This is a genomic window from Bacillus sp. FSL W7-1034, from assembly GCF_038593365.1.
GTDB lineage: Bacteria > Bacillota > Bacilli > Bacillales > Bacillaceae > Bacillus > Bacillus altitudinis.
The window spans coordinates 576715-691640 of the sequence record NZ_CP151989.1; the positions used below are offsets into that span (position 1 = coordinate 576715).

Here is a 114926-nt window from a genome sequence, read left to right on the forward strand (position 1 = left end):
TGGGGTAACACCGTTGTAGGAGCCGAGCCATTCATCGACACCTGCACCATTCCATAAGTTCATCATAATCTTTCCAGGTGTTTGAGGGATTTGAGTAGTAGCCGTATGTTTTAATTGACCGTCCACATACCATTTAATTGAGTTAGGCTGCCAGTCGAACGCATATGTGTGATAAGAGTTTGCTGCATCAAAACCAAGGTTGACGATTTTTTCATGATTTCCGACACCATTGGTATAATAGTTAAACTGAACCTTTGTCGTATCTTTTCCTAGAAATTCGATGTCGATTTCATCCCAAGGCGTACCATCAGTCGGTCCCGTATAAGTAAAGAACGAAGACACGATCCCAACATTTTTGGCTGGTTTCATGTTTACTTCATATAGCCCATAGCCGTACGTTTGAACGGAGCGGTTTTCTCCGCAGTCAAACTTATTATAGGAGGGACTTGTGAGCGATAATCGCATTTCCCCTAACGACGTCATGGAGACATTGTTTGCGCGCCACGTACAGTTAAACATATTTCCGTTCGAGTACCCATCGGCTTTTTGCCATAACCCGGTATTATAGTTGTTGAACGGTTCATAAAACGACCCACCCGTTTGTGCCGAGGCACTTGCAGCAAATGTGGACAAACTTAAGAATAATCCAGTGACAAGCAGCATCAACATTCGTTTTACACGGTAAGACATGTAGGCATTCCCCTCTCTTTTTGAAAGCGTTTTCTTTTTGATCATACATGATTCTCTCAAAATGGAAAATCGGTCTAAATAATGATAAACAGTGTGTTTTTTTAATAGAATGAAAAGAAAATTGATAGGTAAAAAATAATGATTGACAAAGCGGACAGTTGTCCGTAAGATAATACCGGTACAATTGTCCTAATGAAAATGAAAGAAATTTGATTTACACATAGAGATATATGCAAGGTGGATGAAGGTAAAGAAGGTGAAGCATCATGGAAAAGGATATTGGAAAGGAAATTGAAGAGGTCGCTTTTTCTTTGTTTCAAGAGTTTGGTGTAGAGAATGTCAGTATGCATAAAATTGCTAAAACAGCTGGTGTTGGACAGGGTACTCTTTACCGCCGATATGCCAATAAAAGTGATTTATGCCTTTCGATCCTTGGAGAAAAATTTGAACAACTGATCCCTGCGTTGCATCTTTACTTAAGTAAAATCAGTGATCAGCCGGTTCGTGAGCGTTTACGATATGTTCTTGAAGAAATTCATCTCATCGTCGGTCATCATTTAGATTGGATTCGCATGCTCACAATCTCTGGGAACTTAGAGCAGACAAGTAAAGTATATGATTGTCATTACAGTCAATCACTTAAACAAATCATTCGTGATTTGCTCGAGGAAGCGAAAGTAAAAGGAGAAGCGAACATACAAGACATTGAGTTGACGACATTATGTATCTCCTCTCCAATGACGCCTGAACTCATGTTTTATATTCATGAATCCGGCTACTCAATCGAAAAAATTGCACAATTCGCTGCGGAAAAACAAATTTTATCTGTTTTTCAACGACAATGAAGTGGCTCATTTCTGACTAGCCTGACTTCCTAAGATTGCTCAATATTGAAAAAGAAAAGGAGCCAACTTAATATGAACAAACAGCAAACAGCAGCTTCCGACATTCGAACGCTGCCCATTATTATTTCATTTATCACAGCTGGATTTATTGGACTGTTTAGTGAAACGGCACTCAACATGGCGCTGAGAAGTTTAACATTAGACTTTGGTATTGAAGCAACGACTGCTCAGTGGCTTACAACCGGCTATTTATTAACACTAGGGATTCTTGTTCCAATTTCTGGCCTCATTCTTCAATGGTTTACAACAAGACAGCTTTTCATAACCTCACTGGTCTTTTCGATCATCGGTACATTTATTGCGGCCGTTGCACCAGTCTTCAGTATTTTAATGGTGGCACGTGTGGTGCAGGCAGTAGGAACAGCCTTGCTCCTTCCATTGATGTTTAACACGATTTTGGTCATCATTCCGCCTCATAAAAGAGGTAGATCAATGGGGATTATCGGTCTTGTCATTATGTTTGCCCCAGCAGTTGGTCCAACGGTCTCTGGTCTTATTCTTAAATCGTTAACATGGCATTGGATTTTTTGGATTTCGCTTCCGTTATTAGTTGCTGCACTCGTATTTGGGTATATTTTTATGCAAAATATTACGGAACCCACAAGACCGAAAATCGACATTTTATCGATTGTGTTATCAACCATCGGTTTCGGTGGAATTGTGTATGGTTTTAGCAGTGCCGGTGAAGGCGGTGGCTGGAGCAGTATGCATGTGATTGTGGCGATTGTTGTAGGTGTCATTGGCATTCTTGTGTTCTCCCTAAGACAGTTAAACATGAAAGAACCGATGTTGAATTTAAGCCCATTTAAATATCCAATGTTTGTGATCGGGTTACTTCTGATCTTAGTGTGTATGATGGTGATGCTGTCTGCTATGATGATTTTGCCATTATATCTGCAAACGTCATTGGCACTTTCTACATTTACAGCAGGTTTAATGCTATTACCAGGTGGAATTATCAATGGACTGCTATCGCCAATCATGGGTGGGCTTTTTGATAAATTTGGGCCGAAGTGGCTTGTCATCCCAGGCCTTGTCATCGTTGCAGCGACCATGTTTGGCTTCACGAACTTAAGTGTGAATACGTCCATCGGTTATATCGTGACGCTTCATATTACGTTAATGATAGGAATTGCGATGATCATGATGCCTGCCCAAACAAATGGATTAAATCAGCTGCCGCCAGAGCTATATCCTCACGGTACAGCGATTATGAATACATTGCAGCAAGTGTCAGGAGCGATTGGGACTGCGGTTGGTATCTCGATCCTTTCATCAGGAGCGCGCAGTTTTATGGAAAATGTGGCTGATCCCGCAAATCCAGTCAATCAGCTGCTCGCCTTTACAAATGGCGTCCAGCATGCCTTTATCTTTGCTGTCATCATGACAGTGATTGGCTTGGTGATTGCTTTCTTTATTAAACGAGTGAAAGTAGAACAACAAGTATCATAATATATGAAAAGCACTGAGGACTTAGCGCCGCAGTGCTTTTTTTATTTACTCATAGGGGTGAATGTTTGTTTCAAAGGAGCTGAAAATGGGGAGATAGATAAAAAGCAACGACTCTCTGACGACATTGAAGGAAAAGGCGAAATTCGTAACGAATGGATAGAGATAAAAGAATAAGATAGGAGCTGAGATCATGAACTTAGACGAACAAATTAAAATGGCTGAGTCATTGCGTCAACCAGCTGAAGATTCATTAGCTGGTCAATCAGAACTAAAGCCAGTCCACCCTCCTGAAGTGAACAAAATGGAATATGATATCCCAACGGGTGCTGGTGAAACAAAGGTGTGGGTATTTAAACCTGTGAAAACATTGAAACAACCCCTTCCTGTTTTCGTGAATTTGCATGGGGGCGGTTTTATACTTGGAAGTGCTGAAATGGATAATCATTGGTGTCCGGTCATAGCAGATCGTGCGGAGTGTATCGTTGTCAATGTGGAATATCAGCTGGCACCGGAACACCCTTTTCCGGCTGCTCTTCATGAATGCTACGATGTGATGAAATGGTTATATGAACATCCTGATGAACTACAAATAGACCCAAATCGATTAGCCATTGGCGGTCATAGTGCAGGTGGGAACTTGGCAACAGCGGTTTGTTTGCTTGATATCCAAAAAGGGAACAAACTTCCGATTGTCTATCAAGTGCTTGATTATCCGCCGCTTGATTTGGCTACTGATCCAGCACAAAAGCCAGCGTTTGAAGAAGCAATTCCAGTTGAAATGGCGAGACTGTTTAATGCCTTCTACCTGCAAGGTCAAGATCCGCACAATCCGCTCGTTTCTCCAGTCTTTGCAGAGAGAGAAGTCTTAGCACAAATGCCCCCAGCTCTTGTTATCACAGCTGAGAAGGATTCACTAGCTGAAGAAGCTGAGCATTATGCGGACAAGTTAAAAGAAGCAGGGGTAGATGTCACATACAAACAATTTAAAGGAGTCCCTCATGCGTTCACTCATGCCGGAGATTTAGAGATAGCTGAAGAGGCTTGGCATCTGATGAGCGATCAGCTTAAGAAGGCGTTTGAATAAGAAATATTCGGATATAAGTAAAAAGCACAGACCTTTTTGTCTGTGCTTTTTTTTGTTCTCGCTGACGTCCTGAAAAGAAGTGTAGATACAAAAATCACAACTGTCGATATAATAGAAAGATAGAAGACAGCTAAAAAAGGAGCTAATAGAATGAAAAAAGAGACACTACAGGCATTTTGTCTTTCTTTACAAGGAGCAACCCACGACTATCAACCTGAGTGGCAGGCAGATCGTTATCATATAGGTGGAAAGATGTTCGCCATGATGGGGGGAGACGTCGATCGCAAGCCAGTCATCACTTTAAAATGTGATCCGCAACGCGCTGAAGAATTAAGAGAAATGCATGAAGGAATTATTCCCGGGTATTACATGAATAAGACGCATTGGAATTCTATTTATCTCGATGCAGATATTCCATCTTCATTTGTCGAAGAGCTAATTGAACATTCCTATCAACTGGTTTTTCACAAATTAACAAAAAAAGCTCAGCAGGCTATCCTCCAACATGATTCAAAAGAAACCGATTAAAAGCTGAACGTTCAGTTGTTCATGACTCTTTGAATTTCTTCAAAATTGACTAGAGTCACATGCTCTCGCTATACTTTAAACAGCTAGAAGATACGAATAGGGGGATATACAATGGGCTATACAGTCATTACAGGGGCAAGTTCAGGTATTGGGTATGAAACGGCTTTGGCCTTTGCAGCAAGAGGAAAAAATCTGATCTTAGCTGCACGTAGGCTTGATAAACTCCAAGAACTGAAAGAAAAGATTCTAGAAACATATCCCGATATTCAAGTGAAAGTCCAGTCTGTTGATTTAACAGACAGAGAGCAAGTGTATTCTTTCTATGAGTCATTAGCTGGTGATGAGCTGGATACGTTCATTAATAATGCTGGGTTTGGCCATTTTGGTTCAATAGGAGAGCAGGATGTGAAAAAAATTGGGGACATGCTTCATCTCAATATTGAAGCGTTAACAATTTTATCCACTCTGTTTGTCCGTGATTATGAGCAAAAAGAGGGGACGCAGCTAATCAATATCTCTTCAAGAGCGGGTTATACCGTCGTCGGCAACGCTGTCACTTATTCAGCCACGAAATTTTATGTGAGCGCCTTTACAGAAGGGCTGGCCCTAGAATTGAAAGAAAAAGGAGCCAAATTACAGGCAAAAGTTTTAGCGCCTGCTGCGACAGAATCGGAATTTGCAAAGCGTTCATTAGATGTCGATCAATTCGAATATGAAGGCACTATCAAGAAATATCACACATCAAAAGAAATGGCAGCGTGCTTGCTTGAGCTTTACGACAGTTCAAAAACAGTTGGTATCGTTGATGGGAAGACATTTGATTTTGAATTGAAGGACCCCATTTTTTCACACGCTGGCACAAGCATGAAATAAAAAGTTCCAATCACTGAGGATAGATTCTCTTAGCGATCAGCAGGTCACCGAGCTGAAAGATGTCTTGGATACTGTGGAGCACTGTCAACACATACTAGAATAGATAAAAACACCTACACATTAGGTGTTTTTTTTATGCTTCTTTGATGAATGAAAGAATCGCAGGTCCAGTAGATGAGACTGCTGACAATTATGATCGGAAGGGATGTGGAGCTCTCAATTCCATCCATAACAAAAAGCATGACAATCATTGCTATCAGTAAGTAAGCCGCTAAATAAAGAGGATGAAAAGCCTTGGGCTGTAAAGAGAACAACAACTGTAAAGGTACCGCAAAGATGAAATAATAAACAAAAAAGATGGGAGTGTAAAACATCATAAACGCAGGCTCGCCCTGAATCGGTGGATATAAACATACGAACAAGCTGAGTAAAATGGAACTGAAGAATAGTGTGAGTAGGATTTTGTAAAATGGTTGAACGAAACGCACTGTATGTATTCCTTTTTTGTAAGATTTCCTATATTTTATCATAAATGGGTTGAGAACAATTTCTGAAGTCAATTTAGGTATTATGGTATAAATAAATTTTGATAATAGTGTCCTTTTTACTTTATTTGGTTCTGTGACTTTCACCTCATGCTGATGAATGAAGGAATGGTATAAAGTAAACCCTATAGATAGATAATTATTCATCACATTTAAGAAAAGAGATGATCTTATGAACGTAACAAAATGGTTTGGTGCTACCCTTCTTTCTGTTTCACTATTGGTGACCGCAGCTTGTGCGAATGATAGCACTCAAGAGAATAATCAAAGTAATCAAGAAAGCACTACCAGTGAAACAAAAGAAAAAAACACGGCTGTTGAGACAGGGAACAAATCTTTATCCAATATTAAGGTGCTGGCAACAGGCGGAACGATTGCCGGTAGTTCAGATAGTAATACAGATACGACTGGATATAAGTCTGGTGCACTTGGAATCGATAAAGTCATTGCTTCCGTACCACAGCTGAAGGATATTGCAAATGTCACGGGTGAGCAAGTAGCGAACGTCGGCAGTGAAAATGTGGATAACGCTCTTCTTTTAAAATTAGCGAAACGAGTCAATCAGCTTTTAAATGATGATCAAGTGGATGGCATTGTGGTGACACATGGTACAGATACTTTAGAAGAAACGGCCTATTTTTTACATTTGGTTGTAAAAAGTGATAAGCCAGTGGTGGTCGTGGGTTCCATGAGGCCAGCATCTGCCATTAGTGCGGATGGCCCGCTTAACCTGTATCATGCAGTGAAAATTGCTTCGACAAAAGAAGCCAAAGGCAAAGGTGTAATGGTGACATTAAATGACCGAATTGCCTCTGCTCGTTTTATTACGAAGACAAATACCACCACAACCGATTCGTTCAAGTCTCTTGAGCAAGGGTACATTGGAGAAGTGGCGGGTGAAGTTGTCTCTTTTTATAACGAACCGACAAGAAAACATACAGCTGACAGTGAATTCGATATTTCAAAGCTAAAAGAGCTGCCGCAAGTGGATATCTTATACGGCTATCAAAATGATCAAAAGTATGTGTATGATGCTGCCGTTAAAGCAGGAGCGAAGGGCATTGTCGTTGCCGCCGCAGGAAATGGAACGATGTCAACAGAAGCGATCAATGGGGCAACAGATGCAGTGAAGAAAGACGTGGTGATCGTGAGGTCAAGCCGTGCAGGAAATGGCATTGTCACACATGAAAAAATGGATGATGAACATCATTTTGTCTCATCGGATTCATTAAATCCACAAAAAGCCCGCATTCTACTCATGCTGGCTCTGACGAAAACAAAAGATCCAGATAAAATTCAATCCTATTACGAGCAGTATTAAAAAGAAAAAGACCCGACGTATCATTGGGTCTTTTTTTATATGTGTACCTGATGTTCAGCCCGTTTTTTTAAAGAGAGTAAAATGTCTCTCCAAACATCATCTATATCAGTAAGAAAATGTCCTGCTTGCTCGATATAGTGCGTTTTGGCGTTTGGAATGTTCGGAGCCATTCTTTCTATCTCTGCAAAAGGGGCCATCTGATCCTCTTTTCCATGCCAGACATCCACAGGGATTTGTATATCTTTCATATCGAATGCCCATGACCGTGAGAGTAAATCTGGTTCATGAATACATTCATCAACCGATTGACGAGTAGCTTCGTATAAATGCATCATCATCAGCTCCAGTTGCTCATCGGTTTGAAGAAATTGCCGATCCGATGGATGTAAATGTTTGTTCCCTTTTTTCGTTAGTTTCTTGAATTTCTCTGGTTTCTTTTCAATTAGTTTTTTCTGAGCGCGATAACTTGCCTTTAAGAGCCAAGGCATTCTTTTACTGAGGAAAAAGGCAATCTTGTTCTCTTTTAGCATACTTTTAGGCGGTTTACCATCCTGAAATGGGGTGGTACTTGAGACGAGAGCAGCCGAAAGAATGCGATCTGGCAATTGATAGGCACAACCAGCAGCGAATGCCCCGCCTCCAGAGACACCAATCACTGAAAACTGGGAGATGTCAAGATGATCGGCCACTTCCTGTACGTCTTTTGCCCAGTCTAAAATGGTACGGTTAGGTTGCGGATCAGATAAACCAAAACCAGGTCTGTCTAAAGAAATGAGACGAATGCCAAGCTCTTTTGAGATTGGATCATCATCTAAAAACATCACTCTCGATCCAGGTGTCCCATGAAAAAAGAATACTGGGAATCCTTCAAGATCACCGTATTGAGACAAACCAATATGACGTCCATCTTGCAAATGAATCCTGTCCATATGATCATCCCCTTCATCGTTTATCTAGCTTACATATTCATGCATGAAAGGCCGGGTTAAGGCGTTTCTTTCGCAATTTGATAGATTTTTTCGTAAAGCGATAATAATGTTTTTAGATCTTCTTTTGAAAGCTTGGCATAGTATTTTTGAATAAGATGTAGCTGAATTTTTTCAATATCTTTATGATAGTCATGGCCCTTTTGAGCAAAATCAACAATGATTTCTCTACGGTTATGTGGATTAATCTCTCTTTTCACATATCCAAGCTGTTCAAGCTTTGATATGAGCTGGCTAGCGGCACTAGATGAAATGGAGAAATAATCAGCCAGTTCATTGATTGTTCTCGTCTTCGACCGCAGCAATTCAAGTGTCAGTTCTTGTTTGCTTGTTAAATCTGCATACTCATTTTTTAAGAATCGTTGATACTCTTCTACATAGATAGAGCCTAGCGCGTTTGAGTACTCAATGATTTTTTTGCTGTAATGAATGATATCCTCATCCAATGACATCACCTCTTTTCTCCTATATTATATGCGATCTTAATATTTAAGTGAAGTTAAATGTTAAGAAAAATTAAATAAAAGAGGGATAGATGTGATGAGAAAATGACCTCTACCTCCACTTTCTCATCAACAATGGACAAAGAATACTTCCTGTTATCCCTAAGCATTCATAAAACATAGTTGGTTTGATTTTGAACATGTAGTAGGCTAAGGTGGCAATGAATAGATCATAGAAGAAAAACAAGTATACGTCCTTTTTGGTGATGGCATAAATGATCGTTTTGTTTGTTTTCACTGAGATTCACTCCTTAGGAAGTCGATGACTTTTTCATTGTATTATGGGCGATCTCCATTTATAATAAAAAAATAAACCAACTGGTCGGTTTTGTTTGTCCGTGTGAAGAAAAGCAAGGTAGAAGGGATTGTTCATAGATGACAAGTACACAAAGCGGGGCTGGAAAAAGTGAAAAGACGAAGCAGAAGATTGTCACCGCTTCACGTGATTTATTTGCGAAAAAAGGATATTCCGAAACATCCGTGCGAGATATTCTAGAGGCGGCTGAGGTTAGTAAAGGCAACCTCTATCATCATTTTAAAGGAAAAGAGTTTTTGTTCCTTCATATTATGGAAGAGGATCATCGATTCATGATGGAGACGTGGCATGAAGAGAAACAAACGCTGCACCGGGCCATTGATAAGCTTGCAGGGTTTGCAGAGCTGCTTAGTCAAATGGGGATTAACTATCCTTTAATGAGAGCGAGTGAAGAATTTTGTGCCAGTGCATTTACATCAGATGAAGTCATGGAGCGGCTGAACAAGATTGATGTAGACTTTGATGATGTAATGCGAGACATCCTGCTTGAAGGAAACGAAGATGGCAGCTGGTCGATTCAGCATGTTGAATCAAAAGTGAAAATATTACTTTCCGTATTCTATGGATTAGACGTGTTATATAAAAATGACACGATGCAGCAGAAAAAGGAATTACAAAAAGAGGCGATCTCATTGTTTATTCACGGAATCAACCATCATGAGTAACAAGTGAGTCAGTAAAGGGGAAACAAACATCATGCAAAAACCGATTCGTGAGCAAAAAGCGGTACTTGTTATTTTATTAAGTAATATATTTATTGCGTTTTTAGGTATCGGTCTGATTATACCTGTCATGCCGCTCTTTATGAATGTCATGCATTTAACGGGCAGTACGATGGGATATCTTGTGGCGGCGTTTGCTGTTGCACAGCTTATCGCATCACCTATTGCGGGAAGATGGGTAGACCGATACGGAAGAAAGATCATGATTGTGTCTGGGCTGTTTCTATTCGCGTTATCAGAACTCGTTTTTGGCCTTGGGACACATGTGTATGTTCTGTATTTTGCAAGGCTTCTAGGCGGTATTAGTGCGGCATTTATCATGCCGGCTGTCACTGCCTATGTCGCTGATATCACAACCGTTCAAGAAAGATCAAAGGCAATGGGGTATGTATCCGCTGCTATTAGTACCGGATTTATCATCGGCCCGGGAATTGGCGGATTTATTGCAGAATATGGTGTTCGCCTGCCGTTTTTCTTTGCAGCAGGGATTGCATTTATTGCTGTGATTTCGTCTATGTTTATGCTGAAGGAACCATTAACAAAAGAAGAGCGAGAGAAACAAATGGATCAAGTGAAAGAATCGACCTTCTTTAAAGACTTGAAAAAATCGATTCATCCAAGTTATCTCATCGCCTTCATCATTGTCTTTGTGCTGGCGTTTGGACTATCTGCATATGAAACGGTCTTTAGCTTGTTTACAAATCACAAGTTTGGATTTGGTCCGAAGGATATTGCGATTATCATTACCGTCAGTTCAATTGTAGCCGTCATCATCCAAGTCCTCGTGTTTGGTAAAATGGTGAATGCGCTTGGGGAGAAACGAGTTATTCAACTATGCTTGATTGTTGGAGCAGTTCTCGCTTTTGTTTCCACAGTCGTGTCAGGCTTTATGGTTGTGCTGATCGTGACGTGTGTGATTTTCCTTGCGTTCGATTTATTGCGCCCTGCACTCACGACCTTCTTATCAAAAATCGCTGGCAATCAGCAAGGGTTTGTCGCAGGGATGAACTCTACCTACACAAGTCTTGGTACGATCTTTGGCCCGGCACTTGGCGGCATTTTATTCGATCAAAATATTCATTTCCCTTTCCTGTTTGCAGGTGTTGTCTTATTTCTTGGATTAGGCTTAACCCTTATTTGGAAGGGGAAGGCGACAGAAGAGGCATCAGGAGAATAATGAAAAGCAGATACTACCAATGCTTGTGTCTAGTGAGGAAATAATCCTTTTCCTAAAAAATCCTGTTGATAATTTACTAGTAGATTAAAAAATAAAGTAATAAAATGGAACACCAAAGATTTATTCAAAAATCTTTATTGAAAAAAGTGAGACCTTTTTTAGGTCTCTTTTTTTATGATTGAATAAAGAGTTAGAAATTTCATTTGAAATTAAGAAATGCTCAAAGTTAATTTGAATATTTTAATCTTCTTTTTTTGATTAAAAATACCTAATTAAAATGATTTTTATCATATGAATATATTGACAAAATAACCATATTGAACTATTGTGTATGATATTATTGTAAAAATGGAGGATGAAATGAAGATAATTACAGTATTATTAGGATGTATATTAGTGTTTAACTTTTTTTTCACCAATGATATTGAAGCTGCATCAACAAATGTTACACAGGTGAAATCAAATAATGATTATACATTAGGTGAAATTCAAACTATTTTAGAGACCTATTTAAAAAATAACGGTAAAAATCTTAGTTTAAATACTCAAGAATTTGATCAATTTGCTACAGATCAATTATTAGATGACAAAGATAAAGCTCTTGTCAATCATGAAAAATATGGGATGATATGTGACTTTCTAGTTTATTATTTACAAGAAAGACAAAATAATAATGATATTAGTAAGATGAAAAATAAAACAATTGGGCAAATCAGTAAAGAAGGTTTAGAAGAAGAAAATAATGTAGAACAAATAGTTAAAGAAAATGAGAATAAAATAAAAGCCTTTGGAAGTTCTTATAGTGTAACTAAAGCACAAGCATATGCAAGAAAATGGTACAATGGGAGAAATAGAAATTATAATGATTACTCAGGAGCAGGTGGAGATTGCACTAACTATGTATCTCAAATTCTTTATTCTGGTGGAAAGAAAGAGGAACAAGATAGGAAGAGGGCTGAACCACTAAAGGTTAATAATACTACCTATTATTGGTACAGTTTTATAAATAGTCTAGAAACAGGAAAGATATTTAGGTATGGACGCGCAGTCTCTTCTTCATGGATAAGAGTATCTGATTTTGGTGCTTATTGGGCTAGATCACAAAAAGTAAAAACTTACAATAATACTAAAGACGTTATCAAGAATGCTAAACCTGGAGATGTCATTCAGTTTATGAAAAATGGACGAAGTACTTATTTCCATACTATGTTTGTATATGGTAAATCCAATGGCACTTTACAGTTGTCGGGTCATTCAACTGACTATTTAAAAAGGAATATTAAGAATATATCAGGTATCAAGAAATATAGGTTAATTAAGTTTACATAAACAATATCAAAGTAATATAAAATAGAGTTTAGGAGTCGAACATGAAGACGAAATCATTAGTGGTTATAGTCACAACAATAATCCTCGTTATTCTTTTGGGATGGTTTCTTTTTGAAGCCACACATCAGCCGCCTATTTTAACGGGAACCTCTAAAGATGGTAAATGGCATGTAACATACGAGCCAGAAGAAGATATTGATCTTGCCAGTCAGAATTTATGGGCTGTCCATCTCACTTGGAATGAGCGTCCTAAGATGTATGTAAAGGAGTTTTCCTTTAAAGAAAATGGGGTAACAGTTTCATCTGGAAATGGAAAGGATGAACAAGTAAAAGCGCAAAAAATGGCAGTTGCAATCATGGCTGATCAGCCTGATCCAGCTAAACAATATGAAGTAAATCTCCTTTGGGAGGATAATGGTGTATTAAAAGAAGATGTTATTAAAGTGGATCACCAAATAAAGAGAGCGTTTGTTTTACCGAATCTTATAAAACGAATTTTCCATTTGTACTAATTGCATGAGTTATTCAAAAAGAGACCTTTCAAATAAGGTCTCTTTTTTTAAGGCTGCGGCTTCAGGTGATTCAGTGCCTGCGCCAGTTTTTGATTTTGTTGCTTTTTGTAAAACAGAAAGGCGATGATATGGCCTACTAATGTGAGAAAGGCTATACCGATAAAATAAGGCATGATCCATTCGAGCAGTGTAGTCGAATATAAAGCGACGGCTCCTACTTGAAACCCTAAATTGACGACAGTGGAGATGAGAATGTTGATGGGTGCTGGAAAGGTAAAGTAGTTCCATAGTAAAGGATACATGACCCCAAAGACGATGCCTGCCAGAATACCGATGGCAATGATGTGCCACACGTAATGAAAAGGGATAGAGGATGACCATTGAGTGATTGACAGGATGAGTGTCAGCCATACGATAGAGACAAAAGCTGTTTGCATAAATTGATGTGTTAGTTCCTTGATCATTTGAATCGCTCCTTTATATATTTGGCGTAATGACGACTGACGGTGTAACTGTTTTTCGAGATGGTTTCGACCTCTAAGCGAGCGTACGTACCAGCGACAAAACTGTCGACTTGCGCCAAATTGAGAATGACTGCATTGTTGATACGATAGAAATGTTCACGCTCTAGCGACTTCAGATCCTTCAGCCGTTTACTGAGAAAATATGTCGTACCCTGAGTCGTGATCACCTTTGACAGATGTCCAAACGCAGAGATCGCTTCAATTTGTTCTAATGGTAAAAGAGACTGCCGATCATTTTTTGGATCTTTGACCGTTAGAGATGTACTAGTCTCCAGCATTGATGCCATCTTTTGTAAACGTTCTTGATTATGTGGATGGCTGATGACGTCTACTTCCGTCACATCCTTTTCTTGATTCCAGATCAAACGAAATTTCATCCATAAACCTCCTCTCACAATGAGCATAGCAATAGATAAAAGCGAATGCGATTGAATGTTGCTTTGATGCAGAAGAATTCTTTTTGTTGCAAAGATTCACCGTGTGTCTGCGGCTTTCCTTTATAATGAAAAGATACTCGTTCGTGAATGGAGGAATGATGTTGTATCTTGTAGATCAACAAAGGACAGGAGCGGTAAAAGAGGAAATTCGGCGGATTGATCCTGCCTATCCAGTGTTCGTAGATGCGATACTCGATGGGGTGATACAAGGAGATTTATATGTGGATCACCGAGATCACCCGTGTGTCTATTTTGCAGGGACGACAACCGGCATTTATTATGTCGCAGGCAAAACAGAAGCAGCACTCTCATTATGTTCAACGTTCATTGTGGATGTTTATAAAAAGCAGAAAAGAGAGAACAGACGGTTCACTTTGTTTTCAGCAAATCCAGCATCAGATGAGATGATGAAAAAATGCTTCGGTTCCCAACTGAATGAAATGCAAAGACATGCATATTCTTATGACTTGACCTCTCCTGATCTGATTGTGCCTGATCAAGACGAAATGATCAAACGCACGAATGAACAAGTCATTGCCGCAAGCAAAGTATTCCCATCCAGCTATTATGAAGCATATTGGGGAGGAGTAGATCACTTTTTATCTAATGGCGTCGGAGTTGCCATCTTAAATGGTGAAGATGTGGTCAGTGAATGTGTCTCTATTTTTTTAAGTGAAAAACGTGTGGAAATCGATATTTGGACAGATGAAGCCTGCCGTGGAAAAGGGTTGGCTTTGTTAGCAGCTCAGCAAATGATCAGCATCTGTGTTGAAAAAGGGAAGACACCGCATTGGGATTGCGATGTCCATCATGCAGCCTCGGCCAAATTGGCAGAGAAGCTAGGTTTTCATTGGACAAAGACGTATCGTTTATTTTATGCCTCACGCTGAAAAGGTTTTGAGATACCAAGCATCCATGGCAGAATGCTCTGAGCCTTCAATCGGTGCAGGAAGAAGAGAGAAGTCATACCGTTGATAAAGACCAGTAGCAGCTGTTAATTCACTGCGGGTTTCTAAATAACAAGCATCGTAGTATGTAGCAGCATATTGCAGGGCCGTATCCATCAGTTTCTTGCCCGCACCTTTGCCTTGTGCTTTGGGGCTTAAATAAAGCTTTTGCAGCTCACAAATGCCATCTGTGAAAGGGGCAATGCCAACGCCACCAACAATTTCACCATGTTCTTCGGCAATCCAATAGGCTGCATGAGTCAATGATTGATAGTAATCGAAAAGCTGATCAAGGTGTGGGTCTGTGTAGGCTGTACCTTCAATCGCAAGATTCGCTGATTCTAATGACTGGCGGATAATGGCCGCGATAAAAGGATTGTCCTGCTTTTGAATCGGTCTAATATTCATTGGAAAAACCTCCGTTGTCATAGGATAAAAAAGAAAAGGAGTTGATGCGATATGTTCTGGCTGCAAACCGCTATTTTTACTGTCATTGTACTCTGTCTCTCGTGGTGGGCAGGAAAAAGACGCAGGCATCGCCATGCCGGGCTGATTGTTCCGATATGTATCACCTTGTTTGGATTGTTCTTATTGATCGGCAGTTTCTTCATTGGCAGATGGGAAGGGATGGCGCTCAGCATATCAAGCGTCTCTATCGTTCTCTCTTCTATCATTTGTTTGCTCATCGTTACAGGGGTTCATTTGTTTAAAAAAGATGACCCATCGTAGGCTGGGACATCTTTATGATTTGATTCTATCGTATTCCTCACGAAGGATGCCCATCATGATGACATCCGAATAAGCACCGTTGAAATAGAGCGCTTGACGTCTTTTTCCTTCATATTGAAATCCGGCTTTCTCATAGCTTCGAAAGGCTCGTGGGTTATGGGAAAAAACTTCAAGCTCAAGCCGATTGAGTTCTAACGTCTCAAAGGCAAATGTTTGAACCATCCGAACAGCCTCAGTACCATATCCTTTGTGAAAATGCTCTGGACCATGTAGCGCAATGCGGAAACTTGCCGTATGGTTTATCGGATCAATATCCACAATCGCCGCATCCCCGATCATTTCTTTCGTGTCTAGCAGACAAATAGCAAAGTCTCGTCTACTGTCATCCAGCAGAAAACGGGTATAGGCTGAACGAATTTCTTCTAGTGTGAACGTTTTGCGTGTGCCAGTCATATAAAGTGTTTCTGCATGCTGGCATCCTCTATGAATACCAGGATAATCTTTTTCTTCAATCGGTCTCAAGAATAATCGAGTCATGATGGATCAGCCTCCTCTAAATATCGGGAGATTTCAATTAAGTTCATATCAGGATCACGGATATAAATGGATTCAATCGGACCTAATGCACCAGAACGTCTGACCGGGCCTTCTTCAATTGGAACAACCTGCTTTCGAAGATGAAGCAATAAACTGTCTATATCTAAATCGGTGATAAAACACAAGTCAGCAGATCCAGGCTTGGGATGAGCAGCTTTTGGTTCAAATTCATGACCCACTTCATGAAGGTTGATCTTTTGTAAGCCAAAACGAAGGGCTTTACGGCCTTCTCCAAAATTTTCTTCCTTCATTCCTAATACGTTTGTATAAAAGCGAATGGTTTCCTCCATATGTTGTACAGTCAACACGATATGATCAAGTCGTCGTATCATCAGTCTCTCCTCCAAGTATGATCATTGTCTGAACTGCTTCTATTATATCATCCCTTGAAGAAGATACCTTATTTGATCACGGTTTTATAACTCCAGCTTTCTAGGGACATCTCTTCTCCGTGCAGTACTCTCTCATCAAACTCCGTCCACCCATTTTTTCGATAGAAATGACGATTGGCCTCGTTATGTGTAATCAGTGTGAACAGTCCGCCGCCTTGCCGGGCGATAAAGGGGAAAAGACATTGCTTTAACATACGGCTTCCAAGTTTTTTTCCTTGTTGGTCTTTTGCAACGACAAGAGCTTCTAAATACCAGTAAGGTTTCTTTAAGGAAGAACACGCTTTTTTTGCCTCCTTTAACATACGGAACACATGCTGAATCGCCGATATGCCGCCAGTAAAGAGCAGCTTTAACCCACCAGATAACACATAATCCATGAGTCCTGGCTCAGGAAGACGGGGATGTTTTAACAGGGCGGCAGACACAATTTTCTCGTTCTCAACCCCGACCAAACAGATTTGATGCTGAAAATATACCCTTGTATTGATCAAATGCAGCTGACGGGCGAAAGCAGCACGCTTGGTAACCTTTTCGCATAATAAATCAAAAAATGAATAGTTCTGAAATGAATCATCTAACAACGCTGCCACTTGAGGCAGTTCATCCTCTCTAGCAAGTCTGAATTGAAACATATGATGGTCCTCCTTTTTTTTGAACAGATATAGATTATTGAACATGTGTCTATTATAATAAGAGGAAAATAAACCGAACATCGGCAATGAATGATCTCTTGTTCATAAATAGACAGGTATAGCCAGATTGTTCAAAAATGGAGGGTGTTTGATGAAGGACAGACGAACAATCAAAACCAAAAAGGCGATACGGGAAAGCTTTCTTGAGCTTTTAAAGGAAAAAGATGTTCAACAAATTACAGTATCAGAGCTATCTAGAAGAGCGGATTTAGGAAGAGGGACCTTTTATTTGCACTACCAAGATGTATTTGATTTGCATGAACAGCTTGAGAAGGAACTATTCGATCAGCTTGGCGGACTATACGATGAATCGTTTCCAAGCCAGGACCCGCTTGATATGCTGTCCTTTTTAAACAAAACAACCGAGTATTTAAAAGAAAAACAATTCATGATGACGTTGTTTGTCAAACCGAATAGCCCAACGACGAATCAATTCAAATCGTTTTTTAAAGAAAAAATCATGAAAGAGTGGCAGCTTGATCAGCGTCAAATTACGGAGCATGAACAGATTGTGGCCTCATTTGTTGTGTCTGGTGTTGTTGGTGTACTGGAGGAATGGATTCATGAAGGGATGACAGTCGAAGCGGGGCAGCTTGCACACATCTTGTACAAGCTTCTCATGAAGGTAGAACAGGAATCGTAAGAAACGAATTAATCATATACTCTTTTTCTTTCCTGTCTGTTAAGATAAGAATGTATGTTCTTAATTGAAGTGGGGAGTGGTGAGATTGAAAAGGAAATTACTATTTTATGGGGCAATGAGCATTGATGGATATTTAGCAAGGGATGATCACCGTTTAGATTGGCTCATAGGAACAGAAGGCGAAGAGGATACGAGATATGAGGAATTTTATGCTTCAGTTGATACGCTGATCATGGGACGGAACACATATGAACAGGTTCTAAAGCTCTCACCTGATGGGTTTCCTTATGAAGACAAGACATGTTATATCGTTTCTCGCACTTTACAAGACAGTCATACAGGGACCCGTATCATTCGTGAAGATGTTCTCTCATTTATCCACAACTTAAAAAATGAAAAAGGGCAACATATCTGGATAGTAGGAGGCGGGGAACTGCTTCAAGCATTATTAAAAGAAAAATTAGTCGATGAGCTGTATCTCCAAATCGCACCTGTCATGATTGGAAAAGGAATCCCTCTTTTCCCTCCAACTGAACAGGAATCTAGATTTTCATTACAACAAGTGAATCAATACAAACAAATTGCTGAAATGCATTTTGTGTTAAAAGAAGACCACTAAATCAAAGGGGTCTTTTTTTAATCAAACAAACACGTTGACAAGAAAATATCCTAGTGTTAGGATAAATTTATCCTAGTTTTAGGATTTATTGAAAAAGGAGTAGTTGCCATGGTGAAGCAAGATCAGGAATTAGACTTAAGGCTTTTCCGAGTATGGATGAAAGCCTACCATGCCCTTTTTGCAAACATCCAAAAAGACATTGAACGTTATGATATCGGATTTGAAAACTTTCAAATTCTTGAATTACTGTATAGTAAGGGACCGCATCCCGTTCAAAAAATTAGTGAGATTCTATCCATTCCAAGTGGGAGCATCACCTATGTGGTCAACAAATTAGAAAAGCAAGAATTAGTCAAAAGACAATGTGCACCTTCTGATAAACGTGTATTCCATGTATTACTGACAGATAAAGGGAAGCAGCTATTTGACGATATTTTTCCAAAACATACAGATGTCATTTCACAAAATCTGTCCTTTATCGAAACAGAGGAAAAAGAACAGCTCATTGAATGGTTGAAAAAAATCGGTTTAGGTGCAAAACAACTTCACGAAAAGGGGAAACAAGATGACACACAGCTTTGATACATTGGTACGTGAAAGACGATCAGCATCAAATTTTTTGCCAAATATCTCGATTTCGAGAGAAGAGCTTAATAGTATCTTTGAAGAAGTGAAGTTGGCACCTTCAGCCTTTAATTTACAGCATACGCAATATGTCGTCGTCCAATCAGAAGCGCTTAAAGAGCAAGTAAGAGATGCTGCATTTGGACAATATAAGGTGCATTCCGCTTCAGCAGCGATCATTGTACTCGGCGATCCGAAAGCTTATGAGCAAGCAGGAAACATTTATGAAGGCCTAAAAATGCTCGGCATCTTAAATGCGCAACAATATGAGGAAATGGTCAGAGAGACGATGAGTTTTTATGTGCAGAGAGGATCAGACTTTCAGAAAGAAGAGGCGATTCGCAATGCTTCATTATCTGCCATGCTATTTATGCTTGCCGCCAAAAACAAGGGATGGGATACTTGCCCAATGATCGGCTTTGACCCCGAAGCAATGAAAAAGGTGTTAAACATCGAATCAGATTTGGTTCCTGTATTAATGATCACGCTCGGAAAAGAAAAAGTAGAGAGCAGACAAGCGAGAGGCTATCGCAAGCCGGTCTCTGAATTTGTGACATATTTATAAGATAGGGGGTTCCATTCATGGAACTAGGAATTAGTACATTTGTAGAAACAACACCTGATTTTCAAACAGGAAAAACAGTCAGCCACGCACAGCGTATTCGTGAAGTAGTAGAAGAAATTATTTTAGCAGATCAAGTGGGTCTCGACGTTTTTGGTGTAGGAGAGCATCATCGTGAAGATTTTGCCGCATCAAATCCAGCAGTCGTATTAGCAGCTGCGGCAACGCAAACAAATAATATTCGTCTGACAAGTGCCGTAACTGTTCTTTCATCGGCAGATCCTGTTCGTGTGTTTCAAGATTTTGCGACATTAGATGGCCTTTCTAACGGTCGTGCAGAGATCATGGCTGGCCGTGGATCATTTATTGAATCGTTCCCGCTTTTTGGCTATGACTTAGATGATTATGAAGAATTATTTGAAGAAAAACTAGATTTACTGTTGAAATTACAGCAGTCAGAGCGTGTGACGTGGAGCGGTAAGCACCGTCCTTCCATTCAGGATGTCGGCGTATATCCAAGACCTGTTCAAGATCCGCTTCCCATCTGGATTGGCAGTGGAGGAAACAGAGAATCTGTCGTACGTGCTGGATTATTAGGATTACCACTTGTCCTTGCCATTATTGGCGGCAGCCCTAGACAGTTCGCACCGCTAGTGCAGCTCTACAAGCAAGCTGCGATTCACGCTGGACATGATCCTGAGAAATTAACGGTGGCATCCCATTCACATGGATTTGTTGCGGAGGAAACAGAATTAGCAGCAGATCAATTCTTCCCTTCTACACAGCATGTCATGAATACATTAGCAAGAGAACGAGGCTGGGGACCTTATACCCGTTCTACATTCGATGCAGCAAGAACATTAGAAGGTGCATTGTATGTAGGAGATCCAGATGCCGTAGCAGAGAAAGTGATTCATCTGCGAAAAAATGTAGGCATTACGCGCTTCATGCTGCACGTACCGGTCGGTTCGATGCCGCATGATCAAGTGCTGAAAGCTATTGAGTTATTTGGGAAAGAAGTGGCTCCTAAAGTAAGAGAAGAGGTTGCTCGCTGGGAAGCCGAACAAGCATAACAAAAAAGTCGATCAAGTGAATAGGCTTGATCGACTTTTTCTTATGCTTAAGGATCAATAACACATGGTTTCACTGTAGGGCATGAAGCAGCAGAAGCAAATGGTGTGGCCGTCAAGGTGAAGAGGAAAACAAGTTGAAAACAGATAAGCCATTTTTTCATGAAATCACCTCCGTTATCAATTGTTTCACTAGAACGAGGTGAGGATAAAAGCATAGAAGTATGTAACACCCTCTATCCAGCATAAGACAATCATATCATAATTTTCAAAAAAATGAAAAAATAACTTACTAAAGTTCTAAATTATGGTATGGTTAATATGTTCAACAAAAAAAGGGAGGGATTTTTGTATGAAAAAGGTCATAACTTCTGTTTTGGTTGGAGCAATTGTTTTAACGGGTGCGGGTGTCACCGCTGTCCCAGTAGAAGCGAAGGGGAAAGTAAGCAGTGAAGTAACGGTACAAGCAAGTCGAACCGTCTCGGAAACGAGAACATATACGACGTCAAACATCCCATCAAGTATTACATATGCAAAGGATGGATGGGTCGGTATTCTCTATCAATCGTCAATTGAAGAGTTAGGTTTAGGAAAATATAGAGTTACCTTTACTGGAACGGTTGTACGCGATCCAGGATTTAATTAAATATAAAATGTAAAGCTGACAGGTGGACAAGCCTGTCAGCTTTTTTTAATGGGGATAATAAAGAATCATTTGCATCCTTACCATCTGTTGTCCTGATTGTTTATACTCATGGGCACGGTCAGCTTTAAACCGAATCGAGTCGCCAGCTTGTAATGTGTATTGCTCATCACCGATCGATAAATCAAGTGCTCCCTCAAATACGGTAATCAATTCCTCTGTACCGCCGATATGTTCTTCCGCACTTAACGACCCATGAGGATCAATTTCTACCTGATAGACTTCAAATTTTCTCAGGTCATCAAATGGGAACGTCGTATATACCCGATACTTTCCCTCGTCCTCGGTTAAAACTTGTCCTTCTTCTTTTCGCACGATCTTAATTTCAGGTTGCGGTGCGTATATGAGTTCACTAAAAGACACCTTCAACCCATTGGCGATTTTCCACAGAGTGGTGATGGTCGGTGTGGATTCTCCTCTTTCGATTTGCCCAATCATCGTTTTACTCACACTTGTTACCTCAGCCATCTTTTCTAGGCTTAATTTCTTTTGCTCTCTTAGCAGTTTGACATTTCTAGCAATAATTGATTGTACATCCTCCATCAAAAAACTCCTTTCTTTTATTTACTTTATAACGACCGAATAGTACAATGAAACGTAATATACGCAATAAAGACTTTTGAGTCTAAATAACGTATGAAAAGGAGGTAACGATTTGATTGTTTCCATGTTGATTTATGCTTTTGTTACCAGTTTCACCCCTGGGCCGAATAATATCATGGCGATGGTCTTTACGAATAAATATGGGGTCAAGCAAACATTTCGATTTTGTTTAGGGGTTGGGATCGGATTTTTGGTCATTTTGTGTTTGAGTGGTTTCTTTAATCTCATTCTTTATCAAGTCATGCCGAAAATCGGCTGGGTCATGGCTTTCATAGGAGCCGGTTACATGATCTATTTGGCTGTTAAAATCATGAAAAGTAAAGGCGGAGATGACGAAACATTAGACCGCTATAATCATTTTATCCCGGGAATGCTGCTGCAATTTATTAATCCGAAAGCCATTTTGTATGGGTTAACCGTCATTTCCACTTTTGTTCTGCCGTATGGACAGTCCAATATGCAATACATGTTGTTGACGCTGATTCTTGCCATCATTGGTTTTTTAGGCACATTTAGCTGGAGTTTATTTGGCTCTGTATTCAAGCGTTTTTTGACTCTTTATCAGCGGCCGTTCCAGTTCGTCATGGGGCTGCTGCTTATGTATAGTGCGATTTCGATGATCTGGAGTTATGTCATGTAAGCGGTCAGGAGACTGGCCGCTGCCTGCCCATCACAACCGTATCATAATACATGCCGTCCGCCAGCCGTTTATCTTTTTTTAACAAGCCTTCAATCTCAAAGCCATAGTGTTCATATAAACGAATGGCTTTTTGATTGGTTTCCATTACTTGAAGTGACATCTTTTGAATGCCTTGCTGATCTGCCCAGTCGATCGATGTAGCTAAAAGTTCTTTCCCGATGTGATAGCCCCAAGCGGCCTTCTGTACGGCGACGCCAAACGTTACTTTGTGAGCAGAGCGCTTAAGAGAATGTCCTTCGCATCTTGAAAAACCGACAATGTCTCCTTCAATATCTGCAACTAAAAAGAGATGACGGCATTCCTTGGAATCCTCTTGAATCAACGCCTCGAACCCTTTCTCATCAATAAAAGCTTCACCCGGTTCACGATCTAAATATTCGGTTTCACCATCGATTTTCAGTCTGAGAGTTGATAACTGTTTGGCATCTGCTAATGCAGCAGAGCGAATACGATAGGTCACACCACGTACAGTGAACATACTTTCAGAAATGATCATTGAACAGACCACCAACCTTTCATTCCATTATGTCTATCATACCTGAAACGCGCACACAGCACACTCAGATGTTTTGTCATGTGCAAAAAGGATAAATAAACAGTATCAAACGTGGAGGTGGAACAAATGAGTGAACAAAATGGACATATGGATAAAGCGAAAGGAAAAACAAATCAAGTCAAAGGTCAAGTGAAAGAAAAACTTGGCGAAGCGACAGATCGTGAAAACCTGAAAGCAGAAGGAAAGAAAGATCAAGTAAAAGGAAAGCTTCAAGATAAAAAAGGTGACGTGAAAAATAAGCTAAATCAGTAGTTTGCACATACTTGCAGGTACTCGCCCCATGTATCCATCATCACATTCCTTTCATCAATAAAATCAATAGGTGTGTGAAAAGAATTGATTATAAATTCTTGCTTCCGTCATGTAGACTTTAAATAGAAGACATGAACAAGGGAGATGGATGAAATGAAGCAAGTATGGGGGAAAGTTGACGAGTATATCAAAGACAAATTGATGGCCAAAGATGACGTATTGGAGCAAACTCTTATCAAGAATAAGCAAGCCGGGTTACCAGAAATAGATGTGTCGCCGGCCCAAGGAAAACTGCTTTATTTGTTAGCAAAAACCAGGGGTGCAAAGCGCATTTTAGAAATCGGTACACTTGGCGGTTATAGTACCATTTGGCTTGCCCGTGCACTTGAATCGGATGGAGAACTCATGACATTAGAGGCTGTCAGTCATCATGCAGAAACCGCACAACAAAACATAGACAGAGCAGGCCTAGCAGAACGTGTCACCATTTTACAAGGAAAAGCGTTAGATACTTTATCTCAGTTAAAAGAGCAGGATACGCTTCCGTTCGATTTGATTTTCATTGATGCAGACAAACCAAACAACCCGCAATATTTGAAGTGGGCGTTACATTTCTCAAAAAAGGGAACAGTCATTATTGCAGACAATGTGGTCAGAAATGGGGCAGTTCTCCATGCCTCTGATCAAGATGAGCGAGTGAAGGGAACGCGTGAATTTTTCAATTTACTCAAACAAGAGTCGAGAATAGAAGCAACCGCTATTCAAACTGTTGGCGAAAAAGGCTATGACGGCTTTATATACGGTATCGTAAAATGAAAAAAGCTTAACCGCATCCGGTTAAGCTTTTTCTATTAGAAAAACCATCTAGCTGTGCCCATCAGCATGACGCCTACTAGAACGGTGAGGGACAAGCTTTTTGTCCAAATAGCGATTAACACAGTTGGAACCAAGACAGCAAGGTACATCCAGTGAATGGTGACGCCTGCTGTAGTATGTATGAAAAGATGCTCTGCAATCAAAGCGGTAAATATACAAATAGGGATAAACGATAACCATTTGAGCACCACTTCTGGCATCTGGATACTCCTTACAAATAAAAATGGAACGACTCTTGGGATGATAGTCACAATCATACAGCCAAGAATGAGCCATAACATAAAACTACTAATCATTTATCTGTCACCACCCCAATAGTGGCAACAAGCACAGTTGCCAACAAAACAGCCACGTGTGAAGGAACAAAATGAAGCAGCACAAACATCGCAACAAACATATATAAAACAAGTGACAAGCGATGGGTTAGCTTATTTTTTGGCACCGTCTGTAAAGAAAGAATGAGCAGCGCAGCAAACATCGCGGATAGGGCAAAATCAAGACCAAGCGCCTCTGGATTTGAAATCCAGTGTCCGAATATTCCGCCAAGTGTACATGCAGCAATCCAGCATAAATAAGCTGTAATATTCAGTCCATGCATCCATCTGTTATTCAATTTTCCTTGCTGTGCTAATTTATTCATCGCTACGCCAAAGGATTCATCAGTAAGCAGAAGACCAAACCCGATGTTCTGCTTTACAGAGTAGCGTGTAAAATGGGGGGCAAGCGTAAGGCTGAGTAACAAATGCCGTAAATTGACAATGAACGTGGTGAAAATAATAGCGGAAAGGGGGCTTCCTGTCACAAGTAATGCACAGATGATAAACTGTGAAGCGCCAGCATAAATAAAGATAGAGAGCAGCGCGATTTCCCATATACTTAACTGCGAACTAATGCCAACAATTCCAAAGGCAAACCCAATGCTCATATAACCAAGCAAGGTTGGCACACAATCTTTTATTCCCTCAAGAAACGGTTCGTTTCCGGCAGTGGGAATGTGTTTCCTAGCTTCAACATCCAAAGACCTCTACTCCTTTTCTGTGTAAACATCAATTGTTTTACTTACTATAAGAAAACGAATTCATCATGTCAATCCTATTGAACTTCTATTATATGAAGAAACATGGGTGATAAAAAAGGATTGAAGTGAACCAGATTTTGTTATAAAGTAATCAGAAAATAAAAACAATTGGGGTGACTGATATGCAATGGAAGCCTTTATTTGAACATGATGTACCAAATCACCTCCGTCCATAACGGAGAGTGATCTCCGTTTGTGGATATCGCAGTGAATATATCCAGTAACGGAGGGGAAAAAATGAATGAAAAATATATAGGAGCCCTTTACTTAGCGTTAGCTGCTAGTATTTGGGGCGGTATGTATGTAGTGGTCAAAGTAACAGTTGCGGTGGTCCCGCCACTTGAGCTTGTCTGGATGAGATATGCAATAGCTGGAGTCGTTCTTGTGTTCACGATTTGGCGTTTGGGTTACTCTTTTCGATTAGACAAAAAGGATATCCCGCTGATTGTGGCGATTGGATTGATTGGCAACTTTCTTTCGATCGTGACCCAAGAAATTGGCACAATGTATACGTCTGCACAAATGGGTGCCGTCATCACATCGGCCACACCTGCTTTTATGGTGCTTTTCGCTTTCTTTCTATTAAAAGAATCTTTCACAATGAGAAAGTGTGTCTCCATTCTGCTTGCTACAGTAGGTGTACTGATGATGATTGGGCCTGTCGCTGTTCAAACGGATGAGTTTGTTGGCGGTCTTTCACTGGTTATTGCTGCATTAACATGGGCGCTCATGTCTGTTCTTTTGAAACGAGTTCCAGGAAAGTATCCTCAAGTAGTGACGACAACATATGCGATCATTGTGGCCTTTATCGTGTTAACACCACCTGTCTTGTTTCGTTTGCCTCATCTTGATGTGCAGCAAATGGCAAGACCGGAAATATGGGGCGGCATTCTGTATCTAGGTATCATCTCAACGGCCCTTGCTTTCTTTTTGTGGAATAGAGGGCTTCAACTGATGGACGCTTCAAGCGGTGGTCTTTTTTTCTTCTTTCAACCAATCGTTGGCACGGTCCTTGGATGGATGCTTCTAGGTGAAGAGATGGGCTTACGTTCGTTTGTTGGGATTTTGTGTATTTTCGCAGGTGTATATACTGTCCTGCGTCAGAGAGAGTAAGACGAGATTCCCCTTGGAGAAGGGGAATTTTCTTTACAATGAATAGATGAGAGACTCATAGAAGGTGAAGGTGAGCAGGATGATCCAGTATCCGCATTTGAAAAAGGGACAAACAATTGGTGTGACAGCACCATCCTCAGGTGTACAATCCTCTTTGCATGAGATGTTTCAACTGTCTTGCGATCGGATGAAAAAAAGAGGCTATGAAGTCATATGTGGAGAGACAGTATGGCAGCAGGAAAAAGCGAAATCAGCCCCTGCGATCAAGCGAGCAAATGAGTTACAGCGGATGATGAATTGTCATGAGATTGACCACATCATCCCGCCATGGGGTGGACAGCTGCTTATTGAAGTGTTAGAGCATCTTGATTTCTCAGTGATGCAAAAAAAGTGGATTCTTGGTTACTCAGATACAAGTCTCCTTCTATTAGCTTTGACCTTAAACACTGGCATTGCGACAGCGCATGGACCGAACCTTGTGGATCTTCAGGGGGAAGAGCTTGATCAGGTGACGGCTATGTGGGAACAAATACTTTCCACTCCAGAGAAAAAGGACGTTACTCAATTTTCTTCTGATATGTATCAAAAGGAATGGCAGTATGACCATCCAAGCATTCATGTCTTTCATTTAACCGAGCCAACCGCATGGCGTACTGTTGATCACTTAGAGACGACGATGAAGGGAAGACTGATGGGTGGCTGTATTGATGTGATCCGGCACTTAGCTGGCACGCCTTTTGGAGATGTCAAAGCTTTTCAAGAAACATACCTGAAAGGTGAACCCATTCTATGGTATTTTGAAAACTGTGAATTAAATGCTGCGAGCATGAAGAGGTCTCTTGTTCAATTAAAACTAGCAGGCTGGTTTGATCATTGCTCTGGCATCATGTTTGGCAGGAGTGCAGTGGACACTCCTGTGGAAGGATATGAATATACGGATCTATATGAAGAATTGCATAAAGAATTACACATACCGATTGTTTACGATATTGATTGTGGACACGTACCGCCGCAAATGACCCTCATTAACGGAGCATATGCGGAGGTGCAGTTGCAACAAGAAGGTAAAGCCGTGCTGAAGCAGACATTTTTGCCATAAAAAAAGGAAAGGGCGACCCCTTTCCTTCATAAAAAACATTACATTCCTTTTGTTTCTTCACCTGCTTTTGGAACTTCCCATGCAGACTCTCGGAATACTTTTTCCCATTTAGAAACGACAATACAGGCAACCGCATGTCCAGGAACATTCACGCCTGTTCGAGCCATATCCATAATCCGGTCAACCCCGGCGATAATAGCGACACCTTCTGCTGGCAGACCTACTGCATGAGCTGTTGCCAAAAGAACAACAAGTGAGCCAGACGGGACAGCTGCAATGCCTTTACTTGTTAAAACAAGGACAAGCATCATGAGGAGCTGCTGTGATAAACTCATATCGACACCAAACGCTTGTGCAAGAAACACACAGGAAACCGATAAATATAAACTTGAACCATCGCAATTAAGAGAAAGACCTGACGGGATGACGAAGGAAACGATTCTTTTTGGGCAGCCGTATTTCTCCATCCGTGACATGAGCTGTGGAAGAACAGTTTCTGTACTTGTAGTAGAAAAGGCAACCAAAAACAAATCCCAAATCATTTTCAACACTTCGAAGTAGTTAAAACGGAAGATCAGTGCGACAAGAGGGAACAAAACAAATAGAATAATAAACAATCCTAAGAAGACAGTGCCAACAAGTTTCATCATAGGAATGAGTAAAACAATGCCGTATTGTCCGACAGAAGCTGCCATTAATGCTAAAACTCCAATAGGAGCTGTCACCATGACCATTTGTGTGAGCTTAAACATAATTTGTGCTACTGATTCAAAGAAGGTAAGGACAGGAGCGGAAGCTTTCCCAATGCCGCTTGCGGCTACACCGAATAAAATAGCGAAGAAAATCACTGCTAGTAAATCATTCTGAGCCATGACATCGATGATATTGGTTGGAATGATGTCTAAAACCATCTGTTTAAAATCGACGACCTTTTGAGTATAACCATCGAGTTCCCCAATATCTTTCTTAGCTAATTGAGAGAAATCGAGTCCAACGCCTGGCTTTAACACGTTGGCCAATAAAAGCCCGATTCCAAGAACGATGGTCGTAATGACTTCAAACCAAATGATTGTCTTTAATCCGAGACTGCCCATTTTCTTCATTCCACCGCTGCCAGCTGCGCCGATGACAATCGTAGAGAAAACAATAGGGACTACAATCATTTTAATCAATCGGATAAAGCCATCCCCAATGGGCCGCAGTGCCATTCCGAAATCAGGGAAGAAGTGGCCGATAAGAGCTCCTATCACCAAAGCGATCATGATTTGAAAAGCGACAAACTTTTTCATCATCTCCTACCTCCTTTAAATGCATGGGAAATATTAAGAATTTTCCAATAAATAAAAATTCTAGGTGACCATGTTTTGTCCTCCTTTGGATTTAGAAAGATTTTATTTAAGAATCATTAGAATTATGAAGAAAGAAATGAAAATAGGGCGATTGAAACTCTATTTATCTAACAAAAGAGCACTTCTTAAAAAACATTAAACTTTTTTAGAAAAATGTATTGACCCTTTTGTATGATCCATGGTATATTTTTATTCGTCGCTGATGACGCATCTGAAACACTGATGCTCAGACAGATACGACAAACAAACTTTAAAAAGATGTTGACTTAATAAAAACGATATGTTAAGATAATTAAGTCGCCTGATTAAGCGCCCGTAGCTCAATTGGATAGAGCGTTTGACTACGGATCAAAAGGTTAGGGGTTCGACTCCTCTCGGGCGCGCCAATAACATTTAACCACGCGGGTGTAGTTTAGTGGTAAAACCTCAGCCTTCCAAGCTGATGTCGTGAGTTCGATTCTCATCACCCGCTCCATTTTAAAAAAATGATCTTTGAAAACTAAACAAGACAAAACGTACCTGTTAATTCGAATTTTTATAAAAAATCCTATGATACATCATAGGTAGTCAGTCAAACGCTGACGAAAAACAAAACTTCGGTTTTGTATTTTTTCGGAGAGTTTGATCCTGGCTCAGGACGAACGCTGGCGGCGTGCCTAATACATGCAAGTCGAGCGGACAGAAGGGAGCTTGCTCCCGGATGTTAGCGGCGGACGGGTGAGTAACACGTGGGTAACCTGCCTGTAAGACTGGGATAACTCCGGGAAACCGGAGCTAATACCGGATAGTTCCTTGAACCGCATGGTTCAAGGATGAAAGACGGTTTCGGCTGTCACTTACAGATGGACCCGCGGCGCATTAGCTAGTTGGTGAGGTAACGGCTCACCAAGGCGACGATGCGTAGCCGACCTGAGAGGGTGATCGGCCACACTGGGACTGAGACACGGCCCAGACTCCTACGGGAGGCAGCAGTAGGGAATCTTCCGCAATGGACGAAAGTCTGACGGAGCAACGCCGCGTGAGTGATGAAGGTTTTCGGATCGTAAAGCTCTGTTGTTAGGGAAGAACAAGTGCAAGAGTAACTGCTTGCACCTTGACGGTACCTAACCAGAAAGCCACGGCTAACTACGTGCCAGCAGCCGCGGTAATACGTAGGTGGCAAGCGTTGTCCGGAATTATTGGGCGTAAAGGGCTCGCAGGCGGTTTCTTAAGTCTGATGTGAAAGCCCCCGGCTCAACCGGGGAGGGTCATTGGAAACTGGGAAACTTGAGTGCAGAAGAGGAGAGTGGAATTCCACGTGTAGCGGTGAAATGCGTAGAGATGTGGAGGAACACCAGTGGCGAAGGCGACTCTCTGGTCTGTAACTGACGCTGAGGAGCGAAAGCGTGGGGAGCGAACAGGATTAGATACCCTGGTAGTCCACGCCGTAAACGATGAGTGCTAAGTGTTAGGGGGTTTCCGCCCCTTAGTGCTGCAGCTAACGCATTAAGCACTCCGCCTGGGGAGTACGGTCGCAAGACTGAAACTCAAAGGAATTGACGGGGGCCCGCACAAGCGGTGGAGCATGTGGTTTAATTCGAAGCAACGCGAAGAACCTTACCAGGTCTTGACATCCTCTGACAACCCTAGAGATAGGGCTTTCCCTTCGGGGACAGAGTGACAGGTGGTGCATGGTTGTCGTCAGCTCGTGTCGTGAGATGTTGGGTTAAGTCCCGCAACGAGCGCAACCCTTGATCTTAGTTGCCAGCATTTAGTTGGGCACTCTAAGGTGACTGCCGGTGACAAACCGGAGGAAGGTGGGGATGACGTCAAATCATCATGCCCCTTATGACCTGGGCTACACACGTGCTACAATGGACAGAACAAAGGGCTGCGAGACCGCAAGGTTTAGCCAATCCCACAAATCTGTTCTCAGTTCGGATCGCAGTCTGCAACTCGACTGCGTGAAGCTGGAATCGCTAGTAATCGCGGATCAGCATGCCGCGGTGAATACGTTCCCGGGCCTTGTACACACCGCCCGTCACACCACGAGAGTTTGCAACACCCGAAGTCGGTGAGGTAACCTTTATGGAGCCAGCCGCCGAAGGTGGGGCAGATGATTGGGGTGAAGTCGTAACAAGGTAGCCGTATCGGAAGGTGCGGCTGGATCACCTCCTTTCTAAGGATATATGGAGCAGCGTACGTTTTTCGTCTTGTTTAGTTTTGAAGGATCATTCCTTCAAACATGTCTCTAGCGAGACAGGATTGTTCTTTGAAAACTAGATAACAATAAGTAATACATTCACATTGAATGCAATGCAAAGTTCATCACACATAGTGATTCTTTCTAAAGTAAGAAATGGTTAAGTTAGAAAGGGCGCACGGTGGATGCCTTGGCACTAGGAGCCGATGAAGGACGGGACGAACACCGATATGCTTCGGGGAGCTGTAAGCAAGCTTTGATCCGGAGATTTCCGAATGGGGAAACCCACTGCTCGTAATGGAGTAGTATCCATACTTGAATACATAGAGTATGAGAAGGCATACCCGGGGAACTGAAACATCTAAGTACCCGGAGGAAGAGAAAGCAAATGCGATTCCCTGAGTAGCGGCGAGCGAAACGGGAACAGCCCAAACCAAGAGGCTTGCCTCTTGGGGTTGTAGGACACTCTATACGGAGTTACAAAGGAACGATATAAGCGAAGAGGTCTGGAAAGGCCCGCCAAAGAAGGTAACAGCCCTGTAACTGAAATGTTGTTCTCTCCAGAGTGGATCCTGAGTACGGCGGAACACGTGAAATTCCGTCGGAATCCGGGAGGACCATCTCCCAAGGCTAAATACTCCCTAGTGACCGATAGTGAACCAGTACCGTGAGGGAAAGGTGAAAAGCACCCCGGAAGGGGAGTGAAATAGATCCTGAAACCGTGTGCCTACAAGTAGTCAGAGCCCGTTAACGGGTGATGGCGTGCCTTTTGTAGAATGAACCGGCGAGTTACGATCCCGTGCAAGGTTAAGCAGAAGATGCGGAGCCGCAGCGAAAGCGAGTCTGAATAGGGCGCATGAGTACGTGGTCGTAGACCCGAAACCAGGTGATCTACCCATGTCCAGGGTGAAGTTCAGGTAACACTGAATGGAGGCCCGAACCCACGCACGTTGAAAAGTGCGGGGATGAGGTGTGGGTAGGGGTGAAATGCCAATCGAACCTGGAGATAGCTGGTTCTCTCCGAAATAGCTTTAGGGCTAGCCTCAAGGTAAGAGTCTCGGAGGTAGAGCACTGATTGGACTAGGGGCCCCTACCGGGTTACCGAATTCAGTCAAACTCCGAATGCCGATGACTTATCCTTGGGAGTCAGACTGCGAGTGATAAGATCCGTAGTCGAAAGGGAAACAGCCCAGACCGCCAGCTAAGGTCCCAAAGTATACGTTAAGTGGAAAAGGATGTGGAGTTGCTTAGACAACCAGGATGTTGGCTTAGAAGCAGCCACCATTTAAAGAGTGCGTAATAGCTCACTGGTCGAGTGACTCTGCGCCGAAAATGTACCGGGGCTAAACGTATCACCGAAGCTGCGGACTGTTCTTACGAACAGTGGTAGGAGAGCGTTCTAAGTGCAGTGAAGTCAGACCGGAAGGACTGGTGGAGCGCTTAGAAGTGAGAATGCCGGTATGAGTAGCGAAAGACGGGTGAGAATCCCGTCCACCGAATGCCTAAGGTTTCCTGAGGAAGGCTCGTCCGCTCAGGGTTAGTCGGGACCTAAGCCGAGGCCGAAAGGCGTAGGCGATGGACAACAGGTTGATATTCCTGTACCACCTCCTCACCATTTGAGCAATGGGGGGACGCAGGAGGATAGGGTAAGCGCGGTATTGGATATCCGCGTCCAAGCAGTTAGGCTGGGAAATAGGCAAATCCGTTTCCCGTGAAGGCTGAGCTGTGATGGCGAGCGAAATTTAGTAGCGAAGTTCCTGATTCCACACTGCCAAGAAAAGCCTCTAGCGAGGTGAGAGGTGCCCGTACCGCAAACCGACACAGGTAGGCGAGGAGAGAATCCTAAGGTGATCGAGAGAACTCTCGTTAAGGAACTCGGCAAAATGACCCCGTAACTTCGGGAGAAGGGGTGCTTCTTAGGGTGTTAAAGCCCCGAGAAGCCGCAGTGAATAGGCCCAGGCGACTGTTTAGCAAAAACACAGGTCTCTGCGAAGCCGTAAGGCGAAGTATAGGGGCTGACGCCTGCCCGGTGCTGGAAGGTTAAGAGGAGCGCTTAGCGTAAGCGAAGGTGCGAATTGAAGCCCCAGTAAACGGCGGCCGTAACTATAACGGTCCTAAGGTAGCGAAATTCCTTGTCGGGTAAGTTCCGACCCGCACGAAAGGCGCAACGATCTGGGCACTGTCTCAACGAGAGACTCGGTGAAATTATAGTACCTGTGAAGATGCAGGTTACCCGCGACAGGACGGAAAGACCCCGTGGAGCTTTACTGCAGCCTGATATTGAATGTTGGTACAGCTTGTACAGGATAGGTAGGAGCCTTGGAAACCGGAGCGCTAGCTTCGGTGGAGGCATCGGTGGGATACTACCCTGGCTGTATTGACCTTCTAACCCGCTGCCCTTATCGGGCAGGGAGACAGTGTCAGGTGGGCAGTTTGACTGGGGCGGTCGCCTCCTAAAATGTAACGGAGGCGCCCAAAGGTTCCCTCAGAATGGTTGGAAATCATTCGCAGAGTGTAAAGGCACAAGGGAGCTTGACTGCGAGACCTACAAGTCGAGCAGGGACGAAAGTCGGGCTTAGTGATCCGGTGGTTCCGCATGGAAGGGCCATCGCTCAACGGATAAAAGCTACCCCGGGGATAACAGGCTTATCTCCCCCAAGAGTCCACATCGACGGGGAGGTTTGGCACCTCGATGTCGGCTCATCGCATCCTGGGGCTGTAGTCGGTCCCAAGGGTTGGGCTGTTCGCCCATTAAAGCGGTACGCGAGCTGGGTTCAGAACGTCGTGAGACAGTTCGGTCCCTATCCGTCGCGGGCGCAGGAAATTTGAGAGGAGCTGTCCTTAGTACGAGAGGACCGGGATGGACGCACCGCTGGTGTACCAGTTGTTCTGCCAAGGGCATCGCTGGGTAGCTATGTGCGGACGGGATAAGTGCTGAAAGCATCTAAGCATGAAGCCCCCCTCAAGATGAGATTTCCCATTCCGCAAGGAAGTAAGATCCCTGAAAGATGATCAGGTTGATAGGTCTGAGGTGGAAGCGTGGTGACACGTGGAGCTGACAGATACTAATAGATCGAGGACTTAACCTATATTCTAATGTGAAAAATGAACATTGTTATCTAGTTTTGAGAGAACATTCTCTCCATCAGGTTTGGTGGCGATAGCGAAGAGGTCACACCCGTTCCCATACCGAACACGGAAGTTAAGCTCTTCAGCGCCGATGGTAGTTGGGGGTTTCCCCCTGTGAGAGTAGGACGCCGCCAAGCTTGTCATTTTATATCGTCGCGGGGTGGAGCAGTTCGGTAGCTCGTCGGGCTCATAACCCGAAGGTCGCAGGTTCAAATCCTGCCCCCGCAACCAAATTATTTTACCTATTAAATATGGAGTACTCATTGAGTACAGCCAAAATGGTCCGGTAGTTCAGTTGGTTAGAATGCCTGCCTGTCACGCAGGAGGTCGCGGGTTCGAGTCCCGTCCGGACCGCCATTTTTATGACTTGTAAACGAAAACGTATAGTTTCGTTTTTTTTTATGTCTTTTTCTTTCAATAAGTATCCTAGATGCAATGAAACTCCTTGTGTTTGGCTACACTAAATGTGATAAGAAAAGATCATGACTTCAACAAACATCGCCTGGTTTTTTTATACCAGGCTTTCTTTATATCGTTTTTAGTTGGAACCGAGGCTCATATTCGCTACACTAATACTAACTGTGTCTGACATCATGTTTGCTCAATCAGTTGATTGTATGAAGGGGCTGTCTTTTATGGATGAATTTGATCTTATTCGCCGAATTACACCAAAAGAAACGCATCAGCGTTCTTTGGTCATGGGCATCGGTGATGATGCTAGTGTTTATCAACCTCATTCACATTGTGAAGAGGTCGTTTGTGTTGATACAATGGTAGAGCATGTCCATTTTCGATTTGATTTTTCCACACCCTTTGAGGTTGGATTTAAAGCGCTGGCAGTGAATATCAGTGATATCGCAGCCATGGGAGGAACCCCTAAGTATTATCTTGTATCAATCGCGATCCCGCCTCATGGGGATGAAGCAATTGTCGCAGCTTTTTACGAGGGAATGAAAGCATTGGCTGACACATATCATATGGATTTAATCGGTGGAGATACTGTAGCCACCCGCAGTGACTTTGTCATCACAGTAACGGTCATTGGTGAGATTCCAAAGGGAACAGCTTGTTACCGTCATAGTGCTCAGACAGGAGACGTTGTCTTTGTCACAGGTGAACTAGGTTCATCAGCTGCTGGGCTATCCCTTTTAATGAATGAAGTAAATGCTGCACATTCGATTGACACTGCTTTTTTTCTAGAGCGACACAAAATGCCGCAGCCGCATATTGCTGCTGGCCTTATTTGTTCAAGCTTCCCCCGGGTGACCTTGAATGATGTAAGTGACGGATTAGCGAGTGAGCTGAACGAAATAGCGGAGGCCAGTCGTGTAACGCTGGAAATTGAAGCTGATCAGCTCCCAAAACATCCACATCTACCGTTGTTACATAAAGAGTGGCTTGAATGGGTCTTGTTCGGTGGAGAGGATTTTGTCTTAACTGGTACGATCCCTGAAACGGATTGGCAGCGATTTGAGACGCAATGTAAAAAAGATCACATTCAGGTCACGCGTATTGGACAAGTCAAAGATGATCGAGCGTCCAGCGTTATTTTAAAAGACCATGATCAACAAACAATTTTAATGAAAAAAGGATATAATCATTTTAAGAAATGAGGTGACTCCACCATGAAGTTAACGTGGACAACAAAAGGTGCGGATGAGACGAAACGAATTGCTGCTGCCTTGGCTACACTTGTGATGCCCGGCGATGTCTTAACATTAGAAGGAGACTTAGGCGCAGGTAAAACGACTTTTTCAAAAGGTTTTGCAGAAGGCTTAGGTATTACCCGTATCGTCAACAGCCCTACTTTTACAATTATTAAAGAATATACGGATGGCAGACTGCCACTTTATCATATGGATGTGTATCGTATGGAAGATGCGGAAGAAGATTTTGGACTGGGCGAATATTTTGAGGGGGAAGGTGTATGTTTGGTTGAATGGGCACATCTCATTGAACCTCAATTGCCTTCATCGTATTTAAAAATTGAAATGCTGAGAACAGAACGTGAAGAAGAACGTCATCTCACGTTTTATGCAAAAGGGGAGCGCTATGAGGCCCTTTGTAAGGAGATGAAAGACATTGACCATACTGGCAATTGATACGTCAAACCATACACTCGGAATAGCTCTTGTCCGTGATGACACTGTGGTTGGGGAAAGTATTACGTACTTAAAGAAGAATCATTCAGTACGAGCAATGCCGACAGTTGAAGCATTGATGAAAGAATGCGGCGTAGCACCGAACGAATTAAGCAAAATTGTTGTAGCCAAAGGACCCGGTTCTTACACTGGCGTTAGAATCGGTGTGACCATTGCAAAAACACTTGCTTGGACGCTGTCTATCCCGATAACTGCTGTTTCAAGTTTAGAAACGCTGGCGGCAAATGCTCGATATTTTGATGGAATGATTTCTCCTATATTTGATGCAAGAAGAGGACAAGTTTATACAGGGTTATATACATTTGAAGGTGGAAAGATAAAAGAAGCGAAACCAGATCAAAATATCCTGCTCACTGATTGGCTTCAAGAGCTGAAAAAGGAAGGGAACTCTGTTTTATTTCTTGGACATGATGTGCATCTTCATCAAGAGAATGTTCTCTCCATACTTGGAGAAACTGCTGTGATCGCAGACGAGGCATTTCATAACCCAAGACCTTCAGTGCTCGCATTTTTAGGGGCAGACCGCCCTGCTGAAGATGTCCATCAGCTTGTTCCTAATTATATTCGTTTGGCAGAAGCGGAAGTGAAATGGCTTGAAGGACAAAAATAATCTCAACACAGTAGAGATGCGAAGAATGACAGTAGAGGACATCCCAGAGGTATATACGATTGAAGTGCATTCGTTTACAGCGCCTTGGAAAAAAGAGTCGTTTGTCTATGAAATTCTCCATAACCAATACAGCCATTATTTCCTCATTGAAGAAGATGGTCAGCCTGTTGGGTATTGTGGCGTTTGGATTGTCATGGATGATGCACAAATTACGAATATTGCGATTCTCCCTGAGCACCGGGGAAAAGGATACGGGGAAGCGCTGCTTCGATATGTCATGGAATTTTGCAAAGAAAAAAAGACAGATCATCTTTCACTAGAAGTGCGGGTATCAAATACGCCAGCACAATCCCTTTATGAAAAGCTAGGTTTTAAACCAGCTTCTATTCGAAAGAATTATTATACGGATAACGGGGAAGATGCATTAGTCATGTGGGTGAAGATAAATGAGTGAAAAAAAAGATCGATTCATATTAGGTATAGAAACAAGCTGTGACGAAACAGCTGCGTCCATTGTGAAAAATGGGAAAGAGATCGTAGCGAATGTTGTCGCCTCACAAATAGAAAGTCATAAACGATTTGGCGGCGTGGTACCAGAAATCGCTTCAAGGCATCATGTGGAACAAATGACGATCGTATTAGAAGAAGTCATGACGCAGGCCAATATGACCTTTCAGGATTTAGACGCCATTGCTGTGACAGAAGGTCCGGGCTTAGTTGGTGCACTTTTGATAGGTGTCAATGCAGCCAAAGCATTGAGTTTTGCACATCAAATTCCGCTTGTTGGTGTTCATCATATTGCTGGACACATTTATGCGAACCAGCTCGTTGGTGAACTGGTGTTTCCTTGTTTAGCTCTAGTCGTCTCTGGTGGGCATACTGAGCTTGTTTTGATGAAAGAGCATGGGTCTTTTGAGGTCATTGGTGAAACGTTGGATGATGCGGCTGGAGAAGCGTATGACAAAGTAGCTCGGACAATGGGTCTGCCATATCCAGGGGGACCTCACATTGATCGATTGGCACATGAAGGGGAGCCAACGATTAAGCTTCCTCGAGCATGGCTTGAAGAAGGGTCTTATCATTTTAGCTTCAGCGGTTTAAAATCAGCGGTTATCAACACGTTACACAATGCGTCTCAAAAGGGCGAAACCATTGCGCCAGAGGATTTGGCTGCAAGTTTCCAAGAAAGCGTGATTGAGGTGTTAGTCGGAAAGACATTAAAAGCGGCTGAAGCGTATGGTGTGAAACAAGTCGTTCTAGCTGGCGGGGTTGCTGCCAATAAAGGTCTTAGAGAAGCCCTTACTTCAGCATTTGCGAAGTTGCCTGAAGTGAATGTCATGATTCCGCCATTGTCTCTTTGTACAGACAATGCAGCCATGATTGCTGCTGCGGGAACCATTGCATTTGAAAAGGGAATAAGAGGCGACATGGCAATGAACGGTCAACCTGGACTGCCGCTTGTCTCCTATGAATAAGAACTCCTGTGGATACAGGAGTTTCAGCGTGTAGACAAACCCTCGCATTCTTTGTCAGTCCTGCGTGCTGGTGCTCACGAATATGAAATTCGCTCCGCGCCAGTACTCGTCCTTCCTAGGGCTGCAAAGGTTTTCTATCACGCTGAAAAGAAGACAAAGGGCTAAAATCAAGTTCATTTTAGCCCTTTGTCAAAAATTTGGAACTCCTGTGAATATACAGGAGTTTTTTCTATTGAAATGAAAGCGATTTATTCACATGTAAACGTTATATATCCACAATTGTTAGAAAATTCGTTTTAAAATGAAGATAATGTGTATAAATGTGATCTTTTATGTGGATATGTGATTAAAATACTGTGGATAAAGTGGATAACTTTAAAATATTTAAGAATAATCAAGATGTTATTGTGGGTATCATTGTGGATAAATATTCTCACCTTAAAATAGAGCACCCGTTAGGGCACTCTTTATGCATCTGATAGATCTTCCCATTCCGCAAAAAGTGATTCCATCTCTTGATTGAGCGCATCATTTTCTGTTTGAATGGCTTGTACTTTCTCGTGATCTTGGAAAATAGCAGGATCACATAGAAGCTCTTCGTTTTCACCGAGCTTGTCTTCGATGACAGCGATACGCTCTTCAATTTCTTCAATTCGGCGCTGCTTTTGTCTTTCTTTCTTTTTGAGTTCTTTCTCTTCTGCATAGGAAAGTTTTGCTGTTTCTACTGGTTTTTCTGATTGTTTTTTATGCGTCTCCTGAGTTTGGAGTGCTTCAAGCTCTAATTGTTCGTTTTTCTTTTCAAGATAATAGTCGTAGTCACCAAGGTATTCTTTTGTTTCATTTGGTGACAACTCGAGAACTTTTGTTGCCAAGCGATTGATAAAGTAACGGTCATGCGAAACAAACAAGATGGTGCCTGGATAATCTATTAGTGCATTCTCTAATATTTCCTTACTGTCCAAATCAAGATGGTTCGTCGGCTCATCGAGAATGAGGAAATTGGCTTTTTGGAGCATCAGCTTTGCCAGTGCAAGTCGTGCTTTTTCTCCACCGCTTAATGCATGTACAGGCTTTAAGACGTCATCACCTGAAAAAAGGAAGTTTCCTAAACAAGTCCGAATGTCTTTTTCAGTCATATGGGGATAATCATCCCAAAGTTCATTTAACACTTTTTTGGAGGATGTCAGCTTGGCTTGTTCCTGATCATAGTAGCCAATCGTCACATGAGAACCAAAGCTGATCTCGCCTTTTACTGGTTTTAACGTATCCGTTAAGGTTTTTAAAAGAGTTGATTTCCCGATACCGTTAGGACCGATGAGTGCCACGCTATCTTCACGTTTAATATGAAAAGATAGGGAGGAGAGGAGCGGCGTTTTTTGATCGTAACTAATATCGAGATCATGCACCTTCAGCACGTCATTTCCGCTTTGCCTCATAATATCGAAATGGAAGTTTGCGGATTTTTCATCTCCTAACGGCTTATCTAAACGATCCATCCGTTCCAGCTGTTTCCGCCTGCTTTGAGCACGCTTTGTGGTGGAGGCTCTTGCTAAGTTGCGATCCACGAAATCTTGAAGCTTCGAAATTTCTTCTTGTTGTTTTTCATACAGCTTCATATCACGCTCTAGCTGCTCAGCTTTTTGGTCAAGATACTTGCTATAGTTCCCAGCGAACTTTTTCATCGCTGTTCTTGACACTTCATATACATGGTTCACGACTTTGTCTAAGAAGTATCGGTCATGGGAAACGATAAGGATGGCTCCTGTATAATTTTGCAAATACTGCTCAAGCCATGATAAGGTATCAATATCTAGATGGTTGGTTGGCTCATCCAAAATCAAGAGTTCTGGTTTCATCAATAATAGCTTTCCAAGCGCTAGACGGGTTTTCTGACCGCCGCTTAAGGATTGGACGGTTGTATGATCTTCAAAATGACTAAAGCCGAGTCCGTGTAAAATGGAGCGGACATCTGCTTCATATTGATAGCCGCCTTGATCTTTAAATGCTTGCTGCAGCCTGTCATAGGTTTTCATTAGAGAATCTAATTCTGTTCCTGTGGAAGAAGCCATTTTCTCTTCTATGGTTCTCATCTCTTGTTCCATTTCTTTTAAATGATCGAAAACGGATAGTAGTTCGTCTTTTAGCGTACGTGTAGACGTCACATCTGTATGCTGTGCTAGATATCCAATGGATAGGTCTTTCGGTTTGATGATCTCACCTTGTTCGTAAGACATTTGACCGGCAATGATTTTTAAAAGCGTGGATTTTCCTGCACCGTTACGACCGACAATGGCAATACGATCCCTCGCTTTGACTTCCAATTTTATATTCGTTAAAACGGTATCAGCGCCAAACGATTTGGACAGCTGATTCACTTGTAGAATCATCATGTAACTTCACCTCTGCTATAATATGTTAAGTGTAGCTTATCAGCAGTAAACCGGCAAATCTTACATACGGCTGCCATGGTCAAATGAAAGACAGATAGGAAAAAATAGTGTATGATTTGAGTGAGGGAGCGTTGAAAGATGAGTCAATTTAGCCACTTTAACGAACAAGGAAGAGCAAAGATGGTCGACATTAGTGACAAATCGTCTACAGTGAGAACTGCCGTTGCTGTTTCAAGCGTTCGTATGATAAAAGAAGTATTTCATCAAATACAAAAGCATGACATTGGAAAAGGGGATGTATTATCTGTCGCACAGGTAGCTGGCATCATGGCAGCAAAGCAAACGTCCAGCATCATTCCAATGTGTCATCCGCTTGCATTAAAAGGTGTCGATATCTCCTTTGATTGGGAGGAAGACGGAAATGCGTACATTCTGAACATACAAGTACAGGTGAAAACAAAAGGAAGTACGGGTGTGGAGATGGAAGCGCTCACTTCTGCCTCAGTATGTGCACTGACCGTTTATGACATGTGCAAAGCAATAGACAAAGGGATGATCATCGGCCCGACCTATCTAGTAGAAAAAACAGGCGGGAAAAACGGTGATTTTCACAGAGCATCTGATATTTAAGTTGGAGGATCTTATATGAATATAGACCAGTCAAAAATTCCACAAGCGACAGCCAAACGTTTGCCGCTTTACTACCGTTTTTTAAAAAATCTGCATGCATCAGGAAAACAAAGGGTGTCATCGGCAGAGCTTAGTGATGCAGTCAAAGTGGATTCTGCCACCATTCGCCGAGATTTTTCTTACTTTGGTGCACTTGGGAAGAAAGGGTATGGCTATAATGTCGATTACCTCTTGACCTTCTTTAGAAAGACCCTTGACCAAGATGAAATGACGAATGTCATGCTCATCGGTGTCGGGAATTTAGGGACTGCTTTTTTACACTATAATTTCATTAAAAATAATAATACAAAAATTTCAATGGCTTTTGACGTCAATGAGAGTAAAATAGGAAGTGAGATAGGCGGCGTGCCTGTCTATGATTTGGATAAGCTTGAAGAGCATGTGCAAGAGGTAGGAGATATTCCTGTTGCGATTTTGACAGTGCCTGCCGTAGCAGCTCAATCCATTACAGATCGTTTGATTGCCCTTGGCATCAAAGGAATCCTTAACTTTACGCCGGCTCGATTGAATGTGCCGGAACACATTCGAATTCATCATATAGATTTGGCGGTTGAACTTCAGTCTCTTGTGTATTTCTTAAAGCATTACTCTGTTACACAGGAGGACTGACGAAAAGGGGTAAAGGGGGTGGAGCAAATGGGTCCGATCGGTCCTGGAAGTTTGGTTCTGATTGCGGTTGTTGCGCTCATTATTTTTGGGCCGAAAAAGCTTCCTGAATTAGGAAGAGCAGCAGGAGATACATTACGTGAATTCAAAAATGCCACAAAAGGTTTAGCTGATGATCAGGAAGAAAAAAAGAAAAAAGAAGATCAGTAGAATAGGATGAGCTTCATGAATGTCAAAGATATGCCGCTTATGGAGCATATTGTGGAACTGCGAAAACGTTTAGTGATCATTGCGATGTTTTTTGTCACCTTTATGGTGGCAGGTTTTTTTCTCGCTAAGCCGGTCATTGTGTATTTACAAAATACCGATGAAGCGGCCACACTGACATTGAACGCGTTTAAGCTCACAGATCCACTGTACGTGTTTATGCAGTTCGCTTTTGTCATTGCTCTTGTTTTGACGTGTCCCGTGATCTTATATCAGCTTTGGGCGTTTGTGAGTCCTGGCTTATATGAAAAAGAAAGAAAGGTGACACTTGCTTATATTCCGATTGCACTGCTTTTATTTCTGAGCGGTGTGGCTTTCTCTTATTTTATTTTGTTTCCATTTGTCGTCGATTTTATGATACGGATGTCAAATGATTTACATGTGGAGCAAGTGATTGGGATTCATGAGTATTTTACATTTCTGATGCAGTTAACACTTCCATTTGGCTTTTTGTTTCAGATGCCTGTCGTGTTGATGTTTCTCACTAGACTTGGTATCATTACACCGATGTTTTTATCAAAAATACGGAAGTATGCCTATTTTGTCCTCCTTGTCATTGCCGCACTTATTACACCGCCAGAGCTCGTTTCTCACCTCATGGTTACCTTGCCAATGCTCGTTTTGTATGAAGTGAGTATTGTCATTTCAAGAGTGACCTATCGCAAAATGCAGCAAACAGAGACAGAGGAGAAAGAAAATGATGTTGTCTCATAAAAAAGCATCGTGATCCAAATAGGGGTCACGATGCTTTTTCTATTGTGAAAGAAATTGATTGATTGCTTGAAAGAGATGCTCATAATAGGCAGGTTCATGCGGGACAAAATCATGTACATGTACCTCTCTCTTTTCCTCACGTCGCTTGCCGTCTGCATCCACTTCAAAGCCCTCGATGTTCATTTTTTCGCATTCTCTATTTAAAAGCTGCTGTGCATCCATCAGCCTTGCTCTATAAAGTCCAGCAACTTCTTCTTTCTGTAGATGGACATCCATGTGCTTTTTTTGATCCATATAAAGATACACATGGCAAAACTCACGATCGGTAAACGAAGGCATATGGATTTCATCTTTAATGACACCAGCAAAGGTAAGATTCTCAAACGAGATGGAGAGACCAAGCTCTTCTTCGACTTCTCTGATGCCATCAGAAGGCTGTTCATCTGCGAGAAGGTGGCCTGCTGCTGTGATATCAAGTAGAGAAGGGAAATCCTTTTTGGAGGGACTCCTCAGCTGAAAATAGAGAAACACTGTGTCATCTTCCTTTTTTAAAAGCCAGAAATGAAAGGTTTCATGCCAAAGGCCCTCAGCATGGATATCAGATCGAGCGGCTGTACCAATCGTTTCATGCTGATTGTTCATGATGTTCAGTTTTTCGTGTTCCATGAAAACATGACCTCCATAAAAAAACCATTTTCCAAACGGCGGAAAATGGTTTTTGCTTTATTTTTGCTGCTGTTTTTTCATTTTGACAGAAAAAGCAAACATTTTTAACGCGATATTGATATTATAGGCCGCAAACACCATCAGCAAAATGCTGTAAAATGACCACATGTCACCTGGATTTTGAATGGCCATATAGGTGAAAGCCACACCTACGGCAAAATAAATAATGCCCCATACGACAGGGTTTCTCATGAGAAAAAGCCTCCAATAATCATTTGCATTGTTTGAGATTGTTCTTCAATCATTTTTCTTACTGGCTCAATCTGCACAAGGATAACGAGCGAATTCATCAGCATATGAGCACCGATGGGCACAATGATTCGTTTTGTTTTCGCATATAAAAAGGCAAATGTAAAACCCATTGCGGTATAGAGCAAGATATGTGGGAAATCATTGTGTACAGCAGCAAAAACCACTGAACTGACAAGTGCGCCAATGAAAAAATTCGTTTTTTCATAAACCACACCAAAAATGATTTTTCGAAAAATGATTTCTTCTAATATCGGTCCAATCAGAGCGATGACGATTACAAGCCATGGAACTGCATCCATAATGGCTAAAATGTTTTGAGTATTTTCGGATTCTCGGCTAATGCCAAATGCATATTGTTCAATCGCCCCCGCAATGGATTGTGCAAAGAGGGAAAGAAAGAAACCGCCAATGATCCAAGCGATTGCCACGCCGACTGATGCCGGTGCTTCATTTCGAAGTGAAGCTTTTGGTACAGTCCGAAGGATGAGCAGAATAATGATTAATCCGACACAGAAGCTAATGATTGTCCAGGTTCCTGACAATTCAGAGAGCTCTGCTTGTGTCATCGGTGTCTGAATGTATCCTAACCATTTCATAATGAACACATAAGGAATCGCAGAAACCTGCACCAATATATACGTTAAGATGATGTACCAATATTGTTTTTTCAAGTAACGAAAACCCCTTTACTAAAAGAACTAGATTTATTGTAACACAAGTCTTCTTTTTCGTTGAAAAGGAAAGAATCGGTGATAAAAAAAGATCATGAAAGCGTAAAAATTTTTAAAGGTTTTTACTTGAAATTACAGAAGACATTCTTTATTATAATAAATGTGTTAGCACTCGTTGATGATGAGTGCTAAAAAAGACTACATATAAAAATTGAGGAGGTTGTTTCTTATGTTAAAGCCATTAGGCGATCGCGTAATCATTGAACTCGTTGAATCTGAGGAAAAAACCGCTAGCGGTATTGTCTTACCGGATTCTGCAAAAGAAAAACCGCAAGAAGGTAAAATTGTTGCAGCAGGTTCAGGTCGTGTACTTGAAAGTGGTGAGCGCGTTGCGTTAGAAGTAAACACAGGCGACCGCATTATCTTCTCAAAATATGCAGGTACTGAAGTGAAATATGAAGGAAAAGAATATTTAATCCTTCGTGAAAGCGACATTTTAGCTGTTATTGGTTAATCACATAAACAAAGATTGAGATATATTTCTAAAAAGACTGAGGAGGTTTCGTTATTATGGCAAAAGATATTAAGTTCAGTGAAGAAGCACGTCGTGCGATGTTACGTGGTGTAGATGCACTTGCAGATGCTGTAAAAGTAACTTTAGGACCTAAAGGACGTAACGTGGTTCTTGAGAAAAAATTCGGTTCTCCACTTATCACAAATGATGGTGTAACGATTGCAAAAGAAATCGAATTAGAAGATGCATTTGAAAACATGGGTGCAAAACTTGTGGCAGAAGTTGCAAGCAAAACAAACGATGTAGCTGGTGACGGTACAACGACTGCAACAGTTCTAGCTCAAGCAATGATCCGTGAAGGTCTTAAAAACGTAACAGCTGGTGCAAACCCTGTTGGCGTTCGTAAAGGAATCGAAGAAGCAGTGAAAGTAGCACTTGAAGGCTTGCACGAGATTTCTAAACCAATCGAAGGTAAAGAATCAATTGCTCAAGTTGCGTCTATTTCTGCAGCAGATGAAGAAGTCGGCAGCCTAATTGCTGAAGCGATGGAGCGTGTAGGAAACGACGGCGTCATCACAATTGAAGAATCTAAAGGTTTCACAACTGAGCTTGAAGTGGTTGAAGGAATGCAGTTTGACCGTGGATACGCTTCACCATACATGGTCACTGATTCTGATAAGATGGAAGCAGTTCTTGAAAATCCTTACATCTTAATCACTGATAAAAAGATCACAAACATTCAAGAAATCCTTCCTGTACTTGAGCAAGTCGTACAACAAGGAAAACCATTATTGATCATTGCTGAAGATGTAGAAGGCGAAGCACTTGCAACACTTGTTGTGAACAAACTTCGTGGAACATTCAACGCAGTGGCAGTAAAAGCACCTGGATTCGGTGATCGTCGTAAAGCAATGCTTGAAGACATCTCTGTTCTAACTGGCGGGGAATTAATCACAGAAGACCTAGGACTTGACCTGAAATCAACTGAAATTGGTCAGCTTGGCCGTGCGTCTAAAGTGGTTGTTACAAAAGAGAACACAACGATCGTAGAAGGATCAGGAGATTCTGCTCAAATCGCAGCACGCGTGAACCAAATTCGTGCGCAAGTAGAAGAAACAACTTCTGAATTCGATAAAGAAAAATTACAAGAACGTCTTGCAAAACTAGCTGGCGGCGTTGCTGTCATCAAAGTTGGTGCGGCAACTGAAACAGAACTAAAAGAGCGTAAACTACGCATCGAGGATGCACTGAACTCAACTCGTGCAGCAGTTGAAGAAGGTATCGTATCCGGTGGTGGTACAGCACTTGTGAATGTATACAACAAAGTTGCTTCGATCGAAGCTGATGGTGACGTTCAAACAGGTGTGAACATCGTTCTACGTTCTCTTGAAGAGCCAATTCGTCAAATCGCTCACAACGCAGGTCTTGAAGGATCAGTCATCGTTGAGCGCTTGAAAAACGAAGAAATTGGCGTAGGCTTCAACGCAGCAACAAACGAATGGGTAAACATGATCGAAAAAGGAATCGTTGACCCAACAAAAGTCACTCGCTCTGCACTTCAAAACGCAGCTTCTGTAGCAGCTATGCTTCTTACAACTGAAGCAGTCGTAGCTGACAAACCAGAAGAAGGCGGCTCAGGCGGCGGAATGCCGGATATGGGCGGCATGGGCGGAATGGGTGGCATGATGTAACACCTCGAACCCCCCTGTATATATACAGGGGGGTTTTTATTTAAAAATTCTATGGAGATTAATATTTTAGTGATTAAGAATTTATAATATAGATTTTCTATTTTATTCTGTTAGCAACTTAATAGTATTCTTAAAATATTTAATTTTACAAATTATAAAATAATTTCATTTAAGCGATAGGTCAATATAAAGATGAAAAAATTCTCTCACTTAACACCATAAGATTAATTATTCAAGGGGTTGTGATCTACGTAATAATTATTTTAATTTAGTAATCTTGAATTTTTGTTATAAGGGGAACAAATAAATATAAACACGTTTAATCTAAAATGAGTATTGTAAAGAATTAATACAAAAATTTTAAAAATATTGTAATTTAATGGTTTTTGAGTTAATATTAGTTCATGGAAGAATATTACGCAGATGAATAATTTGTAAGAAAGTCCTAGAAGGAAGAGAGGGATAATGATTGGATAGTTTAAAAAATATAATGATTTCTCCGCATTACCTATCATTTAATGCAATGAAAGGAAAACAGTTTAATCAGCATGTGATATCAATACAATGTTCAGTTGATCAAGTTTTAAAATTTATTGAAATCGACCGGGAAGTACAAAGAGATATTATAGAGTATCATGTAACAGACATTCAGAAGTATATTCAATATGGTTTAGATGGGAATGATATATATTTTCCTCCATTAATATTCTCATCAAGAGGAAAAGGTAATTATGATAAAAATGATTATAAATTCAAATTAAATTTTGACGATAAGCTAATTGTGTTGGACGGGCAACATAGGATTAAGGCTTTTGAAATGATTATAGCAAGATTAGAGACAAGAAATGATCTTCTTAGTAAAGATAAACTAAGTAAGGCAAGGAACTTCCCTTTGACAATTCAAATATTTACTGATTTAACTATTAGTCAAGAACAACAACTTTTTACAGATATCAACACAAAATCTTCAAAGGTAAGCAACACCTTATTGGTCATGTACAAAAATAACAGTCTATGTGGAGAACTTACAAAAGATATAATCTATAATCATCCCACTATATCTATGGATAAATTTGAAGTAAGGGGCAAAACAACGAGGACAAAGTTAATGACGGCAGCTACTCTTCACAATACTATTATTACTTTAAATGACGGTATTTTATATACTGCTAAGACAAAATCAAAAATCTCAAAAGATAATTATGAACAATATAAAAATAAAACAGAAGATTTTTTAAACTTATTAGTAAAATATGCTCCCGAAAATGCACATAATCGAAATGAATGTGTAATGTTTATACCAGTTGTAATTTTTGGAATAGCTTTATTTCTATATGAGGCACAGGAGAAGAATCAAAATTTTTCAATGCGTTTTCTTTTTATTAATGTGATAAGTAAAGTTGATTGGTCACATAAAAATGTTGATTTTAAATTATTGGGAATCCCTTATAAACAAACAACTAAAAAATATAATTTTTCAAGTGGTGCACGAGGAAGCAGAATGATAACAAGCTATTTAAATAGAATCTTGGAGGAGAAAATATCAAATGTTTAATATTAAGCTAAAGGGGGGGATTCAACCTATTAATACTGAAGGAAATAAAGGTTTAATGACCACTCAAATTAAAGTGAGAGATATACTCAATATATATCGTATAGATCCTGAAATTAATAGAGATCTGAGCTATAATAGACTACCTAAAATAATAAATTATTTAGATAGTTTTGATTCAGATCTCGGAATATATTTCCCATCAATTGTATGTTCCTTCCCAGGAAGTCCCTTAGAATTTTATGATATGGAGAAAATGGAACTGGAAATATCAGAAGGAGTAAGACTTGTGGTAATTGATGGTCAACATCGATTAAAAAGCTTGGAACAGTATATGACAAAAAGTCATTTCAATGAAGACAAAAAAGAGGAAATCCTGAATAGTGATTTAACTTTGCAATTATATTTTGGGTTAACAAAGACAGATGAAAAGTCATTATTTGCAGATATGAATTCCAATTCTAAAAGAGTTTCAATGTCCCTTATCACCAATTATGATACTAGAGACATTACCAATATATTAATAAAAGAACTATATCAAATATCCAAACCTCTTCAATCTGTAAAAATTGAATTTAATAAAAGTAGACTAGTACGACCAACCAATACTGATTTTAGTACCAGCGTGAGACTAAAAAAGTTTGTTAGTATTTTATTATTTGGGAAAAAAAGTACAAATATGAAAGAAGAAAAGCTAATTAAGGAATATTATGATGATATTTTAAGTTTCTTAGAGAGATTTTTCCTTGTTTTTATTGAAGTGCTTCCTTCTGAACCTGGTAATGTATTGAAATATGTTATTGGGCATGAACCATTACAAAGTGCAATTGCATATCATTTACATAAGAGAATTATTACTGAGTGCACTAATAAAGTGAAATGGATAATAAACTGGGAAGAAGAAGTCATTCAATTAGAAAAAATAGATTGGTCTACTAAAAACCCAATATGGCAACCTCATATGTTAACATCCAGAGCAAATACACCGTTTGAATTTGATTTATTTATAGATAGTGAAGAAAATAAACTAGTTTCGATACTAGATTATAATTTATAATTATCTCCCTTCATTTCAAAGGTGATACAATCTTCAGGACGATAAGTGATTAAGAGTTCTTAACAGTAGCACTTGATAAAAATGTAATTTTTGGTTGGTGTCAGTAAGAAAACCATTTCATTAGAGAAACAATCAAAACCCACTACAACAAAGGAAGTGGGTTTTTTTATTGTAAATACAACATTAATGTAATATACTAATTTTAATAATTTGTTGTAAATACAATAAAAAGGAAGCGTGGTAAATGAAAGAAATTTTGCGGGAGATCGGCGTGATTGCTCGGGCACTTGATTCAATTAGTAATATTGAATTTAAAGAGTACGATTTAACGAAGGGGCAGTATTTGTATCTTGTGCGTATTTGTGAGGAGCCTGGCATCATTCAGGAAAAACTAGCAGAGATGATCAAGGTAGATCGAACAACGGCTGCCCGAGCTATTCAAAAATTAGAGCTGCATGGTTTTATTGAGAAAAAAGATGACTCAGTGAACAAAAAAATCAAGAAGCTGTTTCCAACTGAGAAAGGGAAAGCCGTCTATCCAATGATCAAACGAGAACATGATCATTCAAATCGGGTAGCGCTGGATGGGTTTTCTGAAGAGGAAGCGGAACAGATTTATGAGTATCTTCTAAGGGTGCGAAAGAATATCGAAAAAGATTGGGAAGATGTGAAAAAAGGGATAAAAAGAAGCTATTAATTAAATAAAGGGGGAAGGGAACATGCATATACCATCATTTTTTCAAGTGAAAGATATGGAGAAAATCAAATCATTTATTCAATCACAATCATTTGCTACAGTTGTGACGACAATGAATGAAAAGCCCATTGCGACCCATATTCCAGTGAGTTTTCATCAAATTGGCGATTCGTATGTGATCTCAGGGCATATGGCGATTGGAAATCCTCAGTGGAAAACATTTGAAGAAAATGAGAAGGTGCTCGTCATTTTTCAAGGGCCGCATGCTTACATATCCTCTTCATGGTATGAGAAAGAAGCCGTACCGACTTGGAATTATCAAGCTGTACATGTATATGGAAAGGCTGCACTACTCGAAAAATCAGAATTGGTCAAGGAATTAACAGTGATGCTGGAGACATATGAAAGTCATAGAGATCAGCCAGTGTTATGGGATACGTTATCTGAGGAACTGTTAGAGAAACAAATGAAAGGGATTGTGGGCTTCAAAATCATCATTAATGAAGTTCAAGCTGCTTTTAAGTTAAGCCAAAATCGCCATGAAAGAGATTATGCTCGCATTATTGAACAGCTGGAAGCAGAGGGTGAAGTGGAAATGGCGGCTGCGATGAAAAAGAGAGATAAGAATATATGAAAAGAGCACTCTGAAGAAAAAGAGTGCTTTTGTTGTTATCCTTTTATGTTCAAATATTCTTCAAGGGTTTTGCCGCTCTTTTTCACTTTTTTCGCATTGGTTGATCCGAGGTATCTGAGGTGCCATGGTTCATATTGATAGCCTGTCACTTTTTCTTTACCTTTCGGATAGCGGATGATAAAGCCAAATTCATGGGCGTGTTTACCCAGCCATTTCGCTTCTTTCGTATTGGCAAAAGAATCTTCAGCCCAATGTTTTGAATTGGCACCGCCGATATCAAAAGCAAGGCCGGTTTGATGTTCGGAATAGCCTGGTCTTGCGCTAAATCGATCTGCTTGTTTTTTGCCATGAGAGGCGACGTAATTGTTGTACAAGACACGCTGACGGTCGTATGAACGGAAGGTGCTAAAAGCGGTGAGTCGGATGTTTGCTTTTTTTGCTTTCGCGATCATAGCGTTTACAGCTTTTCTCGCTTGTTTGTTTTCTCCGGGATTGTATGAAGATGGGAGTCTATGTTTCTTATTCACAACCAATATCCCTTTTACATACGTACCTGGCGTTTTAGTGGAAGGAGCAGCATATGAAGCTGGCGAGCTTTTGCCTGCTTTTTTGATATATTTAGAACTGACGTAACCCGTCTTTCCTTTATACTTTGTTTGAATCCATGAACCATTCTTTTTAAGATAAGGAATCCTTTTCCCTTTTGGAATGGTCAATATCACTGAATATTTTGTTCCAGGTCCCTTGCGAAGATGAACATTCGCTGTTGTCACGTATTTCGGTGTAGCTGCTTTTGCGACTGGTGTCGCATGAGTCATGTGTAAAAAGGGCAGCTGGATAGGAAAGATTCCAAGCCCAAGTACGAGAACCACACTGACAATAATTCCTTTGATCCACGGGTGTTTCATCTTCATTTCTCTCATCCCTTTCAATCTACTAACATACATATATTGAGATAGATTGAAATAAAGTGCAATGGTTTTTTTATGCCAATTGAGATTGAATCATATCATTAGGTTCTCTTTTTTGTTTAAAATTACATAAAAAAATCCACTATTTCCATAAAAAATCAGCTGAATTCCTTATAATAAAAGTATCTGAGAACGGGGAGTGAGTCGAGATGGACCAAAACGTGCTGCAAATGGATCAAGATAGATCAGAGAATGAATTCGCGGTTCTTAATATATCTTCTAAAGAGATTGGTGCTCTATCAAAGGGAGCAGCGGAGCAGATTTTACAAACGGGAGATACGGACCGTATTCATCAGCTGATGTACGTTCCGATTGAAAAGAAAGAAGATTTGAATTGGCTGATCCAATGTGTTGGGGAGGCGCTAAAGAATGAAGTTGGTGATGACGTTGCACTAGAAGTAGCTGATTTGCTCTATTTCTTTGTCATTCCGTATTATGGGAAGTATATGTTGAAAGATCGTCATTTGTATGAGGATATCGATCATTTGCTGGTACGATTAGCATCTAGAGCTCACTCGGATATTGACACGCTGATTGATATCATAAGAGAAGATTTAAATGAAAATATACAATAAAAGAAGCTTGTAGAGCGACCCTCTACAAGCTTTTTTATATCAACTTTATTCAGCTGGAACTGTTTTGACAGGCTCTTTTCTAAACACACCCATGCATCCTGCGATGAGGATTAATACAGCTGGAAGGATAAAGAACATAGAAATAGAAATAATACCACCAACAGCAGATACTAATAATAAAATCCCGCCAAGCTTTGCTTTTTTCTTCACGATAACAGATGCCACAATAGCAAGAATAGAGAAAAGCATCGCTGCCCAGCCTAATCCTGTGATTTGACTCGTACCTGATTCACTAAATGCCGCATCGAGTCCTCCAAAGGCAATGGCAAACATTGCACCGAAAAATCCAAAAATACCTCCAATTAAGCCTAAAACAAATTCCGTTGTTCTTTTCATGATACTTTCCCCCGATATGTAAATAAGAATTATTGGTACTTAAGAACCAACACAATCTTACTCATCGGCATTCTTTTCACAATGTTAATAGTTTTGTTAAAAAAAACAAGAAAATCCATAAAGAATTTTCTTGTCCAATTACTGGGCTCTCTCCCAGGTAATCTTTGTTTCATTTGTTGTTTTCTTTCCTTTTGCGAGCACTTTGCCGTTTTCTTGTTTCACGGTGATGTTTAGGTCATAAAAGGAGTAGAGGGCGCCGAGGCTGTCATTTTCCGGTTTATGCAGGTTGTTTTCCTTTTCAGTGGATGCACCAATAGCTAGTGTTTTGGCAAAGTTCAAACCAATGACTTCAGCGTAATCACTATTGGTCTCAGATGAAGCCGTCACGTTTAAGGAAATGACTTTTTTCTTTTGATCAACGGTGATCGCTGTGTCTTTTACGAGCTTAGACTGCTCCATGACCTCTTTCGTTTCATTTTGAATGCGTTCATTAATCGTTGGAAGTGCCGTAGATTCTGTTTTTTCTTCTTTTGCCGTATTTGAGCAAGCTGCTAGGATAGAGAAGATTGCAACAAGACTCATGAAAACAAGTAGACTTTTTCTCACGTTCTTTCTCCTTTGTTCTTCAAAGTATGTATGCTTATGTTACCACGAATTGATGTTTTGATTAAAAGAGAAGTGTTGATAAGCTGTGAACAATCAAAAGCACCCAAAGTTGGGTGCTCGTGTTTTATTGTGCTGAAAGGGTTGTACTAAGTGGGATAGACGAAATGACCGTGAATTTTGGAGCCGGAGCACCAGATTCTAGATTTTTGCGTAAAAGAGATGATTTGACGGTGCCGTCCCATTTTTTATAGACACTTCCAGATGTATTTGCACGAAGCTGTACATTAGAGAAGCTTGCTTGCGAGTAGCTGTTTGTTCCATTATCTTGTACGCCGTGTACCATTTTGACGACATCGAGGTCTTTCAGACGACTAGGGTTGAAAACAGGCTGTTTATAACGCAGTTTCCCGTTGACGTATAGTGACACTGTGCCATCACCATTGTTGATGAGCTTTAAGTTGACACGTGCACCATCTTTAATACTTGAATCGTATTCGCTGTTCCAATATTGACTGCCGCCTTGGGAGCCGGTGCCCAGGAATACCTTATAACCAGAAGATGTTTTTGAAATCCCGCTCTCAACAACGGCAGAACCGAGACCAAGATACCAGTCGGCATAGCCATTTTTAATAGTGGCTGTTTTTGGCAGCACAATATCAGCCGAGATACCTGACCATTTGGCTTCATCCGTTTGTGTCACGATGGCGCCGTGACGAGGACCAGCCGCAGAGGCAGGAATACTTGAAAGCATCAATACGAAGGTCAAACTTACACTCAAAACGATGAACCACTTTTTCATGAAAATTCCTCCTTATCTTTGATTCATTTCTATTATATAAAACAAAAGGGAGGGATCTACTGACAATGTTCTGGCTGTTTTTGGTGAAATTTATGAACAAAATCGGTCATTAAGTGGTCAACTTGTATTCGAATTGTAATGTGACTGTAAAATAACTGGGTGCATCTTCATGTATAATAGGGTCAGAAACCAAATACGGAGGATTTTTTAATGAATAAAAAGCTTATCGCGACAATCGTAACAGTAGCTAGTTTATTTTTAGCGTTTAGTTTCTCACATGGAGCAAGTGCAAAAAAAGTAAGCGGCAATATTACATGGTATAATGGTGTCGGTAAAAAAGGCGCAGATGGAAAAAAACTCGGTCATTGGGATGCAGCAACGAAAATGGGATTTGACGTACCGAAAAAAGGTACAAAACTAAGAGTGACAACAAAAGCGAAACCACATAAAGTGATTACAGTATATAAATATGATGTAGGTAGAATGCCAAACGCAGTATTAGACGTAAGTCCGAAAGCATTCAAAGCACTTGGGTATAAAACAAGTAAAGGTGTCGTCAAAGGGCATTACACTTATTAATACATAGGCATGCAAAGAAGCGGGAAAAGTTCATTTTCTGGCTTCTTTTCTTGTGGAGAGGGTCTGAAAGTCAATGAAAAAATCAACATGGTGGATCATCACAGTAATTGGAGTCGTAGTGATTGCGGCCGTCATCTTCTTCATGATGAAGCCGGGGCAAGAGGCAAAACATGCAGGAAAAGTGAAAACAAATCAAGATGCAAAAGACGAATTGCTTGTTTCATTTACGGATCAAAAGTTAAACAATACTTATTACTTGCATGACAAGGCGCTTCATACAGAGAAACTGACAGCATATCCTTCAATTGCTTATGATCAGACGAAGCAGCTTTTATATTACACGTATACAGATGAAGACACACAAAAAGTAAGTATACGGGAATTGAATGTGAAAACGGATAAAGAAAAAACGCTCTTTACGAGTGACGATTCAATCGACAGTATGAGACTTTCTGGTGACGGAAAACAGTTATATTTAAGGTATAACAAGGATTCAGGTGAGCAATTTTATGTAGCGTCTTTTGATTTGAAAACACAGAAAGTGAAAGTGTTATATCCAGAAAAAAGTGATGATGATACGGTGAGTTCTTTTGCTTATGATCCAGCATCAAATCTGTTGGCCATTCAGCATTATTCGTTAAAAGAGGATTATAAAAAGACGGATGAGGCAAATGAAAAAGGAATGGATCCTGAACCAACGACCATGAAGATTACCCTTCAAACAGGTGAGAAGGGAAAGCGAATTGCACGTATTTCTCAAACCATCAATGATATTTCTTTTTCACCAGATCATAAAAAACTCATTTATACAGAAGTGAAGGTTCGAAATGAAAAAGAAGTATCATCTATTAAGGTGATGGATGTAGATACAGGAAAAACAAAGACACTCGTTAAAAACAGCCAAGATGTGCGTATTTTAAGTGCTGCCCAGCCGCAATTTTCTGCGGATGGTACATCTGTTTATTTCTTAGGTGTTGCAAAGAACGCAAAGGAATTAAAGGATGACACAGGACGAAAGGCGAAGGTCAGAACCATTTTTGAATATGATATTAAGAAGAAAACAGTAGAAACCGCTTGGGAGAAAGAAGGCGGGATTGTTAACAATTTCACTGTCAATCGGTAAAAGGTGCGCGTTCAGTTATTTTATATAACTGGACGTTTTTTTATTTTGTCATGGGATGTGTCGGTGAAAAATGCGGATTTGTGAAATGAACATCACTTTTTAAGCAAGGAAATGAGTGGTATTTTGATATTTTGCTACTGTGACAGAATCAGCGTAAGAGAGTAAAGTAAGTGGAAATAAAAAAACGAGAGGACAGAAGACTTCTCGTTTTCTCTTATTTATTTATTGTTTTCATCTAGTAAGTTTTGAAAAATAAACAAGGCATTAATGGAATGAGGGAATCCTGCAACCTTTGTACAGTGCTTAATGATCTCCATAATCTCTATAACAGAGAGCCCGATATGTAATGCTTGTACAAAATGAGCTTTTAACTCTTCATCACAATCACCTTTTGCAATGAGAGCCGATAATGTGCTGATGGCCTTCTGTTTTTCATCTAATATGAAGTGATTGAATTCTTTTTGTTCACCGAGTTCAATTGTTAGTTGTTCAATGTTTGATCGAATGCTCTCATTTTCATGAATTGAAAGCTTCTCCCTGTTACCTGCCACTGTTTCTTGCTTGACCTGGCAAGTCTCTTTTTCTTCATTCAAATTGAACTCCTCCGTTTTTTATGACGATTTTCTATTTGTTCGTGCATGGTTTCTTAAGTGCCTTTTGATAGAGGTAATGGGTATATAGTAGTATTATCGGTTTACTTCGTCAACTTTTTAAGTGTGGAATGTTCAAAAAAATGCCATTCATGCGATACATTGTTCGTTTTTTCTCATGGAGATTGAAAAGAAAATAGAGGGCTAATATATAGAAGCTGTTAGCCCTTTTCATATTACGCAATTAAGAGAGAGGAGGTTTCATATTTACTAAATGATATCCATCGGCCGCATCATGTCATAATCCTCGTGTTCTAAAATGTGACAATGCCACACATATCGTCCGCTATATGGGACAAACCGAGCGATGATGCGAATGACTTCACCAGCATGCGCCTGAATTGTATCCTTGTAGCCTTGTTCATGCAAAGGAGGCGCTTCATTTGGTCCCGTGTACACGATTTCACCTGTTGATTGATAGATGTCTGTATCGAATGGTCTTCTATCAATCACCCGAAATTGAACAAGATGTAAATGAATAGGGTGTGTGCCCCTTGTTGGGTTGACAATGTTCCATACCTCTACACTACCAAGTCGAGGATTTTCCGTGACAGGATCATTCCAAAACCGGTTATCTAGTAATAAAATCGGGCGCCCATATTTATCTTGTGTGCCAGTAAGCGTTAGCGTTCGCTCGTTATCAGCTCGGCTCGGCCGGAGCGGTGGCAGTGGTTTGAAGATCGGACGCAATGTTTTAGCTGCTCTTCCTTTGAGCGGACGAGTGACTTTAAATTGCATAATGTTCGCATCTGTTTCTGGATTGACATCCTGACCGCAACCTGCCGTATTTTTTAAAACAATCGTTTTGTTTTCGTAAGCTGAGAAGTCGATGATGACATCAAAACGTTCAGCAGGTGCAATGCTAAAAGATTGGTGATGAACAGGTCTTGGCAAAAAGCCACCATCAGATCCAATTTGTAAGATTGTGGCGTCGTTATCTAGATGAAGCTCGTAAGTTCTTGTATTGGACGCGTTTAAGATACGAAAACGATATTTTCGAGGCTCTACTTCTAAATATGGCCATACTTTTCCATTGACTAAAATCGTTTCCCCGCAAAAAAATGGCACGATGGAGGGATCTGGAAGGTCACTATCTTCTGGTGTGTTATTTGGTCTACTTGGGTAAAACAGTGCGCCATTCTCCTGGAATGTCCGGTCCATGATCATTAAAGGGATATCATATTCATCTTTCGGTAATTCGAGTGATTTTTCAAACGCATCTGAGATCAAATAAAAGCCAGCTAATCCGGCGTATACATTTAATCGTGTTAATGCCATGGCATGATCGTGATACCACAATGTGCATGCTTGCTGGTGATTAGGGTATTCGTAAACCTCTCGTTCAAAGAAGGGGCCGGTCGCTTCAAAGTCTCGCGAAAACCAAGCCTCCGGATAACCGTCACTGCTTGCAGGTGTCACGCCCCCATGCAGGTGAACGACTGTTTTGACTTCGGGTTCATCATGATGTCCAGCATGAATGGTATGATCGACAGGCAGGAAGTGTTTCAGCGGCAATTTGTTCATCCATTTCACTTTGACCTTTTCATTTCGATTCGCTTTAATGGTTGGACCCGGCAAACTGCCATTATAGGTCCATAGCTTGGTTGGGGGCAGATCTCTATGAACTTTTAGGAACACCTCCTCCATAGCGATTTCATAATACGTTTGTCTTGGGTTTTTTTTGACGGGCTCTGCGACTTCTGGAATTGGCAGCTCGTCAACAAACTTTTCTAGGTTCATGTTGACTAATCCTCACTTAAAATCAATTTGATACATTATAAGTGCGGACATCCAAATAGGTGAATAAAATAAAAAAACCCGCTTTTTAGCGGGAGAATTAAGGGTGTTTATTTTCAAGCGCTGCACTTGCAGGCACTTTTTTGTTTGGTTTAAAGATGAAGTAGGCGGCTAGTACACCGATGGTAATGATGCTTGTCAGTATGAGCTGAGGTCTCATCGATTCGATAAACAGCATAGAGGCCAAGATGGCGCAGATGACCAAAATGGTAAAGTACGTAAGGTATGGGAACAGCCACATTTTGATTTTGAGTTGTGCTGGATTTTCTTTTTCAATTTTACGACGCATTCTTAATTGTGAAACGGCAATGACCAAGTAGACAAGAAGTGCAATGGCACCAGAGGCATTGACTAGAAATAGAAAGATGGTTTCAGGGTAAAAGTAGTTCATCATGACGGCAATATAGGAAAAGAAGGTACCTGCGACTGTCGCTGCTACAGGGACACCGCGTTTGCTGATTTTCATAAAACGTTTTGGTGCTTCGCCTCTTTCTGCTAATGAATAAAGCATTCTGGACGTTGTGTATAGGCCGGAGTTTAAACAAGAAAGAACGGCTGTTAAAACAATGACGTTCATGACTTGGGCGGCTGATGGGACACCGATGTATTCTAATACTGCAACGAACGGGCTTGTTAAAATATTCGCTGAATTCCATGGGAGTAAAGTGACAACGACGGCGATCGACCCGACGTAGAACACAATAATACGCCATACAACTGAACGGGTAGCTGTTGTCACAGATTTGACAGGGTCTGCTGATTCACCTGCGGCAATTGCCACAATCTCGGTTCCCATGAAGGAAAAGATGACAACGACAATCCCGAGGAGTACAGAGCCGAATCCGTTTGGAAGGAAACCGCCATTCCCCGTTAAATTGGCAAGACCTGCAGTATGATGACCGCCAAAACCAAAGATAAATGCAAAACCAATGAGTAGGAATAGAATAATGCTGACGACTTTAATCAATGAAAACCAATATTCAAATTCGCCAAAAGATTTAACAGAAAAGATATTTGTCAAAGTTAAGAGGATTGTGAGGATAAGACTTGTGAGCCAAACAGGTGCATCTCCATACCAATATTGAATAATGGCAGCACCGGCAATGGCCTCAATGGCGATGACGATCACCCAGAAGAACCAGTAAAGCCAGCCGATTGTAAACCCGGCCCACGGGCCGATGGCGTCGCTCGCATATTGTGAGAAAGAGCCGCTTGTCGGATAGGCACATGCCATTTCTCCAAGCATTCTCATAATAAAGATGACCAGAAGTCCGGCAAATGAATAGGAAAGAATCGATCCAGGCCCTGCAGAATGAATGACAGCACCACTACCAACAAATAGTCCTGCCCCAATGACCCCGGCAATGGAGATCATTGAAATATGTCTTGTCTTAAGGTTTTTTTGAAGACCGTTTGTCATGTTGGACATTTCTTTACCTCCAAACATTTCTCTTTTATTCGAGAGTTTGTTTTTAGAATATTTTAAATTTTATCATACTGAATTGTCATTCAGCATTGGACAGGTTATCAAACTGACATTTCAAACCTCTTAACATGATGTTAAAAAGTATAAAGGATTTGAGAGATTATGTTCCCTCATTTTCCTCTGCCCATTCTTAAAAATAGCATAAGAAGGAAGAAAGAAAAGTTGTGTTTTGAAATAAAACTATTCTGACAATTAGATAGTAGAGTCATTTTGTTCTTTTTCATTTTTCAGGGTGGTTTTGAAAAACATTGATGGGAGTGGGTCTTGAGGTCAATTGACCTTATAAAAATAAGTTTGCTTAGGTCAACACATTTCTATGTATCCTATTTTGCTGATTCAAGCGAATCATGTTGCTGTAGACCCACACGGGCTTGGCTTTGTAAGATAAATATAGAAAAGTAATGTGTGAGGAGGCGCTGTTCGGTATGGAGCGCTACAACGAATTAAGACAAGGTGAAACAGGTGCTTGGGTCAGCATTATAGCCTATGTGATCTTATCTGCTGTCAAACTGATCATTGGGTATGTGTTTCATTCAGAAGCCCTTTCCGCAGATGGCTTGAATAATACGACAGATATCATTGCTTCGCTTGCCGTATTAATTGGGTTGCGTATTTCTCAGAAGCCACCTGATGAGGATCATCCATACGGTCATTTTAGAGCTGAAAATATTGCGTCACTTGTGGCTTCCTTTATTATGATGCTTGTCGGGCTTCAGGTTTTGCTGAGTGCAGGCCAGTCGCTTTTCTCATCAGAGCATCAAACGCCTGATATGATTGCAGCTTGGACGGCAGCAGGAAGTGCTGTTGTGATGTATGGCGTGTATATGTATAACCGTAAACTGTCTAAACGAATTAATAGCCAGGCGCTATATGCCGCAGCGGCTGATAATAAATCAGATGCTTATGTGAGTATCGGGACGTTTGTCGGAATTATCGCCTCTCAATTTCAGCTGGCGTGGGTTGATACGCTTGCTGCGTTTGTGATTGGCTTAATTATCTGTAAAACGGCGTGGGAGATTTTCAGAGATGCGTCTCATTCGTTAACGGACGGTTTTCATATAAAAGATATGTCTAAATATAAAGAGACGATTGAAGCGACACCAGGAGTGGGCGATTTGAAAGACATTAAAGCTCGTTATCTTGGAAGCACCGTCCATGTGGATGTGGTCATTGAAGTAGAACCGCATTTAAACATCGCAGAAAGCCATGATATTGCAGATGAAATTGAACGCAGAATGAAGCAGGAGCATGATATTTTACACTCTCATGTTCATATGGAACCAGCAAGTGAGCCTAAAGAGGAGCAGAAGTCTTTTCCATCGTGAGAAGGCTTCTTTTTTCTACGTGTTGATGTTTCATGCAAATGCGTGTTGTATGGTAAAGTTAGACTATATGAAAATTGACGGAAACGTGATAGGAGGATCAGGATGGCATTTGATGAACCGATGCATTCAGATTTACAAAAAATCGTAGATAACATCAATAAAGTGATGGTGGGGAAAAAAGATATTGCGATATTAAGCCTTGTTGCGATTTTGGCGAAGGGGCATGTGCTATTAGAGGATGTGCCTGGCGTTGGGAAGACCATGATGGTTCGTGCTCTGGCAAAATCCATTGGGTGTGAGTTTAAGCGAATCCAATTTACGCCTGACCTTTTGCCTTCAGATGTAACAGGTGTGTCGATTTATAATAAAAAGACAAACGAGTTTGAATTTAGACAAGGACCGATTATGGGGCAGATTATTTTGGCTGATGAAATCAACCGAACCTCTCCTAAAACACAATCAGCCCTTCTTGAAGCGATGGAAGAAGGCAGTGTCACAGTAGACGGAGAAACGATGCCGCTGGCAGATCCTTTCTTTGTGATGGCTACGCAAAATCCAGTGGAGTATGAGGGAACCTATCCACTTCCAGAAGCGCAAATGGACCGTTTCTTATTTAAGCTGCAGATGGGGTATCCAACCATGCTGGAGGAGCTTGAGGTGCTGAATTTGCAGGAGAAACAATCGCCAATTGACACGCTTCAGGCAGTCATGACAAAAGATCATATCCATGCTTTGCAGCAAGCGGTTCAGACCGTACATGTGGATGCATCGATTAAAGAATATATTGTCGAAATCGCCCAAGCGACGCGAAATCATCCGTCTGTCTATTTAGGCGTGAGCCCAAGGGGTTCAATTGCATTGATGAAAGCGGCTCAGGCGTATGCGCTGTTGAACAGGCGGGATTATGTGATTCCTGATGATGTACAGTATTTGGCGCCTTACACATTGCCGCATCGCATGATTTTGACATCAGAAGCAACATATGAAGGGAAGAAGGCGGAGACACTGTTGCGACAGATGATTGAGCATATTGGCGTACCAGTTCAAAAGTCGATGACTCAATGAAGTCACGTGACCGTTTCGCTTTTTCACTATGGTTACGGGTGTTTATGCTCCTTCTCCTTACAGCAGCAGCCTTTTGCTATGCCATGTTTCAGGGCGGTTTTGTGAGCTGGTTCCTTTTTTATGCATTTTCACCATATGCTTTGTATGCTTTGTTGTTTGCCCTTGTTCCACTTCGTGCAACAGCCAAAAGGACATTACAGCATACCCGGTTAAAGGCAGGGGATGTGCTGTCTGTTGACCTTGAAATCAAGCGGACGAATTTATTTCCGTACGTGTACGTCATACTTGAGGATGACCCGCCGGATACCTTCCATTTACAGGAACAGATTGAAATGAAGCGAATGATCTTTCCTTGGTTTCGAAAAACGTGGCGATTTTCATATCAATTCAATGACATCATGCGGGGAGAGCATCAATTGACGGCGGTTAGAATTAAAACGGGTGATATGTTTGGGTTTGTTGAAAAAGAAGTGATTCTTCCACTAGAGAAAACATTGCTTGTGTATCCGAAAATGTTGAATATTCCGGTTGAATCTGCTGTATCGGTGAATGAAAATGGAGGCAAAGCGGTGCACTCTTGGTTAAATGAACCGACAAATGTGACGACAGGTGTGCGTGAATACCAGCAAGGAGACCGTTTCGCTTGGGTGGACTGGAAGACAACAGCTAGAAGAGGTCAGCTTATGACGAAGGAATTTGAACAGAATCAGACAAAGGATCTGGTGGTGTTTGCTGATTTTACAGATGAAGCCGCTTTTGAAACGATTGTATCTATGGCCGCATCGGTTCTGCAAACGGCTGTGAAAAAAGGGGTGCCGGTAGGCCTTGTCCCGCTTGGGGATCAGCACATATTTCGAGTGGATCAAGGAGAGTGGCATTTACAGGACATGCTCTACTATTTAACAAAGGTGCAGTATCAGCCTTCTCGTGCACCTGATTATCAATCATTAACATCGATTGAGCACCAGCAGACAGGAAAGTATGTGGTGACAGGTCATCTGCAAGAAGAGCTTGCTACCATTTTACTTGGGAATCGAAACAGAAAGAACATCACCGTTCTTTTAGTGAAGAGAGCCGTTGATCGATTGACGGCAAAAGAAAAACAGCTTGTGGACCGGCTTAAAGCTTCTGGGATACACACGACCCTTTTATTTGAGGACCGGCTGCACGAAAGAACTGTGAGGTGACAAACATTTATGCTGCATATGCATCAGCGGCAAAGCCGTTTTGAGTTGTTCATCTATTATGCTGTCGCATTTCTGCTGCTTTGGGAGTGGCTTCGTCCGCTTCAAGATTTTACAGAGACGAGTCATACGTCTTATTTCATCATTTTTATAGGGCTTACGTGTTTGTTTACGTTCTTTCGATTGAAGTGGTATGTGACGTTTCCTATTTGTGCTGGATTGATCTTGCTCGCATTATATTTGATTTTTTATCAATCAGAGCCAAGTTATCTGCCTGCGCTGTTTGCTGATATTCAAGATAATATTTCTTTGATGAGCATGGGCATGTGGAGTGACATGTATCCGTCTTTCCGCACATTGTTGTTTTATATTTTGCTTTGGCTACTTGTTTATTTGCTTCATTATTGGGTTGTGTATCAGCAGCGTATCTTTTTCTTTTTACTGATGACGATTGTATATGTCACGATTCTTGATACGTTTACACCTTATGATGCGACTTTTGCGATCGTTCGAATTATGGTATTTGGCTTTTGTTTGCTTGGCCTGCTCTATTTCGACCGGCTTCGTTCGGCTGAAGGTGTGCGGGTGTCACAGAAAGCGCGTCTCAATTGGTTCTTACCCATGCTGGCACTTGTTCTTGTATCAGCATCACTCGGTGCTTCTTTGCCAAAATCTGATCCGAAATGGCCTGACCCTGTTCCGTTTTTTAAAGCGGTCACGAATCAAGATGGTTCCACCGGGCAGAATAAGGTGGGATATAGTGCGGATGATTCGTCGCTTGGGGGACCGTTTAGTGAGGACCGTACACCGGTATTTAAATGGAGCGGAAAAGAGCCGTCTTATTTTCGTGTAGAAACAAAAAGTATTTACACGGGGAAAGGCTGGGAGGATGCTTCAAATGATACGAAACCTACTCGGTTAAAAGGGAATGAGGTGCCGAACCGGTGGTTTACCAATCGCGTGAAAACAGAGGAGCATGAAACGAGAGTCGATATGGAATCAAATTATCGATTTAATCATGCTGTTTATCCGATTGGTACGGTTATGCTGACGCCAATGGAAAACATTCCACTACAAATGATGGGCAAAACGGAGAAAATTGTCCCGTCCACTCAAAACCCGCCCAAAAATTTAGGGAACTATCGAGTCAGCTTCTTATCACCTACATTTATCCTAGAGGATTTACAGCGGATCAAAGTACCGACCAAGCAGCAAGTGAACCAGCAGGTCGGACGTGAATACTTGCAGCTCCCATCCTCGCTGCCAGAGCGTGTGAAAACATTGGCGAACAGCTTAACGGAAACGAAGGATAATATGTATGATAAAGCAAAAGCGATTGAGGATTATTTAGGATCTGCGAAGTTTTCATATGAAACCCAAAATGTCGCTGTGCCTGAGCGTGACGAAGACTATGTGGATCAGTTCTTATTTGATACGATGATTGGCTATTGTGATAACTTTTCAACCTCTATGATTGTCATGCTTCGCTCGATTGGAATTCCGGCGAGATGGGTGAAAGGGTACACGTCAGGTCAGTTATATGAAACACAAATGGATGGAAACAATGTGTATGAAGTGACCAATAACAATGCGCATTCATGGGTAGAGGTGTATTTTCCAAACCGTGGCTGGGTGACATTCGAACCGACAAAAGGGTTCACGAACCCAGAGACATTTACGAATGAAACCACGGCTAACAACGACCAAACAGATGATCAACAGGATGAAAAAGATCAGCCCGCATCTGATCAACAAGAAAACGAGCAGACACAACAGCCGCAGCAACAAGAACCAGAACAGGCGGCAAAACAAGAGGAACAAGCAACTAAAGCAAAGCCAAGTATGGTTCATGTTGGTTCAATCTTGTGCTACGCAGCAGGTGTGATTGTCTTTCTTGGTTTCATAGGCTGGATGCTTTACCGGTTCAGAGCAAGATGGCTGCCAATCTTTATTGTGAGAAAGGTAAAACGTCTGCCAGATGAGGAAGCTTTTTTCTACGCATATGCTGCTCTATTAAAACAGCTAAGGCGCAGAGGGATTGAGAAAAAGCCAGGCATGACGCTAAGAGAATTTGCTTCTTTGATCGATGACAAGGAAGGGAATCATCACATGTCTGAACTAACGCAGTTCTATGAGCGGGCGCTCTACAGGCGAGAAGATGCGTCGGCGCTTTGGCGGCAGTCGGTGAAGTTATGGGAAAATTTAATAAACAGGAGATAGTCTTGACCCCGTACCTTCCTGTTGTTAGAATAGGTGAATATTAAAACCTTCTAAAATACATGAAATTGAAGCGTTCGGATGTGAGTCTGGGCGCTTCAAAAGCGTGATTTACACTGAGAGCAGGTTTTCTCCTCTCATTTTTTCTGTGCGTTTATAAAAACTATATTGGACATAGAGGTGACACCATGACAAATTTAGTAAATGAAATGATTTTGGTTCTCGATTTCGGTAGTCAGTACAATCAGCTGATCACTCGCCGTATTCGTGAATTTGGTGTGTACAGTGAGCTTCATCCGCACACTTTAACTGCTGAAGAAATTAAAGAAATGGCGCCGAAAGGAATCATCCTTTCTGGTGGACCAAACAGTGTATATGATGAAGGATCTTTCCGTTGTGACGAAAAGATTTTTGATCTAGGCATTCCAGTTCTAGGCATTTGCTACGGCATGCAGCTGATGACTCACTATTTAGGTGGGAAAGTAGAAGCGGCTAGCCAGCGTGAATATGGGAAAGCAGACATCCATATTAACGGAACACCTGATTTATTCAAAGACCTTCCAACGGATCAAGTCGTTTGGATGAGCCATGGTGACCTTGTCGTTGAAGTACCAGAAGGCTTTACAGTTGATGCAACAAGTGCACATTGTCCAAACTCAGCGATGAGCTTAGCTGAGAAGAATTTCTATGGCGTTCAGTTCCACCCAGAGGTACGTCACTCTGAGTACGGAAATGATCTATTGAAGAACTTTGTCTTCGGCGTATGTGACTGCGATGGCAAATGGTCAATGGAGAATTTCATTGAAATCGAAATGCAGAAAATCCGTGAAACAGTAGGCGACAAACAAGTACTGTGCGCACTAAGCGGCGGTGTAGATTCATCTGTTGTGGCTGTATTGATCCACAAAGCCATCGGCGATCAGCTAACATGTATTTTCGTTGACCACGGTCTTCTTCGCAAAGGCGAAGCAGAAGGGGTTATGAAAACATTTAGCGAAGGTTTCAACATGAACGTGATTAAAGTAGATGCGAAAGATCGCTTCTTAAACAAGCTAAAAGGTGTGTCTGATCCTGAGCAAAAACGTAAAATCATCGGTAACGAATTCATTTATGTATTCGATGACGAATCGGACAAGCTAAAAGGAATTGACTACTTAGCACAAGGAACACTTTATACAGACATCATTGAGAGCGGAACAGCAACGGCACAAACAATCAAATCTCACCACAACGTTGGCGGTCTTCCAGAAGACATGCAGTTTGAATTGATTGAGCCACTCAATACACTATTCAAGGATGAAGTTCGTGCTCTAGGGTCAGAGCTAGGTATTCCAGACGACATCGTATGGAGACAGCCATTCCCAGGTCCAGGACTAGGAATCCGTGTACTAGGTGAAATTTCTGAAGAAAAACTAGAAATCGTCCGTGAATCTGATGCGATTCTACGAGAAGAAATTGCCAACTTCGGCCTTGAGCGCGACATCTGGCAATACTTCACAGTTCTCCCTGACATCCGCAGCGTAGGTGTCATGGGTGACGCAAGAACATACGACTACACAATCGGTATCCGTGCTGTTACGTCTATTGACGGTATGACGAGTGACTGGGCAAGAATCCCTTGGGATGTACTTGAAAAGATCTCGACTCGTATCGTGAATGAAGTGAAGCATGTGAACCGCGTGGTGTATGATATTACGAGTAAGCCGCCTGCTACGATTGAGTGGGAATAGTAATAATAGAGCTAGAAACCTTTGTGTATCAAGGGTTTCTAGCTCTTTTTTATGTTTAATTGCACTTGTTCCTTCCATTTTATTGTGTGTATTCATCATTCCATCCCTTACACACATCAATCCATTGTGTATAACCGGAGTGTTTTTCTAGTTGTTTGATTGTGAGTTCAATAGCACTGTTACTGCTGCCGCAGGCTGGATAGACTGTCTCAAAACGTTTGAGTGACATATCTAAATAAACAGAAACACCATTCTTTATAGCAAAAGGACATACTCCGCCAATTTCATGACCGACCAAGTCAACGACCTCATGAGGAGGCAGCATTTTCGCTTTTGTTTTAAAATATTCTTTGAATTTTTTGTTATCAACTTTTGCATCGCCAGAGGTCACAACTAAAATAGCTTGTCCATTTACTAGAAAGGAGAGTGTTTTTGCGATTCTTTCAGGTTCGCAGCCCAATGCAGAAGCAGCCAAGTCTACGGTTGCACTAGATACTGAAAATTCCTGAATTCGAGTATCCATCTCATATTGTTTAAAATAATCTTTTACTTGCTTGATTGACATGATGATGTCTCCTTTTTATTCGTATTGATTTGACATTTTCTTGATTTTAAAATTTTACTTTAAAGATAAGTCTCATACATTCTGCTCATTATGTTCTATTATTTAAACGATATTGATGTGGTGTTAGGTGATACCTTTTCTTAAATAAACGAATGAAATGCTCTACATTTTGATAACCAACGGCTCCCGAAATATGATCCACTTGTAAATTACTCCCGGTTAGCATTTCGCAGGCTTTGTCCAATCTTATTTCTTGTCGAATCTCACGAAATGATTTGCCGAGTTTACGAGCTATATATTTAGACAGGTAAGATTGTGAAAGGTTAAATTCCTCTGCCATCTCCTGAATTGTTATATGCTCACAACATTGCTGAATATATTGAAGCATTTGAATCATACGTATATCACTATATTGTTTGACCTGAATGACGTTCATATGACTTGGTTTGAATCTTAATAAGAGACATAATAATATCTCAAACAAATTATTCATAATCAACTGGTAACTAGGAAATCGATTGTGATTTTCTATAAATAGTTGAAGAGAGCAGTCTAGCAAATTTTTATTCAAGTGACTATGGAAAATAAGAATATGTTTATTTTCTTTTATATACAATGCATTCAAAAAGAACTCTGAAATGACATGATTTCCTTTTAACATTTTAAAAAACACTTTTTGAAAAGTACTTTTGCGGATCATGATTTGTATTGCGATTGTATTCTCCATTACAAGTGGCTTGTGTATTGTGTCAGGTGGAATAAAGGCAATATCTCCTGATTTTAAAACGATTTTTTTATCTTCCACTTCTACATACATCTCATTTTCCAGAACATAGATCATCTCAAAGAAATCATGGATAGCCGACAATTGAGGCATAAAACGGCTATACTTTCTCACTTCGATATCTTTTTCCTGACCTAACCACATGGTATCCTCTTTTTCAAATTCGTTCTGCCCTCTTAGCAAAAATTCTTCTATATATATTTGCTTTTGCATGAAATTGTTTTGATCATAATCCTTCAAAAATAATTGCAATGATTGATTGTCATGCTTTTTCTGTTGGTATTGTTGATAAAAGATTTCTTGTTCGTTATATTCTCTTAAATATTGCATCGCTTCATGTTTTTCAAGTTTATCTGTTTCCATCTACATCCAAACCTCTAGTTTATTTACTGCAACCACCAGGGCCTTCACTGTTGCTTCTATAATATCTTTATCGATTCCAGCACCCCAATGCATTTTCCCTTGATTTGAAATACCAATCTGTGCACAGGCTTTTGCTTGAGAATCGTTGCCCAAAGAATTCTGTTCATAGACTTCCAAATCATACTCGAGATGAAAATGTGCTTTTAACGCGTTACTGATTGCATCTAAACTTCCAGTGCCAGTTCCTTGTATGTCAATTTGTCGATGATCTCTCAGCAAAGTTAAGGTGACTTCTTGCTTCTCTCCTTTATGAAATTGATAATCAAGCAGCTGGAAATGAGGGTGAAAATCAACATACTGTTCTTCAAAAACATGATATATTTCTTCGACAGACAATTCCCTATTTGTCTGATCAGATACTTTCTTTGCTGCATATCCCATGGCTTCATTCATTTGATAAGGAAGTTGAATGCCATAATTTGTTTCTAGGATATAACCTATGCCACCTTTTCCAGACTGGCTATTGATTCGAATCACATCCGTTTGATAATTCCTCCCCAAGTCAACTGGATCTACTGGGATATACGGAACGTCCCATTTATCAACATGATGTTTCTTTCTATATTTCATACCTTTAGATATCGCATCTTGATGTGACCCAGAGAATGCGGTGAAAACCATCTCACCAGAATATGGCTGCCTCTCATAAACAGTGATTTTTGTTAGTTTTTCATATTTTTTACGAATCGCTTCTAGGTTATTGAAATTCAATTTTGGATCATAACCTTGTGAATACATATTCATCGCCAAGGTAATCAAGTCTACGTTCCCTGTACGTTCACCGATACCAAATAATGTACCTTCGACTCTTTCTGCGCCAGCTAGAACACCAAATTCTGCATCACTCACCCCAGAGCCACGGTCATTATGAGGGTGAACAGATAATGTCACACTGTCTCGGTAAGACAGATTTTTGTGTATATACTCAATCTGACTTGCAAAGATATGAGGCATTGAATATTCAACTGTTGTCGGAATATTGATGATCGCTTTGTGATGTGGTGTCGGTTTCCAAATATCTAAAACACTATTACAAATATCTAATGCATAATCAACTTCTGTTCCTGGAAAGCTTTCAGGACTATATTGAAAATAAATGTTACTTTTTGTTTTTTCGGCCAGTTCTTTTACTAAAATAGCTCCATCAATGGCAATTTGTTTTATTTCATCTTTTGTTTTCTGAAATACTTGTCTGCGCTGCGCTTCTGAAGTCGAATTATATAAATGAACAATCGCTTTCGGTACCCCCTTAATGGCTTCGAAGGTTCGGCGGATAATATGCTCTCTTGCTTGAGTGATCACCATAATCGTGACATCGTCTGGAATCATATGACGATCAATCAGTGTCCGTAATAGCTTAAACTCCGTATCATTAGCAGCTGGAAATGCGATTTCAATTTCTTTAAAACCTATCTCTACTAGTAGCTGAAACATGTCCAATTTCTCTTCTAAGTTCATAGGAATAGGTAATGCTTGATTTCCATCCCGTAAGTCCACACTGCACCATATCGGAGCACGTTCTAATGTTTCTTTTTTCACCCAATCATAAGTAAGGTTCGGTGGCAAAAAGTATTTCTTTTCGTATTTTTTGTGGTTAAACATCATCGATTCCTCCTAGTAAATAGAATAAAAAAAGTCCTTCATCTCCAATATTTTCATTGGAGACGAAAGACTTCTTCTTACGCGGTACCACCCCTGTTTCATGATAACTTTACATTATCATGCGCTTATTCGGATACAGATTGTTTGATCTGATATCCTTCCCGTATAACGGCGGGGTGCCGACCTTAACTACATCAATCATTTTCATTTCACTAAGGCTACTCTAAGGTGAGTTCCCTACCTTTATGTTATTGCTTCTCATCAACCAGCAACTTTCTGAAAACATTTCGGCAAGTATTATTCCTTATCATCGCATTCTCATTTTTCTGATTTTTTCTATTATACCAAGATGACAAAAAAGTGATAGTGGTAGGGATGTCTTTTTTAATTGATTTTTTTTGTCCTATGGGTGTCTTGTCTTCATTTTACTTCTGTTTTAATGGTGAAAGTGAATTCTAGAATAACTAGCGTGTTTTGCTAGAATTTGAAGCGGTAATTCATCTTTCAGATGTTAATGGTCTTTGAACCGTTTTCTCATTCTTGATAGGAGAACCGAGCACATCTTTACCTTACGAGTTTAGTATAACGGAAATCATTTTTAAGGAACTTGACTTTTTGTGCTATGGAAATTGAATGATTATTTTGTGGAAGGTTATTTAAAAATAGCACAAATGATCAAAAAATAAGAGGAGGAAAGTAATAAAATAAAAGGTAGAGGAGGGAGAAACAATGGATTACTATAAGAGAATACAGCTTTCGATTGAGTTTATTGAGGAGAATCTTCAAAACAATATAAGTATAAAGGATATTTCCTCGAAATCCTGCTTTTCAGCGTTTCATTTTCAGCGACTGTTTCAAGCCATTACAGGATTTTCTGTGCAAGAGTATATCAGAAATAGAAGGCTCTCTGAAGCTGCTAGGTTACTGAAAGAAACAAATCAGAATATTTTACACATAGCGATTGCGTTCCAGTATGGTTCTCAAGAAGCGTTTGCCCGTGCTTTTTTACAATTCTTTGGGGTGACACCAGGCAGGTTTCGAAAAGAGGAAATGGTGTTAAAGAAACAAAACAAAATGGATTTTTTAGCGTATCAATCTAAGTTAGACAGTGAATTCAATATGAATAAACCTGTCATGACTCAATTAAACAAATTTTATATTATTGGTTACGAGTATCAAACGAATCTTCAAAGTGAGGAATATTTCACGGACATTCCTTTGTTTTATATGGATTTTGGAAAAAAGGAGTATTATCAACAGATTCCAAAGAGAAAAGCACCTCATATGGCTTATGGTGTATCTACTTCTTTTCATGATGATGGCCGTTTTTCGTTTGTGGTAGGGGAAGAAGTGGAGGAATCCGATATAGATTTAAATGAAGGGTTTGTAAAAATAGTGATTCCTGAGGGGAGATATGCAGAATTTAAAGTGAGTGGCTCTCATGAAATGGTGCAAAACACTAGAAGGTATATCTATGGTAGCTGGCTTCCAAATTCTAATTATGAAAGAACGAGCGGACCAGATTTTGAAATAACAGATGTCCTACATTCAAATGGTCCGAACGATATCAAAATGAAAATCTATATTCCTATCGAGGAATAAGGGGGATTAAGAGATGAAAATAGAAAGTCTTTTTGGCACTTTTCCTGTAGTTGCGTCAAAGAATCTATTATTAAAAAAGGTGGAAGAACGTCATTTGCCAGAGTTGTTTTCAATTTACGACAATGACACAGTCTTTCAGTATTGTGGGATCATTCCCAAACATAATCTCCAAACGGTAAAAAAAATGATTGGACATTTTGAACGAGATTATACGAAGAAAAGCAGAGTGAAATGGGGAATCTGTCAAAAGGATAATCCTCATACGCTAGTTGGTATCATCGAAATAATGGACATCAATCAAAAAGTGAATGCGGTGACGATTGGCTATTTCTTTGCAGAGGAACATTGGGGAAAAGGCATCGCAACAGAAGCTGTCTCTACACTAGTGAAATTTCTGTTTGAAGAGATTGATATCAATAGAATTCAAGCGGAAGTCATGCCAGCAAATGAGGTATCAAAAAAAGTCCTGTCGAAAAATGGTTTTATCAAAGAAGGACTGCTTAGACAAGCTGTTTTATGGTCTGGCAAAGGAGTTGTTGATGTAGAAATATACAGCATGCTGAAAGTGGATTACATGAGTGAATAAGCTTGATAACATGATGCTGATAAAGCGTTTAAGATATCAGCTTTTTATGATCTCATTTTTCTTTTATCGGAACCCTTTTAGAAAATAAAAAAGCGAACACTGAGCTCGCTCATTATGGTTAATTCAATTCGTTGGAAAATCGAATTTGTCTATCTTTTAGTTCATCATAGAATGTGAAGTGTTGTAACTTCAATTCTTCACAGACTTTTTTGATCATCCATTTGCCTCGTTCTTCGATTCTGAGATTTACTTTATGTAGGAACTCACTTAATTCTTGTTCATTTTGAGGTTTTAATTGATTGTAATTTCCTATACCTGCAAAATGACCTTCCCAAAATTCACTCACTGTCCATTCCTCATCATTGTTCACATAAGGTTGAAGGAAATATCGTTCGACGAACTGTTTCCAACAGCCTAATGGTTTAAAAAAGCCAAAGAATGATTGTAATGTCACATCCCAATAATCTTGAGAGAAACTGTATCGACCAGTGTTCATCCAATGAGGTAATACAGTGAAATTTCCAATATAATGAGAAGAAGTAGCGAATTTTTCAAACGCTGCAATATTATCTTTGATCTGTTTAAACTCTTTGAATTTCTCATTAGAAATCAATAAATGACATTGATCTATAAGAGGGTTTTTGGGGTTAATGCCAATTTCATTGTATAAAGCGTTTTTATTTTCTGAGCTTATCACACTGTTTTTATAAGTTGTCCAAAACGAATTCATTGTTTCGCCGCGGAGCAAATCATAATAATCTAAATGGTGTTTTGATTTAAGCTCAGGATCATTCTCTGTACCCCATAGTAATTGATAAATATGAAAAGGTTCTTTATCACAATCAGCTTTACTACGCGGTTTAACTTTAGCTTTGAGTTTACCCATTTTATACTCTAACATGATCTTAATTGATGATGTATCTTTGATCGGCTCTTTGATATAGCTTTGTTTAAAATCCCATTCCTAAGGCTTGATTTCAAGTTCTTCACACTTTTCAAACCAGCCTTCTATCCATGTGTTCCCCTTCATTTCTTTCCTCCTCTTTTCATTATCTATTGAATACTTTTTTCATTCTTAATCTTTTCCACAACACCACCGCAAGAACAAGCAGAATGACACATTGAACCGAGAGCAAAAGCATTTGCATTCCGAAAGGCGTATTTCCATTTGTCACTTGATCCACGATATTATGAACGGCATGCCATAAGATCACCCATTGCAGACTGTTCGTGAGTGCAACGATTTCAGCTGCAACGAATCCAAATAAAAAGGCGAAAAGGATTTGTGCGATGGTTAAGGTGATGCTTTTTCCGCTTAGCAGATTCGCAGCATGACCAAGGCCGAATAGTACGGCGGAGCCCCATATGGCAGTGCGCAAGTTGATTTGTTTTAAATATTGAAACAGAATGCCTCGAAAGATTCCTTCTTCAAAAAGGCCGACACACACCATGAAGAAACAAAGTGCTAGAAAGGAAGAAACAGTTAAATCCTTGTTGAATCCAGCAATAAACGGAATGGCCTCGATGATAAGGATCGGAAATATCCACATCCCAAGAGACCCTTTTCGAAAACCTATTTCTTTCAAGTGAAAACGACTTTTTTGAATAATGAATAGAAGTAAAAGACACCCAGCTAGCATGGCGCAGCCATTGATGAGATAGATGGTCATCGGATCGGTTACTTCTTTGATGGATAAATAGACACCTGCACTTGTTGGAATGATTAAAGAAAAGAGCAGTAGAAGTACTGATTTTCGAATGATTGTGATTGGTTTCATGTGTTGATTCCTCCTCTAACGTCAGAGTAGTGGAATCATGCAGAAGTCACAATGAAATCTTCCTAACATGTCAATATTTAGCCCTAAGATGCACATTAAGATGTTGTTCGTTTCTTTCGTTGCTGTAAAAGATCGTTGATTTCCTCAGCGGTTGCTTGATCTTTTTTATACAATAGGTACTTGATCACAAAGAATAAAGCCATGACCACAAGGAAATTTAGGATAAACGAAAGAGGGCTGATTTCACCGCTCACAATAATGATGGTTGTTATAATCATACCCATCACAAGGACGATATATAGAATTTGTTGAAAAAGAATCCGTTTATGGCTGTACGTTTGTTTTGAGTATAGCAAGAAGGTCAGGGCGCTTGAAAAAAAGGAACTGAACATGATGGCTTGTAAAATATAGATGGGCATCGTTCCAAACGTGAAACAGTAAATCAATACGAGTGCAGTAAAGATCATACAAAATGTGATCAAAAGATTTGTGATATAACGTTTCATCCTGTTCACTTCCTTCGTAACCCAAGTTTCTCTTTTAATGATTGAATATAAAAACGTGAAATCATCACCTTTTCCTCATTTGTAAGCTTTGCTTCAAAACGGCCACTCGTTTTAGGAGAAATAGCGGCAATAGAATCTATATTCAGAATCATCGATTTTGAAATCCTGACATAATCGTGCGCTTCAAGCCGTTCTTCAAGTTCAAATAACTTTTCCTTTAAGAGAAACACTCCATCTGACGTATACAAGAACGATCTTTTATCAACGCTTTCTATATATAAAATGTCGTGATAATAGACCTTTTTCACTCTTTCTTTCGTTGGTTCTTGTGCTAAGAAATAGGGGGCTGACTGCTCCACTTGCTGGACAAGTTTTTCAACCGACGGATTGAGTTCATAAATGTGAAAAGAAACATACTCTGGTTGCGGCTTTTGGATGAAATGAATATCCGTTTTCATTTGTTTCTCCTCTGTTTAATAGGATTTTTCGTAATCTCTCTTCAAAATCGAATACATATACACATCATCGAATCCCTTCTGACCCAATTCATACTCTCTTAATAAACCCTCTTGTACAAAATGTATCTTCTCCAATAATTGAACAGAAGACGTATTTGCTGGATCAATGATTGCTTCAATCCGATTCAAGTTCATCTCCTGAAATCCATACCGCAACACCGCAGTAATCGCTTCCTTCATGATGCCTTTTCTCCAATGTTCATGGTGTAATTCATAGCCAATTTCCGTACGGCGGTGCTGTTTTTCTAGATTGAGAAAGCCGCAGCTGCCGATGATGGTGGGGTTGTTTTTTAAAGAAATGCCCCACCGGATGCCTGTTTGTTCTTTGAAGATATTGTCATACCATTTGATTTCTCCTTTTGTGTCTTCGATGGTTTCATGTGCATCAATGCCCATGTAGCGGCACACGGTTTCATTGGATAAATAGATGTGCATATCCTCAGCATCTGCGATTGTCGCTTGTTTTAAGATTAGTCTTTCAGTCTGTATCGTTGGAAATGATTGTGGAAAAGTAATTTTGTTCATGCATTTATCCCCCATGTGATGTCTTTTGTTCTGTACATGCCTTACAATAAAAAACCCCTTCATTTCTTAGCCAAGCCTTTACTTCTGTCATTCCTCGTCTCTTTGGATAGACCAGCTTAACGTACACTTCTTCGTTACCTTCTATTTTCTTTTGGCAGCTAGCACAAGCAGGTTCTTCAAATAGAAACAATCAATATCCTCCTTTTTGTAGATATTTCTTCCATTATATCAAAAGTTCAATACGATCTTTGCGGCCTATTCTTCACTTTCTCTATTTTTGTCCGACATATGCTAAGTAAAAGAAATTTCTGTTTGTTGAAACCGTTTGTGAGAAACCTTGCTCTAACAGGTGTAGGAGGTGTGGATGAGATGAAGCAAGTGCGTCTAATTAAAAAAGCACAAAAAGGGAATGTCCCGGCATTTGAGACATTAATGCTGATGTATCAAGAGCGTTTATATAAAACGGCTTTTCTCTACACAAGAAATAAAGAGGATTCGTTAGATGCTGTTCAAGAGACGGTCATTAAAGCATTTAAACATTTATCTGGATTAAAAGAACCGGCTTATTTTTCTACATGGCTGACTAGGATCTTGATTCATACGATTTTTGCGATGAAGAAAAAGCAGCAAGATGTTGTTCAGTTTGAACAGCATCATGAGAGCGTTGAGCGGCATGATTTTTTGGAAGACAAGCTCGATTTAAGAAATGCACTTGATGTGTTAGATGAGCAATATCAGCTCGTGATTCAGCTATTTTATTTTCAAGATTATTCGATTTCAATGATTTCTGAACAGATGGCTGTGCCTGAAGGAACGGTCAAAACGCATTTGTATCGAGCAAGAAAGTTATTAAAGCAAACATTGGAGAAGGAGGAGAGTGTCGATGGAACGAAAAGAAATGAAAAAGCTTTATGATGAGATTGATGTACCAAAGGTTGAATTGACCTCTGCGGTTCGCCAAGCAATAGGAGATGTGAAAGCGGAAAAGAAAAGAAATTGGTTTAAATGGAATTGGAGAACGCCAATCTATTCAGTTATCGCCCTGGTTGTCCTTTACTTTTCATCAGGCTTCATTTTTCCTTCTCTTAATACAGCGATGGCTCGAGTGCCGTTTGTTGGACAGTTATATATGATGTTTCACGATAAAGTAGGAATGTCTCTTTTTCAGAGTGAGTTGGTGAAGCATGTCAATGAGGGGGCTGAATCAAGAGGGGTTACTGTGAAAGTGAACAGTGTGTATTATGATGCCGGGCGGCTTGTTTATACGTTTACTGTGGAGAACTTGAATACAAAGGAAGATTCTGTACCATTCATAGTCAACAACTTCGATCATAAAAATGACACTTTCCAACCGAGTTACGACAATCAAGGATTGAAAAAAATGAAAGATGGCCGCTATGTTGGGCAGACAGAAGTCTATACAAATGGACAGACGATCAAACAAGGTCAGCAAGTGCCACTTGTCATTTCGAAGATTGGGGATATTGTAGGGAATTGGCGCTTCAAATTACCTGTTGTCAAGCAAAAAACCACCTTATTAGTGGGGCAAAAAGACGTGTCTATTTTAAACGGCCGTTATCAAATAAGAAATGTAAAGGTAGAAAATGGAGTGAATGGCTCTGCTATTCAATATGCCATTGATTACAATGGTTTTGCCAAAGATGATAGAGTTAGTATTGATAGAATGAAGGATAATTTAGGTAATGAGTATGAGCTTGAGATTGGAACCGTTTTAAGGAAAAACAACTGACTTCTGACAAAACTAGAAAAGATCATTTGACAATTTTGAATCAGCCGATCAATCCAAAGGCGACTGAATTGACATTTTACACAGATGTGAGATACGAACGAGAATACAGCCACATCATTCCTCTCAAGACAAAGCTGCCTGTTCAGTTCAAAACAAAACACCATGGCATCGGAATCAAAATCATTAAGATAGAGCAAAAAGACCGTTCTGTGAATGTTGATTATCAATTTACTGGAGTAGATCAAAAAGAATTAGATCAGGATGTGATGGAGAATATAGGTGAATTCATTGGATTAGGCGATGTTGAAAAGATGAAATCATGGCCCGATCCACAAGCAGACTATGAAAGCGGATATTACTTGAAGGGGAACCATGCGAAGGTGACGAATTTAAAGACAGCTTCCATGCAATCCACCTTTGAATTTGATGATAAGAATTTAGAGACTTTATCATTAAACCATTTTTCTTTTAAAGAATATGGGCTTTATCTTGATTTGACTGAACTGAACATGTTGGCACCACAGAAGGCGATAACGGTAACCATTCCAGTCAAAAAAGAAACATCAAAAGCTAATCGATAAATAAGAAAGCGAACATGATTACACATGTTCGCTTTTTATCTGTTGATGCAGCAGTCGATGACGATTGAACGAGTACCGAATCAACATCAACGCAACAAAACTGGCTAGCCCGCCTATCCAACTTAAATTCGTTACATTTGTATATTGAATAATCAGACCACCCATTGACGATCCGAGCATCATGCCGATATTCATAATTGCTGTATTAAAGCTCAGCACGGTTTCCGATGTTTCGGGTTTTAGGGAGATGAGATAAAATTGCTTCGCTGGTGTTGTCGTCCATGTGGCGGTGCCCCAAATGGCGAGCGTGATGAAGACGCCAACTACAGAAAATTGTGTAAAAGATAATGCAAAGAGCATGAGCATCTGAACTGTGATGCTGATTGAAATGGTTCGGTTTGGTCCCCATTGATCGACAGCGTATCCGCCAAAGCGTGATCCGATAAAAGCAGAAATCCCTAAGACGAGCAAGGCAATGCTTGTCATTTCGAGCGTAAATCCGGATGTCTGTCGCAATAATGGCGAAATGTAGGCAAATACCATTGTGTAACCTAAAATCCAAAAGGCTGTCGTGGCTAAGCCGCTTAACACCCTACGGTCTTGAAGAATTTGCATTTGCTGTTTGAATGGCACATGCGAATGTCCCTCCATAGGCGGTAATAATCGATACAGAAGAAATAAGAGACAAGCGGTTCCTATTGCAATGATGAGAAAAATGGCATGCCAATCTACATATCCTGCTAAAAATGTTCCAATCGGTACACCGAGTACTAGTGAAACTGTAAATCCAGTGATCACCGTGGCCATCGCACTCCCTTTTTTTTCTGGCGGGGCGAGCTGCGCTGCATAATTTGTTGCGAGCACAATATATAAGCCGCCACTCATGGCCATGATGACCCGTGAGAGCATGAGCAGCATAAAGTGATGGCTAAAAAAGGCAAGCACATTCCCTGCTATAAACATGGAAATCGCCGATAAAAGAACCTTTTTTCGATTCAATTTCGATGTGGCCATGACTAAAAAGAGGGCACCCACGGCATAAAAAAGAGAATAGATGGTGATGAGCTGTCCCGCAACCGGGATGGAGATGCGCAGATCGTCAGAAATGATGTCCAGTATGCCTGAAACGACGAATTCTGAAGTGCCTGTGACGAAAGAACCGACGGCTAAAAGAAATATGAGCAATGGATAAGATGTACTTTTCATTTTGAACCCTTCCTTTATGTTGAAACGTTGTATTCATTTTAAATTCCGTGCTAACATAAGTAAAATTGATGTTTTTCATGAAAGGGATGAGTGAATACTCATGAGCTTTGTTCGATTCGAGACGATGGCTAAGGTGGTCGAGCTAGGCAGTTTTACCGCTGCAGCTGAAGCGTTAAATATGACACAGTCTGCCGTGAGTCATGCGGTGGCAAGTTTAGAGACGGAGTGGGGCGTGTCTTTATTCGTGCGTGACCGAAAAAAGGGCATTACGCTGACAGATACCGGTGAAACCCTTCTTCCGCATATAAGAGAAGTGCTAAATCGAGTAGAGAAAATTCAGCAGGAAATTGCACTCACCAAAAATATTGAATCTGGCTTGATTCGGATTGGAACATTTGCCAGTGCATCCGCTTGTTTGTTGCCAAAACTGCTTGTGAGCTATCAGAAAAAGCATCCAAAGATTGAATTTAAATTTTATGAGGGGACATATGAAGAAATATTGGAGTGGCTCGATTCTGGCATTATTGATGTTGGGTTTGTTGTAAAAGGTAAAGCGGATGAAGCGTTTGATCTATTGCCACTTATGAAAGATAAAATGGTGGTCGCCTATCACGAAAATCATCGTTTTAAGCAGCAACCAATTGTAGATATGGAAGAATTAGCGGACGAACCGTTTATTATGCCAACTGGCATGTATCAGTCCCATGTAGAGGATATTTTTTCAGAGGCGCAAATCCAGCCGTCTATTTTATTTGAAGTGCATGATTGTACGACCATTGCCCGCATGGTTGGGGAAGGACTTGGTGTGACGATAGGTCCTGAGTTATTCCTAAAAACGCAGCAACTTGTGCAGATCAGTCATCTGAATGTATCGCATCATCGTGAGGTGGCGCTTGCCTGTCCATCGCTCACGCAAGCTTCTCCTGCTGTGAAGGCATTTTTCGATGTAGCAGAAACGGTTTTTGCCAGAATTCAGTGATGGGTGTATAAAGAACTAGATGTGATTTTCCAAATTCGTGTAATAAGACGAATGAAGCGGACATTTCTTTGAAAAATGTTCGCTTTTTGTATTGTGTTTTAAAAATGAAGTTGGTACAATAGACACAGAAATCAAATAGATAGAAGTCGTATAATGGCGGGGATATGGCCCGCAAGTTTCTACCAAGCTACCGTAAATGGCTTGACTACGTCAATTCACACTCGTTTGATATAAATCATGCATTGTTCTTGTTTGATGTCACGGTCTGAATTCACATTGTAGTCAAGCGTCCCAAAAACTGTTGGGGCGTTTTTTATTTGACTTGTGAATGGGACAGACTAAAGCAAAAGGACATGAAGGGAGTCAGTTGGCTTTGAAACAGTTTTTTCAGTTTGATGAGTTAGGTACGAATTATCGCAGAGAGATCATCGGCGGTTTAACGACATTTTTGTCGATGGCTTACATCTTGTTTGTTAATCCGATCACACTTGCTTTAGTAGCAGTACCGGATTTTCCAGATAAATTACGAATTGATCAGGGGGCTGTCTTTACAGCTACAGCGTTAGCTTCTGCGGCAGGTTGTTTCCTGATGGGATTGATCGCCAGGTACCCGATTGCGATTGCACCAGGTATGGGGCTGAATGCGTTCTTCGCTTTCTCAGTTGTTCTTGGTATGGGGATTTCATGGCAGGCAGCACTTTCCGGTGTGTTTGTTTCAGGATTGATTTTCGTTGCCCTTTCTTTAACAGGTTTTCGTGAAAAAATCATCAATGCCATTCCGAGTGAGCTGAAGCTGGCTGTTGGTGCAGGGATTGGTTTGTTCATTACATTTGTGGGTCTTCAAGGCTCCGGTATTATTGCAAATAACGATAATACGCTCGTTTCGATTGGAAATATTCATAGTGGTCCGGTATTGTTGACGGTATTTGGAATCGTTGTGACTGTCATTTTAATGGTTCTTCGTGTGAATGCAGGTGTCTTCATTGGGATGCTTGTGACAGCTATTGCTGGGATGATCCTTGGTCTTGTACCAGTTCCATCTCAAATTGTAGATAGCATTCCAAGCTTGTCTCCAACTTTTGGTCAAGCCTTGATTCACTTGCCAGACATCTTCTCCATTCAAATGCTTGTGGTTATTTTAACGTTCCTATTCGTTGGATTCTTTGATACAGCTGGTACACTTGTGGCTGTGGCAACGCAGGCTGGTTTAATGAAAAATAATGAGCTGCCGCGTGCAGGAAAAGCGCTTCTGGCGGATTCTTCTTCTATCGTCGTCGGTTCTGTTCTTGGTACATCAACGACGACGTCTTATGTTGAATCTAGTTCAGGTGTTGCTGCGGGTGCCCGCTCTGGTTTTGCAGCTGTCGTGACAGGTATTTTCTTCTTACTTGCGATGTTCTTCTCGCCGCTTTTATCTGTCGTGACACCGAATGTAACGGCACCTGCTTTAATCATTGTCGGTGCACTGATGGTTGCACCTCTTGCGAAGATCGCATGGGATCGTTTTGAAATTGCGGTACCGGCCTTCTTAACCATGATTATGATGCCACTCACATATAGTATTGCAACAGGGATTGCGATTGGTTTCATTTTCTACCCGATCACCATGATCTTTAAAGGAAAAGCAAAAGAAGTGCATCCAATTATGTACGGACTGTTTGTCATCTTTATTCTATATTTTGCTTTCTTAAATCATTAATGGTTTGTCTGAAACAGCAGCTCATGGAGGCTGCTGTTTTTTGTAGGGAAATTTTAAAAACATAGTTGACTTATAGGAATTATGTGTTTATGATAAAAAGACATAATTCGCTGATTGGATCACCAAAGGCGCTTTGATTTCCTTTTTTCTATAGAAGGGTTCAGAGTGCCTTTTTTCTTGCATTCATCATAACGGGAGGGGATGACTTGTCACGCTGGCTTAGGCAGGTGATTGAGCGGAAAAAGCAGGTATTGATTGAGCAGCTCCTTTTATGGGGGCATGAAGAAAAACATGAAGCGCTCATGCATTATACGATTCATGAGCTGGAAAATGAGGTTCTCTATTTAAAGAGCGAAAGCAAAATTAGTGGGATGGGGGATGAGCGATGGATGAACAAAAGCTGAATTTTATTTTATCTGCCTTAAAAGGGATTGAATACGGGTCGGTGGTGATCACCATTCATAATGGACAAATTACACAAGTCGATACGACAGAAAAGACTCGTTTCCCAGCACACCAGGAGAATCTTCGGATTCAGAAAGCAAAGCAGGGGCGCTATCGTTCATGAAAAGTTATGAAAGATGATGAAAAGCTGATCCACTCATCAGCTTTTTTGTTTTGGCTTATTTTCTCACCATTTAAAACCTCTTCATTCTTTTATCCGTCTATTCGTATGAACGTCAAGGAATCTTGACTGAATAGAGAGACTCCGCTACTTTAATAGGAGTCATCCGGACAGGTCACCTGAGCCTGTGCGGATTGTCTGAGATAGGAGTTGATATGGGATGTTAGAGAAAGATCAAGAGCAGGTTACATCTGAAACGAAAAACGAAAACGAAGAGCCATCAATAGATCAAGAAACGAGGCAGTCCCGCCTCAGCCGCAGTGCTGCAAAACGAGGAAGAACGACTAAGCCAGCTGATGAAGAGCGTTCAGCCATTCAGCGCATTGCAAGAAGTGTAGGAGGTGCGTTTAAGCGCTATGGCTCATATGGGCTCGCGATGTTAAAATCACCGAGCCGTGCGATCCATCAAGCGGACACTTTACGCATGAAGTACGCCTGGATTTCAATTGTGTTATTCAGTGTGTTTTTTGCTTTAGGCAACTACGTTCAATTAAAGGCGTCAAAGACCCGTTTATTAGGTTTTGGTATTCATTATTCTTTTGGTGACGCCTTTTTGAAGGTAGCGGTCTTTACACTCATTCTGTTGACACTGATGATGCTGACGGTTTGGGTGCTCGGTAAGTACATGCTGAAAGGGAACATAACGCTGAAAGAAGTGATCATGAAGTTCGGTGCCATGCTTGTGCCGGTTTTGGTTTTATCTATCCTTTGGCTTGTATTTGCCATGCTGAATATTCCATATGTAACGGTGATTTTATCCGTGATGATGTTTTTTGGTCTTCAGCTGATTGCCATTGTGCTCTTCCGCTCCATTCAATCAGAGCAAGAAGCTGTGCGGGGAGACTTGATGTATGCCGGCTGGGTCTTTTTGTTGATTGAGCTCGTCATCATTGCCCTTTTATGGGGCATTGTCGGAGAGTATTTGATCCCATCACTTGTTCCGGTTAGGTTTGGATAGAATACGTTTCAGCGTGTACTCGGTCTTTTTAAAATTCAAAGGTTTTCTATCACGCTGAAAAGAAGACAAAGGGTTAAAATAAAGTATATTTTAGCCCTTTATCAACCATCTAAAGCCTCCTTTTGAAAAAGGAGGTTTTTCATGTTGAGAAGAGGAAAAAACGGGTAAACTCTTGGTAACAAAGACCACCCCTTGTTGTCGAAAGATATATGTGTTTTTCTCGCGCAAATTTGATTGTATCAAGGTTTGTTCTCTAGTAGAATATGGGGTGCTTTATTTGATTTTTAGTGCAGGGGGTTCGAATCGTGCTTCAACAACTTTTATCCAATGCGTTCACCATGGTTTTGATTATTTTAGTGATTAACATTGTTTATGTCTCTTTTTCCACTATGCGTTTAATTTTAACAATGAAAGGCAGAAGGTATGCAGCCGCTTTTGCTGGTACTGTCGAGATGCTGATTTATGTCATTGGTTTGAGTATCGTATTAGATAACTTAGATCAAGTACAAAATGTCATTGCGTATGCGCTAGGTTATGGAATTGGAATCATTGTCGGGATGAAAATTGAAGAGAAGCTGGCACTTGGCTACATTACTGTGAACGTGATTACAAAAGAAATCGATCTAGATCTCCCAAAGCAATTGAGAGAAAAAGGATATGGCGTCACCAACTGGGTAGTAGGAGGTCTTGAAGGAGACCGGTCAGCGATGCAAATTTTAACACCGAGAAAATATGAACTGCAATTATATGAAACGATTAAAACGCTTGATTCAAAGGCGTTTATCATTTCGTATGAGCCCAAAACGATTCATGGCGGCTTCTGGGTGAAGGCTGTGAAGAAAAGGAGAATTAAAGAATGACCGCAAAACCAAAGAAAAAGAAATTCTACGTGGAAGACAACATGACGATTGAACAAGTGTTGTCCCAGATGGCAGAGGAAGGCTACTCACCTGTCCGACGAATGGAGGAGCCCATCTTTCAGGAAAAGAAGGAAAATGGGTCGATTCAGATCATTCCGATTGGGAAAAAAATCGTATTTGAGGGAAAAATACTCTAAATCCGAACATTAAAACGACGACTTCATAGATTGTTCGATAAATCCGTTGACATCATGAACATCCGTTGTTAAGATAAACATGAAATCAAAACACGAGCCTCATATAATCTTGGGAATATGGCCCATAAGTTTCTACCCAGTTACCGTAAATGACTGGACTATGCAGGATAGTGAACAAAACTGACATGGCGTTTTAAAAGCGAACAGCGCTTACCATGGCCCGGTTTGTGTTGCTTCCTAACAATGCAATACAAACCGGGCCTTTTTGTTCGGCGTTTGACAAGCTACTTAGGTTTGGGAAGCGTGTCAAACGATACAAAATCGAATAATAGCTTAAAGGTGGGGACAAAATGAAGCCGCTTGTAGGTGTCATCATGGGAAGTACATCTGATTGGGAAACAATGAAACATGCGTGCGATATCTTAGAGGAATTAAACATTCCGTATGAAAAACAGGTTGTATCCGCACATCGGACACCTGATTTGATGTTTGAATATGCGACTGAAGCAAGAGGTAAAGGACTCAAGGTCATTATTGCCGGTGCTGGAGGCGCAGCACATTTACCGGGGATGGTCGCAGCAAAAACGACACTGCCGGTCATTGGTGTGCCCGTACAATCAAAAGCATTAAACGGGCTGGATTCCTTATTATCCATCGTTCAAATGCCAGGCGGTGTACCTGTTGCCACAGTGGCAATCGGCAAAGCCGGTGCAACAAATGCAGGCCTTTTAGCCGCACAAATGATTTCAGCATTCGATGAAGCCGTTGCAGCACGCCTTGAAGAAAGAAGAGAGCAAACAAAACAAACTGTATTAGAAAGCAGTGATCAGCTTGGCTAAGCAGACCATTTTTCCAAACGCAACCATTGGTATCATCGGCGGCGGACAGCTTGGCAGATACATGGCCGTCAGTGCAAAGCAAATGGGCTACCGGGCAGCAGTTCTTGATCCGGTAAGACATTCTCCTTGTGGACAGGTTGCTGATACAGAAATTACAGCCGCATACAGTGACCTTGAAGCGATCAGGCAGCTGGCGGACATCAGCGATGTGGTCACATATGAATTTGAAAATATTGATTATGATGCACTCAATCAGCTGAAGGAAGAGGCGTATTTACCGCAAGGAAGCGAACTCCTTCTTTTAACCCAAAACCGTGAAACGGAGAAAAAAGGGATTGTAGATGCAGGCTGTGAAGTCGCCCCTTATCGCATCGTTCATGATGAGAAGGAGCTGAAAGATGCAGTAAATGCGCTTGGTTTGCCAGCTGTGCTGAAAACATGCAGAGGCGGTTACGACGGTAAAGGACAGTACGTCATCAAAGAGAAGGATCAGCTTCATGAAGCGGCTGCACTTCTCACGCATGGAACGTGCATCTTAGAAAGCTGGGTTCCTTTCCAAATGGAACTGTCCGTGATTGTGACGCGGTCTGTTCATGGGGAAATTGCGACATTCCCAGTCGCTGAGAACATTCATAAGCACAATATTTTATTCCAAAGCATCGTGCCTGCACGGGTAGAAGGCAGCATTCAGGAGAAAGCAAAAGAGCTGGCAACAACGCTTGCTGAAAAGCTAGGGTTGGTCGGTACGCTTGCTGTTGAACTGTTCCTGACAAATGAAGGGAAGCTGCTTGTCAATGAACTGGCACCGCGTCCACATAACTCTGGACATTACACATTGGATTTATGTGAGACGAGTCAGTTTGAACAGCACATTCGCGCCATATGCGGTTTGCCGCTTGGCGGAACAGCTCTTTTATCAGAGGGTATGATGGTGAATTTGCTGGGCGATGAAGTGGACATCCCAAAAGAACATCCTGAGCTTTTAAAGGAAGCGAAGCTTTATCTATATGGCAAACATGAAGTAAAAGCCGGCCGCAAAATGGGGCATATGACATTTATGAAACAGCTTGATGATGAATGGATGGCAAACATCACAAAGATATGGACTGAAAGAGATGGAGGAAACGGGAAATGATCGAACGTTACGCACGACCAGAAATGTCAGCAATCTGGACAGAGGAAAACAAATTTAATGCATGGCTTGAAGTAGAAATTCTCGCTTGTGAAGCTTGGGCAGAGCTTGGTGTTATTCCAAAAGAAGACGTTGTGACTATGCGTAAGAATGCAAGCTTTGATATTGATCGTATTCTAGAGATTGAACAAGACACGCGCCATGACGTGGTTGCCTTTACGCGTGCTGTATCTGAATCTCTAGGAGAAGAAAGAAAGTGGGTTCATTACGGGCTAACATCTACAGACGTAGTGGATACGGCGCTTTCATATCTATTAAAACAGGCGAACGATATTTTGCTCAAGGACATTGAGAGATTTGTTGACATACTAAAAGAAAAAGCAAAAGAGCACAAATATACAGTCATGATGGGCCGTACACACGGTGTACACGCTGAACCGACAACATTTGGCTTGAAGCTTGCTCTTTGGTACGAGGAAATGAAGCGTAACTTAGAACGTTTTAAACAAGCTAAAGCCGGCATCGAATACGGCAAAATCTCTGGTGCTGTTGGCACATATGCGAACATCGACCCGTTTGTTGAGCAATATGTATGTGAGAAACTTGGCATCAAAGCTGCACCAATCTCCACCCAAACCTTGCAGCGTGACCGTCATGCAGATTACATGGCAACCCTTGCTTTAGTGGCAACAAGCATTGAAAAATTTGCTGTTGAAATTCGTGGTCTTCAAAAGAGTGAAACACGTGAAGTAGAAGAGTTCTTTGCAAAAGGACAAAAAGGATCATCCGCGATGCCTCATAAACGAAACCCGATCGGTTCTGAAAATATGACGGGGATTGCCCGTGTCATCCGTGGTTATATGCTGACTGCTTATGAAAATGTACCGCTTTGGCATGAGCGTGATATTTCTCATTCATCTGCTGAACGCATCATTTTACCAGATGCAACGATTGCACTGAACTATATGCTGAACCGTTTCTCTAACATTGTGAAAAACTTAACGGTTTTCCCTGAAAACATGAAACGCAACATGGACCGCACACTTGGCTTGATCTACTCTCAGCGTGTTCTTCTTGCACTCATTGATACAGGCATGGCACGTGAAGAAGCATATGACACGGTTCAGCCAAAGGCGATGGAAGCTTGGGAGAAACAAGTACCATTCCGTTCATTAGTAGAAGCAGAAGAGAAAATCACTTCACGCTTAACACCTGAACAAATCGCTGACTGCTTCGATTACAACTATCACTTGAAAAATGTCGATATGATTTTCGAACGTCTAGGTCTTGCGTAAGAAATGGGCCGCCTGCTAGTCAGGCGCCTAATCCTGAAAATTGCCAACATTCAAATTAGGAGGCCAATCTGAATGACTGTGAAACAAGAACTTCTCTACGAAGGCAAAGCGAAAAGAATCTATCAGACCGATGACGAGCATATTTTATATGTCGAATATAAAGACTCAGCTACAGCATTTAACGGTGAAAAGAAAGCGGAAATTGAAGGCAAAGGCAGACTGAATAACGAAATTTCTAGCTTGATTTTTCAAATGCTACATGAGAAAGGGATCAACAATCACTTTGTGAAACGCCTATCTGAAACAGAACAGCTCATTCAAAAGGTAGACATCGTACCGCTTGAAGTCGTTGTGCGAAACGTGGTGGCAGGCAGTATGTCAAAGCGTCTTGGGATTCCAGAGGGAACGAAACTGGACACACCTTTGATCGAGTTTTACTACAAAGATGATGCACTCGGCGATCCGCTCATTACAGAAGATCATATTCGCATTTTACATGCAGCGACACCTGAACAGGTGGAGGAAATGAAACAAATCACAAGACAAGTGAATGAAGAATTGAAGCAAATCTTCTCAGATTGCCATGTGAATTTAATTGATTTCAAGCTTGAATTCGGAATAGATCACGAGAATCGTATTTTGCTAGCTGATGAGATTTCACCTGATACGTGCAGGCTTTGGGACAAAGACACAAACGAAAAGCTTGATAAAGACGTGTTCAGACGAAACCTGGGCGGCTTAACAAATGCATACGAAGAAATTTTCAAAAGACTTGGAGGCCATAAACATGTATAAAGTGAAAATTTTTGTCAGCTTAAAAGAGAGCGTTCTTGATCCACAAGGAAGTGCCGTGCAGCACGCTTTGCACAGCATGTCTTATCAGGAAGTAAAGGATGTCCGTATCGGGAAATATATGGAGCTAGTCATTGAGAAATCAGAACGTGACTTAGATACAGTGGTCAAAGAAATGTGTGAAAAATTGCTTGCCAATACGGTGATTGAAGATTACCGCTATGAGGTGGAGGAGGTTGTCGCACAGTGAAGTTTGCAGTGATCGTCTTGCCTGGCTCTAACTGTGATATCGATATGTACCATGCGATTCAAGATGAGTTAGGTGAACAAGTTGAATATGTATGGCACGACGAAACGAGTCTTGATGGTTTTGACGGTGTACTCGTACCAGGCGGTTTCTCTTATGGGGATTACTTAAGATGCGGTGCGATTGCTCGTTTTTCTAACATCATGCCGGCTGTGAAAAAAGCAGCTGCGGAAGGAAAACCTGTTCTTGGTGTTTGTAACGGGTTCCAAATTCTTCAAGAACTTGGCATTCTGCCAGGTGCAATGAGACGGAATAAAGATCTAAAATTTATCTGTCGTCCAGTTGAACTCATTGTAGAGAACAACGAAACGCAATTTACAAGCGGCTATCAAAAAGGTGAATCGATTACGATTCCTGTAGCACACGGTGAAGGTAACTTCTACTGTGACGAAGACACGTTAGCGAAGCTGATTGAACGAGGCCAAATCGCTTTCACTTACGGTGACGATATTAACGGCAGTGTCAATCGAATTGCAGGTGTAACGAATGAACAGGGCAATGTACTCGGCATGATGCCGCACCCTGAGCGCGCGGTTGACTCATTACTAGGCAGCGCAGACGGACTTAAATTGTTTCAATCTATCGTGAAAAATTGGAGGGACACTCATGTCACTACTGCTTGAACCAAGTCACAAGCAAATTAAAGAAGAGAAATTGTATCAGCAAATGGGATTGAGTGATGAAGAATTCGCTTTAATCGAATCCATTATTGGCAGGCTGCCAAACTACACAGAAACGGGTATCTTTTCTGTCATGTGGTCAGAGCATTGCAGTTATAAAAACTCAAAGCCTGTTTTAAGCAAATTCCCGACAAAAGGAGAGCATGTTCTTCAAGGTCCTGGGGAAGGCGCTGGAATCGTTGATATTGGAGACAACCAAGCGGTTGTATTTAAAATCGAATCACATAACCATCCATCTGCAATTGAACCGTATCAAGGAGCGGCAACAGGTGTCGGCGGAATCATCCGTGATGTATTCTCCATGGGTGCTCGTCCAATTGCGGTATTAAACTCTCTTCGTTTTGGTGAACTGACTTCACCGCGCGTGAAGTACTTGTTTGAAGAAGTAGTGGCAGGGATTGCAGGCTATGGAAACTGTATCGGTATTCCAACAGTCGGCGGAGAAGTTCATTTTGATCAAAGTTATGAAGGCAACCCGCTCGTTAACGCGATGTGTGTAGGGTTAATCAACCATGAAGACATCAAGAAAGGGCAGGCAAAAGGTGTTGGCAATACGGTCATGTACGTTGGTGCCAAAACAGGACGTGACGGGATTCACGGTGCAACATTTGCGTCTGAAGAATTTTCTGATGAATCAGAAGAAAAACGTTCAGCGGTTCAAGTCGGCGATCCGTTCATGGAAAAGCTTTTGCTTGAAGCATGTCTTGAAGTCATCAAAAATGATGCGCTTGTGGGCATTCAAGATATGGGAGCGGCTGGCTTAACTAGCTCAAGTGCAGAGATGGCAAGTAAAGCCGGTTCAGGTATCGAAATGAACTTAGACCTGATCCCTCAGCGTGAAACAGGCATGTCAGCGTATGAAATGATGCTGTCTGAATCCCAAGAGAGAATGCTGTTGGTCATTGAAAAAGGCCGTGAGCAAGAAATCATTGATATTTTTGAAAAATACGATCTTGAAGCAGTCTCAGTCGGTCATGTGACAGACGATAAAATGCTTCGTTTACTCCATCAAGGAGAAGTAGTGTGTGAGCTTCCAGTTGATGCACTTGCAGAAGAAGCACCGGTTTATCACAAGCCGTCAAGTGAGCCTGCATACTATCGCGAGTTTTTAGAAACAAAAGTGGAAGCTCCAGCGATCACAGATGCAGCAGATACGTTGAAACAGCTGTTAAAGCAGCCAACGATTGCGAGTAAAGAATGGGTTTACGATCAATACGACTATATGGTTCGTACAAACACTGTCGTTGCACCTGGCTCTGATGCGGGTGTGCTCAGAATCCGTGGGACGAAAAAAGCTCTTGCGATGACAACAGATTGTAACGCACGTTATCTCTACCTTGATCCAGAGGTCGGCGGTAAGATCGCCGTCGCAGAAGCCGCACGTAACATTGTCTGCTCAGGCGCTCGTCCGCTTGCAGTAACAGATAACTTGAACTTCGGTAACCCGGAGAAACCAGAAATCTTCTGGCAGATTGAAAAGTCTGCTGACGGCATTAGCGAAGCTTGCCGTACATTAAGCACACCGGTCATCGGCGGTAACGTCTCTTTATATAACGAGTCAAATGGAACGGCCATTTACCCAACGCCAGTCATTGGCATGGTTGGTTTGATTGAAGATACAGCTCATATTACGACTCAATCGTTCCAACAGGCAGGCGATGTGATTTTCGTCATTGGTGAAACAAAGGAAGAATTTGCAGGCAGTGAGCTTCAAAAAATGACAGAAGGCCGTATCTACGGAAAAGCACCAGAAATTGATTTGGATGTAGAACTGGCGCGTCAAGAAGCCCTATTAGCAGCGATTCAAAACGGACTTGTTCAGTCAGCACATGATGTGTCTGAAGGCGGTCTTGGTGTAGCACTAGCTGAAAGTACATTTGGAACAGATGGTCTTGGCGCTGATATCCAGATCGATCTAAACAGCGCTGCATCACTATTCAGTGAATCACAGTCACGTTTTGTCGTCACAGTGAAACCAGAAAACCGCGAAGCGTTTGCTGCGGCTGTGCAAGATGCAAAAGAAGTCGGAACGGTCACAAATGATGGTGTATTCACTGTCAAAAATCAAGAAGGACAACAATGGATTCATGCGGCAGTCAACGAGCTTGAACGCGCATGGAAAGGAGCGATCCCATGCTTGCTGAAATCAGAGGCTTAAACGAAGAATGTGGCGTCTTTGGGGTTTGGGGACACGAAGAAGCCCCGCAAATCACATATTACGGATTGCATAGCCTTCAGCACCGAGGACAAGAAGGTGCGGGAATTATTGCAACAGACGGTGAAAACTTGACGTCACACAAAGGCCTTGGACTGATTACGGAAGTGTTCCAAAATGGTGAGCTTAAGGATTTAAAGGGAAAAGGTGCGATCGGACACGTTCGGTATGCGACAGCAGGCGGAGGCGGCTTTGAGAATGTGCAGCCCCTCTTCTTCCGCTCTCAAAACAATGGCAGTCTTGCCCTTGCTCATAATGGAAACTTGGTCAATGCAACGCAATTAAAACAGCAGCTAGAGAACCAAGGAAGTATTTTTCAAACGTCTTCTGATACCGAAGTGCTCGCTCACTTAATTAAGCGCAGCGGATATATGGATTTGAAGGATCAAATCAAAAATGCTCTGTCCATGCTAAAAGGAGCTTATGCTTTCTTAATCATGACGGAAACAGAAATGATCGTAGCGCTTGATCCGAACGGATTACGCCCACTTTCACTTGGTATGCTTGGGGATGCTTATGTTGTCGCTTCTGAAACATGTGCCTTTGATGTCGTTGGTGCTACCTATTTACGAGATGTAGAGCCTGGCGAAATGCTGATCATTAATGATGACGGCTTAAAATCTGAGCGTTTCTCGATGAACATTAACCGCAGCATGTGCAGCATGGAATACATTTATTTCTCAAGACCGGACAGCAATATCAATGGCATCAACGTGCATAGTGCGAGAAAGAATCTTGGCAAGAAGCTTGCAGAAGAAGCACATGTCGAAGCAGATGTCGTGACAGGTGTGCCAGACTCCAGTATTTCTGCAGCGATTGGTTATGCCGAAGCAACTGGTATTCCATATGAGCTAGGTTTAATTAAAAACCGTTATGTCGGCCGGACATTTATTCAGCCGTCTCAAGCATTGCGTGAGCAGGGCGTGCGCATGAAGCTGTCTGCAGTGCGCGGGGTGGTCGAAGGCAAACGTGTCGTCATGGTGGATGATTCCATCGTACGTGGAACAACAAGCCGCCGGATTGTGACGATGCTAAGAGAAGCGGGAGCGACGGAAGTGCATGTACGCATTAGTTCACCGCCAATCGCTCATCCGTGTTTTTATGGAATTGATACGTCTACACACGAAGAGCTGATTGCATCATCTCATTCAGTGGAAGAAATTAGACAGGAAATCGGTGCAGACACCATTGCATTTTTATCTGTAGACGGTTTAATGGACGGGATTGGCAGAAAGTATGATGATCCGCAGCGTGGTCAGTGTTTAGCATGCTTTACTGGAAAATACCCGACCGAAATTTATGAAGATACTGTCCTTCCTCATGTGAAGGAAACAGTCCTGACGAAATAATCGAATAATGGAGCAGCAGTCAACGTGATTTGATATGCTGCTCTTTCATTCTGCCGAAAATACATGGAAGACAAGCAGATAAAAGGAGTGAATGGGATGTCAGAAGCATATAAAAACGCCGGTGTCGACATCGAAGCAGGATACGAAGCCGTTAAACGAATGAAAACACACGTAGAACGTACAAAAAGAGCAGGTGTCATGGGGGCTCTAGGCGGATTTGGCGGTATGTTTGATTTATCTGAACTGCCATACAAAAAGCCCGTTCTTGTCTCAGGAACAGATGGTGTTGGTACGAAATTAAAGCTGGCATTTTTAATGGATCAACACGATACGATCGGTGTAGATGCTGTTGCTATGTGTGTGAACGATGTGCTTGCACAAGGGGCAGAGCCGCTCTTTTTCTTAGATTACTTAGCAGTTGGAAAAGCAGATCCTTTGAAAATTGAATCCATCGTCAAAGGTGTAGCTGACGGATGCGAGCAGTCTGGTTCAGCGCTTGTCGGCGGAGAGACAGCAGAAATGCCGGGTCTTTACACAGAAGAAGAATATGATATTGCTGGATTTTCTGTAGGTGTCGTTGAAAAGGATGAAATCGTCACAGGAGAGAACATCAAGGAAGGTCATTTGCTGATTGGACTCAGCTCTAGCGGAATTCATAGCAATGGCTATTCTCTTGTACGAAAAGTATTGCTGGAAGACGCAGGTCTAGACCTTCACCAAACGTATGAACCTTTTACAAGACCGCTTGGAGAAGAGCTGCTGGAACCGACGAAGATTTATGTCAAGCCTGTTCTTAAACAAGTGAAAGCTGGCAAGGTTGACGGTATGGCACATGTGACAGGCGGTGGCTTTATTGAGAACTTACCACGTATGCTGCCTGAAGGGCTTGGTGTTGAGATTGATAATGGCTCATGGCCGGTCCCGCCTATTTTCTCCTTTATTCAAGAAAAAGGGCAATTAAAAGCAGAAGAGATGTTCAATGTATTTAATATGGGTATCGGCTTTGTCCTAGCCGTCAAAGAGGATGATCTCGTCGATGTGATCAGCGGACTTGAACAAGACGGAGAGAAAGCCTTCCTTATCGGACGAGTTCAAAAAGGAGAAGGCGTCACTTTCGGTGGTGGAAGCCTCTCATGAAAAAGTTTGCGATCTTCGCCTCTGGAAGCGGGACAAATTTTCAAGCCATTATTGATACGTTAAAAGAAGAACAGTGGCCGGCAAAAGCCGCCATTGTGATCTGTGATAAACCGGGTGCGAAGGTGCTGGAGCGGGCAGAGAAAGAGGGCATTCCGTCCTTTTCTTTTACGCCGAAGGCTTTCCCGAGTAAAGCCGCTTTTGAGCAAACCATCATTGAACAGCTGAAGCTGCATGAAGTGGAATGGATTTTCCTCGCTGGGTATATGCGACTGATCGGTCCGACATTACTTGACGCATTTAGAGGGAAAATCGTGAATATCCACCCTTCTTTACTGCCAGCATTTCCTGGACTCGATGCGATTGGACAAGCCTATCAAGCAGGAGTCAAAGTAGCTGGCATCACGGTTCATTATGTCGACGAAGGCATGGATACCGGCCCGATTATTGATCAAGCAGCCATTCATATTGAACAAGGGGAAGACCTTGAATCCATTGAAAAAAGAATGCATGAATTAGAACATACACTATATCCAAAAGTGATCAAATCACTTTTAGAATTATCTTAATGAGGTGACAAAGGCATGACGATCAAACGCGCATTAATCAGTGTTTCCGATAAAACAAATCTTGTACCTTTTGTGAAAGAACTAACAGAACTTGGAGTTGAAGTGATTTCAACTGGTGGTACACACAAACTTCTTCAAGAGAACGGCATTGATGTCATTGGTATTTCTGAAGTGACTGGCTTCCCAGAAATCATGGACGGACGACTCAAAACGCTTCATCCGAACATTCACGGTGGACTGTTAGCAGTGAGAGAAAACGATGAGCATATGGCACAGATCGAAAAGCACGGCATTCAGCCAATTGATCTTGTCGTTGTGAATCTATATCCATTCAAAGAGACCATTTCCAAAGACGATGTCACGTATGAAGAAGCGATTGAAAACATTGATATTGGCGGACCGGGTATGCTTCGTGCTGCTTCTAAAAACCATCAGGACGTCACTGTGATTGTAGACCCGCGTGATTATGATTCTGTCGTTCAACAAATCAAAGAAGGCGGCGTCTCACTAGAGAAAAAACGTGAGCTTGCAGCAAAAGTATTCCGTCATACAGCTGCTTACGATGCCCTGATTGCGGATTATTTAACGAACTTTGTTGGTGAAACAGAGCCAGAACAGTTCACAGTCACATTTGAGAAAAAGCAATCTCTTCGTTATGGAGAAAACCCGCACCAAGCGGCGACGTTTTATGAAAATGCGCTTCCAAGCAAAGGCTCTTTAGCTACTGCAACGCAATTACATGGAAAAGAACTTTCCTATAATAACATCAAAGATGCAGATGCAGCACTTCAAATTGTACGTGAATTTACGGAGCCAGCGGCTGTGGCTGTAAAGCATATGAACCCATGTGGTGTTGGGACAGGGGAAACGATTGCAGAAGCATTTGATCGTGCATTTAAAGCAGATGAAACATCTATTTTCGGCGGCATTGTGGCGCTTAATCGTGAAGTAGACAAACAAACGGCTGAGGTGCTCCATACGATTTTCTTAGAAATCGTCATCGCACCATCGTTCAGCCAAGAAGCACTTGACGTGTTAACAGCGAAAAAGAACCTTCGTCTACTAACATTAGATGTAGAAGCAGATCTTGGGAAAAAAGAAAAGCAGCTGACAAGTGTTCATGGTGGATTGCTCGTTCAGGATATCGACACATACGGCTTAGAGGAAGCAACGATCTCTATCCCAACGAAAAGAGAGCCGACTGAAGACGAATGGAAAGACTTAAAGCTCGCTTGGAAAGTCGTCAAGCATGTGAAATCAAATGCCATCGTTCTAGCGAAGGATCAAATGACAGCAGGTATTGGTGCTGGTCAAATGAACCGTGTTGGCTCGGCTAACATTGCGATTGAGCAAGCAGGTGAAAAGGCAAAAGGCAGTGCACTAGGCTCTGATGCGTTCTTCCCAATGGGCGATACAGTGGAAGCTGCTGCAAAGGCAGGCGTCACAGCGATCATCCAGCCAGGTGGTTCCATTCGTGATGAAGAATCAATCCAAAAAGCAGATGAATACGGCATCGCCATGGTCTTCACTGGCGTTAGACATTTCAAACATTAAGGGGATGACAGTGTGAACGTATTAATTATCGGCAGAGGCGGAAGAGAGCATACCATCGCATGGAAAGTGAATCAAAGCGAACTTGTCAGCCAAGTATTTGTCGCACCCGGCAATGATGGAATGACAGACGCTGCGAAGCTTGTCCCGATCGACGAGGGAGATCATGAGGCGTTAATTCGTTTTGCAAAAGACAATAACATCGGTTTAACAATTGTCGGTCCAGAGGTTCCTTTAATTGCAGGTGTCGTCGATGCATTTGAAGAAGCAGGTCTAAAGGTATTTGGACCGAATGCAAAAGCCGCAGTCATTGAAGGCTCAAAAGAATTTGCAAAAGACTTAATGAAAAATTATGAGATCCCGACAGCCGCTTACGCCACTTTTACATCGTTTGAAGAAGCGAAGGCATATGTGGAAGAAAAGGGTGCCCCAATTGTCATTAAAGCAGATGGGCTTGCCGCAGGAAAAGGCGTGACAGTGGCAATGACGCTTGAAGAGGCAATCAACTGCCTACATGACTTTTTAGAGGATGAAAAGTTTGGCGATGCGAGTGCATCGGTTGTCATTGAAGAATTTTTAACAGGTGAAGAGTTTTCTCTGATGGCCTTTGTCAATGGAGAAAAGGTGTATCCGATGGTGATCGCACAGGATCATAAACGGGCATTTGAAGATGACAAAGGACCAAACACCGGCGGGATGGGCGCTTATTCACCGGTTCCACAAATTTCTGATGAAGTGGTACAAAAAGCGGTGGAAGACGTCGTCAAACCAGCAGCTCGCGCGATGGTGCAGGAAGAGCGTTCGTTTACAGGCATTTTATATGCAGGCTTAATGCTGACACCAGAAGGCTCAAAAGTCATTGAGTTCAATGCACGCTTTGGCGACCCTGAAACGCAAGTAGTGCTCCCTCGCCTTGAATCAGATCTAGTCCAAGTCTTCCTAGACATTCTAGATGGAAAAGATGTGGACTTGCAGTGGAAAGACACAGCCGCTGTCAGTGTCGTTCTTGCATCAGAAGGATACCCAGAAGACTACGCAAAAGGCACGCCAATCGGTGCTTTGCAAACAACGGTCTCTGATGTCGTCACCTTCCACGCAGGAACAAAAAAGGAAAACGATCAATTCGTCACAAATGGCGGCCGTGTAGCAAATGTGACCGCATTTGACGACACATTTGAAGCGGCAAGATCAAGAGTGTATGAAGCGGTTGAAGAAATCATTCAGCCAGGTTTATTTTATCGCCGTGACATTGGCGCCCGTGCGCTGAAGGCAGCGGGGAAAACTACATGATTATACTAGACTCTCTCACTATGTGAGTGGGTCTTTTTTTATATTATAAAACTCACAGATAAACCTTAAAATTACTTTAAATGTATAAAAAAACCTTTTTATTTTCATTTTAATGTTATAAATTTAATATATTACAAAGGGAGGTATAATAATGAAAAAAGTGATTTCATCAGTTCTTCTAGTTCTCGTATTAGTAAGCTCAGCTTTTGCTATTCCTGCACCAACTTCTGCTAAAGAATTTGGTTCTATCAATCTTAATAAGGTCCATAATTTAGGTAAAACAGGAAATACCAAAATTGAAAAAATTTCATATGATCAATATGTTAAGGAAGTATCCAAATCAAGGGGTATCTCTAAGAAAGAAGTTCAAAAATCTTCTACAAATTTATCAAAGAAACAATTTAGTACAGCTGCAACAAAATACAGTATGCATAAAATGACAATTGTTCAGGATGTAGGTTTTTTATATCAACCTAAAGTTCAAATTTATGCTTGGACATATGCGAGTGGATCATTTGTACAATTTAAATATATTGAAGATATAGACTTAGACAGATATTCTAGCCTTGGTTCAAAACATTTTGCTGGTAAAGTTAAAGCAAAAATAACTTCTCCAACTGCTATTTGGTGGTATGTAAATGGAGACTTCTATAATAATGGAACCACTAATGTATCAATAAGTGGAAGTGGTTCTGCAGCAGTAAAAGGGGTAACAGTAACTGGTAGTTTCTCAGTTTCTAAATCTTCAAATCATTACAAATATTGGAATAATAGTGGTACTAAACATCGTTAATTATAGAAATTATTTTCTGGAATTTTCGAGAAAATTGGTTTAATCAAAACACCTTTCTATCTGACGAGATGGCAAGGTGTTTTTTCTTCTTTTGATGATTAGAAGGGATATAGCCCGAATTTGGAGAAGTGTTATTGGATGACCCATTCACGAGGAGGCAACATGGAATTTAAGGCAATTATTCTCTTTGCAATATTCATGATCATTTTATTTCTCATAAACATAAATAACATTATGTTATTTGCCATTAAACACAATAAAATGAAAAAAGCTTCAGCCATTAGTTATATGATCCTATCCATTTTTTCTGGCATTGCTATTTCTTCATTTTTAATTTGGAAGTTTTTCATTAGCTAAGAGGGGAATGAGTGTATGGTGCAATTGAAGAAACTTGCAAACGAGCGTTTTTCTGCTTTGATCTGTATGGATCCATTCAATGAGCGAATTCGTTTGGATGACTATAGCGGCAGGGTGCAGGATGTGATTCAGTCCGTGCTTCAGGAAGCGGCGGACTGCAAGGCGTCTAAGGTTATTGTAAAAGTAAGGCGCGAGCATATGCCTCTTTTTTTAGCAAAAGGCTTTCGGCTTGAAGGCGTGTTTTCTCATTATTTCCTCGGAAGTGATGCGTACGGCATGTCGCTCTTTCTGACCGAAGATCGAATGAACAGCCCATTTTGGCTGAAGGAAGATGAAATCGTTGCGTCTATTCAAGAAAAGCCGATGAAAAAAGACCAAGGCGTGTGGCAAGATGAGTATGTGATGAGGAAAGCTGGTCCAGAGGATGTGCACAAGCTGGCAGCGCTCTATGATACGGTCTTTGAAACGTACCCCACGCCAATGAACGAGCCAGATTACATCCAAAAGGTAATGGAGGAAGGGACGGTTTTTTATGCCGTTGAACATGACGGTCAACTTGTAAGTGCCGCATCCGCTGAAATCAATGTGCTGTATGGTCATGCAGAATTAACAGATTGTGCAACCCTTCCCACATACAGAAAACTAGGATTCATGCATCATTTGATTCTAGCCCTCGAACAAGAGCTTCAATCCATGCACATTTATGTCTTTTATTCTCTCGCCCGTGCACTGTCCTATGGAATGAATCAAGTATTTTATCAGCTCGGGTATACATACACCGGACGCTTTCAAAACAACTGCTATATTTTTGACAAAATTGAAGATATGAATCTATGGGTCAAAACGCCAAATGAATCATGAAATGGTTCTCATCTGATCAAGTAGCCCAGATAGGCGGTACGCCATGATACTCAGCTGCAGCTTCATCCGATCATCAGTGGATTTGAGGCTGCAGCCTGTTCTCGTTTCAATTTGTTTCAACCGGTAGCTTAACGTATGCCGGTGAATAAACAATTCCCCCGCTGACTTTTGAATATTTTCATTGTGTGCCAAATACACTTCGAGTGTATGAATGAGGTCAGCTCCTTGTTTTTTTGTATAAAGCAGCGGGCTTAACAGCTCCACGTAAAAGTCATGCAAATTCATTCCGGCTTCGTTCATTTCAAGCAGCATCCCATATAGACCGAGCTTCTGATAATGAATGATGCTGTCATCTGTTTTCAAAAGAGGAAGAAGCCTTGCTGCATATTGGGCTTCTTTTGCACTTTTAGCAAAGAGACTGATCTGGTCGTAGGCTCTTCCAATGCCAATCACAATGGGATGGACGGGGAAAAAATAAGACCAAGTACTGCGGCATTCTTCTGATGCGCGATACCAATTTGTTTCTTGATACGTGCTTTTCCCTGCAGGCGTCAAGACGAAAATGGAATCAAGCCTTGCCTTTAATAAAAAAGGAATTTGTCTGCGTTCAAAAATGGATGTGAGCAATTGGGATAGGCGCTGCACCATTTGATGATCGAGCTGTGTGTGCTGATGCTGAAATTGAAAGTAGATGACGACTTGTTCTTCGCTCATATCATATTGCAGCTTTCTTGCTTGTTCGATGACATAACTTTCTTCTGTGTATTGCTGTTGCAGCATATCATCCAATAAATGCCCCTGCATTTGGTTTTCTGTATCTTGAATGGCTTTTTGTTTCAACCATTCAATCGCATACACCGCACCGGCATGCTCAATGGCGATGGCATCGAGATGGTGCCACGTCTCTTTTTTCTTTAACGCCACAATGAACCCGAAAATATCCCCCATTGCAATCACAGGGCATGCAGCTAGAACAAACGCACCATATGTGTCATAGACGAGCCGGCCTTTTTCCTCTGCCTGCTTGAGCAGAGAAGAGGTTTCAATCGGTTCGTCATCTGTTAGAAAGCCAAAAGCAGGAGAATAGGTCACTTCGTCTGTTTCGAGATGAGCTGCTGTTTGGTGCAAAAACACATCCAGTACGACGATATTTGCCGCTGTGAGATGTGCCAGTTCATCTGTAATTTGCGTGACATTTTTATTGCTCACATTTAAATGGGTCAGTCTTTGATGAATCGCAGAAGAATATTTGAGCTGATGGAGCTGACTGCTGACGATTTGTTCTAGAACGGCTTTTGTGATGTCTGAAAAATTGACATGGGGCGGAATCTCGATGAGCGGAATACCGCTATTTTCGGCGGCTTCAATGAGTGATGCGGGAATTTCCGTTAAGTACACGCCTTTATAAATGGCAATGGCTGAAAGACGATGAGATTGAATCAATTTTTCAAGCCGGATGCGTCTTTCTTTATTTTCTGTCAGTCCAAACCCAGTTGTAACAAGTAATTCTCCTTCGGAAAGTCTAGACGTGTCCTCAATAATTTCCACAATGGTCACCCACTGGATAAGACGATCCAGTCCATTTTCTCCAGCAAGCAGTTTGGTTTCTTTCATCATATCGAGCGAGAGTGCATCTTTGACGAGAATCGCCATAGACTCATGACCTCCTTTTGAACACTCTTATACACCATGTATAAAAAACACATGTGAAATTCGGGCATATGGCGAATGGAGGATGACTGCCCTCTTGATTAAGCTAATCTTATACCAAGTATACAAAATTTTCTTGCGATTCATGTAAAAAGAAAAGTGCAGCTGCTGACAAGAGAGGGAGGAATGACAAAGTGGAGACCCGGGATTACTTAATCAAACCGATGTTAAATCAGCAATATCCTGTGGCTGTGAGAGGAGAGGGGATTTATTTATATGATCGGGACGGAAAAAAATATATAGATGGCTCATCAGGGGCAGTCACGGCAAGTATTGGACATGGCATACAAGAGATTATTGATGCGATGACGGAGCAAGCGAAAAAGGTGAGCTTTACGTACAGGTCACAATTTACGAATGAACCAGCGGAAGAACTAGCGTATGAATTGAGTACACTTTGCCCAGGTGATCTGAACTGGTCTTTTTTTGTAGGGAGCGGTTCAGAGGCAACGGAGACTGCTATGAAAATAGCGATACAGCATTGGCAGGAGCAGGGGAAGACGGAAAAAAATCATATCATCTCAAGGTGGATGAGTTACCACGGCATTACATTAGGGGCGCTGTCGATGTCAGGTCATATTGCAAGGAGAGAGCGCTTTGAACCACTGCTTGAAAAGCATCCAGTGCTGTCTCCGCCCTATAGCTACCGGTCATGGCTGCCAAAGGAAGACAGCAAGCAGGTCGAGTGGTATGTTCAGGAATTTAAGACCGTCATCCAGCGTATAGGAAAAGAGAGGATCGCCGCATTGATTGCTGAACCGATTGTTGGCGCAGCGGGAGCGGCGCTCCTGCCGCCAGACGGATATTACGAAGCGATGAAGCGTGTCTGTGAAGAAAACGACATTTTAATGATCGCAGATGAAGTCATGACGGGCTTTGGACGAACTGGGAAAATGTTTGCGATGGAACACTGGGGCACGGTACCAGATATCATGGTTCTTGGAAAGGGCATGAGCGCAGGTTATTCTCCAATCGCAGCAGTTGTCTCAACGGATCGTGTGATGGCACCGATTATCAGCGGCTCCGGCTCTGTCATGGCAGGGCACACATATAGTGCCAATCCGCTTTCAGCAGCTGTTTCATTAGCGGTCATTCGATATATGAAAAAGCATCAGCTTCCCGAACGGGCTGAACTTTCCGGGCGATACATGATGAATGCTTTAAAAGATCTGCAAGTAGCCCATTCCATCATAGGGGATGTAAGAGGGAAGGGATTGCTTATTGGCATTGAATTTGTCGCAGATCGTTTATCTAAAACGCCATTTCCTGCACATGCTCAGATAACCAATCTCGTCGTTGAAACGGCAAAACAAAATGGACTGCTGGTGTATCCAGCAAGCGCTGGAGAGAATGGGGTCGGAGGCGCAGCGGTTATGATCGCACCGCCGCTTTCCATCACACAGCAGGAAATGGATGAACTCATTGATTTATTCGGGCAGACCATCACACAAGTCGAACAAGAAGTGATCAATCGAGGATTTTTCCCATCTGCTATGTAAGGAGGAACGAACATGAACAAAACTGTGGGTTTGGATGAAGTGATGACGCGATTAAAAGATGGCATGACCATCATGTTTGGCGGATTTGGCGGCGTGGGTTCACCACCATCGTTGATTGATGCCATTTTGCAAGCAAATATTCAAGATCTGACATTGATCGGAAATGATGCAGGTTTCCCGCAAATTGGTGTGGGCCGGCTCATCACAGAAGGAAGAGTGAAAAAAATCATCGCCTCTCATATCGGCTCAAATCCCATTGCCGGACAGAAAATGCAAGCTGGTACATTAGACGTTCATTTTTATCCGCAGGGCATTCTTGCAGAAAAAATCAGAGCAGGCGGAATGGGGCTGGCGGGCATTGTGACAGATGTTGGGATGGATAGCCTGAATCTCGATGAGAAACAATTGGTTCAACTGAATGGGAAGAATTATATGTTAGAGCCTGCGCTCACAGCGGATATTGCCATCGTCAATGCCTACAAAGCAGATGAAGTGGGAAACCTGATTTTTGATAAAAGCGCACGGAATACAAACCCGATTGTGGCGATGGCAGGAGACTGGACCATTGCGGAGGCAGAAGAAATTGTGGCAGCGGGGCAGCTCGATCCAGAAGAAATCGTGACGCCAGGCGTATTTGTGAATCAAATCGTGCAATCAAAAGGAGTGAACTGGACATGGGCATGGGAGACATCGATTTAAGACACCGCATTGCTAAAAGAGCAGCACAAGAAATTGAAGATGGCATGATTGTGAATCTTGGGATCGGCATTCCGACCCTAGCAGCAGATTACATTCCATCACATTACGAGGTGTGGCTGCATGCAGAAAACGGCATTATGGGGGCAGGAGCCTCGCCTCTGCAAGGGGAAGAAGATTCGAATTTGTGCAATGCCGGTGGTTTTCCCATTACGTTGACAAAGGGCGGCTCGTACATGGACAGTACGACTGCTTTTGGCATCATCCGAAAAGGCATGCTGGATATGACGATTTTGGGTGCACTTGAAGTAAGCAGCCAAGGGGATCTTGCCAATTGGATTGTACCGGGGAAAAGAGTACCGGGTATGGGCGGAGCGATTGAGCTGGCGCAAAAAGCGAAAAAAGTGGTCGTGGTGATGAGCCATCTTGATAAACACGGTCGATCTAAAGTGAAATCGGCTTGTACATTGCCGTTAACCGCTAAAGCGTGTGTCGATTTGATTATTACGGATATGGCGGTCATTGAGGTTAAGTCTCAGCTGCTCATTTTACGTGAAGTCATGCCGCCATTTCAGCCGGAAGATGTCATAAGGGCGACTGAAGCGCCATTAATTTTAGCGCCTGATGTCAAATCTGTTGTGTAGAAAGGATGAACGACTTGCAGCCAATGACACGTATCAGAAACTGGATGAAAGAGCATCAGGATGAAGCCATTACGCTTCTTCAGCAAATGGTGCAATGTGACAGCACCCAAGGAAATGAAGAAGAGGTTCAGCAGATCGTGGCCAATAAACTGTCCGCCATTGGCTTTGATGTAGACGTTTGGGAAATTGGCGACGATGAATTACTAGAGCATCCTTATTTTTATTCCCCGCGCCGATCTTTTCAAGGGAGTCCCAACGTTGCTGGGCGATTGAAAGGGAAAGGTGGCGGCAAATCGATTTTATTAAACGGGCACGTAGATGTGGTTCCGGCAGGAGATACGAATCAATGGACATATCCGCCTTACAGCGGGCATATCATAAACGGGAGACTTTATGGACGCGGGGCAACAGATATGAAAGGTGGAAACGTTTCTTTACTCTTTGCGCTTGAGGCACTGCATGCGCTTCAGATTCCCCTGAAAGGAGATGTGGTGTTTCATAGTGTCGTCGAAGAGGAAAGCGGCGGAGCAGGCACACTTGCTGCGATATTGAAAGGGTACACAGCGGATGCTGCCATCATTCCAGAGCCAAGTCATATGAACATTTTTCCGATTCAGCAAGGATCAAAGTGGTTCAGGCTGCATATTAAAGGAAGGGCAGCTCATGGCGGAACAAGGTATCACGGTGTTTCTGCTATTGAAAAGAGCACGGTGGTCCTTTCTCATATAGCGGCACTAGAAAAAGAAAGAAATCAGCGAGTGACGGAGCCTCTGTTTCAGCATATCCCGATTCCAATTCCAATCAACATTGGGAAAATTCAAGGCGGTGATTGGCCGTCCTCTGTCGCAGATCTTGTCACAATGGAAGGCAGGCTTGGTGTGATGCCAGGTGAGACAGTTGAGCAGGCAGAGAAGGAATTAGAAAATTGGATGACTGGACTCGCTGAAGAGGATGATTGGTTTCAAGAACATCCTGTGGAAGTGGAGTGGTTTGGTGCTAGGTGGCTTCCAGGGTCAATCGACTCTGATCACCCGCTTTTAGGTCTATTGAAGGAACAATATGAAGAGGTCATGCAGCACCCGCCAAAGGTGGAAGCCGCCCCTTGGGGGACAGACGGCGGATTACTGTCACAAGCAGCGGATATCCCAATCATTGTGTTTGGACCTGGAACGACAGAGCTTGCCCATTTCCCGAATGAATCCATTGAGATCAAACATGTGATTGAAGCAGCAGAAATCATTGCTGGTACGTTGGTCAAATGGTGCGAAGCAGCGGAATGATTCACACACAAAAAAAAGAAGGCTGTCTACTCAGCCTTCTCCAGCGTGCAGATAAACCCTCGCCCTTCCTAGACTTCAAAGGTTTTCATGTCACGCTGAAAGGAAGACAAAGGGCTAAAATAAAAATCATTTTAGCCCTTTGTCAACAATCTGACGAAGGCTGTCTACTCAGCCTTCTCTTTATGTGTATTCTGCTGTTCACACATATAGGTCACTGGACAAAAACGAAGAATACCAGAGCCCAATTTTAATCCGCCGAGCATGATGCCAAAAAGCAGCATTTTACTCCAAGGTTTTCGAGCATATAAGGATCCAGCTACAGTACATATCGTCATTCCGCAGGCAATTCTCATGAGCGCTTCCATTAAGCCAAGATTAGGTTTCATTGCAAGTGATTCTCCTTTTTTAAATTATTTTAAGTGTGATTTCAAGAAATTGTAACGTTTCATTAATGCGTAACGTGGTTCGTTATGTTACGATAGGGCTAATACAAATGAAGGAGAGTATGTGAATGTCCGAACGTACTTTTAATTGGAGAAACAATGACATCCGCACACAAATCGATGTAGTCGACTCAAAAACAGTTCCAACACTCCTTTTAACGAATGGACTCGTGCTAAACCCGTTTTTGAAGCAATGGGTGAAGGCAAATATTTGGATACATGATGATCGAATTGTTTATGTCGGAGCAGAGCTTCCTCAAAATAAATCAGCTAAACGTGTGATTGATTGTGAAGGTAAATACATTGTGCCGGGGTATATTGAACCTCACGCGCATCCGTTCCATATTTATAATCCCCAATCACTTGCAGAATATGTGTCTCAATTTGGCACAACAACGATGGTCAGCGATAACTTATTTCTTCTTTTGCAAAGCAATGAAAAGAAAGCGCTTTCCACTCTGTGTGAATTAAAAAAGCAGCCATTTCAGTACTTCTGGTGGTCCAGATACGATCTTCAAACCGAGGTCAGGTATGAAGATGAGATGCTTCCTATTAACTATCGGAAAGAATGGATTGATCATCCCGACGTCCTTCAAGGCGGCGAATTAACGAGCTGGCCAAGATTAATGGACGGTGATGATCTCATTTTATATTGCATGCAAGAAACGAAGAAGCAGAGAAAACGAATTGAAGGGCATTTCCCTGGGGCTTCTGAGAAAACGCTAACAAAAATGAAGCTGTTTGGAGCGGACAGTGATCATGAAGCAATGAATGCAGACGATGTGCTCAAACGCTTGTCTCTAGGTTATCATGTGTCCTTGCGTCATTCTTCCATCCGCCCAGATTTAGTGAACATTTTAAGGGAATTGCATGAGCGTGACTTTAGGCACTACGATCACTTTTTCTATACAACAGATGGATCAGCGCCTCACTTTTATGAAGAAGGCATGATCAATCGTCTCATTTCCATTGCCCTTGAAGAAGGCGTGCCTACTATTGATGCGTACAATATGGCGACTTTTAACATTGCGAAATACTATCAAATTGATGACTTATTAGGGGTGGTCGGTCCTGGCCGATTGGCTTCTTTGAATATTTTAGATGATCCGATGAATCCAAATCCAGAAACGGTGATTTCTAAAGGGGTAATCCTGAAATTAGAGGGGGAGAACCAGCATCAATTCCAAGAGACAAAATGGGAAAATGGCGGGCTTGAACCATTAGCTTTAAGCTATGACCTGACGATGAGTGACCTGCAATTCTCAATGCCGCTTGGTGTCAAAATGCGAAATGCTGTCATCATGGAGCCTTATACAGTGGAGATTGATAACTCTGTCAACCAGCTGTCCTGTGACCATGATCAAAGCTTCTTCAGTTTGATTGATCGAAAAGGCGAGTGGCGCGTGAACACAATGTTAAAAGGATTTGCAAACAAGGTGCAAGGGTTTGTCAGCTCATTTTCAACCACTGGTGACATTTTAGTGATTGGGAAAAATAAAGATGATATGATGCTCGCTCATAAGCGAATGAAAGAAATTGGCGGAGGAATCGTGCTCACAGAAAACGGAAAGATTTTGCATGAAATCCCGCTGCAATTATCAGGCTGTGCATCAGCTGAACCGTTTGAAACGGTTCTTCAGCAGGAGCAAACGTTACGCGAGCTACTCATTGAGCGAGGGTATCCATTTGACTGCCCAATTGATACACTTGTCTTTTTCCAAAGCACACACTTGCCGTATATTCGAGTGACACCAAGAGGAATATTTGATGTCATGAAAAAAACTGTACTCTTTCCGTCTATAATGCGTTAAAATATAACAGAGTGGAGCTGTATCATATTTGCTAGATTTCTGACCGCTGTTATAGGGCAGGAGTGAGCAATGGATCTCTTCGCTGCTAGATATGGTGACAAAGCATAGGGCTTTGACATGACGAATGAAGTGCCCAATTGTAAAATGAATCTGTCGGTTACGCTGGCCGACCAACATATTTTGAATAATTAAGCAAGGCGGGGCGCAGGTTTATCGTCTCGCCAAGCTTTCTACACATACTATTTTTTAGGGAAAGACTTAACAGAGCAGAAGTGTTCTAGATATCGGAGGCAAACAAGTTTGTCAGATTGTCGCACAAGGAATATGACAAAACTTGTCGAATTTGTTTACGATAAAGAAGCTTCGGCTTACGAAAGAACCTGATGGCATTTTCAGCGTAGAACCAAACCTGTCATGATTCGTTCAAAGCTCATTGCTGAGGTTGAAAAAAATGAGTCAGGAAAGATACCGCTTTCTCGGAAAAGTCAGTGCGGAGCGGTGTGCCAATAGTAAAGGAGAAGATGTATAAAGATGCAAATTGATAAATTAAGGGGCAAAAGCTTAGATCAGCTATTCAACTCCATCTTATCCCTTAAAGACCTGGAAGAATGTTATCGATTTTTTGATGATTTGTGCACCATCAATGAAATCCAATCTTTATCACAGCGTCTTGAAGTAGCGCGTATGCTTCGCGAGGGAAATACGTATCACAAAATTGAAACGGAAACAGGTGCAAGTACAGCCACTATCTCACGTGTCAAACGCTGCTTGAACTACGGAAATGATGCCTATACGATGGCACTTGACCGCGTAGCAGAGCAACAAGCAACGGACGAAACAAAATAAAGCAGCTTTCACTGCAGACATTCTTTATGATTTGTCGTTTTGAAGTTGAACAAATAGAGCCATTTCAGTTGAAATGGCTCTATTTGATATCATCAAGTTCTCCCATAAACCATCGTTCACCTTCATAGGACACTTCATCGTCATCAGTGATCACTTCCTTAAAACCGATGGTTCGCATATTTTGCGCAACAGATAAATCCCATTCTTTTTGAATATTTCTCTGATCAGAAAGGGGAAGCCATGTCTGATACTCATCTTGTCTGTTGAAGAAATCTTTCACATAAGAATCCCCTTTAAACACAATGATTTGTGAATGCCATAATCCAGGCAGATCGACTGCGACCACGACACGATATATGTCCCCGTCGTTTGGTTTCAAATCAATGAGATGCTCAGCTCTATTCAATAGAGTTTGAATGCATAGACGTTTGATCTTTTTCGGTGTTCTGTTGGAAGTCATAAAATCATAAGCCGCTGGTAGAGGCAGGTGCCAGTAGTCAGAAACATTCTCCGGAAACGACTGCGTATTTGCGTTCATTTCTTTTATGATCTGTTGAGTCTTTCGTTTCATACCGCGGACCTTTTTTTCACGCATACTCTTTCTCCTTATCAAAGATCTATTAAGTTCTTTATACGTGATTGAGCAAGAATGTCAACGAAAAAAGGTGCGGAAACGCACCTTTTTAAGCTAGACAGACTGCTCTGTGCCTGAGAACATAGGGACTTCACTTGTCTGGCCGTTTTCTTGTCTAAAAATAATATGTTTTTCGTTAAAATGAATAGGTGATTCGATTCCAGCTGCTGCGCATAAATTAAACAAACCTTCTCTAAGGGACAGGATATAATTGCAGACGCGGTATTTCTTTTCTTCAATGGATAAACCTTTTTGCAGCTTTGGATCAGTTGTTGCGACCCCGACTGGGCATTTATTCGTATGGCATACTTGCGCCCGAATACAGCCAACCGAGAACATCAAGCCCCGTGCGATATTCACAAAATCCGCTCCCATGGAAAGGGCAATGGCGATTTTATCAGGGGAGAGAAGTTTACCAGACGCAAACAGCTTGAGTTGATCTCGAACCCCATATTTCTTCAAAATTTGATGGACCATCGGCAGTGCGGTGAAAATGGGCAGGCCTGCGGAATCAGCCAGTTCATGAAAGGAAGCACCTGTGCCACCTTCTCCACCATCCACTGTAATGAAATCAGGATGTTTTCCGCTTTTTTTCATATAGAGAGCAAGCTCCTCGATATCTTCTTTATGTCCAACAACTAGCTTGATTCCAACTGGTTTTCCGCCGATGTTTCGCAGTTGTTCAATAAAATCAAGCATGTCAGGAATGGAGTGAAACATCTCGAACCGGTTCGGACTGTCAATGGATTGGTGCGGCGGCAGTTTACGGATTTGGGCAATTTCTTCTGTGACTTTTTCACCGTCAATGTGTCCCCCGCGTGTTTTTGCTCCTTGTGCTAGCTTGAGTTCAAAGGCTTTTACTTCATCATGTTCACTTTTTTTCTTAAACTCTTCAAACGAAAATGCGCCATCCTCTGTTCGAACCCCAAATAAACCAGGCCCAATCTGGCAAATGATATCGGCGCCCCCTTTGAGATGGTAAGGCGAAAGCCCGCCTTCACCTGTGTTCATCCACGTACCGCCAGCCATCTTTAATCCTGAGGATAATGCTGTAATGGCCCTGTCGCCTAAAGATCCGTAGCTCATGGCTGACTGACCAATCAGGCCTTTTACACGGAAAGGCTTTTGACATGTGTGCTCGCCTATCACTTGTACATCGTCTTGATGGAGATAGTAAGGTTTTGCTTCGACCTCTTTGGTATGTTCACTTCTTCTCAGTAAATTGTCTTGATCGATCTGATACACTTTTGTTTGGATTTTTTCAGATTGATCGATGCGTAACTCATCTCGCTGCTTTGGAAATAGGACGTTGCGAATATAGTAACCAGGCTTGTCAAAATCACGTTTTGATCCAAAGCCCATTGTCCGGCTTTTGTACTTCCCAGACATGACAGCTTGCTCGTATTCTCTTCTTGAGAAAGGAAGCTCCTCTCGATCATTTAGAAACAGATATTGACGAAGCTCAGGTCCTATTTTTTCAAAAATAAACCGTAGCTTTCCAATGACCGGATAATTTCGTAGGACAGAATGCTCTTCCTGTTTTTCATCTCGCATCCAAATCCAGATGAATAAAATGATTGGTATGATGAAAAAAATCACTAATAATGCGCCAATGACAATGAAAGTTGTTGTCACGAAAATCCCCTCTTTCTCTAACATTACTGTTGTTATTCCACTTTTCATTGAAAGAGAAACCACTTCAACAGATTGTGACGTTTAGAAATGAAAAGGCGGGGTAACTTACAAATAAGATTATAAGGGGAGGGAACATACATGAATAAGCGTCCGAATGCGTATGTACTTGCAGGATTAGGGGTTGGTGGTGCCGTGTTATTAGCAGTGAAAAATAAACAGCATCTCAAAAAATGGGCAAGCATGTTCCGATCAGATGAAAAGGTTCCTGAAAAAGCTGGTCACCCTGATCCGTTAGATATTCAAGACAACAAGATGGTTGATGAAGGGGCCATGACATCTGTTCATTATTTTAATGAAGTGAGACAATAGTTTAGAAAAACCGTTTTGACCATTCAAAACGGTTTTTTCTTGTCTTTTTTTTGATGTGATATCGAAGAGGATCGACAATCGTAAAACCGATCAATCCTTCGTGATCAGGCGTCGAGAAAAGAAATTCAATGCCCGATAAATGATAGGTTGAGAGAACTTCTTGATCCGTAAAACGTAACGAAAGCTCGTCCTCATAAACGGGTGTGTGCTTCAACACCTTGGCTTCTTCTGCAAATAACTCCAGCCCAGCCACTCGGCCCTCTTTGTCGATGTCTACGTTCACACATTCATTCACGTCTAATTCAATGGTTTCTTTGATTGTCCCGATTCGAGGCGGGATGAGATAGATGTATCCGATGTCGATCGTTTGATCATATGTGATGGTTCTTTTCAAATCATTCACCTGCTTGGTCGATAGTAAAATGTTCCTTTCATGTATAATATCATGTGATGAGATGAAGTAGCTCTCATTTCAGTTCAGCACGCATCTATTGATCTCCTTCAGCTCCTCTTGAAGTGGAGCTTTTCATATAGTCTCCATTCACCTCGCCTAAAGTGAAAATCGACTATTTTCAAAAGAATGAAACTTTTAGCTGAAGGAGGTTACCCATTTTTTGCGGTGTCTGATTTTGTTATAATATTTAAATGGAATGAAACGAATGGAGGAACGTTTTTCATGTATGATGTTACCGAGTGGAAGCATGTCTTTAAACTCGATCCAAATAAAGAGATTTCCGATGAACAACTTGAAGCGATTTGTGAATCCGGTACGGATGCCATTTTAATTGGCGGCAGTGACAATGTGACAGAAGACAACGTGCTGCAACTGATGTCAAAGGTGCGCCGCTTTCTTGTGCCATGTGTCCTGGAAATCTCGACACATGAGATGATTGTGCCTGGCTTTGACCTGTATTTTATCCCCACTGTGTTAAACAGCGCTCATCCTGATTGGATTGTTGGTCTGCATAAGGATGCGATGAAGGAATACGGTGATTTGATGTCAATGGAAGAGATTGTGCCGGAAGGATATGTCATCTTAAACGAAGAGTGTAAAGCGGCTAAGCTGACAGAGGCAAATACGTCACTGGATATAGATGACGTAAGGGCATATGCGAGAGTGGCAGAGCACTTGATGAAACTGCCCATCTTTTACTTAGAATACAGCGGGACGCTTGGAGACATAGAGCTTGTGAAAGAAACCAAAGCAGTGCTACATGAAACGGTTCTATTTTATGGCGGCGGTATTGAAAGCGAAGAGCAAGCGAAAGACTTTGCACAGCACGCAGACGTTGTCGTAGTGGGAAACGTCATTTATGACAATTTTAAAGAAGCGTTAAAGACAGTCGACGCAGTGAAAAAGTCATCATAGTCAAACAAGACGAAACGGGTTAAAATAGAACATAAGTTCGAATTGGCGGTGAATGAAATGAATGAAATATCGAATCATCTATTAGAAGGGCTGAATGACGCGCAGAAAGAAGCGGTCAAAGCAACAGACGGGCCGCTGCTACTGATGGCAGGAGCAGGTAGTGGAAAAACACGAGTGCTCACGCATCGAATTGCGTATTTAATGGCAGAAAAGCATGTGGCACCGTGGAATATTTTAGCGATTACCTTTACAAATAAAGCAGCAAGAGAAATGCGTGAGCGTGTACAAGCCATTTTAGGGCCTGGTGCGGATGACATTTGGATCTCTACGTTCCACAGCATGTGTGTGCGCATTTTACGCCGCGATATTGACCGTATTGGTGTGAATCGCAACTTTTCTATATTAGACACATCTGATCAGCTTTCAGTCATTAAAAACATTTTAAAAGAACGAAATATCGATCCTAAAAAGTTTGATCCACGTAGCATTTTAGGTTCAATCAGTAGTGCAAAAAACGAACTCATTGACGCAGAGGAATACGCAAAAACAGCCGGTGACTTTTACGATCAAGTCGTCAGCGACGTCTACACAGATTATCAAAAACGATTACTCAAAAACCAATCACTCGATTTTGATGATCTTATTATGATGACGATTCGTCTGTTTGAGCGGATCCCTGAAGTATTAGAACACTATCAGCGAAAATTCCAATACATTCATGTCGATGAGTATCAGGATACAAACAGAGCGCAGTACATGCTTGTGAAATTGCTTGCTCAGCGTTTTCAAAATATATGTGTGGTCGGTGACTCGGATCAGTCCATCTACCGCTGGCGTGGAGCGGATATTACAAACATTCTTTCCTTTGAAAAAGATTATCCGTCCAGTGAAGTGATTTTGCTTGAGCAAAATTACAGATCGACTAAACGTATTCTGAATGCCGCAAACACAGTCATTCAAAACAATTCAAACCGTAAGCCAAAAAACCTTTGGACAGAAAATGATGAAGGAGCGAAGATTGCCTATTACCGTGCAGATAATGAATTCGGTGAAGGACAATTTGTTGCTGGAAAGATTCATCAGCTGCATCAGAGCGGCAAGCGTAAATTATCCGATTTTGCGATTCTTTATCGGACCAATGCGCAGTCTCGTGTCATAGAGGAAACATTATTGAAGTCAAACATTCAATACAACATTGTCGGCGGCACGAAGTTCTATGATAGAAAAGAGATCAAGGACATTTTGGCGTACTTACGCCTAGTAGCTAACCCAGATGATGACATTAGCTTTGCACGAATTGTGAACGTACCAAAGCGCGGAATCGGTGCAACTTCTGTTGATAAGATTGCGGCATATGCGGAGATGAATGACCTGTCTATGTTTGAAGCACTTGCTCAGGTAGATTTCATTGGACTCAGTGCAAGAGCAGCCAATGCACTTGATGAGTTCAAA

At 41.5% G+C, this 114926-nt stretch carries 123 protein-coding genes, 4 tRNA genes, 3 rRNA genes, 2 riboswitches and 1 other annotated feature (2 of these 133 only partly in view); of the genes, 88 read left to right on the forward strand and 42 right to left on the reverse strand.

The genetic code is table 11. From position 1 onward, the window contains the following. Positions 1-690, reverse strand: the 5' portion of a protein-coding gene (locus tag NST73_RS02805; RefSeq protein WP_047947368.1) for a glycoside hydrolase family 16 protein. The gene continues 42 nt to the left of window position 1, outside the view; the window shows 690 of its 732 coding nt (coding positions 1-690); its start codon is at positions 688-690; the stop codon falls past the left edge of the window. Positions 691-956: 266 nt separating this feature from the next. On the opposite strand from NST73_RS02805, the gene NST73_RS02810 reads away from it, so the two are divergent. From NST73_RS02810 to NST73_RS02830, 5 genes are all read left to right on the forward strand, one after another. Next, positions 957-1535 (forward strand): TetR/AcrR family transcriptional regulator, encoded by a 579-nt coding sequence (locus NST73_RS02810; RefSeq protein ID WP_284724861.1) that lies wholly within the window; start codon positions 957-959, stop codon positions 1533-1535. 72 nt (positions 1536-1607) lie between these two features. Further along, positions 1608-3047: a DHA2 family efflux MFS transporter permease subunit gene (locus NST73_RS02815; protein WP_008346741.1), complete on the forward strand. Its 1440-nt coding sequence runs from the start codon at positions 1608-1610 to the stop codon at positions 3045-3047. 190 nt (positions 3048-3237) lie between these two features. Further along, on the forward strand, positions 3238-4131 hold the full coding sequence (locus tag NST73_RS02820) for an alpha/beta hydrolase (protein WP_019743361.1): 894 nt from the start codon (positions 3238-3240) through the stop codon (positions 4129-4131). 150 nt (positions 4132-4281) lie between these two features. Continuing rightward, a complete protein-coding gene (locus NST73_RS02825; RefSeq protein WP_019743360.1) occupies positions 4282-4659 on the forward strand; it encodes an MmcQ/YjbR family DNA-binding protein in 378 nt (125 codons plus the stop codon). Positions 4660-4770: 111 nt separating this feature from the next. Then, the gene (locus NST73_RS02830; protein ID WP_041507603.1) at positions 4771-5532 is read left to right on the forward strand and encodes an SDR family NAD(P)-dependent oxidoreductase; all 762 of its coding nucleotides are present in this window, start codon (positions 4771-4773) and stop codon (positions 5530-5532) included. Positions 5533-5645: 113 nt separating this feature from the next. On the opposite strand, the gene NST73_RS02835 is transcribed toward NST73_RS02830, so the two are convergent. Continuing rightward, positions 5646-6224, reverse strand: coding sequence for a UPF0715 family protein (locus NST73_RS02835; protein ID WP_342499361.1), 579 nt, complete (start codon positions 6222-6224; stop codon positions 5646-5648). Between the two features lie 25 nt (positions 6225-6249). Here NST73_RS02835 and NST73_RS02840 point away from each other — a divergent pair, with 25 nt between their 5' ends. Then, positions 6250-7398: a type II asparaginase gene (locus tag NST73_RS02840; protein WP_024719179.1), complete on the forward strand. Its 1149-nt coding sequence runs from the start codon at positions 6250-6252 to the stop codon at positions 7396-7398. A 35-nt stretch (positions 7399-7433) separates the two neighbouring features. Here the strand turns inward: NST73_RS02840 and NST73_RS02845 are convergent, their stop codons facing one another. From NST73_RS02845 to NST73_RS02855, 3 genes are all read right to left on the reverse strand, one after another. Then, positions 7434-8327 (reverse strand): alpha/beta hydrolase, encoded by an 894-nt coding sequence (locus NST73_RS02845; RefSeq protein WP_178896561.1) that lies wholly within the window; start codon positions 8325-8327, stop codon positions 7434-7436. Between the two features lie 56 nt (positions 8328-8383). Next, positions 8384-8836 (reverse strand): MarR family transcriptional regulator, encoded by a 453-nt coding sequence (locus NST73_RS02850; protein WP_019743356.1) that lies wholly within the window; start codon positions 8834-8836, stop codon positions 8384-8386. A gap of 103 nt (positions 8837-8939) precedes the next feature. Beyond that, positions 8940-9125 (reverse strand): hypothetical protein, encoded by a 186-nt coding sequence (locus tag NST73_RS02855; protein WP_024719177.1) that lies wholly within the window; start codon positions 9123-9125, stop codon positions 8940-8942. A gap of 137 nt (positions 9126-9262) precedes the next feature. Between NST73_RS02855 and NST73_RS02860 the strand changes: the two genes are divergently transcribed. The 4 genes from NST73_RS02860 to NST73_RS02875 all read left to right on the forward strand — a co-directional run bounded on the left by NST73_RS02860 (position 9263) and on the right by NST73_RS02875 (position 12943). Further along, entirely contained in the window at positions 9263-9868 is a 606-nt protein-coding gene (locus tag NST73_RS02860) for a TetR/AcrR family transcriptional regulator (protein WP_342499362.1), read from the forward strand. Between the two features lie 31 nt (positions 9869-9899). Next, positions 9900-11102, forward strand: a complete 1203-nt coding sequence (locus NST73_RS02865) for an MFS transporter (RefSeq protein ID WP_039170212.1) — start codon at positions 9900-9902, stop codon at positions 11100-11102. 360 nt (positions 11103-11462) lie between these two features. After that, positions 11463-12431: an amidase domain-containing protein gene (locus NST73_RS02870; protein ID WP_327872471.1), complete on the forward strand. Its 969-nt coding sequence runs from the start codon at positions 11463-11465 to the stop codon at positions 12429-12431. A 41-nt stretch (positions 12432-12472) separates the two neighbouring features. Beyond that, positions 12473-12943, forward strand: coding sequence for a hypothetical protein (locus NST73_RS02875; protein ID WP_024719174.1), 471 nt, complete (start codon positions 12473-12475; stop codon positions 12941-12943). A gap of 47 nt (positions 12944-12990) precedes the next feature. Here the strand turns inward: NST73_RS02875 and NST73_RS02880 are convergent, their stop codons facing one another. Further along, on the reverse strand, positions 12991-13407 hold the full coding sequence (locus tag NST73_RS02880; RefSeq protein ID WP_342499363.1) for a hypothetical protein: 417 nt from the start codon (positions 13405-13407) through the stop codon (positions 12991-12993). Beyond that, positions 13404-13844: a LytTR family DNA-binding domain-containing protein gene (locus tag NST73_RS02885; RefSeq protein ID WP_326241914.1), complete on the reverse strand. Its 441-nt coding sequence runs from the start codon at positions 13842-13844 to the stop codon at positions 13404-13406. Before NST73_RS02885 ends, NST73_RS02880 begins: the two co-directional genes overlap by 4 nt. A gap of 161 nt (positions 13845-14005) precedes the next feature. Here NST73_RS02885 and NST73_RS02890 point away from each other — a divergent pair, with 161 nt between their 5' ends. Further along, complete coding sequence (locus NST73_RS02890; protein ID WP_096881059.1) at positions 14006-14794, forward strand: GNAT family N-acetyltransferase; 789 nt, start codon at positions 14006-14008, stop codon at positions 14792-14794. Here the strand turns inward: NST73_RS02890 and NST73_RS02895 are convergent. Then, positions 14786-15259 (reverse strand): GNAT family N-acetyltransferase, encoded by a 474-nt coding sequence (locus tag NST73_RS02895; RefSeq protein WP_058336362.1) that lies wholly within the window; start codon positions 15257-15259, stop codon positions 14786-14788. The two genes, NST73_RS02890 and NST73_RS02895, sit on opposite strands and share 9 nt — an antisense overlap. Positions 15260-15310: 51 nt before the next feature. Between NST73_RS02895 and NST73_RS02900 the strand changes: the two genes are divergently transcribed. Then, positions 15311-15580 carry a YesK-like family protein gene (locus tag NST73_RS02900; protein WP_326241913.1) on the forward strand — a complete coding sequence of 90 codons (270 nt, stop codon included), beginning with the start codon at positions 15311-15313 and terminating at the stop codon, positions 15578-15580. Between the two features lie 12 nt (positions 15581-15592). On the opposite strand, the gene NST73_RS02905 is transcribed toward NST73_RS02900, so the two are convergent. The 3 genes from NST73_RS02905 to NST73_RS02915 form a co-directional block, all read right to left on the reverse strand. Further along, positions 15593-16117: a GNAT family protein gene (locus NST73_RS02905; protein WP_024719169.1), complete on the reverse strand. Its 525-nt coding sequence runs from the start codon at positions 16115-16117 to the stop codon at positions 15593-15595. Then, a complete protein-coding gene (locus NST73_RS02910; RefSeq protein WP_326241912.1) occupies positions 16114-16509 on the reverse strand; it encodes a VOC family protein in 396 nt (131 codons plus the stop codon). The genes NST73_RS02905 and NST73_RS02910 overlap by 4 nt, the downstream gene beginning before the upstream one ends. Before the next feature lie 68 nt (positions 16510-16577). Further along, a complete protein-coding gene (locus tag NST73_RS02915) occupies positions 16578-17201 on the reverse strand; it encodes a GNAT family N-acetyltransferase (RefSeq protein ID WP_096881062.1) in 624 nt (207 codons plus the stop codon). 151 nt (positions 17202-17352) lie between these two features. Here NST73_RS02915 and NST73_RS02920 point away from each other — a divergent pair, with 151 nt between their 5' ends. The 6 genes from NST73_RS02920 to NST73_RS02945 all read left to right on the forward strand — a co-directional run bounded on the left by NST73_RS02920 (position 17353) and on the right by NST73_RS02945 (position 21425). Next, positions 17353-17904 (forward strand): TetR/AcrR family transcriptional regulator, encoded by a 552-nt coding sequence (locus tag NST73_RS02920; RefSeq protein WP_024719167.1) that lies wholly within the window; start codon positions 17353-17355, stop codon positions 17902-17904. A gap of 79 nt (positions 17905-17983) precedes the next feature. Beyond that, on the forward strand, positions 17984-18523 hold the full coding sequence (locus NST73_RS02925) for a dihydrofolate reductase family protein (RefSeq protein ID WP_024719166.1): 540 nt from the start codon (positions 17984-17986) through the stop codon (positions 18521-18523). A gap of 108 nt (positions 18524-18631) precedes the next feature. Beyond that, positions 18632-19105 carry a MarR family transcriptional regulator gene (locus NST73_RS02930; protein WP_041507616.1) on the forward strand — a complete coding sequence of 158 codons (474 nt, stop codon included), beginning with the start codon at positions 18632-18634 and terminating at the stop codon, positions 19103-19105. Further along, the gene (locus NST73_RS02935) at positions 19089-19712 is read left to right on the forward strand and encodes a nitroreductase family protein (RefSeq protein WP_039170198.1); all 624 of its coding nucleotides are present in this window, start codon (positions 19089-19091) and stop codon (positions 19710-19712) included. Before NST73_RS02930 ends, NST73_RS02935 begins: the two co-directional genes overlap by 17 nt. Before the next feature lie 17 nt (positions 19713-19729). After that, positions 19730-20782 (forward strand): LLM class flavin-dependent oxidoreductase, encoded by a 1053-nt coding sequence (locus tag NST73_RS02940; RefSeq protein WP_144680349.1) that lies wholly within the window; start codon positions 19730-19732, stop codon positions 20780-20782. A 349-nt stretch (positions 20783-21131) separates the two neighbouring features. Further along, positions 21132-21425 (forward strand): hypothetical protein, encoded by a 294-nt coding sequence (locus tag NST73_RS02945; protein ID WP_024719163.1) that lies wholly within the window; start codon positions 21132-21134, stop codon positions 21423-21425. Positions 21426-21470: 45 nt separating this feature from the next. Here the strand turns inward: NST73_RS02945 and NST73_RS02950 are convergent, their stop codons facing one another. Beyond that, positions 21471-22025 carry an XRE family transcriptional regulator gene (locus NST73_RS02950; RefSeq protein ID WP_335350155.1) on the reverse strand — a complete coding sequence of 185 codons (555 nt, stop codon included), beginning with the start codon at positions 22023-22025 and terminating at the stop codon, positions 21471-21473. Between the two features lie 112 nt (positions 22026-22137). Here NST73_RS02950 and NST73_RS02955 point away from each other — a divergent pair, with 112 nt between their 5' ends. After that, entirely contained in the window at positions 22138-22725 is a 588-nt protein-coding gene (locus tag NST73_RS02955) for a LysE family transporter (RefSeq protein WP_039170191.1), read from the forward strand. Between the two features lie 4 nt (positions 22726-22729). Here NST73_RS02955 and NST73_RS02960 read toward each other — a convergent pair whose 3' ends face one another. Next, complete coding sequence (locus NST73_RS02960) at positions 22730-23281, reverse strand: GNAT family N-acetyltransferase (RefSeq protein ID WP_144668396.1); 552 nt, start codon at positions 23279-23281, stop codon at positions 22730-22732. 126 nt (positions 23282-23407) lie between these two features. On the opposite strand from NST73_RS02960, the gene NST73_RS02965 reads away from it, so the two are divergent. Both NST73_RS02965 and NST73_RS02970 read left to right on the forward strand, forming a co-directional pair. Continuing rightward, the gene (locus NST73_RS02965; protein ID WP_024719159.1) at positions 23408-23593 is read left to right on the forward strand and encodes a CsbD family protein; all 186 of its coding nucleotides are present in this window, start codon (positions 23408-23410) and stop codon (positions 23591-23593) included. Between the two features lie 153 nt (positions 23594-23746). Continuing rightward, entirely contained in the window at positions 23747-24409 is a 663-nt protein-coding gene (locus tag NST73_RS02970; RefSeq protein WP_342499364.1) for an O-methyltransferase, read from the forward strand. A gap of 35 nt (positions 24410-24444) precedes the next feature. Here the strand turns inward: NST73_RS02970 and NST73_RS02975 are convergent, their stop codons facing one another. Further along, complete coding sequence (locus NST73_RS02975) at positions 24445-24765, reverse strand: AzlD domain-containing protein (RefSeq protein ID WP_041092890.1); 321 nt, start codon at positions 24763-24765, stop codon at positions 24445-24447. Beyond that, complete coding sequence (locus NST73_RS02980; RefSeq protein WP_007496390.1) at positions 24762-25487, reverse strand: AzlC family ABC transporter permease; 726 nt, start codon at positions 25485-25487, stop codon at positions 24762-24764. Before NST73_RS02980 ends, NST73_RS02975 begins: the two co-directional genes overlap by 4 nt. A gap of 297 nt (positions 25488-25784) precedes the next feature. On the opposite strand from NST73_RS02980, the gene NST73_RS02985 reads away from it, so the two are divergent. Together NST73_RS02985 and NST73_RS02990 are read left to right on the forward strand one after the other, a co-directional pair. Further along, positions 25785-26660, forward strand: a complete 876-nt coding sequence (locus NST73_RS02985) for a DMT family transporter (protein ID WP_058336355.1) — start codon at positions 25785-25787, stop codon at positions 26658-26660. Between the two features lie 79 nt (positions 26661-26739). Next, positions 26740-27759 carry a S66 peptidase family protein gene (locus NST73_RS02990; protein ID WP_058336354.1) on the forward strand — a complete coding sequence of 340 codons (1020 nt, stop codon included), beginning with the start codon at positions 26740-26742 and terminating at the stop codon, positions 27757-27759. A 38-nt stretch (positions 27760-27797) separates the two neighbouring features. Here the strand turns inward: NST73_RS02990 and gltP are convergent, their stop codons facing one another. Next, the gene (gene gltP, locus NST73_RS02995) at positions 27798-29048 is read right to left on the reverse strand and encodes a glutamate-aspartate/proton symporter GltP (RefSeq protein WP_024719154.1); all 1251 of its coding nucleotides are present in this window, start codon (positions 29046-29048) and stop codon (positions 27798-27800) included. Positions 29049-29417: 369 nt separating this feature from the next. Between gltP and NST73_RS03000 the strand changes: the two genes are divergently transcribed. From NST73_RS03000 to tsaD, 12 genes are all read left to right on the forward strand, one after another. Beyond that, positions 29418-29494: transfer RNA gene (locus tag NST73_RS03000), tRNA-Arg, on the forward strand. Between the two features lie 15 nt (positions 29495-29509). Beyond that, positions 29510-29583: transfer RNA gene (locus tag NST73_RS03005), tRNA-Gly, on the forward strand. A 134-nt stretch (positions 29584-29717) separates the two neighbouring features. Then, positions 29718-31266 (forward strand): 16S ribosomal RNA (locus NST73_RS03010). Between the two features lie 182 nt (positions 31267-31448). Continuing rightward, positions 31449-34379: ribosomal RNA gene (locus NST73_RS03015) — 23S ribosomal RNA — on the forward strand. Positions 34380-34440: 61 nt separating this feature from the next. Continuing rightward, positions 34441-34556: ribosomal RNA gene (gene rrf / locus NST73_RS03020) — 5S ribosomal RNA — on the forward strand. Together the 16S, 23S and 5S rRNA genes with 4 tRNA genes alongside form the textbook arrangement of a ribosomal RNA operon. A gap of 17 nt (positions 34557-34573) precedes the next feature. Continuing rightward, a tRNA-Met gene (locus NST73_RS03025) sits at positions 34574-34650 on the forward strand. A 49-nt stretch (positions 34651-34699) separates the two neighbouring features. Further along, positions 34700-34776: transfer RNA gene (locus NST73_RS03030), tRNA-Asp, on the forward strand. Between the two features lie 278 nt (positions 34777-35054). Further along, positions 35055-36032 carry a thiamine-phosphate kinase gene (thiL, locus tag NST73_RS03035; protein ID WP_342499365.1) on the forward strand — a complete coding sequence of 326 codons (978 nt, stop codon included), beginning with the start codon at positions 35055-35057 and terminating at the stop codon, positions 36030-36032. Between the two features lie 12 nt (positions 36033-36044). After that, entirely contained in the window at positions 36045-36521 is a 477-nt protein-coding gene (gene tsaE, locus NST73_RS03040; protein ID WP_342499366.1) for a tRNA (adenosine(37)-N6)-threonylcarbamoyltransferase complex ATPase subunit type 1 TsaE, read from the forward strand. After that, complete coding sequence (tsaB, locus tag NST73_RS03045) at positions 36502-37191, forward strand: tRNA (adenosine(37)-N6)-threonylcarbamoyltransferase complex dimerization subunit type 1 TsaB (protein WP_061418121.1); 690 nt, start codon at positions 36502-36504, stop codon at positions 37189-37191. Before tsaE ends, tsaB begins: the two co-directional genes overlap by 20 nt. 25 nt (positions 37192-37216) lie before the next feature. Next, positions 37217-37645, forward strand: a complete 429-nt coding sequence (gene rimI, locus NST73_RS03050) for a ribosomal protein S18-alanine N-acetyltransferase (RefSeq protein ID WP_008344382.1) — start codon at positions 37217-37219, stop codon at positions 37643-37645. Next, positions 37638-38666, forward strand: coding sequence for a tRNA (adenosine(37)-N6)-threonylcarbamoyltransferase complex transferase subunit TsaD (gene tsaD / locus NST73_RS03055; protein ID WP_017359857.1), 1029 nt, complete (start codon positions 37638-37640; stop codon positions 38664-38666). Before rimI ends, tsaD begins: the two co-directional genes overlap by 8 nt. A 467-nt stretch (positions 38667-39133) precedes the next feature. Here the strand turns inward: tsaD and NST73_RS03060 are convergent, their stop codons facing one another. Beyond that, entirely contained in the window at positions 39134-41056 is a 1923-nt protein-coding gene (locus NST73_RS03060; protein ID WP_342499367.1) for an ABC-F family ATP-binding cassette domain-containing protein, read from the reverse strand. A 138-nt stretch (positions 41057-41194) separates the two neighbouring features. On the opposite strand from NST73_RS03060, the gene moaC reads away from it, so the two are divergent. The 4 genes from moaC to tatC are packed head-to-tail and all read left to right on the forward strand — an operon-like array spanning position 41195 to position 43333. Beyond that, positions 41195-41686: a cyclic pyranopterin monophosphate synthase MoaC gene (gene moaC / locus NST73_RS03065; RefSeq protein ID WP_026050052.1), complete on the forward strand. Its 492-nt coding sequence runs from the start codon at positions 41195-41197 to the stop codon at positions 41684-41686. 15 nt (positions 41687-41701) lie between these two features. Continuing rightward, positions 41702-42355 carry a redox-sensing transcriptional repressor Rex gene (locus NST73_RS03070; protein ID WP_008355687.1) on the forward strand — a complete coding sequence of 218 codons (654 nt, stop codon included), beginning with the start codon at positions 41702-41704 and terminating at the stop codon, positions 42353-42355. Positions 42356-42382: 27 nt separating this feature from the next. Then, the gene (locus NST73_RS03075) at positions 42383-42562 is read left to right on the forward strand and encodes a twin-arginine translocase TatA/TatE family subunit (RefSeq protein WP_008344374.1); all 180 of its coding nucleotides are present in this window, start codon (positions 42383-42385) and stop codon (positions 42560-42562) included. 6 nt (positions 42563-42568) lie between these two features. Beyond that, positions 42569-43333 (forward strand): twin-arginine translocase subunit TatC, encoded by a 765-nt coding sequence (gene tatC / locus NST73_RS03080; protein WP_096881072.1) that lies wholly within the window; start codon positions 42569-42571, stop codon positions 43331-43333. Between the two features lie 39 nt (positions 43334-43372). On the opposite strand, the gene NST73_RS03085 is transcribed toward tatC, so the two are convergent. Genes NST73_RS03085 through NST73_RS03095 form a run of 3 tightly spaced genes read right to left on the reverse strand, consistent with a single transcriptional unit; the run spans position 43373 to position 44982 of the window. Further along, the gene (locus tag NST73_RS03085; RefSeq protein ID WP_342499368.1) at positions 43373-43999 is read right to left on the reverse strand and encodes an NUDIX domain-containing protein; all 627 of its coding nucleotides are present in this window, start codon (positions 43997-43999) and stop codon (positions 43373-43375) included. 57 nt (positions 44000-44056) lie between these two features. Next, positions 44057-44251 carry a YdiK family protein gene (locus NST73_RS03090; protein ID WP_017366710.1) on the reverse strand — a complete coding sequence of 65 codons (195 nt, stop codon included), beginning with the start codon at positions 44249-44251 and terminating at the stop codon, positions 44057-44059. After that, positions 44248-44982 carry a CPBP family intramembrane glutamic endopeptidase gene (locus tag NST73_RS03095; protein WP_138278165.1) on the reverse strand — a complete coding sequence of 245 codons (735 nt, stop codon included), beginning with the start codon at positions 44980-44982 and terminating at the stop codon, positions 44248-44250. Before NST73_RS03095 ends, NST73_RS03090 begins: the two co-directional genes overlap by 4 nt. Positions 44983-45211: 229 nt before the next feature. Here NST73_RS03095 and groES point away from each other — a divergent pair, with 229 nt between their 5' ends. The 6 genes from groES to NST73_RS03125 all read left to right on the forward strand — a co-directional run bounded on the left by groES (position 45212) and on the right by NST73_RS03125 (position 51127). Continuing rightward, on the forward strand, positions 45212-45496 hold the full coding sequence (gene groES, locus NST73_RS03100; protein ID WP_003214120.1) for a co-chaperone GroES: 285 nt from the start codon (positions 45212-45214) through the stop codon (positions 45494-45496). 56 nt (positions 45497-45552) lie between these two features. After that, the gene (groL, locus tag NST73_RS03105) at positions 45553-47187 is read left to right on the forward strand and encodes a chaperonin GroEL (RefSeq protein WP_007496015.1); all 1635 of its coding nucleotides are present in this window, start codon (positions 45553-45555) and stop codon (positions 47185-47187) included. Positions 47188-47656: 469 nt separating this feature from the next. Further along, positions 47657-48742: a DNA sulfur modification protein DndB gene (locus tag NST73_RS03110; RefSeq protein ID WP_342499369.1), complete on the forward strand. Its 1086-nt coding sequence runs from the start codon at positions 47657-47659 to the stop codon at positions 48740-48742. Next, on the forward strand, positions 48735-49796 hold the full coding sequence (locus NST73_RS03115) for a DNA sulfur modification protein DndB (RefSeq protein ID WP_342499370.1): 1062 nt from the start codon (positions 48735-48737) through the stop codon (positions 49794-49796). The genes NST73_RS03110 and NST73_RS03115 overlap by 8 nt, the downstream gene beginning before the upstream one ends. Before the next feature lie 244 nt (positions 49797-50040). Further along, positions 50041-50493, forward strand: coding sequence for a MarR family transcriptional regulator (locus tag NST73_RS03120; protein WP_142154203.1), 453 nt, complete (start codon positions 50041-50043; stop codon positions 50491-50493). Between the two features lie 22 nt (positions 50494-50515). Further along, positions 50516-51127, forward strand: coding sequence for an FMN-binding negative transcriptional regulator (locus NST73_RS03125; protein WP_342499371.1), 612 nt, complete (start codon positions 50516-50518; stop codon positions 51125-51127). Positions 51128-51162: 35 nt separating this feature from the next. Here the strand turns inward: NST73_RS03125 and NST73_RS03130 are convergent, their stop codons facing one another. Beyond that, positions 51163-52041, reverse strand: a complete 879-nt coding sequence (locus NST73_RS03130) for a D-alanyl-D-alanine carboxypeptidase family protein (RefSeq protein ID WP_342499372.1) — start codon at positions 52039-52041, stop codon at positions 51163-51165. 206 nt (positions 52042-52247) lie between these two features. On the opposite strand from NST73_RS03130, the gene NST73_RS03135 reads away from it, so the two are divergent. After that, the gene (locus NST73_RS03135) at positions 52248-52673 is read left to right on the forward strand and encodes a hypothetical protein (protein WP_039170032.1); all 426 of its coding nucleotides are present in this window, start codon (positions 52248-52250) and stop codon (positions 52671-52673) included. A gap of 45 nt (positions 52674-52718) precedes the next feature. Here the strand turns inward: NST73_RS03135 and NST73_RS03140 are convergent, their stop codons facing one another. The 3 genes from NST73_RS03140 to NST73_RS03150 form a co-directional block, all read right to left on the reverse strand. Continuing rightward, the gene (locus tag NST73_RS03140) at positions 52719-53069 is read right to left on the reverse strand and encodes a DUF4064 domain-containing protein (RefSeq protein WP_008344359.1); all 351 of its coding nucleotides are present in this window, start codon (positions 53067-53069) and stop codon (positions 52719-52721) included. Positions 53070-53207: 138 nt separating this feature from the next. Next, entirely contained in the window at positions 53208-53675 is a 468-nt protein-coding gene (locus tag NST73_RS03145) for a hypothetical protein (protein WP_017359850.1), read from the reverse strand. A 124-nt stretch (positions 53676-53799) separates the two neighbouring features. Further along, positions 53800-54474: a hypothetical protein gene (locus tag NST73_RS03150; RefSeq protein WP_041093255.1), complete on the reverse strand. Its 675-nt coding sequence runs from the start codon at positions 54472-54474 to the stop codon at positions 53800-53802. A 210-nt stretch (positions 54475-54684) separates the two neighbouring features. On the opposite strand from NST73_RS03150, the gene NST73_RS03155 reads away from it, so the two are divergent. Together NST73_RS03155 and NST73_RS03160 are read left to right on the forward strand one after the other, a co-directional pair. After that, on the forward strand, positions 54685-55053 hold the full coding sequence (locus NST73_RS03155) for an RlpA-like double-psi beta-barrel domain-containing protein (RefSeq protein ID WP_003213878.1): 369 nt from the start codon (positions 54685-54687) through the stop codon (positions 55051-55053). Between the two features lie 73 nt (positions 55054-55126). Then, positions 55127-56176: a hypothetical protein gene (locus tag NST73_RS03160; RefSeq protein ID WP_259254941.1), complete on the forward strand. Its 1050-nt coding sequence runs from the start codon at positions 55127-55129 to the stop codon at positions 56174-56176. A gap of 218 nt (positions 56177-56394) precedes the next feature. Here NST73_RS03160 and NST73_RS03165 read toward each other — a convergent pair whose 3' ends face one another. The 3 genes from NST73_RS03165 to gabP form a co-directional block, all read right to left on the reverse strand. Beyond that, a complete protein-coding gene (locus tag NST73_RS03165) occupies positions 56395-56769 on the reverse strand; it encodes a carboxymuconolactone decarboxylase family protein (RefSeq protein WP_007496965.1) in 375 nt (124 codons plus the stop codon). A 267-nt stretch (positions 56770-57036) separates the two neighbouring features. Then, a complete protein-coding gene (locus NST73_RS03170) occupies positions 57037-58566 on the reverse strand; it encodes a multicopper oxidase domain-containing protein (protein WP_024719379.1) in 1530 nt (509 codons plus the stop codon). A gap of 97 nt (positions 58567-58663) precedes the next feature. Beyond that, positions 58664-60052, reverse strand: coding sequence for a GABA permease (gene gabP, locus NST73_RS03175; protein ID WP_342499373.1), 1389 nt, complete (start codon positions 60050-60052; stop codon positions 58664-58666). 482 nt (positions 60053-60534) lie between these two features. On the opposite strand from gabP, the gene NST73_RS03180 reads away from it, so the two are divergent. The 5 genes from NST73_RS03180 to guaA all read left to right on the forward strand — a co-directional run bounded on the left by NST73_RS03180 (position 60535) and on the right by guaA (position 67630). Next, a complete protein-coding gene (locus NST73_RS03180) occupies positions 60535-61434 on the forward strand; it encodes a cation diffusion facilitator family transporter (RefSeq protein ID WP_024719381.1) in 900 nt (299 codons plus the stop codon). Between the two features lie 102 nt (positions 61435-61536). Beyond that, positions 61537-62499 carry a MoxR family ATPase gene (locus NST73_RS03185; RefSeq protein WP_017366721.1) on the forward strand — a complete coding sequence of 321 codons (963 nt, stop codon included), beginning with the start codon at positions 61537-61539 and terminating at the stop codon, positions 62497-62499. Beyond that, entirely contained in the window at positions 62496-63686 is a 1191-nt protein-coding gene (locus tag NST73_RS03190) for a DUF58 domain-containing protein (protein ID WP_342499374.1), read from the forward strand. The genes NST73_RS03185 and NST73_RS03190 overlap by 4 nt, the downstream gene beginning before the upstream one ends. Positions 63687-63695: 9 nt before the next feature. Then, positions 63696-65903 (forward strand): transglutaminaseTgpA domain-containing protein, encoded by a 2208-nt coding sequence (locus NST73_RS03195; protein ID WP_342499375.1) that lies wholly within the window; start codon positions 63696-63698, stop codon positions 65901-65903. Between the two features lie 185 nt (positions 65904-66088). Beyond that, positions 66089-67630 carry a glutamine-hydrolyzing GMP synthase gene (guaA, locus tag NST73_RS03200; RefSeq protein WP_282746679.1) on the forward strand — a complete coding sequence of 514 codons (1542 nt, stop codon included), beginning with the start codon at positions 66089-66091 and terminating at the stop codon, positions 67628-67630. A gap of 79 nt (positions 67631-67709) precedes the next feature. On the opposite strand, the gene NST73_RS03205 is transcribed toward guaA, so the two are convergent. From NST73_RS03205 to NST73_RS03215, 3 genes are all read right to left on the reverse strand, one after another. Continuing rightward, positions 67710-68195, reverse strand: a complete 486-nt coding sequence (locus NST73_RS03205) for a YbaK/EbsC family protein (protein WP_342499376.1) — start codon at positions 68193-68195, stop codon at positions 67710-67712. A gap of 88 nt (positions 68196-68283) precedes the next feature. Continuing rightward, on the reverse strand, positions 68284-69342 hold the full coding sequence (locus tag NST73_RS03210) for a helix-turn-helix domain-containing protein (protein ID WP_342499377.1): 1059 nt from the start codon (positions 69340-69342) through the stop codon (positions 68284-68286). After that, positions 69343-71004: a 2-isopropylmalate synthase gene (locus NST73_RS03215; RefSeq protein ID WP_342499548.1), complete on the reverse strand. Its 1662-nt coding sequence runs from the start codon at positions 71002-71004 to the stop codon at positions 69343-69345. It lies immediately after the preceding gene. Between the two features lie 55 nt (positions 71005-71059). Continuing rightward, positions 71060-71324: a binding site (T-box leader), on the reverse strand. A 409-nt stretch (positions 71325-71733) separates the two neighbouring features. On the opposite strand from NST73_RS03215, the gene NST73_RS03220 reads away from it, so the two are divergent. Next, the gene (locus NST73_RS03220) at positions 71734-72606 is read left to right on the forward strand and encodes an AraC family transcriptional regulator (RefSeq protein ID WP_256689055.1); all 873 of its coding nucleotides are present in this window, start codon (positions 71734-71736) and stop codon (positions 72604-72606) included. A 13-nt stretch (positions 72607-72619) separates the two neighbouring features. Then, positions 72620-73192, forward strand: coding sequence for a GNAT family protein (locus NST73_RS03225; RefSeq protein ID WP_160758074.1), 573 nt, complete (start codon positions 72620-72622; stop codon positions 73190-73192). A gap of 118 nt (positions 73193-73310) precedes the next feature. Here the strand turns inward: NST73_RS03225 and NST73_RS03230 are convergent, their stop codons facing one another. From NST73_RS03230 to NST73_RS03255, 6 genes are all read right to left on the reverse strand, one after another. Further along, positions 73311-74078, reverse strand: a complete 768-nt coding sequence (locus NST73_RS03230; protein WP_342499378.1) for a hypothetical protein — start codon at positions 74076-74078, stop codon at positions 73311-73313. Positions 74079-74241: 163 nt separating this feature from the next. Continuing rightward, on the reverse strand, positions 74242-74970 hold the full coding sequence (locus NST73_RS03235) for a CPBP family intramembrane glutamic endopeptidase (protein ID WP_342499379.1): 729 nt from the start codon (positions 74968-74970) through the stop codon (positions 74242-74244). A gap of 95 nt (positions 74971-75065) precedes the next feature. Then, complete coding sequence (locus NST73_RS03240; RefSeq protein WP_135009911.1) at positions 75066-75476, reverse strand: hypothetical protein; 411 nt, start codon at positions 75474-75476, stop codon at positions 75066-75068. 5 nt (positions 75477-75481) lie between these two features. Further along, positions 75482-75934 carry a LytTR family DNA-binding domain-containing protein gene (locus tag NST73_RS03245; protein WP_135009909.1) on the reverse strand — a complete coding sequence of 151 codons (453 nt, stop codon included), beginning with the start codon at positions 75932-75934 and terminating at the stop codon, positions 75482-75484. A gap of 15 nt (positions 75935-75949) precedes the next feature. Next, positions 75950-76519 carry a GNAT family protein gene (locus tag NST73_RS03250; RefSeq protein WP_135009907.1) on the reverse strand — a complete coding sequence of 190 codons (570 nt, stop codon included), beginning with the start codon at positions 76517-76519 and terminating at the stop codon, positions 75950-75952. A gap of 4 nt (positions 76520-76523) precedes the next feature. Further along, a complete protein-coding gene (locus NST73_RS03255; protein WP_047946428.1) occupies positions 76524-76709 on the reverse strand; it encodes a hypothetical protein in 186 nt (61 codons plus the stop codon). A 179-nt stretch (positions 76710-76888) separates the two neighbouring features. Here NST73_RS03255 and NST73_RS03260 point away from each other — a divergent pair, with 179 nt between their 5' ends. From NST73_RS03260 to NST73_RS03270, 3 genes are read left to right on the forward strand one after another with little or no spacing between them, the layout of a single operon-like run. Beyond that, on the forward strand, positions 76889-77434 hold the full coding sequence (locus NST73_RS03260; protein ID WP_342499380.1) for a sigma-70 family RNA polymerase sigma factor: 546 nt from the start codon (positions 76889-76891) through the stop codon (positions 77432-77434). Next, positions 77403-78269 (forward strand): DUF4179 domain-containing protein, encoded by an 867-nt coding sequence (locus NST73_RS03265; protein ID WP_342499381.1) that lies wholly within the window; start codon positions 77403-77405, stop codon positions 78267-78269. Before NST73_RS03260 ends, NST73_RS03265 begins: the two co-directional genes overlap by 32 nt. Before the next feature lie 26 nt (positions 78270-78295). Further along, a complete protein-coding gene (locus NST73_RS03270; RefSeq protein ID WP_342499382.1) occupies positions 78296-78850 on the forward strand; it encodes a hypothetical protein in 555 nt (184 codons plus the stop codon). A gap of 18 nt (positions 78851-78868) precedes the next feature. Here NST73_RS03270 and NST73_RS03275 read toward each other — a convergent pair whose 3' ends face one another. Then, positions 78869-80056: an MFS transporter gene (locus tag NST73_RS03275; RefSeq protein ID WP_135009901.1), complete on the reverse strand. Its 1188-nt coding sequence runs from the start codon at positions 80054-80056 to the stop codon at positions 78869-78871. A 100-nt stretch (positions 80057-80156) separates the two neighbouring features. Between NST73_RS03275 and NST73_RS03280 the strand changes: the two genes are divergently transcribed. The 21 genes from NST73_RS03280 to ablB all read left to right on the forward strand — a co-directional run bounded on the left by NST73_RS03280 (position 80157) and on the right by ablB (position 100538). Then, positions 80157-81035 (forward strand): LysR family transcriptional regulator, encoded by an 879-nt coding sequence (locus tag NST73_RS03280; RefSeq protein WP_135009898.1) that lies wholly within the window; start codon positions 80157-80159, stop codon positions 81033-81035. Between the two features lie 126 nt (positions 81036-81161). After that, a riboswitch (purine riboswitch) is annotated at positions 81162-81263 on the forward strand. Between the two features lie 145 nt (positions 81264-81408). Further along, a complete protein-coding gene (locus tag NST73_RS03285; RefSeq protein WP_035703624.1) occupies positions 81409-82734 on the forward strand; it encodes an NCS2 family permease in 1326 nt (441 codons plus the stop codon). A 206-nt stretch (positions 82735-82940) separates the two neighbouring features. Continuing rightward, on the forward strand, positions 82941-83138 hold the full coding sequence (locus NST73_RS03290; RefSeq protein ID WP_342499383.1) for a hypothetical protein: 198 nt from the start codon (positions 82941-82943) through the stop codon (positions 83136-83138). Beyond that, a complete protein-coding gene (locus tag NST73_RS03295; protein ID WP_008344304.1) occupies positions 83120-83302 on the forward strand; it encodes a YezD family protein in 183 nt (60 codons plus the stop codon). Before NST73_RS03290 ends, NST73_RS03295 begins: the two co-directional genes overlap by 19 nt. 217 nt (positions 83303-83519) lie before the next feature. Next, positions 83520-84317: a hypothetical protein gene (locus tag NST73_RS03300; RefSeq protein ID WP_342499384.1), complete on the forward strand. Its 798-nt coding sequence runs from the start codon at positions 83520-83522 to the stop codon at positions 84315-84317. Between the two features lie 305 nt (positions 84318-84622). Further along, positions 84623-85177, forward strand: a complete 555-nt coding sequence (locus tag NST73_RS03305) for a DUF5698 domain-containing protein (protein WP_008344300.1) — start codon at positions 84623-84625, stop codon at positions 85175-85177. Continuing rightward, a complete protein-coding gene (locus NST73_RS03310; protein WP_017359825.1) occupies positions 85174-85374 on the forward strand; it encodes an NETI motif-containing protein in 201 nt (66 codons plus the stop codon). The genes NST73_RS03305 and NST73_RS03310 overlap by 4 nt, the downstream gene beginning before the upstream one ends. Before the next feature lie 79 nt (positions 85375-85453). Further along, a riboswitch (purine riboswitch) is annotated at positions 85454-85555 on the forward strand. Positions 85556-85724: 169 nt separating this feature from the next. After that, positions 85725-86213: a 5-(carboxyamino)imidazole ribonucleotide mutase gene (gene purE, locus NST73_RS03315; RefSeq protein WP_017359824.1), complete on the forward strand. Its 489-nt coding sequence runs from the start codon at positions 85725-85727 to the stop codon at positions 86211-86213. Beyond that, positions 86206-87348 (forward strand): 5-(carboxyamino)imidazole ribonucleotide synthase, encoded by a 1143-nt coding sequence (gene purK / locus NST73_RS03320; RefSeq protein ID WP_268413587.1) that lies wholly within the window; start codon positions 86206-86208, stop codon positions 87346-87348. The genes purE and purK overlap by 8 nt, the downstream gene beginning before the upstream one ends. Continuing rightward, positions 87345-88640: an adenylosuccinate lyase gene (purB, locus tag NST73_RS03325; RefSeq protein ID WP_056705698.1), complete on the forward strand. Its 1296-nt coding sequence runs from the start codon at positions 87345-87347 to the stop codon at positions 88638-88640. The genes purK and purB overlap by 4 nt, the downstream gene beginning before the upstream one ends. 72 nt (positions 88641-88712) lie before the next feature. Then, positions 88713-89435 carry a phosphoribosylaminoimidazolesuccinocarboxamide synthase gene (gene purC / locus NST73_RS03330; RefSeq protein ID WP_007496901.1) on the forward strand — a complete coding sequence of 241 codons (723 nt, stop codon included), beginning with the start codon at positions 88713-88715 and terminating at the stop codon, positions 89433-89435. Continuing rightward, positions 89428-89682, forward strand: coding sequence for a phosphoribosylformylglycinamidine synthase subunit PurS (gene purS, locus NST73_RS03335; protein ID WP_008344293.1), 255 nt, complete (start codon positions 89428-89430; stop codon positions 89680-89682). Before purC ends, purS begins: the two co-directional genes overlap by 8 nt. Beyond that, positions 89679-90362, forward strand: a complete 684-nt coding sequence (gene purQ, locus NST73_RS03340) for a phosphoribosylformylglycinamidine synthase subunit PurQ (RefSeq protein ID WP_008344292.1) — start codon at positions 89679-89681, stop codon at positions 90360-90362. Before purS ends, purQ begins: the two co-directional genes overlap by 4 nt. Further along, positions 90346-92577: a phosphoribosylformylglycinamidine synthase subunit PurL gene (gene purL, locus NST73_RS03345; RefSeq protein WP_008344291.1), complete on the forward strand. Its 2232-nt coding sequence runs from the start codon at positions 90346-90348 to the stop codon at positions 92575-92577. Before purQ ends, purL begins: the two co-directional genes overlap by 17 nt. Continuing rightward, positions 92553-93983 carry an amidophosphoribosyltransferase gene (gene purF / locus NST73_RS03350; protein WP_039168587.1) on the forward strand — a complete coding sequence of 477 codons (1431 nt, stop codon included), beginning with the start codon at positions 92553-92555 and terminating at the stop codon, positions 93981-93983. Before purL ends, purF begins: the two co-directional genes overlap by 25 nt. A gap of 96 nt (positions 93984-94079) precedes the next feature. After that, positions 94080-95120 (forward strand): phosphoribosylformylglycinamidine cyclo-ligase, encoded by a 1041-nt coding sequence (purM, locus tag NST73_RS03355; protein WP_017366751.1) that lies wholly within the window; start codon positions 94080-94082, stop codon positions 95118-95120. Further along, positions 95117-95686 (forward strand): phosphoribosylglycinamide formyltransferase, encoded by a 570-nt coding sequence (gene purN, locus NST73_RS03360; protein ID WP_008344288.1) that lies wholly within the window; start codon positions 95117-95119, stop codon positions 95684-95686. Before purM ends, purN begins: the two co-directional genes overlap by 4 nt. A gap of 15 nt (positions 95687-95701) precedes the next feature. Beyond that, the gene (gene purH, locus NST73_RS03365; RefSeq protein ID WP_008344287.1) at positions 95702-97240 is read left to right on the forward strand and encodes a bifunctional phosphoribosylaminoimidazolecarboxamide formyltransferase/IMP cyclohydrolase; all 1539 of its coding nucleotides are present in this window, start codon (positions 95702-95704) and stop codon (positions 97238-97240) included. A 12-nt stretch (positions 97241-97252) separates the two neighbouring features. Then, on the forward strand, positions 97253-98527 hold the full coding sequence (gene purD, locus NST73_RS03370) for a phosphoribosylamine--glycine ligase (protein WP_160758083.1): 1275 nt from the start codon (positions 97253-97255) through the stop codon (positions 98525-98527). A 151-nt stretch (positions 98528-98678) separates the two neighbouring features. Continuing rightward, positions 98679-99320 carry a hypothetical protein gene (locus tag NST73_RS03375; RefSeq protein ID WP_071167948.1) on the forward strand — a complete coding sequence of 214 codons (642 nt, stop codon included), beginning with the start codon at positions 98679-98681 and terminating at the stop codon, positions 99318-99320. A 372-nt stretch (positions 99321-99692) separates the two neighbouring features. Continuing rightward, positions 99693-100538, forward strand: a complete 846-nt coding sequence (gene ablB / locus NST73_RS03380; protein WP_138278180.1) for a putative beta-lysine N-acetyltransferase — start codon at positions 99693-99695, stop codon at positions 100536-100538. Here the strand turns inward: ablB and NST73_RS03385 are convergent. Further along, positions 100533-102191, reverse strand: a complete 1659-nt coding sequence (locus NST73_RS03385; protein ID WP_019743753.1) for a PucR family transcriptional regulator — start codon at positions 102189-102191, stop codon at positions 100533-100535. The genes ablB and NST73_RS03385 overlap by 6 nt on opposite strands. Positions 102192-102382: 191 nt before the next feature. On the opposite strand from NST73_RS03385, the gene NST73_RS03390 reads away from it, so the two are divergent. Genes NST73_RS03390 through NST73_RS03405 form a run of 4 tightly spaced genes read left to right on the forward strand, consistent with a single transcriptional unit; the run spans position 102383 to position 106367 of the window. Further along, on the forward strand, positions 102383-103747 hold the full coding sequence (locus NST73_RS03390; protein ID WP_160758084.1) for an aspartate aminotransferase family protein: 1365 nt from the start codon (positions 102383-102385) through the stop codon (positions 103745-103747). 12 nt (positions 103748-103759) lie between these two features. Next, a complete protein-coding gene (locus NST73_RS03395) occupies positions 103760-104446 on the forward strand; it encodes a CoA transferase subunit A (RefSeq protein WP_056408197.1) in 687 nt (228 codons plus the stop codon). After that, positions 104422-105087 carry a 3-oxoacid CoA-transferase subunit B gene (locus tag NST73_RS03400; protein ID WP_160758085.1) on the forward strand — a complete coding sequence of 222 codons (666 nt, stop codon included), beginning with the start codon at positions 104422-104424 and terminating at the stop codon, positions 105085-105087. The genes NST73_RS03395 and NST73_RS03400 overlap by 25 nt, the downstream gene beginning before the upstream one ends. Before the next feature lie 14 nt (positions 105088-105101). Further along, complete coding sequence (locus tag NST73_RS03405; RefSeq protein ID WP_160758086.1) at positions 105102-106367, forward strand: peptidase; 1266 nt, start codon at positions 105102-105104, stop codon at positions 106365-106367. A 164-nt stretch (positions 106368-106531) separates the two neighbouring features. Here the strand turns inward: NST73_RS03405 and NST73_RS03410 are convergent, their stop codons facing one another. After that, positions 106532-106753 carry a DUF2892 domain-containing protein gene (locus tag NST73_RS03410; protein ID WP_008344274.1) on the reverse strand — a complete coding sequence of 74 codons (222 nt, stop codon included), beginning with the start codon at positions 106751-106753 and terminating at the stop codon, positions 106532-106534. 125 nt (positions 106754-106878) lie between these two features. Here NST73_RS03410 and NST73_RS03415 point away from each other — a divergent pair, with 125 nt between their 5' ends. Further along, positions 106879-108621: an adenine deaminase C-terminal domain-containing protein gene (locus NST73_RS03415; RefSeq protein ID WP_160758087.1), complete on the forward strand. Its 1743-nt coding sequence runs from the start codon at positions 106879-106881 to the stop codon at positions 108619-108621. Positions 108622-109152: 531 nt separating this feature from the next. Further along, positions 109153-109467 carry a YerC/YecD family TrpR-related protein gene (locus tag NST73_RS03420; protein ID WP_007496879.1) on the forward strand — a complete coding sequence of 105 codons (315 nt, stop codon included), beginning with the start codon at positions 109153-109155 and terminating at the stop codon, positions 109465-109467. Between the two features lie 79 nt (positions 109468-109546). On the opposite strand, the gene NST73_RS03425 is transcribed toward NST73_RS03420, so the two are convergent. Together NST73_RS03425 and NST73_RS03430 are read right to left on the reverse strand one after the other, a co-directional pair. Next, the gene (locus NST73_RS03425) at positions 109547-110062 is read right to left on the reverse strand and encodes a DUF3916 domain-containing protein (protein ID WP_045034428.1); all 516 of its coding nucleotides are present in this window, start codon (positions 110060-110062) and stop codon (positions 109547-109549) included. Positions 110063-110155: 93 nt separating this feature from the next. Then, positions 110156-111736 (reverse strand): FMN-binding glutamate synthase family protein, encoded by a 1581-nt coding sequence (locus NST73_RS03430; RefSeq protein ID WP_024719408.1) that lies wholly within the window; start codon positions 111734-111736, stop codon positions 110156-110158. A gap of 138 nt (positions 111737-111874) precedes the next feature. Between NST73_RS03430 and NST73_RS03435 the strand changes: the two genes are divergently transcribed. Continuing rightward, positions 111875-112105, forward strand: a complete 231-nt coding sequence (locus NST73_RS03435) for a hypothetical protein (protein WP_017366762.1) — start codon at positions 111875-111877, stop codon at positions 112103-112105. 1 nt (position 112106) lies between these two features. Here NST73_RS03435 and NST73_RS03440 read toward each other — a convergent pair whose 3' ends face one another. Then, positions 112107-112508, reverse strand: coding sequence for a DUF2283 domain-containing protein (locus NST73_RS03440; protein ID WP_234833540.1), 402 nt, complete (start codon positions 112506-112508; stop codon positions 112107-112109). Between the two features lie 273 nt (positions 112509-112781). Here NST73_RS03440 and NST73_RS03445 point away from each other — a divergent pair, with 273 nt between their 5' ends. Beyond that, positions 112782-113474 carry a heptaprenylglyceryl phosphate synthase gene (locus NST73_RS03445; protein WP_046344937.1) on the forward strand — a complete coding sequence of 231 codons (693 nt, stop codon included), beginning with the start codon at positions 112782-112784 and terminating at the stop codon, positions 113472-113474. Between the two features lie 57 nt (positions 113475-113531). Continuing rightward, on the forward strand, positions 113532-114926 hold the 5' portion of the coding sequence (pcrA, locus tag NST73_RS03450; RefSeq protein WP_047946451.1) for a DNA helicase PcrA. The gene runs 828 nt beyond the window's last position; the window shows 1395 of its 2223 coding nt (coding positions 1-1395); its start codon is at positions 113532-113534; its stop codon lies off the right edge, out of view.

Bases quoted from the DNA above. Each gene is read 5' to 3' on its own strand.
- NST73_RS02810 (WP_284724861.1), top strand. From the start codon at position 957: ATGGAAAAGGATATTGGAAAGGAAATTGAAGAGGTCGCTTTTTCTTTG.
- NST73_RS02815 (WP_008346741.1), top strand. From the start codon at position 1,608: ATGAACAAACAGCAAACAGCAGCTTCCGACATTCGAACGCTGCCCATT.
- NST73_RS02820 (WP_019743361.1), top strand. From the start codon at position 3,238: ATGAACTTAGACGAACAAATTAAAATGGCTGAGTCATTGCGTCAACCA.
- NST73_RS02825 (WP_019743360.1), top strand. From the start codon at position 4,282: ATGAAAAAAGAGACACTACAGGCATTTTGTCTTTCTTTACAAGGAGCA.
- NST73_RS02830 (WP_041507603.1), top strand. From the start codon at position 4,771: ATGGGCTATACAGTCATTACAGGGGCAAGTTCAGGTATTGGGTATGAA.
- NST73_RS02835 (WP_342499361.1), bottom strand. From the start codon at position 6,224: ATGAATAATTATCTATCTATAGGGTTTACTTTATACCATTCCTTCATT.
- NST73_RS02840 (WP_024719179.1), top strand. From the start codon at position 6,250: ATGAACGTAACAAAATGGTTTGGTGCTACCCTTCTTTCTGTTTCACTA.
- NST73_RS02845 (WP_178896561.1), bottom strand. From the start codon at position 8,327: ATGGACAGGATTCATTTGCAAGATGGACGTCATATTGGTTTGTCTCAA.
- NST73_RS02850 (WP_019743356.1), bottom strand. From the start codon at position 8,836: ATGTCATTGGATGAGGATATCATTCATTACAGCAAAAAAATCATTGAG.
- NST73_RS02860 (WP_342499362.1), top strand. From the start codon at position 9,263: ATGACAAGTACACAAAGCGGGGCTGGAAAAAGTGAAAAGACGAAGCAG.
- NST73_RS02865 (WP_039170212.1), top strand. From the start codon at position 9,900: ATGCAAAAACCGATTCGTGAGCAAAAAGCGGTACTTGTTATTTTATTA.
- NST73_RS02870 (WP_327872471.1), top strand. From the start codon at position 11,463: ATGAAGATAATTACAGTATTATTAGGATGTATATTAGTGTTTAACTTT.
- NST73_RS02875 (WP_024719174.1), top strand. From the start codon at position 12,473: ATGAAGACGAAATCATTAGTGGTTATAGTCACAACAATAATCCTCGTT.
- NST73_RS02880 (WP_342499363.1), bottom strand. From the start codon at position 13,407: ATGATCAAGGAACTAACACATCAATTTATGCAAACAGCTTTTGTCTCT.
- NST73_RS02885 (WP_326241914.1), bottom strand. From the start codon at position 13,844: ATGAAATTTCGTTTGATCTGGAATCAAGAAAAGGATGTGACGGAAGTA.
- NST73_RS02895 (WP_058336362.1), bottom strand. From the start codon at position 15,259: ATGAATATTAGACCGATTCAAAAGCAGGACAATCCTTTTATCGCGGCC.
- NST73_RS02900 (WP_326241913.1), top strand. From the start codon at position 15,311: ATGTTCTGGCTGCAAACCGCTATTTTTACTGTCATTGTACTCTGTCTC.
- NST73_RS02905 (WP_024719169.1), bottom strand. From the start codon at position 16,117: ATGACTCGATTATTCTTGAGACCGATTGAAGAAAAAGATTATCCTGGT.
- NST73_RS02910 (WP_326241912.1), bottom strand. From the start codon at position 16,509: ATGATACGACGACTTGATCATATCGTGTTGACTGTACAACATATGGAG.
- NST73_RS02915 (WP_096881062.1), bottom strand. From the start codon at position 17,201: ATGTTTCAATTCAGACTTGCTAGAGAGGATGAACTGCCTCAAGTGGCA.
- NST73_RS02920 (WP_024719167.1), top strand. From the start codon at position 17,353: ATGAAGGACAGACGAACAATCAAAACCAAAAAGGCGATACGGGAAAGC.
- NST73_RS02930 (WP_041507616.1), top strand. From the start codon at position 18,632: ATGGTGAAGCAAGATCAGGAATTAGACTTAAGGCTTTTCCGAGTATGG.
- NST73_RS02935 (WP_039170198.1), top strand. From the start codon at position 19,089: ATGACACACAGCTTTGATACATTGGTACGTGAAAGACGATCAGCATCA.
- NST73_RS02940 (WP_144680349.1), top strand. From the start codon at position 19,730: ATGGAACTAGGAATTAGTACATTTGTAGAAACAACACCTGATTTTCAA.
- NST73_RS02945 (WP_024719163.1), top strand. From the start codon at position 21,132: ATGAAAAAGGTCATAACTTCTGTTTTGGTTGGAGCAATTGTTTTAACG.
- NST73_RS02950 (WP_335350155.1), bottom strand. From the start codon at position 22,025: ATGGAGGATGTACAATCAATTATTGCTAGAAATGTCAAACTGCTAAGA.
- NST73_RS02960 (WP_144668396.1), bottom strand. From the start codon at position 23,281: ATGATCATTTCTGAAAGTATGTTCACTGTACGTGGTGTGACCTATCGT.
- NST73_RS02965 (WP_024719159.1), top strand. From the start codon at position 23,408: ATGAGTGAACAAAATGGACATATGGATAAAGCGAAAGGAAAAACAAAT.
- NST73_RS02970 (WP_342499364.1), top strand. From the start codon at position 23,747: ATGAAGCAAGTATGGGGGAAAGTTGACGAGTATATCAAAGACAAATTG.
- NST73_RS02975 (WP_041092890.1), bottom strand. From the start codon at position 24,765: ATGATTAGTAGTTTTATGTTATGGCTCATTCTTGGCTGTATGATTGTG.
- NST73_RS02985 (WP_058336355.1), top strand. From the start codon at position 25,785: ATGAATGAAAAATATATAGGAGCCCTTTACTTAGCGTTAGCTGCTAGT.
- NST73_RS02990 (WP_058336354.1), top strand. From the start codon at position 26,740: ATGATCCAGTATCCGCATTTGAAAAAGGGACAAACAATTGGTGTGACA.
- gltP (WP_024719154.1), bottom strand. From the start codon at position 29,048: ATGAAAAAGTTTGTCGCTTTTCAAATCATGATCGCTTTGGTGATAGGA.
- thiL (WP_342499365.1), top strand. From the start codon at position 35,055: ATGGATGAATTTGATCTTATTCGCCGAATTACACCAAAAGAAACGCAT.
- tsaE (WP_342499366.1), top strand. From the start codon at position 36,045: ATGAAGTTAACGTGGACAACAAAAGGTGCGGATGAGACGAAACGAATT.
- rimI (WP_008344382.1), top strand. From the start codon at position 37,217: ATGACAGTAGAGGACATCCCAGAGGTATATACGATTGAAGTGCATTCG.
- tsaD (WP_017359857.1), top strand. From the start codon at position 37,638: ATGAGTGAAAAAAAAGATCGATTCATATTAGGTATAGAAACAAGCTGT.
- NST73_RS03060 (WP_342499367.1), bottom strand. From the start codon at position 41,056: ATGATGATTCTACAAGTGAATCAGCTGTCCAAATCGTTTGGCGCTGAT.
- moaC (WP_026050052.1), top strand. From the start codon at position 41,195: ATGAGTCAATTTAGCCACTTTAACGAACAAGGAAGAGCAAAGATGGTC.
- NST73_RS03070 (WP_008355687.1), top strand. From the start codon at position 41,702: ATGAATATAGACCAGTCAAAAATTCCACAAGCGACAGCCAAACGTTTG.
- NST73_RS03075 (WP_008344374.1), top strand. From the start codon at position 42,383: ATGGGTCCGATCGGTCCTGGAAGTTTGGTTCTGATTGCGGTTGTTGCG.
- tatC (WP_096881072.1), top strand. From the start codon at position 42,569: ATGAGCTTCATGAATGTCAAAGATATGCCGCTTATGGAGCATATTGTG.
- NST73_RS03085 (WP_342499368.1), bottom strand. From the start codon at position 43,999: ATGGAACACGAAAAACTGAACATCATGAACAATCAGCATGAAACGATT.
- NST73_RS03090 (WP_017366710.1), bottom strand. From the start codon at position 44,251: ATGAGAAACCCTGTCGTATGGGGCATTATTTATTTTGCCGTAGGTGTG.
- groES (WP_003214120.1), top strand. From the start codon at position 45,212: ATGTTAAAGCCATTAGGCGATCGCGTAATCATTGAACTCGTTGAATCT.
- groL (WP_007496015.1), top strand. From the start codon at position 45,553: ATGGCAAAAGATATTAAGTTCAGTGAAGAAGCACGTCGTGCGATGTTA.
- NST73_RS03115 (WP_342499370.1), top strand. From the start codon at position 48,735: ATGTTTAATATTAAGCTAAAGGGGGGGATTCAACCTATTAATACTGAA.
- NST73_RS03120 (WP_142154203.1), top strand. From the start codon at position 50,041: ATGAAAGAAATTTTGCGGGAGATCGGCGTGATTGCTCGGGCACTTGAT.
- NST73_RS03125 (WP_342499371.1), top strand. From the start codon at position 50,516: ATGCATATACCATCATTTTTTCAAGTGAAAGATATGGAGAAAATCAAA.
- NST73_RS03130 (WP_342499372.1), bottom strand. From the start codon at position 52,041: ATGAAGATGAAACACCCGTGGATCAAAGGAATTATTGTCAGTGTGGTT.
- NST73_RS03135 (WP_039170032.1), top strand. From the start codon at position 52,248: ATGGACCAAAACGTGCTGCAAATGGATCAAGATAGATCAGAGAATGAA.
- NST73_RS03140 (WP_008344359.1), bottom strand. From the start codon at position 53,069: ATGAAAAGAACAACGGAATTTGTTTTAGGCTTAATTGGAGGTATTTTT.
- NST73_RS03150 (WP_041093255.1), bottom strand. From the start codon at position 54,474: ATGAAAAAGTGGTTCATCGTTTTGAGTGTAAGTTTGACCTTCGTATTG.
- NST73_RS03155 (WP_003213878.1), top strand. From the start codon at position 54,685: ATGAATAAAAAGCTTATCGCGACAATCGTAACAGTAGCTAGTTTATTT.
- NST73_RS03160 (WP_259254941.1), top strand. From the start codon at position 55,127: ATGAAAAAATCAACATGGTGGATCATCACAGTAATTGGAGTCGTAGTG.
- NST73_RS03170 (WP_024719379.1), bottom strand. From the start codon at position 58,566: ATGAACCTAGAAAAGTTTGTTGACGAGCTGCCAATTCCAGAAGTCGCA.
- gabP (WP_342499373.1), bottom strand. From the start codon at position 60,052: ATGTCCAACATGACAAACGGTCTTCAAAAAAACCTTAAGACAAGACAT.
- NST73_RS03180 (WP_024719381.1), top strand. From the start codon at position 60,535: ATGGAGCGCTACAACGAATTAAGACAAGGTGAAACAGGTGCTTGGGTC.
- NST73_RS03185 (WP_017366721.1), top strand. From the start codon at position 61,537: ATGGCATTTGATGAACCGATGCATTCAGATTTACAAAAAATCGTAGAT.
- NST73_RS03190 (WP_342499374.1), top strand. From the start codon at position 62,496: ATGAAGTCACGTGACCGTTTCGCTTTTTCACTATGGTTACGGGTGTTT.
- NST73_RS03195 (WP_342499375.1), top strand. From the start codon at position 63,696: ATGCTGCATATGCATCAGCGGCAAAGCCGTTTTGAGTTGTTCATCTAT.
- guaA (WP_282746679.1), top strand. From the start codon at position 66,089: ATGACAAATTTAGTAAATGAAATGATTTTGGTTCTCGATTTCGGTAGT.
- NST73_RS03205 (WP_342499376.1), bottom strand. From the start codon at position 68,195: ATGTCAATCAAGCAAGTAAAAGATTATTTTAAACAATATGAGATGGAT.
- NST73_RS03210 (WP_342499377.1), bottom strand. From the start codon at position 69,342: ATGGAAACAGATAAACTTGAAAAACATGAAGCGATGCAATATTTAAGA.
- NST73_RS03215 (WP_342499548.1), bottom strand. From the start codon at position 71,004: ATGTTTAACCACAAAAAATACGAAAAGAAATACTTTTTGCCACCGAAC.
- NST73_RS03220 (WP_256689055.1), top strand. From the start codon at position 71,734: ATGGATTACTATAAGAGAATACAGCTTTCGATTGAGTTTATTGAGGAG.
- NST73_RS03225 (WP_160758074.1), top strand. From the start codon at position 72,620: ATGAAAATAGAAAGTCTTTTTGGCACTTTTCCTGTAGTTGCGTCAAAG.
- NST73_RS03230 (WP_342499378.1), bottom strand. From the start codon at position 74,078: ATGGGTAAACTCAAAGCTAAAGTTAAACCGCGTAGTAAAGCTGATTGT.
- NST73_RS03235 (WP_342499379.1), bottom strand. From the start codon at position 74,970: ATGAAACCAATCACAATCATTCGAAAATCAGTACTTCTACTGCTCTTT.
- NST73_RS03240 (WP_135009911.1), bottom strand. From the start codon at position 75,476: ATGAAACGTTATATCACAAATCTTTTGATCACATTTTGTATGATCTTT.
- NST73_RS03245 (WP_135009909.1), bottom strand. From the start codon at position 75,934: ATGAAAACGGATATTCATTTCATCCAAAAGCCGCAACCAGAGTATGTT.
- NST73_RS03250 (WP_135009907.1), bottom strand. From the start codon at position 76,519: ATGAACAAAATTACTTTTCCACAATCATTTCCAACGATACAGACTGAA.
- NST73_RS03260 (WP_342499380.1), top strand. From the start codon at position 76,889: ATGAAGCAAGTGCGTCTAATTAAAAAAGCACAAAAAGGGAATGTCCCG.
- NST73_RS03265 (WP_342499381.1), top strand. From the start codon at position 77,403: ATGGAACGAAAAGAAATGAAAAAGCTTTATGATGAGATTGATGTACCA.
- NST73_RS03275 (WP_135009901.1), bottom strand. From the start codon at position 80,056: ATGAAAAGTACATCTTATCCATTGCTCATATTTCTTTTAGCCGTCGGT.
- NST73_RS03280 (WP_135009898.1), top strand. From the start codon at position 80,157: ATGAGCTTTGTTCGATTCGAGACGATGGCTAAGGTGGTCGAGCTAGGC.
- NST73_RS03295 (WP_008344304.1), top strand. From the start codon at position 83,120: ATGGATGAACAAAAGCTGAATTTTATTTTATCTGCCTTAAAAGGGATT.
- NST73_RS03300 (WP_342499384.1), top strand. From the start codon at position 83,520: ATGTTAGAGAAAGATCAAGAGCAGGTTACATCTGAAACGAAAAACGAA.
- NST73_RS03310 (WP_017359825.1), top strand. From the start codon at position 85,174: ATGACCGCAAAACCAAAGAAAAAGAAATTCTACGTGGAAGACAACATG.
- purE (WP_017359824.1), top strand. From the start codon at position 85,725: ATGAAGCCGCTTGTAGGTGTCATCATGGGAAGTACATCTGATTGGGAA.
- purB (WP_056705698.1), top strand. From the start codon at position 87,345: ATGATCGAACGTTACGCACGACCAGAAATGTCAGCAATCTGGACAGAG.
- purC (WP_007496901.1), top strand. From the start codon at position 88,713: ATGACTGTGAAACAAGAACTTCTCTACGAAGGCAAAGCGAAAAGAATC.
- purS (WP_008344293.1), top strand. From the start codon at position 89,428: ATGTATAAAGTGAAAATTTTTGTCAGCTTAAAAGAGAGCGTTCTTGAT.
- purL (WP_008344291.1), top strand. From the start codon at position 90,346: ATGTCACTACTGCTTGAACCAAGTCACAAGCAAATTAAAGAAGAGAAA.
- purF (WP_039168587.1), top strand. From the start codon at position 92,553: ATGCTTGCTGAAATCAGAGGCTTAAACGAAGAATGTGGCGTCTTTGGG.
- purM (WP_017366751.1), top strand. From the start codon at position 94,080: ATGTCAGAAGCATATAAAAACGCCGGTGTCGACATCGAAGCAGGATAC.
- purN (WP_008344288.1), top strand. From the start codon at position 95,117: ATGAAAAAGTTTGCGATCTTCGCCTCTGGAAGCGGGACAAATTTTCAA.
- purH (WP_008344287.1), top strand. From the start codon at position 95,702: ATGACGATCAAACGCGCATTAATCAGTGTTTCCGATAAAACAAATCTT.
- NST73_RS03375 (WP_071167948.1), top strand. From the start codon at position 98,679: ATGAAAAAAGTGATTTCATCAGTTCTTCTAGTTCTCGTATTAGTAAGC.
- ablB (WP_138278180.1), top strand. From the start codon at position 99,693: ATGGTGCAATTGAAGAAACTTGCAAACGAGCGTTTTTCTGCTTTGATC.
- NST73_RS03385 (WP_019743753.1), bottom strand. From the start codon at position 102,191: ATGGCGATTCTCGTCAAAGATGCACTCTCGCTCGATATGATGAAAGAA.
- NST73_RS03395 (WP_056408197.1), top strand. From the start codon at position 103,760: ATGAACAAAACTGTGGGTTTGGATGAAGTGATGACGCGATTAAAAGAT.
- NST73_RS03400 (WP_160758085.1), top strand. From the start codon at position 104,422: ATGGGCATGGGAGACATCGATTTAAGACACCGCATTGCTAAAAGAGCA.
- NST73_RS03410 (WP_008344274.1), bottom strand. From the start codon at position 106,753: ATGAAACCTAATCTTGGCTTAATGGAAGCGCTCATGAGAATTGCCTGC.
- NST73_RS03415 (WP_160758087.1), top strand. From the start codon at position 106,879: ATGTCCGAACGTACTTTTAATTGGAGAAACAATGACATCCGCACACAA.
- NST73_RS03420 (WP_007496879.1), top strand. From the start codon at position 109,153: ATGCAAATTGATAAATTAAGGGGCAAAAGCTTAGATCAGCTATTCAAC.
- NST73_RS03425 (WP_045034428.1), bottom strand. From the start codon at position 110,062: ATGCGTGAAAAAAAGGTCCGCGGTATGAAACGAAAGACTCAACAGATC.
- NST73_RS03435 (WP_017366762.1), top strand. From the start codon at position 111,875: ATGAATAAGCGTCCGAATGCGTATGTACTTGCAGGATTAGGGGTTGGT.
- NST73_RS03445 (WP_046344937.1), top strand. From the start codon at position 112,782: ATGTATGATGTTACCGAGTGGAAGCATGTCTTTAAACTCGATCCAAAT.